General features: G+C 46.0%; 99 protein-coding genes, 1 tRNA gene and 1 pseudogene (2 of these 101 running past the window's edge). 42 read left to right on the forward strand and 59 right to left on the reverse strand.

Annotated elements, in window-relative coordinates:
- Both bioA and ABZR88_RS15915 read left to right on the forward strand, forming a co-directional pair.
- Positions 1-1,692, forward strand: partial view of an adenosylmethionine--8-amino-7-oxononanoate transaminase gene (gene bioA, locus ABZR88_RS15910; protein ID WP_107826386.1) — the 3' portion only. The gene continues 87 nt to the left of window position 1, outside the view; the window shows 1,692 of its 1,779 coding nt (coding positions 88-1,779); the start codon falls outside the window, past its left edge; the stop codon is at positions 1,690-1,692.
- Between the two features lie 143 nt (positions 1,693-1,835).
- Complete coding sequence (locus ABZR88_RS15915) at positions 1,836-2,453, forward strand: hypothetical protein (RefSeq protein WP_107827083.1); 618 nt, start codon at positions 1,836-1,838, stop codon at positions 2,451-2,453.
- Here the strand turns inward: ABZR88_RS15915 and ABZR88_RS15920 are convergent.
- The gene (locus ABZR88_RS15920) at positions 2,450-3,418 is read right to left on the reverse strand and encodes an NAD-dependent epimerase/dehydratase family protein (protein WP_107826385.1); all 969 of its coding nucleotides are present in this window, start codon (positions 3,416-3,418) and stop codon (positions 2,450-2,452) included. The genes ABZR88_RS15915 and ABZR88_RS15920 overlap by 4 nt on opposite strands.
- 341 nt (positions 3,419-3,759) lie before the next feature.
- Here ABZR88_RS15920 and ABZR88_RS15925 point away from each other — a divergent pair, with 341 nt between their 5' ends.
- Together ABZR88_RS15925 and ABZR88_RS15930 are read left to right on the forward strand one after the other, a co-directional pair.
- Positions 3,760-4,947, forward strand: a complete 1,188-nt coding sequence (locus tag ABZR88_RS15925) for a formimidoylglutamase (protein WP_107826384.1) — start codon at positions 3,760-3,762, stop codon at positions 4,945-4,947.
- Between the two features lie 38 nt (positions 4,948-4,985).
- Positions 4,986-6,137 carry a TlpA disulfide reductase family protein gene (locus tag ABZR88_RS15930; RefSeq protein ID WP_107826383.1) on the forward strand — a complete coding sequence of 384 codons (1,152 nt, stop codon included), beginning with the start codon at positions 4,986-4,988 and terminating at the stop codon, positions 6,135-6,137.
- A gap of 186 nt (positions 6,138-6,323) precedes the next feature.
- Here the strand turns inward: ABZR88_RS15930 and ABZR88_RS15935 are convergent, their stop codons facing one another.
- The 3 genes from ABZR88_RS15935 to ABZR88_RS15945 form a co-directional block, all read right to left on the reverse strand.
- Positions 6,324-6,854, reverse strand: a complete 531-nt coding sequence (locus ABZR88_RS15935) for a transposase (protein WP_107826382.1) — start codon at positions 6,852-6,854, stop codon at positions 6,324-6,326.
- Between the two features lie 176 nt (positions 6,855-7,030).
- A complete protein-coding gene (locus ABZR88_RS15940) occupies positions 7,031-8,209 on the reverse strand; it encodes a glycosyltransferase family 2 protein (RefSeq protein WP_107826381.1) in 1,179 nt (392 codons plus the stop codon).
- The gene (locus ABZR88_RS15945; RefSeq protein WP_107826380.1) at positions 8,206-9,126 is read right to left on the reverse strand and encodes a glycosyltransferase family 2 protein; all 921 of its coding nucleotides are present in this window, start codon (positions 9,124-9,126) and stop codon (positions 8,206-8,208) included. The genes ABZR88_RS15940 and ABZR88_RS15945 overlap by 4 nt, the downstream gene beginning before the upstream one ends.
- Before the next feature lie 87 nt (positions 9,127-9,213).
- Between ABZR88_RS15945 and ABZR88_RS15950 the strand changes: the two genes are divergently transcribed.
- The 5 genes from ABZR88_RS15950 (at position 9,214) to ABZR88_RS15970 (ending at position 12,927) form a co-directional block, all read left to right on the forward strand.
- A complete protein-coding gene (locus ABZR88_RS15950) occupies positions 9,214-9,696 on the forward strand; it encodes a hypothetical protein (RefSeq protein ID WP_107826379.1) in 483 nt (160 codons plus the stop codon).
- Between the two features lie 10 nt (positions 9,697-9,706).
- Entirely contained in the window at positions 9,707-10,846 is a 1,140-nt protein-coding gene (locus ABZR88_RS15955; protein WP_107826378.1) for a fused response regulator/phosphatase, read from the forward strand.
- Positions 10,843-11,190: an STAS domain-containing protein gene (locus tag ABZR88_RS15960; protein WP_107826377.1), complete on the forward strand. Its 348-nt coding sequence runs from the start codon at positions 10,843-10,845 to the stop codon at positions 11,188-11,190. The genes ABZR88_RS15955 and ABZR88_RS15960 overlap by 4 nt, the downstream gene beginning before the upstream one ends.
- A 1-nt stretch (position 11,191) precedes the next feature.
- Positions 11,192-11,734 carry a hypothetical protein gene (locus tag ABZR88_RS15965; RefSeq protein WP_107826376.1) on the forward strand — a complete coding sequence of 181 codons (543 nt, stop codon included), beginning with the start codon at positions 11,192-11,194 and terminating at the stop codon, positions 11,732-11,734.
- Between the two features lie 65 nt (positions 11,735-11,799).
- Positions 11,800-12,927: an acyltransferase gene (locus ABZR88_RS15970; protein WP_107826375.1), complete on the forward strand. Its 1,128-nt coding sequence runs from the start codon at positions 11,800-11,802 to the stop codon at positions 12,925-12,927.
- Positions 12,928-12,931: 4 nt separating this feature from the next.
- Here ABZR88_RS15970 and ABZR88_RS15975 read toward each other — a convergent pair whose 3' ends face one another.
- From ABZR88_RS15975 to ABZR88_RS16030, 12 genes are all read right to left on the reverse strand, one after another.
- Positions 12,932-13,672 (reverse strand): 4'-phosphopantetheinyl transferase superfamily protein, encoded by a 741-nt coding sequence (locus ABZR88_RS15975; RefSeq protein ID WP_107826374.1) that lies wholly within the window; start codon positions 13,670-13,672, stop codon positions 12,932-12,934.
- A 10-nt stretch (positions 13,673-13,682) separates the two neighbouring features.
- Positions 13,683-16,334 carry an amino acid adenylation domain-containing protein gene (locus tag ABZR88_RS15980; protein ID WP_107826373.1) on the reverse strand — a complete coding sequence of 884 codons (2,652 nt, stop codon included), beginning with the start codon at positions 16,332-16,334 and terminating at the stop codon, positions 13,683-13,685.
- A 126-nt stretch (positions 16,335-16,460) separates the two neighbouring features.
- A complete protein-coding gene (locus ABZR88_RS15985; protein WP_107826372.1) occupies positions 16,461-17,639 on the reverse strand; it encodes a glycosyltransferase family 2 protein in 1,179 nt (392 codons plus the stop codon).
- Positions 17,640-17,680: 41 nt separating this feature from the next.
- Positions 17,681-19,057 carry a lipopolysaccharide biosynthesis protein gene (locus tag ABZR88_RS15990; protein WP_107826371.1) on the reverse strand — a complete coding sequence of 459 codons (1,377 nt, stop codon included), beginning with the start codon at positions 19,055-19,057 and terminating at the stop codon, positions 17,681-17,683.
- Entirely contained in the window at positions 19,057-20,553 is a 1,497-nt protein-coding gene (locus tag ABZR88_RS15995; protein WP_107826370.1) for an O-antigen ligase, read from the reverse strand. The genes ABZR88_RS15990 and ABZR88_RS15995 overlap by 1 nt, the downstream gene beginning before the upstream one ends.
- Before the next feature lie 6 nt (positions 20,554-20,559).
- The gene (locus ABZR88_RS16000; protein WP_281260175.1) at positions 20,560-20,694 is read right to left on the reverse strand and encodes a hypothetical protein; all 135 of its coding nucleotides are present in this window, start codon (positions 20,692-20,694) and stop codon (positions 20,560-20,562) included.
- Between the two features lie 52 nt (positions 20,695-20,746).
- A complete protein-coding gene (locus tag ABZR88_RS16005; RefSeq protein WP_107826369.1) occupies positions 20,747-22,906 on the reverse strand; it encodes an AAA family ATPase in 2,160 nt (719 codons plus the stop codon).
- Positions 22,906-23,508: a TolC family protein gene (locus ABZR88_RS16010; protein ID WP_170113512.1), complete on the reverse strand. Its 603-nt coding sequence runs from the start codon at positions 23,506-23,508 to the stop codon at positions 22,906-22,908. The genes ABZR88_RS16005 and ABZR88_RS16010 overlap by 1 nt, the downstream gene beginning before the upstream one ends.
- Before the next feature lie 80 nt (positions 23,509-23,588).
- A complete protein-coding gene (locus ABZR88_RS16015; RefSeq protein WP_107826367.1) occupies positions 23,589-24,686 on the reverse strand; it encodes a sugar transferase in 1,098 nt (365 codons plus the stop codon).
- Positions 24,664-25,053, reverse strand: coding sequence for a PleD family two-component system response regulator (locus ABZR88_RS16020; protein WP_107826366.1), 390 nt, complete (start codon positions 25,051-25,053; stop codon positions 24,664-24,666). Before ABZR88_RS16020 ends, ABZR88_RS16015 begins: the two co-directional genes overlap by 23 nt.
- Positions 25,054-25,268: 215 nt before the next feature.
- Positions 25,269-26,267 carry a glycosyltransferase family protein gene (locus ABZR88_RS16025; RefSeq protein ID WP_107826365.1) on the reverse strand — a complete coding sequence of 333 codons (999 nt, stop codon included), beginning with the start codon at positions 26,265-26,267 and terminating at the stop codon, positions 25,269-25,271.
- A gap of 149 nt (positions 26,268-26,416) precedes the next feature.
- A complete protein-coding gene (locus ABZR88_RS16030) occupies positions 26,417-27,712 on the reverse strand; it encodes a DEAD/DEAH box helicase (RefSeq protein WP_107826364.1) in 1,296 nt (431 codons plus the stop codon).
- A 269-nt stretch (positions 27,713-27,981) separates the two neighbouring features.
- Here ABZR88_RS16030 and ABZR88_RS16035 point away from each other — a divergent pair, with 269 nt between their 5' ends.
- Entirely contained in the window at positions 27,982-28,329 is a 348-nt protein-coding gene (locus ABZR88_RS16035) for a hypothetical protein (RefSeq protein ID WP_107826363.1), read from the forward strand.
- A 169-nt stretch (positions 28,330-28,498) separates the two neighbouring features.
- Here the strand turns inward: ABZR88_RS16035 and asnS are convergent, their stop codons facing one another.
- On the reverse strand, positions 28,499-29,935 hold the full coding sequence (gene asnS, locus ABZR88_RS16040) for an asparagine--tRNA ligase (protein WP_107826362.1): 1,437 nt from the start codon (positions 29,933-29,935) through the stop codon (positions 28,499-28,501).
- Positions 29,936-30,191: 256 nt separating this feature from the next.
- Here asnS and ABZR88_RS16045 point away from each other — a divergent pair, with 256 nt between their 5' ends.
- The 9 genes from ABZR88_RS16045 to ABZR88_RS16085 all read left to right on the forward strand — a co-directional run bounded on the left by ABZR88_RS16045 (position 30,192) and on the right by ABZR88_RS16085 (position 40,333).
- Complete coding sequence (locus tag ABZR88_RS16045; RefSeq protein ID WP_170113511.1) at positions 30,192-31,046, forward strand: DMT family transporter; 855 nt, start codon at positions 30,192-30,194, stop codon at positions 31,044-31,046.
- Between the two features lie 333 nt (positions 31,047-31,379).
- Complete coding sequence (dnaG, locus tag ABZR88_RS16050) at positions 31,380-33,365, forward strand: DNA primase (RefSeq protein ID WP_107826360.1); 1,986 nt, start codon at positions 31,380-31,382, stop codon at positions 33,363-33,365.
- 247 nt (positions 33,366-33,612) lie between these two features.
- A complete protein-coding gene (locus tag ABZR88_RS16055) occupies positions 33,613-33,981 on the forward strand; it encodes a YraN family protein (RefSeq protein ID WP_107826359.1) in 369 nt (122 codons plus the stop codon).
- Between the two features lie 9 nt (positions 33,982-33,990).
- Positions 33,991-35,052, forward strand: a complete 1,062-nt coding sequence (locus tag ABZR88_RS16060) for a glutaminyl-peptide cyclotransferase (RefSeq protein ID WP_245916954.1) — start codon at positions 33,991-33,993, stop codon at positions 35,050-35,052.
- Between the two features lie 177 nt (positions 35,053-35,229).
- Positions 35,230-36,021 (forward strand): ABC transporter ATP-binding protein, encoded by a 792-nt coding sequence (locus tag ABZR88_RS16065; RefSeq protein WP_245916953.1) that lies wholly within the window; start codon positions 35,230-35,232, stop codon positions 36,019-36,021.
- Positions 36,022-36,125: 104 nt separating this feature from the next.
- On the forward strand, positions 36,126-37,250 hold the full coding sequence (locus ABZR88_RS16070) for an ABC transporter permease (protein ID WP_107826357.1): 1,125 nt from the start codon (positions 36,126-36,128) through the stop codon (positions 37,248-37,250).
- Between the two features lie 65 nt (positions 37,251-37,315).
- Positions 37,316-38,038: a DUF2490 domain-containing protein gene (locus ABZR88_RS16075; protein ID WP_107826356.1), complete on the forward strand. Its 723-nt coding sequence runs from the start codon at positions 37,316-37,318 to the stop codon at positions 38,036-38,038.
- 391 nt (positions 38,039-38,429) lie between these two features.
- A complete protein-coding gene (eno, locus tag ABZR88_RS16080; protein WP_107826355.1) occupies positions 38,430-39,731 on the forward strand; it encodes a phosphopyruvate hydratase in 1,302 nt (433 codons plus the stop codon).
- Between the two features lie 86 nt (positions 39,732-39,817).
- Entirely contained in the window at positions 39,818-40,333 is a 516-nt protein-coding gene (locus tag ABZR88_RS16085) for a hypothetical protein (protein ID WP_107826354.1), read from the forward strand.
- Between the two features lie 749 nt (positions 40,334-41,082).
- Here ABZR88_RS16085 and ABZR88_RS16090 read toward each other — a convergent pair.
- The 4 genes from ABZR88_RS16090 to secA all read right to left on the reverse strand — a co-directional run bounded on the left by ABZR88_RS16090 (position 41,083) and on the right by secA (position 46,641).
- On the reverse strand, positions 41,083-41,427 hold the full coding sequence (locus tag ABZR88_RS16090; RefSeq protein WP_107826353.1) for a hypothetical protein: 345 nt from the start codon (positions 41,425-41,427) through the stop codon (positions 41,083-41,085).
- Between the two features lie 46 nt (positions 41,428-41,473).
- Positions 41,474-42,658, reverse strand: a complete 1,185-nt coding sequence (locus ABZR88_RS16095) for a M20 family metallopeptidase (RefSeq protein ID WP_107826352.1) — start codon at positions 42,656-42,658, stop codon at positions 41,474-41,476.
- Positions 42,658-43,071 carry an SPOR domain-containing protein gene (locus ABZR88_RS16100; RefSeq protein WP_245916952.1) on the reverse strand — a complete coding sequence of 138 codons (414 nt, stop codon included), beginning with the start codon at positions 43,069-43,071 and terminating at the stop codon, positions 42,658-42,660. Before ABZR88_RS16100 ends, ABZR88_RS16095 begins: the two co-directional genes overlap by 1 nt.
- A 246-nt stretch (positions 43,072-43,317) precedes the next feature.
- Complete coding sequence (gene secA / locus ABZR88_RS16105) at positions 43,318-46,641, reverse strand: preprotein translocase subunit SecA (protein ID WP_107826350.1); 3,324 nt, start codon at positions 46,639-46,641, stop codon at positions 43,318-43,320.
- A 613-nt stretch (positions 46,642-47,254) separates the two neighbouring features.
- Here secA and ABZR88_RS16110 point away from each other — a divergent pair.
- The 3 genes from ABZR88_RS16110 to ABZR88_RS16120 all read left to right on the forward strand — a co-directional run bounded on the left by ABZR88_RS16110 (position 47,255) and on the right by ABZR88_RS16120 (position 49,223).
- On the forward strand, positions 47,255-47,974 hold the full coding sequence (locus tag ABZR88_RS16110; protein ID WP_107826349.1) for an intradiol ring-cleavage dioxygenase: 720 nt from the start codon (positions 47,255-47,257) through the stop codon (positions 47,972-47,974).
- A gap of 81 nt (positions 47,975-48,055) precedes the next feature.
- Positions 48,056-48,559 carry a hypothetical protein gene (locus tag ABZR88_RS16115; RefSeq protein ID WP_107826348.1) on the forward strand — a complete coding sequence of 168 codons (504 nt, stop codon included), beginning with the start codon at positions 48,056-48,058 and terminating at the stop codon, positions 48,557-48,559.
- 1 nt (position 48,560) lies between these two features.
- Positions 48,561-49,223, forward strand: a complete 663-nt coding sequence (locus ABZR88_RS16120) for a hypothetical protein (RefSeq protein WP_107826347.1) — start codon at positions 48,561-48,563, stop codon at positions 49,221-49,223.
- A gap of 115 nt (positions 49,224-49,338) precedes the next feature.
- On the opposite strand, the gene ABZR88_RS16125 is transcribed toward ABZR88_RS16120, so the two are convergent.
- Both ABZR88_RS16125 and ABZR88_RS16130 read right to left on the reverse strand, forming a co-directional pair.
- Complete coding sequence (locus ABZR88_RS16125; RefSeq protein WP_146166438.1) at positions 49,339-50,484, reverse strand: hypothetical protein; 1,146 nt, start codon at positions 50,482-50,484, stop codon at positions 49,339-49,341.
- A 121-nt stretch (positions 50,485-50,605) separates the two neighbouring features.
- Entirely contained in the window at positions 50,606-50,875 is a 270-nt protein-coding gene (locus ABZR88_RS16130; protein WP_107826345.1) for a hypothetical protein, read from the reverse strand.
- Between the two features lie 414 nt (positions 50,876-51,289).
- Here ABZR88_RS16130 and uxaC point away from each other — a divergent pair, with 414 nt between their 5' ends.
- Positions 51,290-52,693: a glucuronate isomerase gene (gene uxaC / locus ABZR88_RS16135; RefSeq protein ID WP_107826344.1), complete on the forward strand. Its 1,404-nt coding sequence runs from the start codon at positions 51,290-51,292 to the stop codon at positions 52,691-52,693.
- 236 nt (positions 52,694-52,929) lie between these two features.
- Here uxaC and ABZR88_RS16140 read toward each other — a convergent pair whose 3' ends face one another.
- Positions 52,930-53,439: a DUF3347 domain-containing protein gene (locus tag ABZR88_RS16140; protein WP_107826343.1), complete on the reverse strand. Its 510-nt coding sequence runs from the start codon at positions 53,437-53,439 to the stop codon at positions 52,930-52,932.
- 265 nt (positions 53,440-53,704) lie between these two features.
- On the opposite strand from ABZR88_RS16140, the gene ABZR88_RS16145 reads away from it, so the two are divergent.
- Complete coding sequence (locus ABZR88_RS16145) at positions 53,705-54,868, forward strand: MFS transporter (protein ID WP_107826342.1); 1,164 nt, start codon at positions 53,705-53,707, stop codon at positions 54,866-54,868.
- Positions 54,869-55,085: 217 nt separating this feature from the next.
- Here ABZR88_RS16145 and xylA read toward each other — a convergent pair whose 3' ends face one another.
- Positions 55,086-56,414, reverse strand: a complete 1,329-nt coding sequence (gene xylA / locus ABZR88_RS16150) for a xylose isomerase (protein WP_107826341.1) — start codon at positions 56,412-56,414, stop codon at positions 55,086-55,088.
- Between the two features lie 61 nt (positions 56,415-56,475).
- Positions 56,476-57,978 (reverse strand): xylulokinase, encoded by a 1,503-nt coding sequence (locus tag ABZR88_RS16155; RefSeq protein WP_107827081.1) that lies wholly within the window; start codon positions 57,976-57,978, stop codon positions 56,476-56,478.
- Positions 57,979-58,116: 138 nt separating this feature from the next.
- Between ABZR88_RS16155 and ABZR88_RS16160 the strand changes: the two genes are divergently transcribed.
- On the forward strand, positions 58,117-59,160 hold the full coding sequence (locus ABZR88_RS16160) for a LacI family DNA-binding transcriptional regulator (RefSeq protein ID WP_107827080.1): 1,044 nt from the start codon (positions 58,117-58,119) through the stop codon (positions 59,158-59,160).
- Positions 59,161-59,190: 30 nt separating this feature from the next.
- Positions 59,191-60,195, forward strand: coding sequence for an aldose epimerase family protein (locus ABZR88_RS16165; protein WP_107826340.1), 1,005 nt, complete (start codon positions 59,191-59,193; stop codon positions 60,193-60,195).
- Positions 60,196-60,345: 150 nt separating this feature from the next.
- Here the strand turns inward: ABZR88_RS16165 and ABZR88_RS16170 are convergent, their stop codons facing one another.
- A complete protein-coding gene (locus ABZR88_RS16170) occupies positions 60,346-60,534 on the reverse strand; it encodes a hypothetical protein (RefSeq protein ID WP_107826339.1) in 189 nt (62 codons plus the stop codon).
- 113 nt (positions 60,535-60,647) lie between these two features.
- Here ABZR88_RS16170 and ABZR88_RS16175 point away from each other — a divergent pair, with 113 nt between their 5' ends.
- Positions 60,648-61,556, forward strand: a complete 909-nt coding sequence (locus tag ABZR88_RS16175; protein WP_146166437.1) for a hypothetical protein — start codon at positions 60,648-60,650, stop codon at positions 61,554-61,556.
- A gap of 37 nt (positions 61,557-61,593) precedes the next feature.
- Positions 61,594-62,229 (forward strand): DsbA family protein, encoded by a 636-nt coding sequence (locus ABZR88_RS16180; protein WP_107826337.1) that lies wholly within the window; start codon positions 61,594-61,596, stop codon positions 62,227-62,229.
- Positions 62,230-62,978: 749 nt separating this feature from the next.
- Here ABZR88_RS16180 and ABZR88_RS16185 read toward each other — a convergent pair.
- Together ABZR88_RS16185 and ABZR88_RS16190 are read right to left on the reverse strand one after the other, a co-directional pair.
- A complete protein-coding gene (locus ABZR88_RS16185; RefSeq protein ID WP_107826336.1) occupies positions 62,979-64,052 on the reverse strand; it encodes an Ldh family oxidoreductase in 1,074 nt (357 codons plus the stop codon).
- Positions 64,053-64,247: 195 nt separating this feature from the next.
- A complete protein-coding gene (locus ABZR88_RS16190) occupies positions 64,248-65,174 on the reverse strand; it encodes a cobalamin-binding protein (protein WP_107826335.1) in 927 nt (308 codons plus the stop codon).
- An 82-nt stretch (positions 65,175-65,256) separates the two neighbouring features.
- Here ABZR88_RS16190 and ABZR88_RS16195 point away from each other — a divergent pair, with 82 nt between their 5' ends.
- Complete coding sequence (locus ABZR88_RS16195) at positions 65,257-65,880, forward strand: LysE family transporter (RefSeq protein ID WP_107826334.1); 624 nt, start codon at positions 65,257-65,259, stop codon at positions 65,878-65,880.
- 281 nt (positions 65,881-66,161) lie between these two features.
- Here the strand turns inward: ABZR88_RS16195 and ABZR88_RS16200 are convergent, their stop codons facing one another.
- Positions 66,162-67,520: an MFS transporter gene (locus ABZR88_RS16200; RefSeq protein ID WP_107826333.1), complete on the reverse strand. Its 1,359-nt coding sequence runs from the start codon at positions 67,518-67,520 to the stop codon at positions 66,162-66,164.
- A gap of 48 nt (positions 67,521-67,568) precedes the next feature.
- Positions 67,569-68,228, reverse strand: coding sequence for a bifunctional 4-hydroxy-2-oxoglutarate aldolase/2-dehydro-3-deoxy-phosphogluconate aldolase (locus ABZR88_RS16205; RefSeq protein WP_107826332.1), 660 nt, complete (start codon positions 68,226-68,228; stop codon positions 67,569-67,571).
- 231 nt (positions 68,229-68,459) lie between these two features.
- On the opposite strand from ABZR88_RS16205, the gene ABZR88_RS16210 reads away from it, so the two are divergent.
- The 3 genes from ABZR88_RS16210 (at position 68,460) to ABZR88_RS16220 (ending at position 70,259) form a co-directional block, all read left to right on the forward strand.
- On the forward strand, positions 68,460-69,485 hold the full coding sequence (locus ABZR88_RS16210; protein ID WP_107826331.1) for a sugar kinase: 1,026 nt from the start codon (positions 68,460-68,462) through the stop codon (positions 69,483-69,485).
- Positions 69,486-69,583: 98 nt separating this feature from the next.
- Positions 69,584-69,781 (forward strand): hypothetical protein, encoded by a 198-nt coding sequence (locus tag ABZR88_RS16215; protein ID WP_107826330.1) that lies wholly within the window; start codon positions 69,584-69,586, stop codon positions 69,779-69,781.
- Between the two features lie 28 nt (positions 69,782-69,809).
- Positions 69,810-70,259 carry a YhcH/YjgK/YiaL family protein gene (locus ABZR88_RS16220; protein WP_107826329.1) on the forward strand — a complete coding sequence of 150 codons (450 nt, stop codon included), beginning with the start codon at positions 69,810-69,812 and terminating at the stop codon, positions 70,257-70,259.
- Positions 70,260-70,411: 152 nt separating this feature from the next.
- Here ABZR88_RS16220 and ABZR88_RS16225 read toward each other — a convergent pair.
- The 5 genes and pseudogenes from ABZR88_RS16225 to ABZR88_RS16245 form a co-directional block, all read right to left on the reverse strand.
- Positions 70,412-70,567 (reverse strand): annotated as a pseudogene (locus tag ABZR88_RS16225) (GIY-YIG nuclease family protein); the annotation flags it as partial.
- Positions 70,568-70,870: 303 nt separating this feature from the next.
- Entirely contained in the window at positions 70,871-71,998 is a 1,128-nt protein-coding gene (dnaN, locus tag ABZR88_RS16230) for a DNA polymerase III subunit beta (RefSeq protein ID WP_107826328.1), read from the reverse strand.
- A gap of 34 nt (positions 71,999-72,032) precedes the next feature.
- Positions 72,033-74,432, reverse strand: coding sequence for a gliding motility-associated ABC transporter substrate-binding protein GldG (gene gldG / locus ABZR88_RS16235; RefSeq protein ID WP_107826327.1), 2,400 nt, complete (start codon positions 74,430-74,432; stop codon positions 72,033-72,035).
- A gap of 227 nt (positions 74,433-74,659) precedes the next feature.
- A complete protein-coding gene (locus ABZR88_RS16240; protein ID WP_146166436.1) occupies positions 74,660-75,199 on the reverse strand; it encodes a hypothetical protein in 540 nt (179 codons plus the stop codon).
- A 13-nt stretch (positions 75,200-75,212) separates the two neighbouring features.
- On the reverse strand, positions 75,213-75,920 hold the full coding sequence (locus tag ABZR88_RS16245; protein ID WP_107826325.1) for an ATP-binding cassette domain-containing protein: 708 nt from the start codon (positions 75,918-75,920) through the stop codon (positions 75,213-75,215).
- Between the two features lie 197 nt (positions 75,921-76,117).
- On the opposite strand from ABZR88_RS16245, the gene ABZR88_RS16250 reads away from it, so the two are divergent.
- On the forward strand, positions 76,118-78,595 hold the full coding sequence (locus ABZR88_RS16250; protein WP_107826324.1) for a M1 family metallopeptidase: 2,478 nt from the start codon (positions 76,118-76,120) through the stop codon (positions 78,593-78,595).
- A gap of 212 nt (positions 78,596-78,807) precedes the next feature.
- Here ABZR88_RS16250 and ABZR88_RS16255 read toward each other — a convergent pair whose 3' ends face one another.
- The 3 genes from ABZR88_RS16255 to ABZR88_RS16265 form a co-directional block, all read right to left on the reverse strand.
- Positions 78,808-79,932 (reverse strand): AI-2E family transporter, encoded by a 1,125-nt coding sequence (locus ABZR88_RS16255; RefSeq protein WP_107826323.1) that lies wholly within the window; start codon positions 79,930-79,932, stop codon positions 78,808-78,810.
- A gap of 316 nt (positions 79,933-80,248) precedes the next feature.
- Positions 80,249-81,727, reverse strand: a complete 1,479-nt coding sequence (locus ABZR88_RS16260; RefSeq protein ID WP_107826322.1) for a glycine--tRNA ligase — start codon at positions 81,725-81,727, stop codon at positions 80,249-80,251.
- 312 nt (positions 81,728-82,039) lie between these two features.
- Complete coding sequence (locus ABZR88_RS16265; RefSeq protein ID WP_107827079.1) at positions 82,040-82,450, reverse strand: BrxA/BrxB family bacilliredoxin; 411 nt, start codon at positions 82,448-82,450, stop codon at positions 82,040-82,042.
- A gap of 209 nt (positions 82,451-82,659) precedes the next feature.
- Here ABZR88_RS16265 and ABZR88_RS16270 point away from each other — a divergent pair, with 209 nt between their 5' ends.
- Both ABZR88_RS16270 and ABZR88_RS16275 read left to right on the forward strand, forming a co-directional pair.
- The gene (locus tag ABZR88_RS16270) at positions 82,660-83,541 is read left to right on the forward strand and encodes a M23 family metallopeptidase (RefSeq protein ID WP_107826321.1); all 882 of its coding nucleotides are present in this window, start codon (positions 82,660-82,662) and stop codon (positions 83,539-83,541) included.
- A gap of 44 nt (positions 83,542-83,585) precedes the next feature.
- Entirely contained in the window at positions 83,586-83,942 is a 357-nt protein-coding gene (locus ABZR88_RS16275; protein ID WP_107826320.1) for a polymer-forming cytoskeletal protein, read from the forward strand.
- Positions 83,943-84,166: 224 nt separating this feature from the next.
- Here ABZR88_RS16275 and ABZR88_RS16280 read toward each other — a convergent pair whose 3' ends face one another.
- Both ABZR88_RS16280 and ABZR88_RS16285 read right to left on the reverse strand, forming a co-directional pair.
- Positions 84,167-85,384, reverse strand: a complete 1,218-nt coding sequence (locus ABZR88_RS16280; RefSeq protein ID WP_107826319.1) for a peroxiredoxin — start codon at positions 85,382-85,384, stop codon at positions 84,167-84,169.
- A 49-nt stretch (positions 85,385-85,433) separates the two neighbouring features.
- Positions 85,434-86,573, reverse strand: coding sequence for an acyl-CoA dehydrogenase (locus tag ABZR88_RS16285; RefSeq protein WP_107826318.1), 1,140 nt, complete (start codon positions 86,571-86,573; stop codon positions 85,434-85,436).
- A gap of 387 nt (positions 86,574-86,960) precedes the next feature.
- Between ABZR88_RS16285 and ABZR88_RS16290 the strand changes: the two genes are divergently transcribed.
- Positions 86,961-87,203, forward strand: coding sequence for a helix-turn-helix domain-containing protein (locus ABZR88_RS16290; RefSeq protein WP_107826317.1), 243 nt, complete (start codon positions 86,961-86,963; stop codon positions 87,201-87,203).
- A gap of 201 nt (positions 87,204-87,404) precedes the next feature.
- The gene (pnuC, locus tag ABZR88_RS16295; RefSeq protein ID WP_107827078.1) at positions 87,405-88,031 is read left to right on the forward strand and encodes a nicotinamide riboside transporter PnuC; all 627 of its coding nucleotides are present in this window, start codon (positions 87,405-87,407) and stop codon (positions 88,029-88,031) included.
- Positions 88,032-88,106: 75 nt separating this feature from the next.
- Here pnuC and pepT read toward each other — a convergent pair whose 3' ends face one another.
- Positions 88,107-89,357, reverse strand: a complete 1,251-nt coding sequence (gene pepT, locus ABZR88_RS16300) for a peptidase T (RefSeq protein WP_211309724.1) — start codon at positions 89,355-89,357, stop codon at positions 88,107-88,109.
- A gap of 79 nt (positions 89,358-89,436) precedes the next feature.
- Between pepT and ABZR88_RS16305 the strand changes: the two genes are divergently transcribed.
- The 3 genes from ABZR88_RS16305 to ABZR88_RS16315 all read left to right on the forward strand — a co-directional run bounded on the left by ABZR88_RS16305 (position 89,437) and on the right by ABZR88_RS16315 (position 91,218).
- Complete coding sequence (locus ABZR88_RS16305; RefSeq protein ID WP_170113510.1) at positions 89,437-90,147, forward strand: outer membrane beta-barrel protein; 711 nt, start codon at positions 89,437-89,439, stop codon at positions 90,145-90,147.
- Positions 90,144-90,500 (forward strand): MmcQ/YjbR family DNA-binding protein, encoded by a 357-nt coding sequence (locus tag ABZR88_RS16310; RefSeq protein ID WP_107826314.1) that lies wholly within the window; start codon positions 90,144-90,146, stop codon positions 90,498-90,500. Before ABZR88_RS16305 ends, ABZR88_RS16310 begins: the two co-directional genes overlap by 4 nt.
- Positions 90,501-90,609: 109 nt before the next feature.
- Entirely contained in the window at positions 90,610-91,218 is a 609-nt protein-coding gene (locus tag ABZR88_RS16315; RefSeq protein WP_107826313.1) for a rhomboid family intramembrane serine protease, read from the forward strand.
- 114 nt (positions 91,219-91,332) lie between these two features.
- On the opposite strand, the gene ABZR88_RS16320 is transcribed toward ABZR88_RS16315, so the two are convergent.
- The 10 genes from ABZR88_RS16320 to ABZR88_RS16365 form a co-directional block, all read right to left on the reverse strand.
- Entirely contained in the window at positions 91,333-92,739 is a 1,407-nt protein-coding gene (locus ABZR88_RS16320) for a hypothetical protein (RefSeq protein WP_107826312.1), read from the reverse strand.
- 89 nt (positions 92,740-92,828) lie between these two features.
- Positions 92,829-93,209, reverse strand: a complete 381-nt coding sequence (locus tag ABZR88_RS16325; RefSeq protein WP_107826311.1) for a hypothetical protein — start codon at positions 93,207-93,209, stop codon at positions 92,829-92,831.
- 233 nt (positions 93,210-93,442) lie between these two features.
- Complete coding sequence (locus tag ABZR88_RS16330; RefSeq protein ID WP_245916951.1) at positions 93,443-95,533, reverse strand: M1 family metallopeptidase; 2,091 nt, start codon at positions 95,531-95,533, stop codon at positions 93,443-93,445.
- Between the two features lie 431 nt (positions 95,534-95,964).
- Complete coding sequence (locus ABZR88_RS16335) at positions 95,965-96,312, reverse strand: Spx/MgsR family RNA polymerase-binding regulatory protein (protein ID WP_107826310.1); 348 nt, start codon at positions 96,310-96,312, stop codon at positions 95,965-95,967.
- A 14-nt stretch (positions 96,313-96,326) separates the two neighbouring features.
- Positions 96,327-98,762, reverse strand: coding sequence for an outer membrane beta-barrel family protein (locus tag ABZR88_RS16340; protein ID WP_146166435.1), 2,436 nt, complete (start codon positions 98,760-98,762; stop codon positions 96,327-96,329).
- Between the two features lie 131 nt (positions 98,763-98,893).
- Positions 98,894-101,362, reverse strand: a complete 2,469-nt coding sequence (locus ABZR88_RS16345) for a TonB-dependent receptor (RefSeq protein ID WP_107826308.1) — start codon at positions 101,360-101,362, stop codon at positions 98,894-98,896.
- A 172-nt stretch (positions 101,363-101,534) separates the two neighbouring features.
- Entirely contained in the window at positions 101,535-102,098 is a 564-nt protein-coding gene (gene pth, locus ABZR88_RS16350) for an aminoacyl-tRNA hydrolase (protein ID WP_107826307.1), read from the reverse strand.
- A 272-nt stretch (positions 102,099-102,370) separates the two neighbouring features.
- The gene (locus tag ABZR88_RS16355; protein ID WP_107826306.1) at positions 102,371-102,949 is read right to left on the reverse strand and encodes a 50S ribosomal protein L25/general stress protein Ctc; all 579 of its coding nucleotides are present in this window, start codon (positions 102,947-102,949) and stop codon (positions 102,371-102,373) included.
- 179 nt (positions 102,950-103,128) lie between these two features.
- The gene (locus ABZR88_RS16360) at positions 103,129-104,073 is read right to left on the reverse strand and encodes a ribose-phosphate pyrophosphokinase (RefSeq protein ID WP_107826305.1); all 945 of its coding nucleotides are present in this window, start codon (positions 104,071-104,073) and stop codon (positions 103,129-103,131) included.
- 213 nt (positions 104,074-104,286) lie between these two features.
- Positions 104,287-104,357: transfer RNA gene (locus ABZR88_RS16365), tRNA-Gln, on the reverse strand.
- A gap of 214 nt (positions 104,358-104,571) precedes the next feature.
- On the opposite strand from ABZR88_RS16365, the gene ABZR88_RS16370 reads away from it, so the two are divergent.
- Positions 104,572-107,742 (forward strand): DUF2723 domain-containing protein, encoded by a 3,171-nt coding sequence (locus ABZR88_RS16370; protein WP_107826304.1) that lies wholly within the window; start codon positions 104,572-104,574, stop codon positions 107,740-107,742.
- Between the two features lie 271 nt (positions 107,743-108,013).
- Here the strand turns inward: ABZR88_RS16370 and ABZR88_RS16375 are convergent, their stop codons facing one another.
- From ABZR88_RS16375 to ABZR88_RS16395, 5 genes are all read right to left on the reverse strand, one after another.
- Positions 108,014-108,967, reverse strand: coding sequence for an acetyl-CoA carboxylase carboxyltransferase subunit alpha (locus ABZR88_RS16375; protein WP_107826303.1), 954 nt, complete (start codon positions 108,965-108,967; stop codon positions 108,014-108,016).
- A gap of 94 nt (positions 108,968-109,061) precedes the next feature.
- The gene (locus ABZR88_RS16380) at positions 109,062-109,553 is read right to left on the reverse strand and encodes a hypothetical protein (RefSeq protein ID WP_107826302.1); all 492 of its coding nucleotides are present in this window, start codon (positions 109,551-109,553) and stop codon (positions 109,062-109,064) included.
- 479 nt (positions 109,554-110,032) lie between these two features.
- Entirely contained in the window at positions 110,033-110,917 is an 885-nt protein-coding gene (locus tag ABZR88_RS16385; RefSeq protein WP_107826300.1) for an ROK family protein, read from the reverse strand.
- A gap of 277 nt (positions 110,918-111,194) precedes the next feature.
- The gene (gene dcp / locus ABZR88_RS16390; protein ID WP_107826299.1) at positions 111,195-113,324 is read right to left on the reverse strand and encodes a peptidyl-dipeptidase Dcp; all 2,130 of its coding nucleotides are present in this window, start codon (positions 113,322-113,324) and stop codon (positions 111,195-111,197) included.
- A 171-nt stretch (positions 113,325-113,495) separates the two neighbouring features.
- Positions 113,496-113,975 (reverse strand): VIT family protein, encoded by a 480-nt coding sequence (locus ABZR88_RS16395; protein WP_107826298.1) that lies wholly within the window; start codon positions 113,973-113,975, stop codon positions 113,496-113,498.
- A 154-nt stretch (positions 113,976-114,129) separates the two neighbouring features.
- Between ABZR88_RS16395 and ABZR88_RS16400 the strand changes: the two genes are divergently transcribed.
- Positions 114,130-114,555 (forward strand): SRPBCC family protein, encoded by a 426-nt coding sequence (locus ABZR88_RS16400; RefSeq protein ID WP_107827077.1) that lies wholly within the window; start codon positions 114,130-114,132, stop codon positions 114,553-114,555.
- Between the two features lie 49 nt (positions 114,556-114,604).
- On the opposite strand, the gene ABZR88_RS16405 is transcribed toward ABZR88_RS16400, so the two are convergent.
- A complete protein-coding gene (locus ABZR88_RS16405; RefSeq protein WP_107826297.1) occupies positions 114,605-115,132 on the reverse strand; it encodes a Pr6Pr family membrane protein in 528 nt (175 codons plus the stop codon).
- A gap of 147 nt (positions 115,133-115,279) precedes the next feature.
- Positions 115,280-115,343: the 3' portion of a LytTR family DNA-binding domain-containing protein gene (locus ABZR88_RS16410; RefSeq protein WP_107826296.1), read on the reverse strand. 656 nt of this gene lie beyond the right edge of the window; the window shows 64 of its 720 coding nt (coding positions 657-720); its start codon lies off the right edge, out of view — the gene reads right to left on this strand; its stop codon occupies positions 115,280-115,282.

Genomic DNA, 115,343 nt, shown 5'->3' on the forward strand with positions numbered 1-115,343 from the left:
CGCTTCATCAAATTCCCCGGTGGGGGCTTAGAGCACGGCGAAGGCCTGATTGACGGCCTGAAACGTGAGTTTATGGAAGAGTGTAACCTGGAGGTAGAAGTGCTGAGTCATTTTTACACCACAGATTTCTACGTCAAATCTGCCTTTAACGATTCTCAGATCATTAGCGTTTATTACCTGGTAAAAAGCCTCTCGCCTATCACGTTTGCCGTTAAAACCATCGAGTATGATTTTGATGGCGAGGGCGACCTGCTGCAGGCCTTCCGCTGGGTAAAAGTGAGCGAGCTAAAAGTAGAGGATGTAACTTTCCCTACGGATAGGCAGGTGGTGAAAATGATGAACACCCCTCCCAACCCTTCCCGAGGGGGAGGGTTTCTGTCAGCACAGGAAAAGAAAGTCTCCCCCTCCGGGGGAGATTTAGAGGGGGTTGGGGTAGCCGAACGCGATCTTAAAGTGATCTGGCACCCATATACCCAAATGCAAACAGCCCAGCCACCCGTGCCTATTGTGCGCGGCGAGGGGGCATTATTGTTTGACGAAGACGGCAAAAGCTATATCGATGCCGTATCATCCTGGTGGACCAACATCCACGGCCACGCGCATCCACACATTGCAAAAAAGGTAGCCGGACAGTTGAAAGAACTGGAACACGTCATCTTTGCCGGCTTTACCCACAAACCAGCTGTAGAACTGGCCGAGCGATTGCTGGCTATCCTGCCCTCAAACCAGGCCAAGGCTTTCTACTCTGATAATGGCTCTACCGCTGTTGAGGTAGCCATAAAAATGTGCCTGCAATACTGGCACAACCAGGGCCAGCCACGCACCAAAATACTGGCGTTTAACAACGCCTATCATGGCGATACTTTTGGTGCCATGGCGGTAAGCGGCAGGAGTGCATTTACCGCTGCTTTCGATAGTTTGCTGTTTGAGGTTGAGTTTATTGATCTGCCAACGGAGGAAAACATCCAGGGTCTCAAATCTCAGATCTCCAATCTCAAGTCTCAACTCGCCTGTTTCATTTTTGAACCACTGGTACAAGGCTCGGCCGGGATGATTATGTACAAAGCCGAACATCTGGAACAATTGATGGCCCATTGCCGTGCCGAAGGCGTGCTGATGATTGACGATGAGGTATTCACGGGCTTCGGGCGTACCGGCAAGCGTTTTGCCTGCAACCATGTGCAAACCCAGCCTGATATTATGTGCTTCTCCAAAGGTCTTACCGGCGGTACCATGGCTTTCGGCCTGACAACCTGTACCCAACAGATCTATGATGCTTTTTTGTCTAACGACAAGATGAAGACGCTCTTCCACGGTCATTCTTACACCGCCAACCCGGTGGCCTGCGCTGCATCACTGGCCAGTATGGATTTGTTTTTGGATGAGCAGACGGAAACGAACATCGCACGAATTGTACAATCGCACAGCGCTTTTGCTCAACGCATTGCGTCGCACCCAAAAGTAAAAACGGTGCGCCAAACCGGCACTATTGTAGCGTTAGAATGGGAAACCGGTGAGGGCACGTCTTACTTCAGCAATTTGCGCGACAGGCTGTATCATCACTTCCTTAACCGCGGAATTGTGTTGCGTCCGCTGGGGAATGTGATCTATATTTTACCGCCTTATTGCATAACTGATGATCAACTGGCCTATATTTACGCCGAAATTGAAAAGGCGTTAGAGGAGATATAATATACTCTCCATGTCATTTCGACCAACGGGAGAAATCTTAGACAATTGCAAAACCACACGGCATGGCACTCGTCTAAGATTTCTCTCTGCGCTACGCTCCGTTCGAAATGACATCGATCAGGGAACGCCAAAACAAAACAATTATGCAAAACAACTTACCATCTATACTCCATAAAATTGTAGCAAACCAGGATCTGCACGCGCGTTGGTTAAATACGCTGTCGCTGATGGAAAACACCGGCGCCCGCAAAATATCAGCTTGTGAAGACCCGGTAACCGTTACCTACATCATTCTGAAACATGCGGCTGAGGAGCACCGCCATGCTTTTTATCTGAAAAAACAGATTGAGAAAATCCCTGGCGGCAACTGCCCTACTTATGCTGGCGAGTACTTGCTTACCCCTAGTAACAGTAAATATTACCTCAACCTGCTGGATGTACTGGTATCGCGCTACCTCAAAGCAGAATTAAACCTGAACGGTGCCGAGTTGCGCTTTGCGGCCTATCTGCTGGTAACCTACGCTATTGAAGTACGGGCCGATGAACTTTACCCGGTTTACCAGGACGTACTGGATGCTGCCAAAAGCAAAGTGAACGTAAAATCTATCATCCTGGAAGAAGAAGGACACCTGGAAGAGATGATTAACCAGTTACAGCACTTCTCGCCCGAGTGGCAAAAGCATGCAGATGTAGCTGTAGAGATTGAAACCCGCTTATTTAATAACTGGGTAGAAGGCCTGGCAGCAGAGGTAGCAGCCTAACGCTGCAAACGCACAGTAACTTCTTTAATTGATTGGCTTACCGGCTTAAATTGATAGCCGGTTGCTTTAAGCAGTTTGCTATTATCAAAGTTTTGCTTTTTGCTGGCAGTTTGGGCCGATACTTTATCAATGAATGGTGATTTGCGGGTGAAAGCGGAAACAAACTCGGCTAATCGCCAGGAGAATTCCATCATCCATGGGCGAGCCAATCTTGCCGGTTTTTTAATACCAAAGTTACCGGCAATCTCGCCGGTAATATTCTGATAGGTACGATTCTCTGCACTAACAATAAAGCGCTGACTGTTAATGTCAGAGTTCATGAGCAGGATCATGCAAGCAGCCACATCATACACGTCCACAAAACCAATGCTGCCTGAGGTATAAAACTGCAGGCCCTTGCGTACGGTTTCAAACAGCGCGCCGCTACCACCAACACCCGCATCCGGGCCGAGGATGATGGAGGGGTTTACAATTACCGCATCCAATCCCTCGGCAATGCCGCGCCACACTTCCATCTCACTCTCCAGTTTAGAAATGGCGTAGCCATCATTAGCTGCCGTTTCTTCCAGGTGATGGTTTTCGGTAATGAGTTCGCCGGGTTTAGCCTCGCCCACTGCCGCTACAGAACTTACATGCAGCAATCTGATACCCATCTCCGTGCACAGGTTCACCACGTTAGCAGTCCCCTCAATATTATTGCGGATCATCGGCTCACGGTCGGCACGTTTTAACGATACCCAGGCCGCGCAATGATAAACCTGCGTAACGCCCTGCAGCGCATCTTCCAGGGCAAAAGCATCGGTAATATCGGCATCCACCCACTCAATTTTATCAGCATAAGGCTTCAAAATTTCGGGAATGGCAGAGCTGCTGCGCTTGGTACAACGGATGTTGCCAACCTGCTGTACAAGCTGCCGGGCCAGTTCGGCCCCCAAAAAACCTGTTGCGCCGGTAATGAGGATCATGTTTAATGTGCAAATATGCGGATGTGCAAATATATAGATGTGCAGACATGTATATGTGCCGATCTGCAAATTTCTCTCAAACCATTGCAACGAACGAAGTTTTCACAGTAAGTGTTTACCAAGATGTCATGCTGAGGCACGAAGCATCTCTAAGGATAGTCCTGCTTACTTATCCTCAGAGATGCTTCGCTACCGCTCAGAATGACAACTCGCAAAGATTGCTTCATTACAGCAATGACGTAATTATTGAGAGTTGTATATCTGCTACTTTATGTTACGTGCCCACACATTTGCACATCCACCTATCTGCACATTCATAATAAATAATACATTTGCAGGGTATGTCATTAGCAGATTTCTTCGCGCCCATCAGTCTCAAAAATATCGTTCCTAAGAACGGCTGGTTTGCCAGTCAGCTGGGGAGCCGTATTGAGCATTTTTCGGTTGATTTCCCTGATCTGGAGAGCGATGACAGGATTGATCTGGCCATCATCGGCGTACTGGACGACCGTAACGCGGTAAACAACCAGGGCTGCGGACTGGCGCCTGATCATCTGCGCGAGAAACTGTACCAACTGCACGAAGGTGCCTATAACACCCGCATTGTAGATCTGGGCAACATCCGTCCCGGCGCTACCGTGGCCGACACCTATTTTGCTATAAAATATGTGGTGTCGGAACTAATTAAGAAAGATATCACCCCGGTAATCATCGGCGGCGGGCAGGACCTTACCTACGCCCAGTACATGGCCTACGAGGAACTGGAACAAAAGGTAGACCTGGTTGTAATTGACGCACGCTTTGACCTGGATGATGAACCACCAACCGAAAGCATTGAAACCACATCTGCCGCTTATCTGAATAAAATCTTCCTGCACGAACCTAATTACCTGTTCAACTTCAGCAACCTGGGATACCAGACCTATTTTGTAAATCAAGACAGTCTGCGGGTGATGGACAAGCTCTATTTTGATGCCCAACGTTTGGGGGAGCTAACCAGTCAGATTGCCGTTACCGAGCCGGTGATACGCAACGCCAACATGCTGAGCTTTGATATGAGCGCTATCCGCTCGTCAGACGCCGCGGGCAATGCCAACGCCACACCAAACGGTTTTTATGGCGAGGAGGCCTGCCAGATGTGTCGCTACGCAGGCTTTAATGATAAACTGACCTCGATCGGTTTCTACGAGTTTAACCCGGCGTATGACAACAACGGTCAAACCGCTATGCTGCTGGCCGAGATGATCTGGTACTTTATTGATGGCTACTATAACCGTAAAAAAGATTTCCCGCTTAACCCCAAATCGCAATACCTTATTTACAAAACCAGCCTTACGCATGACGATCATGAACTGGTGTTTGTAAAAAGCAAAAAGAGCGACCGCTGGTGGATGCAGGTGCCCTACCCTACAGGCGGTTCGCAAAACGAGCGCTTCCATTTAGTGCCTTGCCGTTATGACGATTACCAGATGGCCGTAGCCGGCGAAATGCCTGACCTGTGGTGGCGCACCTACCAAAAACTGTACTGATAATTTAACGCCACCCTAAGCGTTATTAATGCTATAACATGATGAAGAAATTCTTATTCCTCCTTGCAGCGCTTTGCCCAATGCTGGCCGCTGCTCAAATGCAAAAAAGCACTTTTACCGTTAAAGGCACCGTTGGTTCTGTAATAGACTCGCCGGCCCGTGCTTATTTATTATACCAACTGGGGGCCAACCGCCTGCTCGATTCGGCCACCATACACAAAGGTCAGTTCAGTATTACTGGTGATGTGATCTATCCGGCACAGGCCACCGTAGTAATTGACAAAGCCGGCGCCGGCATTGCCAAACTCGACACCTCTGCAGATCACCTGGTATTTTTTGTGGAGAAAGGGGTGATCAACCTCAACTCGACCGACAAAATTGCCAAAGCCCAGATCACCGGCTCAAAAATTAACGACGATAACAAAGTGCTGGGCACTAAAATGAACGTAGTTGAAAAAACAGCAGAGCAGATTAGCGCCGATGTTGCCGCAGCACCACCAGAAAAAAAGAACTCACCTGATTTCCAGAACCAGATCCAAGCGCGCTACAGGTCATTACAGGATATGGCAGAAACCACACTGAAGGATTTTATCAAAACCAATCCCAATAGCTTTTTAAGCTTGATGGCTGTAGGTTCGCTGGCCAAAAACCCTAACGCCAATCCGCAAGAACTGGGCGACATGCTGGCTTCATTGTCTGATGAGCTAAAAACTTCTGAACCTGCAATAGGCATCAAAGTTGCACTGGAGAAAATGAAGAGCGGCGCCGTAATTGGTATGCCTGCACCAGATTTTACACAGAACGATATAAACGGTGCACCGGTAAAGCTATCATCATTCAAAGGCAAATATGTGCTGGTAGATTTTTGGGCCTCATGGTGTGGCCCTTGCCGCCAGGAAAACCCTAATGTGGTGCGTGCCTATAACAAGTACAAAACCAAGAATTTCACCATACTGGGTGTATCATTGGATAGAGATAAAACGGCCTGGCAAAACGCCATCAAAAACGATGGCCTGGCCTGGACACAGGTATCAGACCTGCAATACTGGAACAACGCGGTGGCAGCGCAGTACCAGGTTACTTCTATCCCTCAAAACTTTCTGATCGATCCGCAAGGCAAGGTGATTGCCAAAAACCTGCGCGGCGAGGAGCTGGATGCAAAGTTGGCGGAGCTGTTGGGTAAGATATAGTTTGTTGCATGACGGCGGCCAGAGGCCGCGAGATAGTCGTCACTCGGCTGGAGCCGAGCGACTGCAAAGGTTTTTATAAACAGAAAATGCGGCTTTAAGTCGCATTTTCTGTTTAACTATTTCTGCAATCGCTCGCGTCCACGCGAGTGACGACTATCTCGCGGCCTCTGGCCGCCGTCAAGCACGTCAATCCCAATCCATCTTTAAAGGCGAGTCAGGATTAGCGCTACTAAATACATAGCTACCCGCATCATTTACAAGCATTGCTTCTACCGGGTTTTGATGTATGTAATTCATTTTTTGAGCAAACACCTCCTCGGTCAGTAATTCAACGGGATGGCCGGTCTTTTGCCAAAACTGAAACTCGCTGTTTTGTCCGCTCATATTAGCATGGTATTTAAATAGATGAATCATCCATTCGGTCCTGCTTTCTGACGGATTATTAATTATCATTTCAATTATTCGCTTGGCCGTATAACTTTTAAAATCGCGCAACACATCGGCCAGTCTACTATCTTCTTGTTGAACAATCAAATGGATATGGTTGCTCATAATACAATAGGCAAATAGCTTAAGCTTCTTATATTGACGACAATATTCAAGGTTTCTGATTATTTCTTCGCAATAATCTTTCCGGGTAAAAACATCTATCCATCCCACAACGGTCATAGTAATGAAGTATGCACGGTCTGAAGTTGCTTTTCTTAGTTCTGACATGTGACGGTTTGGTTAGATGACGGCGGCCAGAGGCCGCATGATAAGGGTCACTCGGCTGGAGCCGAGCGACTGCATCCTTTATTTAGTTTCTAAATAAAAACTTAATCGCAATCGCTCGCGTCTACGCGAGTGACGACTATCCCGCGGCCTCTGGCCGCCGCAATGCATACAGGCAATTACCCCACCTTCCGCTGCGCCTTCTCCCAAACACCTGTCTGCGTAGTGGTAAAATAGCGGATAATCCCAGCCAACACAGCATAGTTCATTACGCAGAAATAGTAGGGCACAAATAGCGCTTTAACGCGAATCTGGCGTTTCTCCATAATCATACCCAATAGAGCCAGCAGATAGAAGAGTACTTGTCCCGCAAGCAGCAATTGATAGATCCAGCCGCCCGGTCCGGCAACTATGGCAATATTAGTGATCAGTGACAGGATCATAAAAAACGGCGTAACCGTCCAGCGCAATACGCGGTGACTAACGTATTGGAACGATAGCATCGGGTACTTAAACGGATTCAGCAGTTTCTTTAACCAAATGATAGATTGGATACCGCCCGAGGCAATGCGCACTTTCCGTTTCAATTCTTCTGATACATTTTCAGATGATGATTCGGTGGCGTAGGCATCAGGCTCATAAACTATGCGGTAGCCATCAGCAGCAATCAGCATTGATATCATAAAATCATCCAGCAGGGCATTTGGTTGTACCGGTTTGTATAAACTGCGACGCACGCTGAATAGCTCACCTGCGGCACCTACTACCGAGTACAACTCAGAGTCCCATTTTTTCAGGGTCGATTCATACTTCCAGTAAAAACCTTCGCCGGCAGCGCTGGCATCATCAGTCTCTTCAATTTTTACGCGTTTCTCACCCGCTACGGCACCCACGGTGGTATCAGAATAATGGCGGCAAATGTTCACCAACGCCTCTTTATTGAGCATGGTGTTGGCATCGGTAAAAATCACAATCTCGGTATCCACAAACTCCATAGCGCGGTGCACGGCAGCAATTTTACCTGAACGACCGGATTTATGCAGCAATTTGATCTGTGGATACTCCGCAATAATATCGGGCGTGTTATCGCTCGATCCATCGGTTACAAACAGCAGTTTGTATTTGCCGGCAGGATAATCAAGCGCCAGGCTATTCTCAATTTTTTCGCGAATGATGCCGGCTTCGTTATAAGCGGCTACCACCAGCGTGCAGTCTGGCAAGGTATCGGCATTTACCACAGGAACGGGCCTTTTGCCTTTAACCGCGCGCTTTATTTTTATAATGATGTATAACAAAATACCATAGCCCAGGTAAGTATAAAAGGCCATGAACAAGCTAATCCAGAATGTTATTTTCATGTAGTTTTTAATGTAATACCCAAATCGGCACTGTTGCGGCTGTGGGTCAGATTCCACCCTATTGCTTTTAGCAGCACGCCGATAAACTGTTTGTCGCCCGCCTTAACATAGCTGATGATATTTCGTGGAACCACCATCAGCATAAAATAAATATAAAACACCGGCTTAGCCAGCAAAGGAGCGTTACGACGAGTGAACAGTATGCGGTTACGGTTCATAAAGTATTCCTTAATCACACTCTTCTTCCCTACCGATACCGATTCTTTATGGTAGATCACCGCATCACCCCGCATCCAGATCTGGTAACCGGCGCGTAGGATGCGCTCACACCAGTCAATCTCTTCAAAGTACAAAAAGTAATTTTCAAACATTAGCCCGGCTTTGGCGGTGGCCTCTCGTTTTACCATCATGGCTGCTCCGTGGGCGTAAGCCGTTGGGCCGCATACCTCATCAAACTGCCCTTCATCGCGCTTAAACTTACCCACGGCATAGTTGCGGCAGGTATAAAAATTTACGCGGGTAAAACCGGCGTATTGTATCAGTGTTTTATCATTGAAATAGTTGATACGCGGCGATACAGCACCCACTTCGGGATGCGCATCCAACACGTCAACCAGTTTTTGTATTAACCCGGGCGTAAATTCGGTATCGTTGTTAACAAGAAAAAAGTAATCGCCGGTGGCAGCATTTATACCTAAATTGTTCCCGCCGGCAAAACCTAAGTTACGGTCAGAGCGTATAAATTTTACGTCGGCATATTGCTGTGCAATGGCTTGCTGGGGGTTTTCCTGACTGCCATTATCAACCACAATTATCTCTGTATCAGCATAAGTATTTGTTTGCTGTATAGACTGCAATAGCGCTAACGTAACACCGGCCTGATTGAAGTTGACGGTTATGATGGAAACTTTTTTCATGCAAAGATATAGCCGGTTATTACCACTTTTGCTTATTAAGTAATTACAGATCGTTAATATCTGCACTAAACTACGAAAAAAGAAACAATGGACGAGGCAGCATTGATTGAAACAAAAGTTGAAGAATTGGTGGCTTTGCTGCACAAAAATCCGCCAGGACAAGAGCTGGCCTTAGCTATTAAGCAAAAAATAAATGCCGCGCTTGATGAAACCGCTTTCTCTGACAAGATAGAGGCCTTTGAAAAGCTGGACACCAACCAGAGCCGCCTGGATATGCTGGATGACCTGGAGCTCCTGCTATCGCAACACCAGTTGGATAGCCGTGCATCGCAAAAATATCTGTATGGCGAGCGGATAAAAAAATCAATGCAAATCATCATTGCCCTTACCATGATGGTGCTGGGCATTGGCATGATTGTGATACCTACGCCCGGCTACTTTGAAATTTACACCCTCTATTATTTTAACCCCAACGACGGGATTACGGTGATGGATGTAATATCATTGCTAATTATCTTCTGCGGTGTATATTTGCTTATCAACGCCCTGATCAAAAAAAATAAATCCTGAACAAACCCGCATGGCCCACTCCTACAAAATTTTGTTGGTAGACGACAATCCGCTCGTACTGGAAATGATGGGCAGGGCTTTGACCAAGGAAGGGTTTACTTGCTACAAAGCCACTTCGGCCGCGCAGGCCATTTCTGTATTAAAAAAAGAGACGCCAGATATTATCCTCTCCGATTATGAGATGCCCGATGTTAACGGTTTCGAGTTTCGGCAGCAGCTAATGGCCGATACCGAGTATAAAAATATCCCCTTCATGTTCCTCACTTCAAAAAACAATACCGAGCTGATGATTGAGGGCATGAACATGGACGCCATTGACTATATTATTAAAGATGTGCCCCTGCCGGTCATTGTCTCCAAGATCAGCAACGTGCTGGGTACCATCCGCGAGCAGCATCAGCGCTCTATAAGCGAGCTGAGCAAGGCGGCCGTTGCGCTACATCTGAACTCTATACCGCAGCAAACACCGCAAATTGCGGGTTATGATATTAACTTCTGGCATAAACCATTTCAGGATTATCCCGGGGGAGATTTCATTGATTTTATTGTGATTGATGAGCGCTTTACCATTATTGTACTGGGCGATGTGATGGGCAAAAAGTGGGGCGCCTGGTTCTTCTCGTTCGGATTTCTGAGCTACATCCGTGCCGCGGTAAGGCTGTGTATTTTTGATGGCGATGTATCTACCAAAAGCATTATGCAGAAGATAAACCGGGTGATTTATGAAGATCCGCTGGTGAGCGAGGTGCTATCAACCTTATCTTTACTGATGCTGGATATTGAACAATCAACCGTAAGTTATACTGGCGCGGGCGATTTACCGTTGCTTTATTATAGCCACGCTCAGGACGAAACCCGGCGCATCACCTCTGGCGGCTTACTTTTAGGCTTGCGCGAGGATGGCGATTTTGACGAGAACCTTATTACCCTGAACCCCGGCGATCAGTTAATGCTGATTACCGACGGCATGACGGACACCGAGGAGAAAGGCCGAAAACGATCAGACTATCAACTGTTTGAAAACGCCGTTGCCCCTTACCTTGGCACGCCTGATACTTTTACCCGCTTTAAAGAAAGCGAGTTTATACATGAAAAAACCACTGCACACATTGACGACTGCAGCCTGATATTTTTACAGAAACAAGCATGAGCAAGCTTTTAGAAATAACCGAAGAACAAAACGTACCCATTGCCCGCATACTGGTACAGGAGGCCAACCTGAGCCACGCCGGACAATTAAAGGACGAACTGATAGCCGCACTGGATCACTACCGCAATAGCGTACTGGTTGATTTTAGCGATGTAAACTATGTAGACAGTTCTTTTCTGGGGGCGCTGGTATCATCACTTAAATATGCAGTTGCAGGCAAACTGGATGTTGCCGTGCTTAACCCCAATAAAGACATCAGTGATCTTTTTGCCCTGATCAGGTTGGATAAGGTGTTCAAAATTTACCCGAACAAAGAAGAAGCGCTGACCAAATACCGTAAATAACATGCAACCCAGTGCACAACATACGCTGATATTTCAACACTTGCCAGACCAGGTGCATCCTACCTGGCAGGCGGCTTCGGCATTTGTGCAGCAACATATCCCGGGGGCAGGCCGTAGTTTGATCTTTAAAATAAAGGTAATTGTTACCGAATTGCTCACCAATAGCATTAAACACTCGGGGCATGGCCCCACTAAATTGAGCTTGGCCATTAATGAGGGGCGACTAATTATCCAAAAAATGGATGCAGGGGCAGCTTTTAGCGCAAGCGTAGAGGAAGATATTAAATGGGAATGGCCGCTTACTACCATCCCCCACCATCCCATAAAACTTTATGCGGATATGCTAACCGGCTTGTTTGTTACCGTCACCTCGCCGCATAGCCTGCACTTTTATAGTGAGGATTATGAAATTGGAGCAGACACCGCCACCGGCATATCAGAACATTATGGCTTGATGATGATTTGCAGGGCGTGTGATAACTTTACTTATCATTTCGATGCAGTTACCCGACACAACATATTTACAGCAATAATTAATCTATAAGATAATTTACGCATCTTTACGAGGGTAATTTATAGCATTACAGAACTAAACACACGTCACACATAATGGCTGATGCAGGTGCCACTGTAAAAAAATCTAAAATTTATTTTCCAAACCTCAATGGTGTAAGGGCCATTGCTGCCTTGATGGTGGTGGTTGCTCACATTGAGCTTGATAAGAAGACCTTTGGCCTGCACCAGTTCAATTTTCTGGCGCTCAGCAATTTTGGCCGTGTAGGGGTATCCATATTTTTCGCCCTGAGCGGCTTCCTGATTACCTACCTGCTGCTGGAAGAAAAGCGCAATTTCAACAAAGTCAGCTTTTCTAATTTTTATATGCGTCGTATTCTGCGCATTTGGCCGCTGTATTATTTTCTGGTGCTGATTGGCATGGTAGTACACTGGCCCGATGCCAAGCCATTTGTGTTATCTATCTTCTTTTTGCCCAACCTGGCTTTTACACTCCAACTGCTCCCCGCTATTTTTGACCCAATATGGTCTATCGGTACCGAGGAGCAATTCTATATTTTTCACCCGCACTTTTTCAGATTTAAAACTACCCGGCAAATCTTTAATGCGTTGCTTATTTTCCTGATCGTGTTTTTGACCGGAGTGCAGGCAATCCGTCATTTTCAGCACAAAAGCGATTGGATGGGTACACTGGCCATGTTAACCTATTACATGCGCTTTGACAATATGATGCTGGGGGCACTGGTTGCCGTATTGTATTACAATACCAAATACAACGATTTTAAATTCCGTTTCCAGCGCTTGTTTAACCTGTTATTTAACAAGTATATACAGGTGCTAATATCTGTCGTTTTGCTGATAGTAATTTACCTGTACATCACTTACCATTTCTCAGAAGGCGATTTGTTGATTGCCGGCCTTTCGGCTTTACTTATAGTTAACCTTTGCCAGACGGAGACCAGCATCTACACGCTATCCAACAAAAAACTAATGTTTGTGGGCGAGGTATCATACGGTATTTACCTGCTGCATAAGTTCCCGGTACACCTGGTGCAATGGCTTGTTAAGTACCACATGCCAGCCATGAGCTTTGCGGTAGAAAATCTGTTTATCTACATCGTAAGCTTTGCGCTGTCCATTGCGCTGGCAGCGGTTTCTTACTACAGTTTGGAAAAATATTTCCTGAATCTGAAGAAACGCTTTGCGAAGATTACGCAGCACTGATGTGCTATATGCTATCTGCATTTATTTGCCACAAATTCATCCCATTTCCCGGCAGTACATGCGTAACGCTTACCATCGCACCGCTATCAGCCATAAAGCTATCGGTTACCCAATTAGCGCTGTCAAAGTAAGCGGGAAGATCATGTGTTCCATCGAGTGCGGGGATTTGGGGCAGGTTATCGTCAATGCCCGATCCACAGGCTTTCAGCAACGACTCCTTGCGCGTCCAGAGCAGAAAGAATGCCTGGTGTGGATCAGCAGATTGGTTGATGTACTCCAGTTCCTCTGAGCCGAAGTAGTAAGACGCTACATCGGCATAGGCAAAGTTGGGATTTACTCTCTCTATGTCGATACCCATCGCGCTGTCACCAACGGCTATCAGGAACTCATCGCCGGTATTAGAGAGATTGAAATAGCAATCAAACCGGTTGGAAAGAAATGGCTTTTTATTGGGATTATAAATGTATGATGGTTTGAGTTCAGCATCTTCCAAATACCAGCGCAGCAATACAACCAACAAACCATGCTGAATAATGTACCGATCACGGTCGGCCTGGCGGTAAAACCTGGCTGCTGCCTGCTGCTCGGCCGGACTAAGCAATGCGTGGAACTGCTGTTGCATCCCGGCAAAATCAGCCACGTTACCATGCCAAAGATGAATACCTGCCGCAATGCCCGGGCCGGCAGAAAACGCGTTCCATACCGGCTTAGTATTAAAACTGCAGGTAACTGTGCCTTGGCCCATCAGCAAGTAACTAGTCTTTTTTTACCGCCGCCTCATCCAGGCATTTTTGCAACACTACGGCAAACTCCTGATCATTTGGCGGAGCAAAGATAGTGTTGTGCTCACCTGGAATATCATGCACACGAACGCCCTTCTTGGCATAAGGTTTCCAGCCCATGAATTTAAAATCGTCCATGTAAAAAGTTTTCTTTTTAGCACGAAACAGGTCTATCGCAACATTAACCGGCTGCACAAAGTAGTTGTCCATCGCGCGCTTGTTCTCTTCGTCCAGCTCGTTAGAGTATCCAAAGAAGCCTTCCTGCGATTGATCAGCCCCTTTAATGCGCCACCATAAACGGATGATGCGGCGCTTTAACTGCAGGGCTTTATATTCTATAGCGCGTTTAGGATCTTGCGCCAGCAGTACAAAGCTGTACAATAGCTGCATAATCAGTAACCGGGTGCGTCTGAATAGCTTTACTATAACCGAATCGTATCTTTCGGTCTGTGTGATATGCGTATCAAACATAGCCACCATACGCACATCTCTGCCAGCTTCAATCATCTGGCGGGCCATCTCATAGGCAATAATACCACCCAGCGAATAGCCAGCCAACGCATACGGGCCGTCCGGATTTTTGGCAACAATTTCGGCAATATAGTTGGCCGCAATCTCCTCCATGTTGTCCAGCGGTTTGTCTATGCCATTCAAACCTTTGGCTTGCAAACCGAAAACCGGTTGATCGGCATCCAGATTCATAGCCAGCGCATTGAACAGCAACACGTTCAAACCGGCACCATGCACAATATAGATAGGCATTTTAGTGCCTTTAGGCTTAATGTTTACTAACGACTCCCAGGTAATAGACTTGCCATCTACCTGCAGGCGCTGCGCCAGTTTTTCTACTGTTGAAAATTCAAAAAGTGTAGCCAGTGGCAGACGTTTGCCGGTCTCCTGCTCCAATCTAGCCATAATTTTCACGGCCACCAGAGAGCGTCCACCCAGTTCAAAGAAATCGTCATAAACGCCTACTTGCTCCAGACCCATAAACTCGGCCCAGGTATCGGCTACCAGTTTTTCTACAGTGGTGCGTGGCTCCACGTAAACCTCACGTCTTCTAACAATAAACGGGCGTGGATCTGGCAACGCCTTACGATCTACCTTACCATTTGGCGTTTGCGGAATTTCGTCAATCACCGCATAATCATCGGCCACCATGTATTCTGGCAATGCATCAGCCAAGGCCTGGCGCCAGCTTTCCATTTGCTGCACCAGGTCCTCCTCGTTAGGTTCCAGCACCAGGTAAGCTACCAGGCGCAAATCTGGCCCCATATCGGTACGCGGTAATACCACTGCCGAACGTACATTCTTTTGTTTTGAGAGGATATATTCAATCTCGGCCAGCTCAATACGGTAGCCACGAATTTTTACCTGATGATCTATACGGCCAAGGCAATTTACCTCGCCGTTTTCTTTAAAGCTGCCCAAATCGCCGGTGCGGTAAACTTTGCCTCCGGGAGTGCCGCTAAAAGTATCGTCTATAAATTTCTCTTCATTTAGTTCTGGCCTGTTCAGGTAACCTGCGGCCACGCTATCGCCGCCAATGCAAATCTCCCCTACCGACCCATCGGTCAGGTTGTTGTTCTGCTCATCCAGAATATAGATCTGGGTGTTCCAGATCGGTTTACCAATGGTAATATCGGCCGACTCGGTAACATGCTTTATGGTAGAATAAACCGTGGTCTCTGTAGGGCCGTACTGGTTCCAAAGCTCTTCACACAGTGGGATCAGTTTATCGGCTAAATCTTTAGCCAATGGCTCACCTCCGGTAATTACACGCACGGGCAGCGGTTTATCCCAACCAGCCTCAATCAGCATGCGCCAGGTGTATGGGGTGGCCTGCATCATGGTAACGCCTTGAGTGCGCATAATTTCCAACAACGCACGACCGTCTTTTGCGGTCACAGTATCGGTAATGATGAGCGTAGCACCTACAATAAACGGCAGGTACATCTCCAGCCCGAAAATATCGAAAGAAATGGTGGTAACGCCCAGCAGCACGTCATCTGCAGTAAGGCCCGGCTCTTCCTTCATGCTCAATATAAAATTGGCAAAGTTGCTGTGCCTGATCTGTACGCCCTTCGGTTTACCGGTAGAACCAGATGTATACAGGATATAGATAAGATCATCACCCTTAACCGTTACCTGGGGTTGGGTGGTTGGCTGTGCGTCCAGCTTAAACAGGATATCTTCTATATAAAGCTCTTGCGATTGGGTATTGAATTTACCCTGATATTTTTTTGAGGTGAACAGAATCTTCGCTGAGGCATCTTCCAGCATAAACTCAATACGATCTGCCGGATACTCCGGATCAAGCGGAATATAAGCCGCACCCGATTTGATAATGGCCAGCAGAGAAACAATCATCTCTGGCGAACGGTCGAGCGACAGACCAATCACATCGCCGGGCTTAATACCTTCGGCAATCAATATATGGGCAATGCGGTTAGAGGTTTCGTCCAAATGACGATAGTTCATCTGGCGATCTTCAAACGACAGCGCAATCTTGTCCGGGTATTGTTGTGCAATCTCGGCAATGTATTCAAAAACAGGTTTATCTTTCTGATAGGTTGCAGCCGGGCCAAAACCAATATTTAGTGTATCGCTTCGCTCCTGATCCATTAATCTATATTTTCGAGTTCTGTAAAAATAATGCTTTTTTATATCGATAGCGGTGCTCACCACCCTTGTGTTTAAGGTTGTAGAACTATCGGTTTAAAACAATTATCCAATAACTATGCCACCTGTTTATTGTTTTACGTGGTGAGCCGTATGTATAAATTTTTTATTTGCGCCTTTTAGCTTAAACAACAGCAAGAACATGGTGAAAAAGATGAACGGCAATTTCAGCACTGCGTTCAGCAATTTCCTGTTAAAAAACGATGGCGGGATGGCCAGCAATATGGCTGCATAACACAACCCGGTGCCCAGTGTCCACCAGCGCCAAGAGGGGCCAATGCCGGTTAACGAGAACACTAACATCATTGGCATAATACCCAGCATCAGTACGCGGGGTAAAATGGCGGTATGGTAGATCTCGTTGAAATAATCGCGGTTACCACGCAGAAACAGCTCTTGCAAGCCATTTACAAAGTATTTGCGAAACAAGGCAAACTGTGCCGAGAGCCAACGTTTACGCTGATTTTTAAAGTTATCCGGCTTGCTCACTTTCTCATCATAGATCAGGGCTTCCTCGCTGTAATCAACTGAGATTTTATCGCGGGTAAGCAGCAGGCCCATCTCTTTATCAAAACCGCCCACGGCATCAATACGTTCCATTACGCTGGTAAACAACTGATATTCAAGCGCCATTCCAGAGCCAATGATAGCCGAAGACAGGTTATAAACCCTTTGTGATTTACGGAAGATGTGGTTATTGATCTCCTCGCTAATCGCATCCAGCATGGCAATAGAGGTTTCAGAGTTAAGCGCAACGCGGTGCCCCTGCACCACTTTCTGGCCGGCCACCAGGTGGCGATTAATGTGATGCAGAAAATCAGGCGCGGCAATATTATCAATATCATAAACCACAGCGGCATCAAAGCCAGGCTCGGTTGCAGCAATGGCCGCATGCAGCGCACGCGATTTGGTGCTCTTCTCCAGAAATACCTCAACCACCTGTAAGGGCATTGACTTTAGTGTTGCCACCGTCTCCGGCTGCAGTTTATCGGCAATAACACAAACGCGGTAAAGATCTTTCGGATAGTCAATTTCCAGGGCTTTGGCAGCGGTATTTAGAATGATGGCATCTTCTTTATAAGCCGGAATATAGATGATAAACTTCAGCAACCTATCGGTAACCGGCGGTGCCTGTACTTTGATTACCCGTCCGCTAAATGAAAAGAAAAACAGGTAGAGCGAATAGGTACCCAGGTAGATAAAAATTATCCAAAAAATAATATCGGCAATAGTGTGAATAATCTCCATACAGCTCTTTTATATTTTAAGCACCATACTTTATGTGCAATTTATTCCCCAATTGGGGCCTTCGAAAACTTTTTGAAAATATTGCTGATTAACATTTTCAACTCGGCATAACCCAGTGTAAAAATGTCGCCCATTTTAAAGTTCAGGTATTTTTTCAGCGTCCAGTACCCGTAAAGCGTTCCTACTATAAAGGTGATAATAGACGCACCGGCAACGCCATAAATACTCTTGAAAATGAGCAGGCCTGCAATATCGCCTATCACATTAACCGCCAGCATAATGTATACCTTAATCATATTGGCTCGCGGCTTATTGATCATATCCAGGGTGATGCCCATAAACCTGTCTAGCGGCAGCAGGATGGCAAAGAACATAAAGATCCTGAACACACCTACCGACTCAGACCCGATAAACTTTTTACCACCAAGAATGTGCATAAACACATCGGCCCCAACAAAGCACACTAAACAAATAGGAATCAGCGCAAGGGTAATCATCCCGGCAAATTTCTTCATCAGGTACACCACTTTATTGTTATCGCCCTGATTAGATGCGGCTGAAATCATTGGCATTGCGGTGGCCGTAAAACTGCGGATAAAGATCTCTATCACCTGCATCAGTTGTTGGGCCATACCATACATACCCACAGCAGCGGCGGCGGCATTGCCCGGCAACATAAAGTTGATGATATAGGTGTCTGAAGCTTTTAAAAATTGTGCCGCAATAGAGGTGCCCACACTGAATTTTCCGTAATGAAACAGCTCGTGGATACTCTCTTTAGTACGCTTTCCTATAGTGCCTAATCTATCCCACCCGGCAATCATCGTTGCAGCGCTGGTAAGCACACAGGTAAGAAAGTTGGCGTAAACAGCATTTAAAAACGTAAGATGGTTTGTTAAAATGAGGATAACCATAAACAGCAGCTGCAGGCATTGGTTAATGCCCCGTACAACCAGCAACATCCCAAAGCGTTCTTCGGCCTGTAAGATCCAGGTGGCTACGCTGTAGGGCAGCATGGCCAAAAAGATAATGCCGAACCAGTGCATCATAATTAAAGTGGCCGGAGTAACTGTGGGATGAAAAATAACATACCACAAATACCAGAGCAAATTAATTGCGCAGCCGGCAAGCGTAATCACAAAACCAATGTGCCAGGCAGCACCTGAGATACTGGCCGAGCGCTCTTTATCGGTACCAGAATAAAATTTAATGAGTGAATTTTGCAGGAAACCCGTACGGAAAACGTCTGCCAGGGTAACCATGTTCAGAATAAAGAATACCCAATTACCCACATCCTCTTTGGTAGAGAAGTTATGCGCCAATAATAAAATGGTCAACATACCGATAACGGCCATGATCATGTTCCCGGCAAAAGACAGGAAGTGATTATTACGCAATTGCTTTAAAATTGACTTCATTAGGTATCAATCCTTTTTACTGAATTTTCTGCTATTTGTTTCTCATCATCCAATCTTTTTAAAACATTTATCAGTGCGATACACAAATAAAACATAATGTTGGACGGAAACTGTACGAAGGACTGTTGCGGATAACTGGCAACAGCAAATGCAAAGATCACCATCACCATCCCCAGCGTGTAATTCTTTAGTTCGGGATCCTTAATCAAAAAGAAATTATTGATCCCCGTTTTTAGTGTTACAAAGAGCAGCGTGCAGAATAACAACAAACCTACCGAACCCAACTCTACGGCTATACGCACATAACTACTATCTGGCGGAAACTTTGACAATGGCGAGTTGGGCGCAAACCTTTGCCCCCAAACACCCACAGCGCCCAAACCTGCACCAAAAGGGTGCGATTGGATATACGGCTTAATGAAAGCCTGGTTCTTGGCGCGCTCATTGAACGATGCATCCTCCGTAGGTCTGAACGCACTCTGGAAACGCTTAATGGCACCGTTTGATGTTGGCACAAAGATCATAAAGATAAAGATCATCCCCACGAAAGACCCTGTCAACAGCACGCGTGTATTAAAGTATAATACCATCAATAGCACCAAACATGCTGGCAACAACACATAACCCGCCCTGGTGCCCGAGAAGAGCATAGAGTTCATGAACAAAATGATCATGCCTGCCAGTAGCAGTTTTTTGCGTAGGCTACGCTTACCAAATAGCATGGACAGGCACAAGGCACTGGTAAGGGCCATATTGTAAGCAAATACAACCGGATCCGAAAAAATGGAGAACTTGCGCCAATGCCCCGCCTGGAAGTTGAGGTGCATAGTAAGCGGGTTACGACGCAACACGGCCCACTCATACGGAAAATAACCATTTATTTCTTGCGCATAGCCGTAAATGGCAGCAAAGGTGGTAAGGGCCAGCCATATTTTAATAAGGAGCTTAACAAATTTAAGGTCATTGATCTGGTACTCGAACACGAAGTACATCAATACAATAATGGCCACTGTACGCACGGTATATACCCAGGCTAGCTTTGAAGCCGCTACCGGGTTAAGTACCTGTAATATGTTATAGCTGATCCAGGCCAGCATTAAATAAGAGATGGGATTGGCAAAAACCTTCCAGTTAGGCCTTATTTTCTGACTGATGAGAAAGCCCAGCAGCAGCAGATACTGCAAAATATCCATACTGGTACCAATAGGCGTACCTGCAGGCGTAAAATTGCTGATAAAGTTTACCCAATAGGCCCAGATAAACAGAACGGCAATACCAAATTTAGGATAGCCAACGGTACCAATAACAACTGGCAAACCTACTACGCCTACAATTAGAAGTAACCCGGCAACAAAGCCGTAGTAGTAAATTACATAACTGACCAGATAGGCACCCAATAAACAAATTGCCAGCAGGGCAAACCATGCAAACCTTCCACTGAAGAGCTTTTTCAGTAGCGGGCGGTCGTCTATATATCTATCCCTGCTAAACGCCATACCGGTTTACAGAAACAATATTTTAACAGCCCACACAAAAACGCCAATAAAGGCAATAGCAATAGCTATTTTACGCGTTTTTTGCTGCAGTGGTGTTAGCTCTGCAAATGGGTCGGGGGTTGATATTGGCTTAACTTTCATGGCGGCCTGCTTTAAAAAGATGTAACCATGTAACGCGCTAAGGTACTAGACCTTAACCGCGTTTTTTTGATTGATAGGCTGCTTTATTGAGCACCCAACCGGCAAACTTACCGGTGGTATTCAGTTGCTGCAGTTCTTTAACCAGTTGCTTTCTGCCCTCTACAATGTCCTGATCGGCCTCAAAAACAACTATTACTTTATTAGCAAACAACATCCACTCTTTAGCCTTGTTTTTGGCAGATAGCGATGGTATATCTATCAGAATAATATCATAGATCTGCTTCAACTCGGTAAACTTGTTGCGCAAGAACACTTCACTGCTAATTTCCAGCAACGTTACATCCTCGCCGCGGTTACCCAACACGCCAACGGCCTGACTAATTGCAGGGGCGTTAGACGGATCATTCCTGAAAAAGTCTTCAATAAAAACTTTGGGCTGTACCGAATGACTGATGGTTGGGTTTTCCATATTACCATCTATCAGCAACACCTTTTTATTGATCATGTTGTAAGAGTAGGCCAGCGTGCTTGCCAACAGGGTTTTGCCCTCGCCATCGCGCATGCTGGTTACAGCCACTACCTTTTCGCCGGCCAGCTCCTGGTCAACCTCAAAGCGGATAGCGCGCAGCAAATCTTTGTACTGCTGCATCCGGTCGCGGTGCTCCACATCCCAAAGGCGGCGCAGATCAATAGTTGAGCCGGGTATCCGGTTCAAGTAGCCCAACACCGGCAAGCTGGTACGGTTAGCCAAACGTACCGGATCTTTAATACTGTTATCCAAAAAGAACATCGCAAAGAAGATCACCAGACAGATCATCTCGCCACCCACGCCTGCTAATACAATCAGCAACAACTTTTTAGATGGCTCTGCAACATCCGGTTCTGCTTTTTCAATCTGCATCAGTTTAGTTTCTGATTTTGATTGCAGCACAGCATTGTTATAACGATTCTGCACATCCTGATACTCTTTGCTGGCAATCTCTATCTCCATCTGGTAGGTTTTCACCTTGGCATCCAGCGGCACCATGCGTTTAAAGTTAGCATTAAGGTTATCCAACTGCTGCTGAATAGACTTCAGACTGTACTTGGTCAGGTTATAGTTCATCTCCAGCTCCAAACGCTGACGCAACAGGTCAGACTTGGTTTGCAGCGGATCGAGGATATAGGCATCATTAGATTGTAGCGCCTGGTTGGTCACCTTTTTCTGCAATGAGTCTATAGCAGTTTTGATTTTCGGGTCGAAATTGCTCATTACCCATCTATCGTTCAGCGCATGCAGCTGATCCATAGAAGTGGTCAACTGCGAGTTGATCTTGCTAACGTTTTGTTCAATAAACTTACGGCTCTTCGGGTCAAACTTTTTATCAATATTATCAAGCGCACCGGTATATGAGGCCATATTCTTTTGCGCCTCTATCAGTTTATTCTGATACTCTACAATCTGGCCATAAACGGTTTTAGACTGATCTTCCAGATCCAGCACATCGTTCTTGATCTTGTAGTTCTGCAGTTTTCCTGTTTTAACAGCCAGGGTATCACGTCTCTCATTCAACAGATTAGACAGGTAACGCACAGCCGCCAACTCATTCTGCTGAACGATCTTGGTATGGTAATCAATAAATCCCTGGCAAAGGGTATTGACTATATAGGCTGATAGCTGCGGGTTCTCCGAAGAAGCCGACACAATAATAAAATCACTGAAATCCTCGCGGGTGATGGTGATGGCCTTGCTCAGCGAACGCTCATCGTAACGCATCTCTATCAGCATTTTGTTGAGCGAGTTCTCTTTCGGATTGACCAGCGAAAGACCCTCCAGATGCTTCAGTTTATAATTAAAGATCGCAACCGCATCTTTCCACTGTTGTACGGTTAATGAAGCCATCATTTTTGATGACTTTCTAAACGGCGTTTTGCTGTTAAGATCATGCAGGATAAGGTTATAAGAAACCATATCATACATTTTCTTCAGCTTCATCACCTCCATCAAGTTACTAAACTCTGTATAGATCTTGGTATCCTGTACGTTGGTCTCGTTTTGATCAAGCAGCTGACGGGTTTGATCTACGATACCCGTTGCAATGCGTGAGTTAGAAACATACTCATCGGGCAGATTACGTACCAGAAAAAAAGTCACCATTATGGCAACAGCAGGCACAATAATGAGTATGCTGATATATTTTTTTAGAAGTTTAAAAAAATCTTTTACTTCCATTAGTTAATGTCTTCCAATTTCTTACCTATAAACTCTTCCAGATCAACCTTTGCGGTAAGCACGGAGCGCTCGCCCTGTATTTTATAGGATGTTTGTGTATACATAATTACCAGCGCGTCATTATAATCTTTTAATGATGCCTCAGCTTTCTCAAACTTTGTTTTCATTTGCTTTACATTGGTGCCGGCATCCTGCTCGGCCCTAACGCGCACTCTGAGTTCGGCCAGCGCTTCCACGTAATTATAGTATAAACGTTTTACGTTAGTTGTAAGCGTTAAAATATATTCCTGCTGTTGGTAATAAGCTACATCAACTGCCTGGCGGGCATTTTTAATTTGATAAGGTTTTGCCAGCAGCTGACCAATATTTACCGTAACCGCCAATGAGAAACCAAAAAAAATGTTGGGGTTAACCACATTTACGGTGTTTTGCGGATTGTATATATACGATGGGGTGATCATATCAAACCACGAGATTTGCGCCTGGTGGTAGGTGGTACGCGCAATACCAATCTGCGTAGACCGGATCTTCATCTCGGGATAGTTCTTTTTAGCGGTATCTATCAGCTTTTGCAGAAAGTCTTGCTTTACGTCGGGTATCATGCTTTCCTGCGCGCGCAGGCTAGCGGCAGAGCATAATATGAAAAAAAATGAAAGGTTTATCAGGCGAAATTTGAACATGCTTAGACTTTTTCTTTCTGGAACAAGGCCGGAATAGTTGATAAAATGATCTTCATATCAAGCAACAGCGAGTAGTTCTGTGCGTAAAAATTATCCAGCTTCTTCCGTTCCCTCTCAGACATATCATCTTTACCGCGCTTGGTTACCTGCCATAAGCCTGTTAAACCCGCAGGGCCTAAAAAGCGCATGGCCCACTCGTTAGAGGTTAACATCTCTGCCTCATAAACCGGTAGCGGACGGTTACCTACAATAGACATATCGCCCTTTAAGATGTTTACCAGCTGCGGCAACTCATCTAAACTGGTGCTGCGTAAAAAGCCGCCCAGACGGGTAATACGCGGGTCATTCTTAATTTTTACAAATGATGCTTTGCCTTTTGCGCCGCCATCCTCATTAGCATATTGGTTATGCTCTGCAGAGAGCTTGGCCAGCAACTGATCGGCATCGCTACGCATCGATCTGAATTTATAAAAATCAAACACCTGGTAGCCGGTACCTACACGCTTGCTCTTATAAATGATAGGTCCTTTTGAGCCCAGTTTAATAGCTAATGCAATGACCAACAGCACCGGAGAAAAAGCCAGTAAAGCCATCGATGACAGGATAACGTCCATAGCGCGTTTACCCGGTGGCAACTTGTAAGTAGTATCTACCTTTTTAGAAAGCTCGGCCAGTGTTGGCTTGATCAGTTTAAAGTTTACCAGGAAGTTTAAACGCTCGCGCAGGTGCAGCAGGTTGATCGGCATGGCATAAAGGTCATTCACCTTTAAACTTATCGCACGGCGGCGCCACTCGGCATCGTTACGATCTGTTACCAGCACAATAAGCATTTGCTTAAACATGCTGTTCTTCTTGATACGCTCAACAAAGGTAAAGGCTTCGCCTGTTTCATCCAGCTCGATCAATAAGATATCGGGCATACTCAACAGCGACTGTTCTGCCAGGTACTCATCCAGGCCGTTAAGGTTCTGGCTAGCAAATATCTGGTAATGGGCAGGCAGCTCGGCAAATATATTATCGCGCAGGGCTGTGCCTGCATAGGCCAGCTTTACCCTTAAACCTACACTTTCATTCCAATCAGTTGTAATTGGTTGTGTCATAAACTTGCAGAATTTTGCTGATTTCAGCTTTTAAAACAGTTGGATTGAAGGGTTTGTGCAAATAAGCATCCACCTGGAACGGCATACGCGACACCTGCTCATCAAGATCGTCGGCTGCAGAAAGCAGTACTACCGGTATATCTTTATAAAAACCACTAATCTTTACGTTCTTTACAAAAGCCTGTCCGTCAAAAGTAGGCATGGCTAGGTCTGAGATAATCAGCTCGGGCATGTTACCTTCTTCCAGCCAGTCCAGTGCTTCAAAACCGCTGGTTTTTACCACAATATCATAATCTTTTGACAGTATAAAATTGAGCAGTTTCAGAATGCTCAGGTCATCATCAACTACCAATAAATTTTTCTTCATGTTAGCGCTTAATTTAGCTATTTAATGCAAAACAATTACTAAAACAGCTTCATAGGTAGACAAATAAAACGCGGCTGCAGCCGCTGTTTGTTAGCTGCATTAAAATAACAAACTTTTATTTAAACTAAAAAATACAATACAACAACCACAACTATATATTTTAACGCAACATTTTACGCAAGGTTATTTTTATTTCTCAATTAGTTATTTTTTTCTTATTTATTAAAACCTGCGTGTTTATCTATCACCATATCCAGTATATCTTTTGTTTTGTCTGGATAATTTACCGGAATAACCTTACCGTTTTCCAGCCAATCATAAATTACATCATTATGTTTTGGCTTCAAACTCTTAATCAGCGGCACACCCATATATTTTAAAGCAGCGCCATTGAGGTGTTGCTCGTACTGATTTTTCATGGGTATTACCAGCAGCTTTTTACCCATAAATAATGCCTCGGCCGGCGTTTCAAACCCTGCACCGCACAACACACCGGTTGATTGCGCCATGCTGGCAATAAACCGCTCGTTATTGATAGGCTGGATATTCACATTTTTATGCGAAACTACCTTTTTGTTGTGCTTAGAGAATACTTCCCATTTGATATGCTTAAACTCGGTAAGACGCTCTATCAAACGCTTATCATCATAAGCAGGCAGATAAACGGTGTAATGGCCACGGTCTTCAACCACCTGCTCACGTACCTGCTTGCGAATTACCGGGGTAAACGTATTCTGGTCAAACTCTGCAAAATGGAAACCATATTGCACGTTGGTGGGCGCATAGTTTTTGATAATAAACTTGCCCATCATGTCTGTTTCGTCAGGCTTTGGCGCGTTCTCGCTCATTACCGCCGCCTGATGACTCAATGAAACGCAGAATTTATTACGCTGATAACAGGCCCATGATGATACGGGTTCAAAATCATTGATCACCAGATCATAATCCTCTACCGGCAGCTTTTTCATCTCTTTGATGAATAAACGGGTATTGGCCTGTTTAAAAGTTTTCCAAAGATCAACCCCACCTTTTTTACCAAAGATAAAGCCCATGCCATGGAATTTATACTTTACCGGGAAGGGCAAGGACAGATCGCCCTGGATACCGCTTACTACAATATCCACATCAGCGCGCTGCTGTAAAAGCGGCACAATATCCATAGAACGGCTCAGGTGCCCGTTACCTGTGCCTTGAATAGCGTAGAGTATCCTCATAATCGGGATTAAATATAGCTATTGCATGTTATATTGACAGCCCTGAATTATAAACAAATGGAATAAAAAAGCCTGATTTATTGAAAAACAGGCTTTTTTAGTTTAAATAAACAATGGTTTAATATAACCGTAATATGTTTAAACGGATATTATCCATTTGACGGCTTACCGGTGCCCTTTTTACCGCCACGGCGCCAGTTGCTTTTATTGCGTGTGTTTTTGTTATTATTATTACGCGGCGACTGCCTGCTGTTATGGTGCGGATTGTTTTTCAGCTCCTCGCGGATGCGCTCCTGCGTGCTCAGCTGTTTCATCGGGTATGGATGCTCCTCCTCAACCGGGATTTGCTTGGCAATGAGTTTATGGATGTCCTTTAAAAACTCTTTCTCCTCGGTATCACAAAATGATAGAGCCATACCACTAGCTCCTGCCCTGCCGGTACGACCGATACGGTGTACGTAGGTTTCAGGTATGTTAGGCAGTTCGTAATTAATCACATGCGTCAGCTCGTCAATATCAATACCACGGGCGGCAATATCTGTAGCTACCAGCACACGGGTGGTGCGGTTTTTGAAGTTAGTTAACGCGCGCTGACGGGCATTTTGCGACTTATTACCATGGATAGCCTCGGCAGTGATGCCGGCTTTAGCCAGGTCTTTCACCACTTTATCTGCACCGTGTTTGGTGCGGGTAAACACCAATACGGTTTCAATGCTTTGGTCTTTCAATACGTGTTGCAGCAAGCCTCGCTTATCGGCCTTGTCTACAAAATAAATAGTCTGCTGTATGGTATCGGCTGTTGATGACACCGGTGTTACTTCTACCTTGGCTGGATTATTCAAGATGCTATCCGCCAGTTGCTGAATTTCTGCGGGCATAGTGGCCGAGAAGAACAATGTTTGCCTTTTTGCCGGCACCTTGCTTAAAATGCGTTTCACATCGTGCACAAAACCCATATCCAGCATACGGTCGGCCTCGTCCAGTACCAATATTTTAAGGTGCGAGAGACTAACATAACCCTGATTCATCAAATCGATCAAACGACCGGGGGTAGCTACCAAAATATCAACCCCGCGACGCAAGGTATCAACCTGCGGATTCTGGGACACGCCACCGAAGATAACGGCATGTTTCAAACCCGTAAAACGGCCATAGGCCGTAATGCTCTCGGCAATCTGGATAGCCAGCTCTCGGGTTGGAGTTAATATCAGCGTTTTAATGCTTTTTTGCTCCTTATGCTGCTGGCGCTGCTGATAAAGCAGTTGCAACACTGGAATGGAAAATGCGGCGGTTTTACCGGTACCGGTTTGGGCACAGCCCAGCAGATCGCGCTGCTGCAATATATATGGAATAGCCTGGGCCTGTATGGGCGTAGGCTGTGTATAACCCTCTTGTTTTAAGGCCTTGAGGATAGGCTCAATTAATTTAAGATCCTGAAATGACATGTATTGTTATTGTATGGCGCCGATGCGTATTGTTTAGAAAAGTCTACGATATGAATTGGCTATCAGCGCTGTTTTATTTTGGCAAAGGTACGCAATTAAGCCCACAATCTGCATACCGCAAATTAGTGGCAAAATGCCCGCTGCAGGCAATAAAAACTAAATTAATTGCGTTGGGAATCAGTTGACCATAAAAAAAGTGACCTGCCAGATTTTACCTTTTGGCATAGAAATAGTCATATATACAAAGAGTTTAGTTAAAATTTACCGATATGAAAACGTTAAAAACAGTATTGATAGCCGCCATATTAACCGTTGGTTCTTTGAGTTTGGCCAATGCGCAAACCCGCTTCCACGTTAGTGTTAATACCCCTGGCTTACATATAAGCGCCGGCAATTACCATCGTGGTTATTATGGTCCGGCTTATTATCAGCCTGCTTACTATGAACCGGCACCTGCTTATTATGAGCCGGAGTATTGCGCACCATCTTACCCGGTATATTACCGTCATTACAGGCCAGCATATTACCGTCACGAGTACCGCCGCGTAGTTTACCGTCATGAGTACTACCGCCCGGCTTATTATGGTGGTTACCATAGGGGTTACCGTCATTGGTAATGCCTGATTTCGAAATTCGGATGTTCAATTTCGGATTTACTAAGTTTGATTTTGGACCGAAAACAAAAAGCCGTTTTGCAACTAGCAAAACGGCTTTTTTATTTATCAATCTAGCCCGAAAGCCGACATCCTACTAATCCGAAATCGAACATCCGAAACTCGAAATCAATTAAAACTCTGCATTCTTAGGGAACCTTGGGAACGGAATCACGTCTCTGATGTTACCCATGCCGGTAACAAACAGTACCAAACGCTCAAAGCCCAAACCGAAACCGGCGTGCGGACAAGCACCGAAACGGCGGGTATCCAGGTACCACCATAGCTCTTCGGTCGGGATGTGCATCTCGTTCATGCGTTGCTCCAAGCGGTCCAGGCGTTCCTCACGTTGCGATCCACCCACAATCTCACCAATGCCCGGGAACAGGATGTCCATTGCGCGTACGGTCTTACCGTCGTCATTCTGGCGCATGTAAAAGGCTTTGATCTCTTTTGGATAATCAGTCAGAATCACTGGTTTTTTAAAGTGTTTCTCAACCAGGTAACGCTCGTGCTCTGATTGCAGATCGGCGCCCCAGCCTTCTATCAGGTACTGGAATTTTTTCTTTTTGTTATGCGATGAATCACGCAGGATATCGATAGCCTCAGTATAAGTGATACGCATAAAATCGTTATCCAGGCAGAACTGCAGTTTATCCAGCAGGTTCAGTTCAGAACGCTCTTGCTGTGGCTTCTGCTTTTCTTCTTCCAGTAAACGCTGGGTCAAAAACTCAATATCCTCTTTGTTATGTTCCAGCGCGTAGCTGATCACGTATTTCAGCAGCGCCTCGGCCATATCCATGTTATCGTTCAGGTCATAAAAAGCCATTTCGGGCTCAATCATCCAGAACTCTGCCAGGTGACGGGTGGTATTTGAGTTTTCGGCACGGAACGTCGGGCCGAAAGTATAGATATCGCTCAGAGCCATTGCACCCAGCTCACCTTCCAGCTGACCAGATACGGTTAGGTTGGCCGCGCGACCAAAGAAATCTTGTTTAAAATCAACCTCACCCGATTCGGTACGCGGCGGGTTACCAATATCAAAGTTGGTTACATGGAACATCTCGCCTGCACCCTCGGCATCACTGGCGGTGATAATTGGGGTATGCAGGTAAACAAAACCCTGCTCCTGAAAAAACTTATGAACGGCAAATGCCAGACTGTTACGCACACGGAACACCGCGCCAAACGTGTTGGTACGGAAACGCAGGTGCGCAATCTCGCGCAGAAACTCCAGGCTATGCTTTTTTGGCTGCAGCGGATATTTCTCCGGATCACTGTCGCCCAGTATCTCAATGCTGGTGGCTTTTACTTCCACCGTCTGTCCTTTACCTAACGACTCGATCAGCTGACCGGTTACGGCAATGGCTGCGCCGGTGGTGATGCGCTTTAGCAGCGCCTCATCGGTGTTCTGGAAATCGACAACAATCTGCAGGTTATTATTGGTAGAGCCGTCGTTTAAAGCGATAAACTGATTATTGCGGAAGGTGCGTACCCATCCTTTAACAGTAACTTCGGTGCCGGTTTGACCGCCGGCCAACAATGCTTTAATTTTTGTTCGCTGACTCATATAATTTTTTTTAAATGAGCGGCAAAAATACAATTTTGATGTGAGACGTGAGATTTGAGATGTGAGAATTATTACAATGCTCACCTTAAAAAACGTAGAGCCACATATTTGTGGCTCTCCTGTGCAAAGAATATCCTCAGGGAGCCACATGCCAACGGCCCTTCGTGCAGGGAATATCCTCAAGGAGCCACAAATATGTGGCTCTACGTTATGTATAAGCATCCTCATATCTGCACATTTCCCTAAGTTTGCCTTAATGAACCCAAAGCTTAGTTTGGCCATTGGCATTGTATGTATTGCGTTCTCGCCTATTTTTGTAAAACTGGCGGGCACGGCGCCGCTGGCTGCTGCGTTTTACCGCATTGCCTTTGCCTGGGTTTTGCTGGCGCCGTATTGCATCATCAAAAAGCAAACGGCTATTGCCCGTAAGGATCTGCTGATTGCACTGTTGGCTGGCTTCATCTTCGCCAGCGATATTGCCGTTTGGAACATCTCTATATTAAAAATCAGCGCCACGGTATCAACTTTGCTGGCTAACCTTGCACCTGTTTGGGTGGGGCTGATGAGTTATATTTTCCTGCGCAAAAAATCGGGGTGGCTATTCTGGGTAGGTACGCTCATTGCAATTGCCGGCATGGTGGTACTGGTTGGCTTCGATCAGTTAATCGGATTGAAATTTAACATCGGTATTGTGTTGGCAGTAACCGCCAGCATATTTTACAGCATTTATATCTTGCTTACCAAAGGTGTGTTGCAGCGTATCAGCACCCTAACCTTTATGTTTTATAATATGCTGGGGGCGATGTTGTTTCTGCTATTAATTAACTGGACGCAAGGCGCAGATTTGCTGCATTACCCCACCAACGTGTGGCTCAACTTCATCGGCATGGGACTGATCTGTCAGCTAGGGGGATGGCTCACCATTAACTACGCTATCGGCCTGCTGCCGGCTACCAAAACAGCCATTGCATTGCTGAGCCAAACTGTGGTAACTGCTATAATAGCCGCTATTTTGCTACATGAGCAACTGGAGATGAAAGAGATTATTGGTAGTATGATTGTTTTGGCGGGGATTGCTATTACGTTTGTAAAACAGCGAAGCCTACCATAGACTCTTGATAGATTCGATTGAATTAGCGTTCATTGCCGTTGACTTTAGTCAACGGATTAAAGCAAATTATAAATGGCTTTAGCCTAAATTGGCAAGCAGAGCAATCACTTAAATTTGGCTAAAGCCATTTAATATAAGAGCAATCACTTAAATTTGGCTAAAGCCATTTAATATAATTGTATATTCCGTCCCATGAATGGGACGGCAATGGGTACCGCCATTCACACCGTATGTTAATTAACTGTAGAAAACTATTGACGCGGTTAACCGTATTACCATCATCATAATATTTTACTTTTGTAACCCCGCTAATTTTTAGCGCACTGTTTTATTATGATCACCAAGCTCAGCATCGATAAAATTATGGAAGCTACCGACATTGTGGAGGTAGTGGGCGAGTTTGTGCAATTAAAAAAACGTGGTGCCAATTACGTGGGCCTCTCCCCTTTCTCCAACGAGCGTACGCCATCGTTCACCGTATCTCCGGCCAAAGGCATCTTTAAATGCTTCTCTTCCGGCAAAGGTGGTTCGGCCATCACGTTTTTGATGGAACTGGAGAAGTTTACCTATCCCGAAGCGCTGAAATGGCTGGCCAAAAAGTACGGCATTGAGGTTGAGGAAATTTTAGACAAGCCCGAAAACAGGGAAGAAGAAACCCGCCGCGAAAGCCTGATGGTTGCCACGGCTTACGCTGCCAAGTTTTTTCAGGATAGCCTGTGGGAGACAGCAGACGGGCAAAACATTGGTCTTAGCTATTATAAAGAGCGTGCCTTTACGCCCGAGACTATCCGCAAATTTGAGTTGGGTTACTCGCCCGATCAATGGGAAGCGTTTTCGGCCAAAGCTATTAAAGAGGGGTATAAAGAAGAGTTTCTGACCGAGGCTGGCTTGTCGGTTAAGCGGGATAACGGCAGTTTGTACGACAGATACCGCGGCCGTGTAATGTTCCCCATCCACAGCATTACCGGCAGGGTAATTGCCTTTGGTGGCCGTACCCTCAAAAGCGACAAAAGCGTACCCAAATATGTCAACTCTCCGGAGAGCGACATCTACCATAAATCAAACGTACTTTACGGTTTATACTTTGCCAAGAAAGCCATTCGCGATGAGGATAACTGCTACCTTGTAGAAGGTTATGCCGATGTGATCTCGGTACACCAGGCGGGCATTGAAAACGTGGTGGCCTCGTCGGGCACCTCGCTTACCGTAGAGCAAATCAGGCTGATTGGTCGCCTCACTAAAAACATCACCATATTATATGATGGCGATGCGGCAGGTATCAAGGCCTCGCTGCGCGGACTGGATCTGATTCTGGAAGAAGGCCTGAACGTAAAAGTAGTACTGTTCCCCGATGGGAACGACCCCGACTCATACGTGCGCCAGCTGGGCAGCAGCGCATTTAAGAAGTACATCGACGAGAACAAAAAGGATTTTATTCTTTTTAAGACCAATGCACTGCTTAAAGACGCAGCTAATGATCCGATAAAACGGGCAGGCGTGATCCGTGAGGTGGTGGAAAGTATTGCTAAGATTCCTGACTCGATCAAGGCATCGGTATTCATCAAAGAGTGTAGTATGCTGATGCAGATCGATGAGCGCGCCCTGCTTACCGAGCTGAACAAGATGCGCATGGCCAAGGCCAAAAAAGATGGCCAGTCGCAACAGCAGCAACAATACACGCCGCAATTTCATCCAGATCAACCTCCTCCTGATTTTTACGAGCAGTTTGACCCGAGCATTGAGCCTAACTATGCCGATTATGCCCGCGAAGCCCCGCCCCGTCCCGATGGCGAGCTGCAGGAACGCGAGATTGTTCGTCTGTTATTGCTCTACGGCAACCAGATGATTGAGATTGATGCCAGTAACAATACCAGCACCTATATCGGTCCGTTTATAGTGGGCATGCTGGACGACGTAGAGTTTGAACACGAAGACTGCAAAAAGTTTGTTGACCTGTACAAAAGCCAGGTAGAAAAAGGCGACCTGCCGGATGATAACTTCTTCATCCACCAGCAGGACAAGCAGATTGTAGACATGACCATTGATATGCTCACCCCGCTCTACATCCTGAGTGATAACTGGGAGGCCATGCACAACATCACCACCAATGATGAACAACGCGACCTGAAAGCCACCATTATGAACGGCGTATATCACCTTAAAAAACACAAGGTGAGCAAGATTCTGGAAAAACTGCTGCATGATCTGCAACACTGCACCGTTGAAACCGACATTGAGATACTGCAAAGCCAGTATATGTTTATGAAAAAGGTGGAGCGCAAAATTGCCGATGAGCTGGGGATTGTGATATTGCGGTAGAACCTCTCCCAACCCTCTCCAAAGGAGAGGGCTTTCATCATCATTCTATAAATCCATTTGTCATTGCGAGGAACAGCGGGGATTGTGCGACAGGGTGACGAAGCAATCTCTTCGCATGCAAAACGGCACTACATATCCAATTGTCTTATGACGAGATTGCTTCGTGCCTCGCAATGACAAACAGCATAAAACCTTTTTCCCTTTTCAATTCTAAATTTTTACTTTTCGCCATCTAAAAATCACCCACATGCCTGCACACATAGAACTTGGTAAACGGGGCGAGCAACTGGCCCGCACACACCTGGAAGCTACGGGCTATGAGATTTTAGACCAAAACTGGACGCATGCCAAGGCCGAAATTGATATAATTGCCTATAAAAACGGAGTGATTATATTTATTGAGGTAAAATCGCGTTCTTATAATTACTTTGGCGAGCCTGAAGACTTTGTAGACCGCCGCAAGCAGCGTTTGCTGGCCCGGGCTGCCGATGAATACATTTACCTGATGAACCATCAGGGCGAAGTGCGGTTTGATATTGTATCTGTACTGTTTGCCTCTGATGATTCGCACAAATTGAAACACATAGAAGATGCCTTTTGGCCTCAGCCTGAATAATTATTACAAATGAAAACTTTAAAAGTACTAGCTCTGGGCGGCGCACTCCTGCTGGCCTTCGGATGCAGCCACAAAGACAACAAAACAGCAATGACCCTGAGCCCCGAAATGGGCACCACCTATAAAACCGGCGACGCCATACCGGTAAAACTGCAATACCCATCTGACGTTAAACCCGATTCTGTAGTTTATCTGCTTGATTCGGTTCGTTTTGCATCTACAAAAGATTCAGCCGGCATAAAACTAAAAACCGATACCATGCGATTGGGTTCGAGGTTGATTACCGCCAAACTTTACCAGGGCGGCAAGGCCGAAGAGGTATCAACCAACTTTATGCTCTACCCCTCAAAAGCTCCGGAAGAATTAGCTTATAAGGTTGACAAAGTTTTCCCGCATGATACCAGTAGTTATACAGAGGGTCTGTTATATCAAGACGGCTTTTTATACGAAAGCGATGGCGGTCGCGAGGGCGAAGATGCCGGCCGTTCAAGCTTGCGCAAGGTAAACGTGGAAACCGGCAAACCAGTATTGAAAGTTGACGGCGATCCCAAAGTATTTTCGGAAGGTATTTCCATCGTAGGCGATAAACTGATCCAGTTGACTTATACCGAAAAACTGGGTTACGTTTATGATAAAAACACTTTCAAGCTGCTCAAAACCTTCACCAATAATGTTGGGTATGAGGGTTGGGGCATGTGTTATGACGGCCATAAACTGTACATGGATGATAGCACCAACCGCGTTTGGTTCCTCAACCCTGAGACTTACGCTGCTACCGGTTTTATTGACGTTTATGATGACAAAGGTCCGGTAAACCAGATCAACGAGCTGGAAATGATTGATGGCAAGCTGTGGGCCAATATTTATCAAACAGACACAATTATTGTGATAGACCCTAAAACGGGAGCCGTATTACAAAGCATTGATTTGAGCAAGCTCTACCCGCAGGCGCAACGCGCACCAAATGCCGACGTACTGAACGGTATAGCCTGGGACCCGCAAGGCAAACGCCTGTTTATAACAGGCAAAAAATGGCCTAAGCTGTACCAGATCAGCGTGGCCAAGAAGTAAAAGCCCCCTAGCCCCCTAAAGGGGGAATGATGGCAAATGCGTGAATGTGCAGATATGCCGATGATCTTAATTAACTGATTTCATTTGCACATCTGCACATTTTCATATCCGCACATCTCGCTAAAACACACCCATTTAAGTAAAATTTCTGCCATTCGCTGAAAAGTTCATGGATATATGCTTTCAGTGAACGATTTTTGCGGCATGGTAAAATACCCCATTATTTCAGTTGACAACCTTGTTAAACATTATGGCGATTTTGAAGCTGTAAAAGGTATCAGCTTTGAGGTTTTTGAGGGCGAGATCTTCGGGCTGCTCGGTCCGAATGGCGCCGGCAAAACCACCACGTTAGAGATTATTGAAACCCTGCGCCCAAAAACATCGGGCAGCGTAACGGTTGACGGTTTTAATATTGAGCGCGATGCCGATCAGATCAAACAACGCATAGGCGTGCAGCTACAGGCTGCAGGTTACTACCCCAATCTTAACCTTACCGAGCTTATCGAATTGTTCTCTGGCCTGTACGGCATCAAAGTATCGGCACATGAGATGCTGGATAAAGTGGCCCTGACAGATAAAGCCAAATCAAAATACAAAGAGCTTTCTGGCGGGCAAAAACAACGTTTCTCTATTGCCACTACGCTCATTAACAATCCCCGCATTATTTTTCTGGACGAGCCCACTACCGGCCTTGACCCTCAGGCCCGCCGTAACCTGTGGGACCTGATCCGTCAGATCCGTGATAACGGCACTACCGTGGTTATTACCACCCACTACATGGACGAAGCCGAAGAACTATGTGACCGTATAGCCTTTGTAGACGGCGGCCGCATCATCGGCCTGGATACTCCCGACCACTTTATTGACGAACTGATAGCCAGCGGCTTCCAGCGCAAAAAAGAGGTAAAAGGCGCCAACCTGGAGGACGTATTTATTGCCAAAACAGGCAAAGAGTGGAAGGATGGGTAAGACCTTTCCGAAGGAGAGGACTTTCCATGCTTTATCATTAAACTTATAATTTACATAACCAACCAAAACTCCCTCTCCTCTGGAGAGGGCCGGGGAGAGGTAAAATGACTGAAATAAAGAAATACAATAATTTCCGCGCAACCATGGCAATTGCCAAGGCCAGCTTGCGCTCTATATTACGCAGCCCGTCGGCTGTAATTTTTACGCTGGCTTTTCCGTTAATATTTATCGTGGTGTTTGCCAACCTGGGCGGCGGCATGAAGGTTGACGTGGGTCAGACTAAAACTACCGATACCACCAACGTTATCTATAGGGCGCTGAAACAAAGCCAGATCATTCGCTTCGTAACCAATCAGAGCGAGGCCGAGATGACCAAAAACCTGGGCGAAGGCACGCTGGACGCAGTGATAGATATTAAAAAGCAGGCCGCCCCTACCATGCCGGTTGATATGACCGTACGTTACAGCAAGGCATCGGCACAGAAAGGCGCCATCCTGAAATCATTGCTGAGCAACATCCTTTACACCGCTCAAAGCCGTCAGATAGCGATGTATCAGCAACTCTCGGGCATCAAAATCCCAAAGGCAGTTGATCTGAAAGAGGAAGTGGTATCAGGTCGTGAGTTTAAATATATCGATTTTATATTACCGGGCCAGCTGGGTTTCTCGCTGTTGAGTACAGGCGTATTCGGTACAGCATTCGTGTTCCTGAGCTTACGCCAAACGCTGGTGATCAAACGCTTTTTTGCAACGCCGGTTAAACGCTACAGCATCATTTTAGGTGAGATGCTGGCGCGTATTGTGTTCTCGCTGTTCGGCGCTGTGGTAATTGTTACCATCGGGCACTTTGTGTTCCACTTTACGCTGATTAATGGGGTTAGCACCCTGCTCACCATGCTGGCGCTATCCTTTATAGGCCTCATTGTATTTATGGGCTTCGGGTTTGTGGTATCCAGCATTGCCAAAAACGAGAGCACTATACCGCCGCTCAGCAATATCATTACGCTGCCGCAGTTCCTCTTATCGGGCACGTTCTTTTCTACCAGTGTGTTCCCAAAATGGCTGCAACCCCTGGCTAATATTTTGCCGTTAACGCACCTCAACAACGCCATGCGCCGTGTAGCTTTTGAGGGAGCAAGCCTGGCGGGCTGTACGCATGAATTACTGATATTATTTATCTGGGGCATTTGCGTTTACGCCGTAGCCATAAAGCTATTTAAGTGGGAATGATAGTTTATATGTTAAATTAGTATTAATATTTTCATAATTTTGGCATTATTAATACTAATTTAACAATGCCAAAATTTTCCCTAATTACATTTTTACTATTTATTTTAATACTCCCAGCATCGGCACAGAACAGCAAAACCGGTACCTGGGGTATTGCCACCGTGCTATTACCGGGTGATAGCCTACACCGCTGGGGTGGCTATAGCGAACTACAAGTACGTAGCAATGGCGTACTAAGTCAGTTTCAATATTATGAGGCGAAAGCTGGTGTGAGCTATGACATCGATCGTAGTTTTACCGCTTTGCTGGGTACCGGCCGGTACACTACTTATGATTATACCAACCTGAGCGCCGGTCCGCAAACTACAGAGACCCGCTTATGGGAACAGATGGTGGTGAACCAATACCTGTATCGCATAAAAATGGAGCACCGTTACCGCATAGAACAACGCTGGGTAAATGGCGATTACCGTAACCGTTTCCGCTACCGTTTAAACGTGTTTATTCCGTTTAACCACCCTAAAATTGTGGCTAATACGTGGTTTGCTTCCCTCTTTGATGAGATCTTCCTGAATAACAAAGAGCCTAATTTTGAGCGCAACCGCATGTCGGCCGCTTTGGGTTACCAGGTTGATAAATCATGGATCGTACAGGCAGGATGGATCAACCAGTACAACTATATCCCTAACCAGAGTAACGATAAAAACAATTTATTACTGATGCTGATGTACCGCATTAACCGCAAAGGCGCTGTTAAACGCGAGCACCTGCCCAGTACCGGCGATTAATTTTGCTTGTACAGACCGCCCGGCCTAAACCCGATTGCAGTGGAAAGCCCGGAGTGCAGCGCAGCGAAACGAGGACTTGGAACGGAAAGCGGGGCTGCAGGTGCCGAAGTGAGATATCTGTTCGTTTTCAAAAAACTTTTGTAGAGCCACATATTTGTGGCTCACCTACATGCTCAGCATCAGACGAGCGTTGGGTGAGCCACAAATATGTGGCTCTACTGATTTAAAACATTTCAACCAATCACCAATATTAAGTTAATGTTAAGTTGGTTTAATGATTATTTATTTCACTAATTTTTAGCTTATTTTGCCGGAAGTTGTATATTTGACATTGTATAAGTTAGTGTAAAAAATACACTAACATCATTTTTGACTAATACCCAAATAAAAAATGAGCTTAATTATTGACGTTCATGCCCGCCAGATTCTCGACTCGCGCGGCAACCCTACCGTAGAGGTAGAAGTTTTAACTGAAAACGGAGCGCTTGGTCGCGCGGCGGTACCATCAGGTGCCTCTACAGGTGCGCACGAAGCCGTTGAACTGCGTGACAACGATAAATCTAAATATATGGGCAAGGGCGTTTTACAAGCCGTTGCTAACGTAAATGATGTTATTGCGAAAGAGCTGCAAGGCCTTGATGTGTTTGAACAAAACGCGATTGACCGCCTGATGATTGAGCTTGACGGTACCCATAACAAAGGTAAACTGGGCGCTAACGCCATTTTGGGCGTATCGCTGGCCGTTGCTAAAGCTGCTGCTCTGGAGAGCCGTCAGCCGTTGTACCGTTACGTTGGTGGTGTTAACGCTAACACCCTGCCTATCCCGATGATGAACATCGTTAACGGTGGTTCACACTCTGATGCGCCTATCGCGTTCCAGGAGTTTATGATCATGCCGGTTGGCGCACCTTCATTCTCTGAAGCGCTGCGTTGGGGTACTGAGGTGTTCCACAACCTGAAAAAAATTCTGCATGACCGTGGCCTGTCTACCGCAGTAGGTGACGAAGGTGGTTTTGCGCCAACCTTTGAAGGTACTGAAGATGGTGTTGAAACCATTTTGAAAGCGATTGAGAAAGCCGGTTACAAACCAGGTGTGGATATTTGCCTGGCGTTTGATTGCGCGGCCTCTGAGTTCTACAAAGACGGCAAATACGACTATACTAAGTTTGAAGGCGATAAAGGTGCCATCCGCACCAGCGCTGAGCAAGCTGATTACCTGGCTTCGCTGGCTGCTAAATACCCAATCATTTCTATTGAAGACGGTATGGCTGAGGACGACTGGGCTGGCTGGAAATTGCTGACCGAGAAAATTGGCGACAAAGTACAGCTGGTGGGTGATGACCTGTTTGTAACCAACGTTGAGCGCTTGCAACAAGGTATTGATGCCAACACCGCAAACTCTATCCTGGTAAAAGTTAACCAGATTGGTTCATTAACCGAGACCATCAACGCGGTATCATTGGCACAAACTCATGCTTATACTTCTGTAATGAGTCACCGCTCTGGCGAGACTGAGGACGCTACCATTGCCGACTTAGCCGTTGCCCTGAACTGCGGTCAGATCAAAACCGGTTCTGCATCACGTTCAGACAGGATTGCAAAATACAACCAGTTACTGCGTATTGAAGAAGAACTGGGCGCTAACGCGAAATTCATCGGCAAAAACTTTAAATATTATCCGAAAGGAAACTAAGGTTAAAGCTGAAAGGTTTTATAGAAGCCGGTTCTCTGTGAGAACCGGCTTTTTTGTTGATATTAACAACAACCTATTTAACAAAGATGAATTTCAGACAAGCCGCAGCGGGTTATATTGTTGGAGCTTTCTCAACGGAAGACCTGCCACTGATCGCCTATAACGCGCTGCTGAAAGGCCTTGACTCGCCGTCATTGGTAATATTAGCAGGCATGAGCGCAAATGACACGTTCTATGATCTTACCCACTATTTTAAGCTTGCGCTTAAGGAAATAGGCATTGCGATACCATCTAAACGGGATGCCTGTATTATTTACGCGCTGTCAATCGCAGATGATATATTTTCAGAAAAGATAGATCTTGCTAAAGGAGCTTCTAAGATGTACTATGAGGCGATAAACAGATTCGATTTTAATTCAGAAACTCAGCGCTACGCATATGATAGCATTGGCTTTGAACAAGTGTATAGTTTACTTATGGAGTATGAAGATACTTTAGATAGTTGGCCGATCAATGAAACTTTACAGCAAGAAATTATTAACGAGTTGAGCGTAGCGTTGAGGAAATGGTATAATGAGATGACTCAAAACTTCAAATTTTGATCTGGTGGACTCTTTGATATAAAAAGATTTATCCTGTCATTTCCGAACGAAAAAGCAGAGAGTGTGCGATGGGATGAGGAGAATACATTCTCTTGAGCGATAGCAAAAAATCTTACACGTGCGATTAGTTTGATGTTTAGCAAATGGCTTATTGCACGTACAAGATTTCTCGTCGCCCCCATGCTCGTCCACTTCGCTCACTCGAATAACATGGTGGGTTACTGCTGTGCTCTGCCGCCACTCGCGAGGACGCCACAGGTGTTAGGAAGATGTTAAAATCCCCTCTTGAGAGGGGGCGCGTTGACGGTGCGGCTGCAGGGGTGTGTCATTCGCACGTATAAAGAACACACCCCTCCCCCCTCTCAAGAGGGGAATCGCACCATTCTACCGCTTCTTTTTATCTTTTCTGCAGTCGCTCGCGTCCTCGCGAGTGACGACTATCTGCCGGCCTCTGGCCGACGTGAGCATACAGGAAATTATCCATATTGATTGATGGCGGCCAGAGGCCGCGGGATAACGGTCACTCGCGAAGACGCGAGCGATTGCGTGGGGATGGGCTATGTTTAGGAGTGAGGAGAAATCTTATACGAACGGTATGGCGTACTGCATATCAATTTCCTAATCGCTCGTACAAGATTTCTCTTCCGCTCCTGCGCGTTATCCGACGCTCGTGCTCATCGAAATGACATGAGGGTAAAATAAAAAAGACGGCTTTAGGCCGTCTTCTTTATTTTATATTACGATCTGTGTCAATCATTAAAAGTCACACCCTGTACCGTTAACGCAATCGTTTTTATTTCTGCCATCATACTTCCCTGTTTCTCGCCCTCAAAATAAAAGACTTTTAATACTATAGTCATGTCAGGACGACCATTCATCCATACGATGGAGGTAGTTCGTCCTGAACCTGAAAAGGATTTTAAAAATTTGTAGTAGCTATAAGTTAATCCGTGCTTCTGTAATTCAGGAATAATAAACTTTTGCAGCGCAATTCGGATAAGCCTATTTCTGACTGCATTACTTATAGACAAAAACAGCATCGCTATCAAAGCAAAAGCAATTACAGCAAACAAAGCATAAACAGGAACCGGCATATCAAAGAGTACTAATCTTCAATCTTCAGCAACCAATCTTCACCCGTTAATTCCCCAACTGCTTCACCGCCAGATAAGCCATTAGGCCTGTGCTCACTTTAAACGCGTCTTCATCAATATCAAAGGTTGGGGTGTGTACAGATGAAGTTATGCCGCGGGCCTCATTACGGGTGCCCAGGCGGTAGAAACAGCTGTCGGCTACCTGGCTGTAGTAGGCAAAGTCTTCGGCGGCCATCCAGATGTCCAGATCCTCTACGTTTTCTTCGCCGAGGAAATCTACGGCATTGGCGCGGGCAGCTCTGGTTACTTTTTCTTCGTTGATGAGGAATGGATAGCCATTCATAATATTAAACTCGCAGGTAGCGCCCATGCTTTCGGCAATGCCTTCGGCCATCTTCTTCATGCGTTTGTGTGCTTCGGCGCGCCATTTCTCATCCATGGTGCGGAAGGTACCTTCCAGGTAAACCTCGTTAGGGATTACGTTAGTAGCGCCATTGGCAATTACTTTACCGAATGACAGTACGCACGGGTTCTTAGGATCTGAAAAACGGCTTACTACCTGTTGCAGGGCCGTCAGGATATGTGCGGTGATGATTACCGGATCTACATTTTGCTGCGGTTGTGCACCGTGACCCCCTTTTCCTCTTACGGTAACATAAAGCTCATCTGTACTGGCCATATATTTACCTACACGGAAGCCTACCTTACCTGCATCTATCAAAGGCATTACGTGCTGCCCCATTACCGCCTGCGGCTTTGGATTTTCCAGTACGCCTTCTTTAATCATCAGGCTGGCGCCGCCTGGCAGTTTTTCTTCCGCCGGTTGGAAGATCAGTTTTACCGTTCCGCCGAAATCATTTTTCAGCGCGGTTAATATTTTGGCTGTGCCCAATAGCGATGAAGTGTGCACATCATGACCGCAAGCGTGCATTACACCTACGTTTTGCGATTTGTAAGGCACATCATTAGCCTCGGTAATAGGCAGTGCGTCCATATCGGCGCGCAGAGCCACTACATTATTGCTTGGTTTCGCACCGGTTATCAATCCTACCAAACCGTTATCAGCCATGCGCACGTATGGAATCCCCAGTTCATCCAATTTACCTGCTACAAAGGCCGAGGTTTGTACCTCATTAAAAGACAATTCAGGGTGACTGTGCAGGTGACGGCGGTTGGCCACCACATCGTTAAAAATATCTTGCGTAAGCTGCTGTATCTTTTCTTTGATCATCAGTTCTGTTCGTTAAGTTGGGGATTGATCTTCTCGGCAATAATAAACAGTACCGGGAAGTAAGGTCGTAATTGCTGCATCACACGCGAAGCATCCATACGGGTGCGGAAATCACCGGCGTGCACCTTAAAATTCGGCTCTTTGTAGCTGATGTAGGTATGCAGCTCAGGGAAACGTGCTTTCAGCTTATTCTGTGCGGCATAAGCATCGGCCCTGCTAGTGCCGGTAAAAAATTGGATGCGATAACCATCTGAAGAAATAGTACTGCCGTTGCCGGGCGCTGTGGCGCCGCCAACGGGCATGTATGCCTTGGTTGGATGCAGCCTGCGGGCCATCAGCGTATCAATCAACGGGTCTTGCACCACTTCTACCGTGCCGCGGGTTTGCGCTTTTACCGCTAAAGTGAAAAGCATGAAAAAACAGCATCCTGTTATACGGCCAAAAGCTTTATAGTGTGATGCTGTTAATTTCATAAAGTATCAAATTCGTCATTGCGAGGAACGAAGCAATCTCTGCGGATGCTTAACTGCTAAGCATATCTGCTTGTCCTATACAGAGATTGCTTCGTTCCTCGCAATGACGTGAAGGTACTCCTTCCAGAATGCGATTGGAAAGAACCAATCTCTGATTAACTAATCTCTAATCACCGCCACTGGCTCTTATTCTTCGCCTACGCCGTGGCAGTTTTTGTATTTCTTACCGCTGCCGCATGGACAAGGGTCATTTCTGCCTATTTTTTGCTCGGCGCGTACCGGCATTTGTTTTTGATGCTCGCGGGTATCATCCATTGGCAAACCAGGGATGCCTTCCATCGCACCTTCGCTAATCAGCTCGGGTTTTGAGGCGCGCATGTTTCTCATATCTGTACGCGGCTGTGGCTGAGCCTCACGGATTTCTTCTGGCGCTTGTTGCACCGGAATTACACCGCGGAACAGGAAGCTTACCAGCTCTTTATTTACGTTGGTCAGCATCTGGCGGAACAGCTCAAACGCTTCGAATTTGTAAACCAGCAATGGGTCTTTCTGTTCGTAAACGGCGTTCTGTACAGATTGTTTCAACTCGTCCATCTCGCGCAGGTGCTCTTTCCAGGCATCGTCAATCAGGTACAGGGTAACGTTCTTCTCAAATGATTTGAACACTTCCAGACCTTTGTTCTCTACCGCTTTTTTCAACGGCACAGAAACCTGGATACCGTGAATACCATCGGTAAACGGAACAATAATATCTTCAATCTGCGCACCGCGGGTATGGAATACATCCTGCAGCACAGGGAATGCCTGCTCAGCAATACCTTCAGATTTACGTTTGTAGAAATCCGTTACCGCAGCAAAGGTTTCGTCAACCAAAGCGTTGATCGATTTGCCGGCAAACTGTTCCTGAGTGCTTTCAACGTCAACAGAGAACAAGCGAATGATCTCCAGTTGGAAGCCTTCGTAGTTATTTTGCTCTTTGTACTCGGTCACCACGTCTTCAACCACATCAAAAATGGTATTGTTGATATCTACATCCAAACGTTCGCCAAACAAGGCGTTTTTACGTTTAGCATAGATCACGGTACGCTGCGAGTTCATCACGTCATCATACTCCAGCAGGCGCTTACGGATACCGAAGTTGTTTTCTTCAACTTTACGTTGTGCACGCTCGATAGATTTGGTAATCATCGAGTGCTGAATTACCTCACCCTCTTCAATACCCATACGTACCATCAGGTTGGCAATACGCTCAGAACCGAACAAGCGCATCAGGTTATCTTCCAGCGACACGAAGAACTGTGAAGAACCCGGGTCACCCTGACGACCAGAACGACCGCGCAGCTGTCTGTCTACACGACGAGACTCATGGCGCTCAGTACCGATGATGGCCAGACCGCCCGCATCTTTAACACCAGCGCCCAGTTTAATATCCGTACCACGACCAGCCATGTTGGTGGCAATGGTTACCGTGCCTGCTTTACCAGCCTCGGCTACGATGTCGGCCTCTTTCTGGTGCAATTTGGCATTCAGTACGTTATGTTTAATGCCGCGCAGCTTCAGCATACGGCTCAATAACTCAGAAATATCTACCGAGGTAGTACCCACCAGTACCGGGCGACCTGCCTCTGTCAGTTTCACAATCTCGTCTGCAACGGCATTGTATTTTTCGCGCACCGTACGGTAAACTAAATCCTGGTCATCCTTGCGTGAAATTGGAGTGTTGGTTGGAATTTCAACCACATCCAGTTTATAGATTTCCCAGAACTCGCCTGCTTCTGTAACCGCTGTACCAGTCATACCGCACAATTTGTGGTACATCCTGAAGTAGTTTTGCAGAGTAATAGTCGCAAAAGTTTGTGTAGCGTCTTCTACTTTCACATTCTCTTTGGCCTCAATAGCCTGGTGCAAGCCATCGCTATAACGACGACCATCCATAATACGGCCGGTCTGCTCGTCTACAATTTTCACCTTGCCCTCGTCCAGGATATACTCCGTATCTTTTTCAAACAAGGTATAAGCTTTCAGCAACTGGTTAACCGAGTGGATACGCTCAGATTTGATAGAGAAATCGCGCATCAGCTCATCTTTGCGTTGCACTTTCTCTTCGGCAGCCAGATCAGATTTCTCAATGGCAGCCAGTTCTGTACCCACGTCTGGCATCACAAAGAAGTGTGGATCTTCGCCCGATGCGGTAATCAGTTCGATACCTTTTTCGGTCAGCTCTACCTGGTTATTTTTCTCGTCAATTACAAAGAACAGGTCTTCATCAACCTTAGGCATCTCCTTGCCCTGATCCTGCATGTAATAGTTTTCGGTTTTTTGCAGTACCTGACGGTTACCGCCTTCACTCAAAAACTTAATTAAGGCCTTATTTTTTGGCAAACCACGATGTGCGCGGAACAGTGCCAAACCACCACCGTCCTGATCGGTATTACCGTCGTTTATTTGTTTCTTGGCCTCGTTCAGCACACCGGTAATGTAATTACGCTGTGCATTTACCAGGCGCTCAATACGTGGTTTCAGCTCATAAAACTCATGCTCATCACCGCGCGGAATAGGACCGGCAATAATCAATGGAGTACGGGCATCGTCAATTAAAACCGAGTCAACCTCATCCACCATGGCAAAGTGCAGCTTGCGCTGTACCAGCTCTTCCGGGCTGCGTGTCATATTGTCACGCAGGTAGTCAAAACCAAATTCATTATTGGTACCGAAGGTAATATCGGCCAGATACGCTTTACGACGGGCTGGCGAGTTTGGCTCGTGCCTGTCAATACAATCAACCGACAAGCCGTGGAACTCATACAGCGGGCCCATCCACTCCGAGTCACGACGGGCCAGGTAATCGTTCACCGTTACAATGTGTACCCCCTGACCGGCCAGCGCGTTCAGGTAAGCAGGCAGCGTAGCCACCAGCGTTTTACCCTCACCCGTAGCCATCTCAGATATTTTACCCTGGTGCAGCACCGTACCGCCAATCAGCTGTACATCATAGTGCACCATATCCCAGGTTACCTGGTTACCAGCGGCAGTCCACGTGTTAGCGTGGATGGCTTTATCGCCTTTAATAACCACGTTTGGCTTTTTGGCAGCCAGCTCTCGGTCAAAATCGGTAGCAGTAACTTCAATGGTTGGGTTTTCTTTTAAACGGCGAGCAGTTTCTTTTATCACGGCAAAAGCCTGTGGTAAAATCACCATCAGTATTTTTTCCAGCTCCGTATCGCGCTCCTTCTGCAATTTATCCAGCTCGGTATACAGACCAACTTTTTCGTTAACGTCCATATCCGCCTCGTTCTCAACGCGGGCCTTTATATCGTTTATCTGGGCGTCAATATCGGCCAGACCGGTTTTGATCTTCTCTTTAAAGTTTACAGACATGGCACGCAGCTCATCATGCGTAATGCCTGATAACTTTGCATATTCAGCTTTTATCTGTTCAACTATTGGTTGAATAGCCTTCACATCCCGTTCCGACTTACTTCCAAAAAGCTTGCTTATAAAATTTAACATGGTTTATTTTTCTAATGATATCAAATATGGCATCAACAATTACGCCATTGGTCATTATGAAGTCATAATGGCAGGCGAATTTACATTTTTATGCCGAAAGAGAGAAGGCAGCACGACGGAAAGTCGGTTAGGGAATCGTAAAGATTTGGTGAATGAAGATTAAAGATCAGGTATCAAAATACGATAATTGAAGATTGAAGAGTAATGCCTGCTCTTGCGTTATCTAAAGGGCGTTCCCTTCGGGCCGGGCTATCCGCTCATACGCCTGCAGGCTTTAGTCACGAGGCCGGTATCCGCTCCTATCCCTAACGCGCTAACATAGCTGAATGACGGCGGCCAGAGGCCGCGGGATAGTCATCACTCGCGAAGACGCGAGCGATTGCACTTGATTAAAATGGCGCAATGCAGCTGCGCTGCATTGCGCTTCTCCCACTTTGCAGTCGCCCGGCTCCAGCCGGGTGACGACTATCCCGCGGCCTCCGGCCGCCGTAAAACCGACAAATCCATTTCATCGACTCAATCCCCGTACCCACCGACACCTTTAAACGCCCAACCCCACACCCATCTATCTTTATAACAGTAATAGGAACAGCTAATTAAAACTCGAACTAAAATGGAAAGAAAGATTTTTTTAAAGAGCCTGATTATAGGGGCAGCTTCCACCTCAGCGCTGGCAGCTGCTTGTAAAAAGGATGATACGGCCAGCACTACTTCAACCGGCAGTTCGTCGGCTAGCACACCGCCAAGCAGTAGCAACGGCTGTGCAGTGGCACCAACAGAAACGGAGGGCCCTTTTCCAACCCACACACCGGCATCATACGTGCGCAGCGATATTACCGACGGCCGCACCGGCTACAAGCTTACGGTTAAGATCATCATCTTGAGTAACAGCAATAGTTGCAACCCGCTGGCCAACGCCATGGTTGATATTTGGCATTGCGATAAAGACGGCAACTACTCTGAATACGGCGGCAGTGGCATGCAGGCTACAGACTACACATCGGTACACTTTCTGCGCGGCCGCCAAACAACCGACACCAGCGGACTGGTTACTTATACCAGTATTTTCCCGGGTTGGTACAGCGGCAGGTCTACACATATCCATGTGCATGTTTATAACTCATCGGGCACATCGTTAAAAGTAACGCAGATTGCCTTCCCCGAAGGTAGCGGCAGCGCCGTGGCACAGGTAAATGGTTACAGCAAAGGCTTAACCGGCTATACCTACAACGCCAGCGACAATGTGTTTAGCGACAGCTATGCCACAGAAATTGCCGCCGTTACCGGTAACACCACCGACGGGTTTGTACTGACGATGAGCATTAGTGTGTAATCTCTCTCCCACATATAGTTAATAGGTTTATTTGGTTGCGTCCTGAAGGCAAGCTTCGGGACGCCTTCTCATTTCAATATCATGCGTATCATCACCCTCTGCTACCGTAAAGTCATCGACACCAACAGCACCAAACCCTGGGACAAGCTGGTATTTGAGTCAAGCCACCTGGAATTTAAAATGCAGGCGCAGAACTTTAGTCAGCATACCCAGTTTACCTCGTACGCACAACTGGTTAACAACATTCCCGGTGCTCACCAACTGTCAGCGCGGGTATTGCCGGCCATCAGCGGTTATATACACCAATTAAACAATGTGGTGCCAGATATTTTGAACAATGTGGGCATCCGTTCGTTACGGTTTGATAACTATCAGCTGGAAATCATCAACTCTGATATTAACAACAAAGCCCGCCACCAAATAGCTATTAACTTTTACACCCAGCCACTGGTGTGGCACGATAGTATTGGCGAGTATCTGTTGCTATCAACCTATCAGCCAGATACTACCGCTGATAACGAAACCATCACCAACCTGATACAGGTGCAGCCTTATTTAAATATCTGCTCACTTAAAACGATATAAGATGGAATTGCCGGGACAAATTTTTGTGGCAGACAAGCGCGTCTTGGAGGAGAACAACACTTATCGCAGATACTCGGTATTTAATCAGGGCAATCAACCTTTCGGGTCATTAACTATAGCCAATGATGAAATGATTGCCGCAGGCGGCGCAGTGCAAATCGCCGTAACGCACAATGCCTACTTTGTGCTACTGCCTATTACCGGCGAGGTAATTCTTAATCATGAAGAAACCATCACCCATGCCGATGCGGGGCAGGCCTACGTTTACTTTGCCAAGGCTGGCAGCACTGTGGAGTTGAGTAACCCGTACGCAGATCATTGGATCAATTTTCTTTACCTGCAGATCCAGACTCATGATACATCTGTCTATAAATGCCTGGCCAATTTTGATTTCGGGCAAACACGCAATCAACTGACTGATATTTTTAAAGATGATGACTTGCCGTTTGCCTTACACATCGGCTTGTTTGCCGGTCGCGGCGAAACGTTGTATCAAACCTATAGTCGCGAATCGCGGTTATTTGCATTTGTAGTTACCGGAGCATTTGAGTTGCAGGGACGGCTATTGCATGAGCGAGACAGCCTGGCGCTGTGGAATTTAGAGGAGGCTGATATGGAGGCATTGAGTAATGATGCGGTGATGGTGGTACTGGAGATGTATTGAGTAGATCGTTCAGAAGCCGACGCGCTTGCTTCGACAAGCTCTGCATGACATCCCCCGCTCCATTTGGGTGTCACATTGAGCCTGTCGAAATGCGCGCGTGGGCCTGCGCATTCACCTACGGCAAAGTCACCTTCTCTTTACCCAAGCCCAGGTTAATACCAAAAACAGAGATCAGCTTGTTTGGCCCCGCAAAATCTTTACCGAACGAGCCGCTTACAATCAGGTTATCACTCACGCGCACATTCAATACCCCAACCGTCCGGTTTTCTGTTCCACCAAGCTGGCTGGCAAAGCGATAGAGCGACTCGACCGATATGGATAAACGGTTAAACTCAAAACCAGCATTGGCGCCAATGTCTTTATTATTGACGAGACCGATAACGCCTTTATCGTTCTTCTCAAAATTATCAGCCAGGTAGCGCCCCATCGCGCTCAACGTAAAATAGTTACCATTGCTAATGTTGCCCAGCGGAATATAGGTGCTCAACTGCGTCCATACCGCAGTGCGGCCGGTTTTTACGGTTTCGTCATCCACACCATAAACGGCTACGGCGCCGGCAATATCCCAATTAAACAGGGGCTTCTCGGCTATGGCGTCGTTTATTTGCTTCATAATATCGGTACTACGGCTCTCTCCAAGCTTGCTGATCATTTTACTGGCAGCGGCGGTATCTTCTGGATGTTTAAATTGATATCGGCTCAACTGGGCTATCAGTAAAGCATCATTATCAAATTCTGTCTGTACGGCATCATGCCAATCCTTAAGCCGTTTAACCAAATATTGTGCACGTGTTGTATCTCTAGAATGCTTTCTATAAATCCGAAACAAATTAGTATGCAATCCCAAGGCATATACCTTTTGTGTGGTAGTAGCATTGTCTGGTATCAGGTCTTTATTAATAAAAGCGACCGACAACATCGTATATTTTATGCCTCCCCAGGGATTATCTTTATGTGTGTTTTTATTGATTCCTAAAAAATCGTATACATTCAAACCGTTAGGCGCAATCCACCAAACCGGTGCAAATTGTGCGGAGAAATTATTAGGGAACAATGACCCTGACTGCTGAACAGATTGCGCCACACCTAAAGCGAAAGCTTTGGGCGTACCAGGAACTTGAGCCAACCCGGGTGTGATATCGGTGATTGAAAAAGCAGGCGATTGTGGTACGGCAAGTTTATTCAGGGTCTGGCTTGTACTTTGTGCCAGAGCCATCCCCGAAAATGTCAGCACTATTAAAAGGGTAAGAATTTTTCTCATGATAACAGAACCAAGAAATTCAAATAAAACTTACCGTCCTTTATGTTTTTGGTAACGTCGGTATATGTCTTTTCGCCATCGTCGCCACCACTAATTGTGTAAGTCCCCCCAAATGGGCCGGTTACCCCTGCCCTCCGCTTGCCCCGCCATCAGCAGCAGCAATCTCTGTCCAAACGTTAAGTAATTTTCCTTTTAAGCTACGATAATCACCAATAGGCTGCGATTCGATATCGCCTGTTGCGTCTACCGAACGAGCCACAGCAACTCCGGCATCGCTATCATCATCTAAAGATGTAATTGAAGCTTTGCTTGCAGCGGCGCCAACAGTGTGGATATCAGCCTGAAGATTAATTGAATTATGGCTATTGCCAATTTTGTAAACATTAGGCATGTGATAATTGAATTAAGGTTCCTAAAGATAGCGCAAAGCATTTATACATCAATGAGTATTTTGCCTCCCTCCTCTCCTTTGAAGGGGAATAGCTCATAAAGAGGTAGCAAGCATCTATGGACGCGAAGGCCAGTGCGATTCCCTCCCTTGGGAGGGTGTAGGGAGGGGTTTATGCGATTGCGTACGATATAAACCCCTCCCCGCCACTTCACAAAGCCACCGCGCCCCTCCCCAAGGAGGGATTTATTATACTCCGGCCTCTTTGTGGGCTATTCCCCTTTGAAGAGGAGCCAGGAGAGGTTTCTTACGCAATCGTTTCCGTTACTAAACCGCCTGCAAATCATTTTTTAAATCATAATAATTAATACCTTAGCGCGCACTCGGGGTAACCGCCCCTCCCATAGTATATTCTTTATGAAAAAGTTCCTGGATGAAAATTTTTTATTGCAGACCGAAACAGCAAAAACGCTGTACCACGAGTATGCAAAGCAAATGCCTATTATTGACTACCACTGCCATTTGCCGCCCGACCAGATAGCTGCCAACGGTAACTTTAAAAACCTTACCCAGATTTGGCTTTACGGCGACCATTACAAATGGCGTGCGATGCGTACCAATGGCGTGAACGAGAAATATATTACCGGTAACGCCGGCGATTTTGAGAAATTTGAACAATGGGCTGCTACCGTGCCATACACCATGCGTAACCCACTGTACCACTGGACTCACCTGGAATTACAGCGCTATTTTGGCGTGAACGACATTCTGTCGCCAAGCACTGCTAAAAGCATCTATGACCAGTGTACCGAGCAACTGCAAACACCAGATTTTACCGTGCGTGCCCTGCTAACTAAAATGAACGTAAGGGTTGTGGGTACTACTGATGATCCGCTGGATACCCTGGAATACCACAAGCAAATTGCTGCCGATGGTTTTGAAGTGAAAATTCTGCCGTCATTCCGTCCGGACAAAGCAATGAACAGTGATGACGTTGCCGGTCTGAACGCTTACATTGACAAACTGGAAGCCATTACCAACACCAGCATCAGCAACCTGGATGAATATCTGGCTGCCCTGAAAACCCGTCATGATTACTTTGCGGCCAACGGCTGTTCTGTATCAGACCACGGTTTGGAGCAGATCTATGCTGAGGATTATACCGAAGCCGAGATCAAAGCTATCTTCGCCAAGATCCGCAGCAACGCGGCTATCAGCCACGAAGAAAACCTGAAATTTAAATCGGCCTTATTATTTGAATTTGCCCTTTGGGATCATGAAAAAGGCTGGGTGCAGCAATACCACCTGGGTGCGCTGCGCAACAACAACGCCCGTATGCTATCGCAATTAGGTCCCGATACTGGTTGGGATTCAATCGGCGACTTTAGCCAGGCCCGTATGCTGTCAAAATTCCTGAACCGTTTGGATACTCAGGATAAACTGGCAAAAACCATCCTTTACAACCTGAACCCTGCCGATAACGAGCTGATGGCTACCATGATTGGTAACTTTAACGATGGCTCTGTAGCCGGTAAAGTACAATTTGGTTCTGGCTGGTGGTTCCTGGATCAGAAAGATGGCATGATTAAACAAATGAACGCACTGAGCAATATGGGCTTACTGAGCCGCCTGGTTGGTATGTTAACAGACTCTCGCAGCTTCTTGTCATACCCACGCCACGAGTACTTCCGTCGCCTGCTGTGTAACCTTTTTGGTGATGACGTTGAAAACGGCGAACTGCCAAACGATATCCAATGGATTGGTAAACTGGTGCAGGATATCTGCTACAACAACGCCAGCAATTATTTCGGCTGGAAGTAATTCTGAACTGAAAGCAAAAGCGTAAAGGATAAAGCTTTATCTGTATAAAAAGAAAACCCTTGGGCTTTTGCCCAAGGGTTTTCTTTTTATACAGCACGTCATTGCGAGGAACGAAGCAATCTCTGCGAAGGACAGTCGGACGTATTGCATGTACAGAGATTGCTTCGTTCCTCGCAATGACGTGTGGTGTTGGTTTAGTCTATCCACTCCTCCCTTTGGGGAGGAGTGGAGGGGCGTTACTGCTTTTGCAACGTCTCTCTCACCTGCCCGCAATCAGGCATATTTTTGCCATAGTACGGATTAGCGATGCTGGTGGTCATACTCAGCCAGTAAGCCTTCTTCATGGGGCAATATTGGCGGTAGAGGGTAAAATCGTTGGTCTTCATGCCTTTCACCACGTTATACATATCGTCAGACAATTTGGCAAAATGCTCACGCTGATGTTTAAGGTTTTGTACCTCGCCAATGTGTTCGCCATTGTAGCGCAGCTTTTCTGAATATTTTGCCCAGATGGCCTTCTTGTCATCATCCATAGTAGAGGCATCCAGCACCTTGATAGCAGCTGTAAACAAACGTGCCTGATTGGAGGCCGCTTTGGCGTCATCACCGGCCAGCGCATCTTTAATGCCCAAGTATGATTTGATCAGCCCGTCCATCGCCGGACCGATAATGATGGCTTTTCTATTGCCCGCAAAACCCGCGGTAGTTATAAATAACGCCAGTAATCCTAATTTCAATGCTTTCATAAATAAAACTCGTTTTGGTATTAAAGCAAATTTAATGTTTTGTTGAGGGATAATAACAGGTTAAAAACCAATAGTAGTTTTCTTTTCCTTCCTACGTTGTCATTTCGAAAGTAGCGCAGCGAAGAGAGAAATCTTAGACGCCTGCCTAGCCACAGGCAAAGCATGGGGGCTAAGATTTCTCCCGTTGGTCGAAATGACATGGAAAAAGAAATTACCACCAACAAATAACTGCACCAATGCTTATTTTTGTGCCTTTTTACGCCACATGTCTCACGAAGCCGTCATTAAATATAACTCACCGCGCAAGGCCCGTATTGCCAGCACGGTGTTCTTTTTTATCTCTGGCTTTGGATATTCGGCCTGGGCATCGCGCATACCATCTATACAGCAGCATCTGCACATGAACGAAGCCCAACTGGGTACCGTACTTTTTGCCATGCCTGTTGGACTAATGTGCACCATGCCCATTACCGGCAAGCTGCTGGGCAGGTACAGCAGTCGCAGTATTATGGTTACAGGTGCGTTGGTATATGCCATTATGCTGGGCTTGCTGGGCTTTGTAAATCAGCAATGGCAGCTGGCCATTATTTTGTTTTTCTTCGGATCATCGCGCAACTTGTTTAATCTGTCGCTTAACGCGCAGTCGGTTAGCTTGCAATCGCTTTATAGCAAATCTATCCTTACCGCCTTTCATGGTGTTTGGAGTCTGGCAGGTTTTGCCGGAGCGGCGCTTGGCTACCTGATGGTACTTTTCAATATCACTCCGCAATGGCATTTGCCGGCGGTGTGTATCAGCATGATTGCGTCCTCCCTTATTTTTTTCCCGGATACACTTTACCACCGGCCGGTAGCAGTGCAGCAAAAGAAACCCGTTTTCTCATTACCTGATAAGTTTCTGCTTAAATTCTCGCTTATCTGCTTTGCCTGTATGGCCTGCGAAAATACGATGTACGATTGGAGCGGTATCTACTTTGAAAAAGCCCTGCACACCACCAAGCAAGGAGCCACTGCCGCCTTTGTATTCTACATGGTAGCCATGACCCTGAGCCGCTTTGCCGGCGATAAGCTGGTGACCCGCCTGGGCATCAAAACCATCCTTAAATATAGCGGCTGGTTTATCCTGGTTGGACTGGCTATTGCGGTAGCCTTCCCCTACCCGCTTACCGCCGGATTGGGTTTTGTATTTACCGGTGCCGGGGTATCATGCGTGGTTCCGCTGGTGTTTAGCATGGCGGGCAAATCAAAAACCATGGGCAGCGCTACGGCATTGGCCGCTATATCTACCATCGGTTACCTTGGCTTTTTGGTGGTACCGCCATTAGTAGGTTATGTGGCTCAAGCAGCCGGGTTGAGGGTAGCGTTTGGCATTATTGCCGCATTGGGTGGATTGATTGTGTGGATGGTAGGAAAAATTCCAAACCAGGATTAAACGAATTTTTAGGATTTACAGGATGCTTATCCCCTTCGTTCCTCGAAATGACGTGTTGGGGGATTGCCGTAACAGGCTGATACAAGTATCCTGTAAATCCTAAAAATCCGTTCAACCCTAGTTCAAATGCAAACGCCCCGGAATTGCTCCGGGGCGTTGCGCCGATTATTAAAAAACCAATTAGCTAATCGTTCAATTAGCTTTAACTGATTAAATTTTAGATGTAACGGTTGATCAGGTTTTCAAGGTATTCTTGTTTACCGCTGGTTACTGCAGGCTCGCCGTTTTGGGCAGCAAAGTTGCGCAGGTCTTCCAGTGATAATTTACCTTCTTCAAACTCTTTACCTTTACCGCCATCAAATGAAGCATAACGCTCGGTGCGGATCTTTTTGAAGTCTGATTTCTGCAGAATCTCGTCAGCTGTAACCAATGCACGGGCAAAGATGTCCATACCGCCAATGTGAGCGTAGAACAAATCGGCAGGATCGGTTGAGTTACGACGGATCTTCGCATCAAAGTTAATACCACCACCTTGTAAGCCACCAGCTTGCAGAATGATCATCATGGCTTCGGTAATCTCGTTGATATCGTTCGGGAACTGGTCAGTATCCCAACCGTTCTGGTAATCGCCACGGTTAGCGTCGATTGAGCCCAGCAAGCCGGCATCGGCAGCAACCTGTAATTCGTGCTGGAAAGTGTGACCGGCCAAAGTAGCGTGGTTTACTTCCAGGTTTAGTTTAAAGTCGTTGAACAAGTCATATTTCTGCAGGAAGCCCAATACGGTAGCTGCATCATAATCATACTGGTGTTTAGATGGCTCGCAAGGTTTTGGCTCGATGAAGAACGTACCTTTAAAGCCTTGTTTACGGGCATAATCTTTAGCCATGTGCAAGAAACGGGCAAAATGCTCCTGCTCACGTTTCATATCGGTATTCAGCAGGCTCATGTAACCTTCGCGACCGCCCCAGAAAACGTAGTTCTCGCCGTTCAGTGCAATGGTAGCATCAATAGCTGCTTTTACCTGTGCACCACCATGAGCCACTACGTGGAAATCAGGGTTGGTAGAAGCACCGTTCATGTAACGGCGGTGACTGAACAGGTTGGCGGTACCCCACAGTAATTTTACACCGCTTTCAGCTTGCTTTTGTTTAGCATACTCTACCAAAGCTTGCAGGCGACGCTCGTTTTCGGCAATATCATTGCCGTAATCTACCACGTCAACATCATGGAAACAGTAGTAAGGCAGGTTCATTTTGGTAATGAACTCAAACGCTGCATCCATCTTGTCTTTTGCGCGCTCAACTGCGTCAGCTTTTTCGTCCCAGGCAAAAACGTGGGTCGGGCCACCAAACGGATCGGCACCATTACCACAGAAAGAGTGCCAGTAAGCACAAGCAAAGCGGAGATGCTCTGCCATAGTTTTGCCGGCTACTACACGGTCTGCCTCATACCAGCGAAATGCCAGCGGATTATCGCTATTACGGCCCTCAAATTTTATTTGGCCAATACCTTTAAAAAACTCGTTGTTTCCTAATGTGATACTCATTTATGTTAACTGTTAATGATTTTGTTATTATTAAAAATTCGATACTTGCGGGGGGATTAGATTATAAGCTGCCGATAAACATTTGCTCGCTCAGCAGTTGCGCCGTCAGGAGATCCTTCCATTCCTGGTAAACCGGCTCATAATCTTTAGTGGTTGGGGTTATGGTTTGCAGGCATTCCATACGCGCAAAGGCCTCTTCAGGCGTGCTGAAAATACCAGCACCAATACCCGCACCCAGAGCAGCGCCCACACTGCCATCATTACGATACAGCTCTACCGGTACGCCGGTTACATTTACAAAAGCCTGCGTAAACAGATCGCTCAGGAACAAGTTGGCTTTGCCGGCACGGATCACCGTTGGGTTCATGCCGTTCTCGCGCATAATATCCAACCCGTAACGGAAGGCACAGGCAATGCCCTCTTGCACGGCGCGCAGCATGTGGCTTTGCGTGTGCAGATTCAGGTCGATGTGGTGGAAATGCACGCCCACCAGTTTATTATTCAGCATACGCTCGGCACCATTGCCAAAAGGCAATATGCGCAGTCCGGCGCTGCCAAGCGGCGCATGTGCCGCCAGGTTATTCATCTCGTTATAGCTCAAACCGGCGCCAAACAGGCTTTTGGCCCAGCGGTACAAACTGCCGGTACCGTTAATGCACAGCAGCACGCCCAGGCGTTTCAGCTCATCGGTATAGTTAACGTGCGCAAAAGTATTTACGCGCGATTGCAGATCAAATGCCAGTTCATCGCTCACACCGTAAATCACACCAGAGGTACCTGCCGTTGCGGCTACCTCGCCGGGTTTCAATACGTTTAATGATAATGCGTTGTTAGGCTGATCGCCCGCTTTGTAAGCCACAGGGATACCGGCTGGCAGCTGCAATTTCTCTGCAACAGACTGCAACAACTGACCATGAGGTGCAAAAACCGGCTTAATTGGCGGGAACAAATTGGTACTGAAACCAAAGTAGTTCAGCACCTCGTCAGACAATCGGTTGCCCTGAAAATCGTAGAAAATACCTTCAGACAATGCCGAAGCCGAAGTGGTTACTTCGCCGGTAAGTTTCATGGCAATATAATCGCCCGGCAACATCACTTTATCTATGCGGCTATAAATCTCAGGCTCATTTTGTTTTACCCAGGCCAGCTTGGCAGCGGTAAAATTACCAGGCGAGTTAAGCAGGTGCGAGAGGCATTGCTCATGTCCTATTTCATCAAAAGCTTTATCGCCTATTTCTACCGCGCGGCTGTCGCACCAAATGATGCTGTCGCGCAGCAAATGCTGATCCTTATCTACCAGCACCAGGCCATGCATTTGGTAGGCAATACCAATGGCTTTGATATCAGCAGGGTTATACGTTTGGGTGGCATGGCAGCGTTGCAGTGCCATCTGGGCCTGCTCCCACCACATATCCGGCGACTGCTCTGCCCAACCCGGCTGATGTACGGTGATGGGCGACTCGCTGTCGGGGTACTGGGCCGAGGCTAACGCTTTCTGCGAAGCCGCATCTACAACAGATACTTTAACTGATGAAGTACCGATATCAATCCCTAATAAAAGCATTTTAGAAGTTAGTTGGCGTGGTTTTTTGTTTATAACCAAGGTTTATAGGTAGCTAAAGTAAATCTTATTTTTAAATTATGCAATCGATTGCAAGATTTTTATCTGAATTATTTTTTTTATACTTACCCACTATTCCAAATGAAGCCTAAAAAACGAGTTACCATTTATGACATTGCCAAAAAGCTGAATTTAACAGCTTCGTCGGTGTCGCGCGCGTTGAACAACAGCAGCCACGTTAACGAGAACACCAAACAACTGATTCTCAAAACGGCGGCCGAGATGAACTATAAGCCCAACTCGCTGGCCTCAAACCTGCGTAAAGGCAAAACGCAAACTATTGGCGTTGTAGTACCGCGCATCAACCAAAACTTTTTTGCCAACGTAATTTCGGGTATTGAGGAGGCCATCTATCAAAAAGGTTATAACCTCATTATCTGTCAATCTAACGAAAATCACGAAAAAGAGGTACAATGCGTAAACACGTTGATGAATCAGCATGTAGATTGTATTGTAATCTCGGTTTCTGCCGATGGTAACGATTACAGTCACCTGCAAAACGCGCTCGATCACAACATCCAGCTCATTCAGTTTGACCGTGTGGCCGAAAACCTGGAAACGCTGAAGGTAATTAACGATACCGAACAGGCGTCGTTCGAAGCCGTATCACACCTGATTGAACAAGGCTACAAACGGATTGCCCTGTTAGAAGGCCCGCAAGTGCTGGGCATTTTCCGTCAGCGTAGAGATGGCTACCTAAATGCCTTAAAAACCAACAACCTGCCGGTAGACGAAAGCTTGATCATCCCCAACTCGTGGACTAAAGAGCAAACTACCGCTAACGTGCGCGCGTTGCTTAGCATGCCAAACCCGCCCGATGCCATCTTCGCCTCGCGCGATGACTTTTCGGCACTCGGTGTACTGGAAGTGGCCAATGATATGGGTGTAAAAGTGCCCGAAGAGCTGGGTATCTGCGGTTACTCTAACGAGGCATTTACGCAAATTACCAGTCCGTCTATCACCACGGTAGATCAACATGCGGTTTATATCGGGCAAACGGTATCTAACCTTTACTTCCACGAGGCAGAGGCTAAAGGAAAAGAAAAAGAGAGCCGCAACTCGCCAAAAACCATCAGCATCAAACCAAAACTTCTTATCAGGGGTTCTACGCAACGTAACAAGTAACCCCAGTATCTGCTTTATACATCTGCTATCATGTCTGCACAGTTTTATACTTTAAAGAATAACTTTATTGAGGTTACGCTTACCAATTATGGTGCGCGTATGACCAGCATTATCATAAACGCCAACGGCCAGAAAACAGAGGTGACCGGCGGTTTCAATAATGTTGATGATTATCTTAAAGCCACGGCTCCTTTTTATGGCGCTACCATCGGTCGCTTTGGCAACCGCATTGCTAACGGCAAATTTGAGCTGAACGGCAAGCACTATCAGCTACCTATAAACAACGGCCCGAACAGCCTGCACGGCGGCAGCGGCTTTCATGATAAACTGTGGCAAGTAACATCTGTGGATGATGTGCATGTAAGCATGGCGTATGTTTCTGCGGATGGCGAAGACGGCTATCCCGGCAAACTGACAGTAACCTTAGTATTTACGCTATTGGAAGACGGTGTGAGTATTGATTACTCTGCACAGACTGATGCACCAACCGTCATCAACCTTACCAACCATAATTATTATAATCTGAACGGCGAGGGTAACGGCGACATACTGAAGCACACCCTTTATGTTAATGCTGATGCTTTGGTAGCAGTTAACAGTAACTTGATACCTACCGGTGAGCTGATGCCGGTTGAGGGCACCGCCTTTGATTTTCGCAAGGAGCAGAAGATTGGCCCGCGTATTAACGATGCGCACGAGCAAATGCAAACCGGCAACGGCTATGACCATACCTATGTATTGAACAAACCTGAGCCCGGCGACTTAACCTTGGCCGGCCGTTTAACCGGCGACATTAGCGGCATTTATCTGGATGTTTACACCACAGAGCCGGGCATGCAGGTTTATACCGGCAATTTTATGGACGGCACCAACACCTTCCAGAATGGCGCGAAAGACGATTTCAGAACGATGGTGGCACTGGAAACCCAGCATTTCCCGGACTCGCCTAATCATCCTGAATTTCCAAGCACAGTTTTAAATCCGGACGAGACATTTACCTCCGCATCGGTTTACCGCTTTGGAGTGAAGGTGTAAATTAGCTTAATTCAGGTTATTTAATTTTCGAGATAACCGATAATGTCATCCCGAACGATAGCGAGGGATCTTTTCGAACATGCGTCCCATCATGTCGCTCCGAAAAGGTCTCTCCCTTTGGTCGAGATGACATATTTTATTAATAACCAATCACTCTTTCAACTCTTCCCAGTACACAATATCTACGTAAAGGCCGTTTTGCGAGGCTACCTGGGCCTTTATTTTGTCCAGATGTTCACGCAGGGTTAGCTCATCCAGCTCTTCTTCAATCGAGTGGTAGTAAATGGTATTGCCCGTTTGGCTGTTAACAAACTTGTATTTTTTGCAGTTGGTATCCATAGCACAACGTTTGCCTTTATAGCTACAACATTTGGCTCAACTATTTGCTTTATAAAATATTAACAAAAAGCAGATACAATAAGTGCTATTTTTGCGCCGTTATAAATACCCCGATGATGAATTTTTTTAAAAAGAAACGAATATTGGTTCCCACGGCTATTATGATGATGCTGGTGGCAGCCTATGCTCAAAAATTATCATCAGAAAAAGAGGTTTTAGTGGGTACATTGCAAGGCTCAACACTCGATGAAATTTCGGGTATTGCGGCTTCTTCTGTTTATCCGGATGTGCTTTACGTGCACAATGATAGCGGTGATAGCAGTCGCTTTTTTGCTATCACACCTAAAGGTGATTTAAAAGCCACCTATCATTTTACCGGCGAGAAAGGCATAGCTTTAGGCGTACGCGATTGTGAGGACATAGCCGTTGGTCCGGGACCGGAGGCTGGCAAGAGCTATGTTTACCTGGGCGACATTGGCGATAACAAAGCTGATTATCCCTATGTCACCGTTTATCGCTTTGATGAGCAAGCTACTAAACCCGATGCTGCAAATAAGAATATTGCCAGCGACCGCGTGTATCTAAAATACCCCGATGGGCCACGTGATGCAGAAACGCTGATGATAGATCCGATTGAAAAGCTGATCTACATTGTTTCTAAGCGCAGCGGTTCTGTAAATGTTTATACTACTCCTTTAGACTTTAAAGGAAACGATACGCTTACGCTGACCAAACGCGTAAGCATTCACTTTGGTGGCCTGCCTCCTTTTAAATGGATCACTGCGGGCGATATTTCTAAAGACGGCAGCCAGATCCTGCTGCGTAACTACCAGCATGTTTACTATTGGCAGCGCCTTCCTGGCGAACCGGCCTGGCAAACCATGACGCGCAAGCCCCGTAAAATGTACTACAAGAGTGAAAAGCAGGGCGAAGCGGTGGGTTTTACGGCCGATGGCAAAGGTTACTACACCACCAGCGAGGGACAAGGCGAGCCCATCTATTACTATCGCCTGACACAGTAATTTACATTTTAGCACCCGGGAAACCTAACTTAGCTGCATGATAAAAGTTGAGATATGGTCAGACGTGGTATGCCCGTTCTGCTACATTGGCAAACGCCGTTTTGAGGAAGCTTTAAATGATTTTGCAGGCAAACACGATGTAAGCATCATCTGGAAAAGTTACCTGCTGAACCCATACCTAAAAACCGATCCAACCATCAGTATCAATCAATACCTTGCCGACGCCAAAGGCTGGGACCTTGCCTATGCGGAAGACCTGAACCGCCAGGTAACCGAAATGGCACAGGGTGTAGATCTGTCTTACCGGATGGATCAGATTGTAGTAGCCAACAGTTTCAACGCCCATCGCCTGGCCCACCTGGCTACCGCTAAGGGTTTTGGTGAGGGTGCAGAAGAAGCCCTTTTTAAAGCTTACTTTACCGAAGGCCGTAATATTGATGATACGGAAACACTGATCGCCATCGGTATTTCCCTCGGTTTGCAAGAAGCAGACATTCGCCAAATGCTGAGCACTGATCAATATGAAGCCGAAGTAAAAATGGATATTGCCGAAGCACAGCAGCTCGGCATCAGAGGGGTGCCTTTCTTTTTGTTTAACGAGAAATTTGCGGTGTCTGGCGCACAGCCGGTAGAGGTTTTTTTGCAAGCGCTGGAGAAAGCAGCGGGAGCGTAAGCGCCTATTGGCAATAGCTTTGACTCTGTTGCTATTATGATCTGTTCGTGCAAATCGGCCTTCCGTCCCGCTCAATCGCCGCGGGAGGGCTTGTTACTTTTTGGCGAAAAAGTAACCAAAACGCTTTGACAGCGGAATGCTTCTTTTGCCGCACGGGGCCTATCCTGCAAATCAATCAAAACCACAGGGCGCCACTTCAACGCCTCCGCTAACGCTGCACACAATCCCAACGCTTCAGGCGTCGAAGATGAATGCCCTTTCCTGCCGCACAGCCCAACTTGTTCTGCCTGATTTCATCCAGAAGCTACCCGCTGTCGGCCACCGCGCCCAATTGTCTGTCTTGAACCAAGATTCATAAGATTTTGAGGATTTATAGGATGCTTATCAAACTTAGATCCTGAAAATCATTCGAATCCTAAAAATCCTGGTTCAAAACTAAAAAAAGCGTAGGGCTGTCAAAACGCCGGGCCGGGCGTTGGCGGGAATGCCGTAAAATTTGACTGCGCTGCGCGCGTCAAATTTACGCAGGGCGCGGAGAAGGAATCGTTTTGACTTGATTTATTCAGGAGTTCAATTTGTTTTAATAGGCCTTTGTGAGTTCGCTATCGCTCAGTTTTTGGTTACTTTTTGATCAAGCAAAAAGTGACTAGCCTCCGCGGCAATGAGCGGGCTACAGAACATCACAGTATGAACCGTTGAAAAAGCAGGAACTTATTTGAAGAGCGCTAGAACCAGCACCACGCAAGAACTTACAATCCCTCTAACCCAAACCTCACCGCCAACTCATTCAGATCTTTTACAACTGCGTCAACCAGCGGAATCCCCTCTTTAATGCGGATAGCCTCGGCTTCCAACTCTGGTTCACCGGGAATAATAACCGGTTGTGCTTCATCAACGCGTGACGCGCTTTTAAAGCGTTCAATCCAGTTATCCATATCGGCTTTGAAATCAGCAACAGGGCGGAAACCATCTACCCGCATAGCACCCAGGAAATGACCAATACCTAATCCCGGCGGATTTGGTGCCGGATCCATAAAGGCTACAAACGGCGGCACCCACGGTCCGTAATTGGCTCCTGATAACACCGCAGAAAGAATATCTACCGTAGCACTCAATCCAAAGCCTTTATGACTGCCATGATCACGATCGCTACCCAAAGGCAACAATGAACCACCTGATTTCAGTGCGTGCGGATCTGTAGTGTAAGCACCCTGTTTATCTTGTATCCAACCTTCAGGCACCTGCTTGCCGCTGCGCTGGGCAATTTCCAGCTTACCATTAGCCGCCGCAGATGTGGCCATATCCACTATCACCGGGGCGTGTTTGCCTGCCGGGAACGCATAACACATGGGATTGGTGCCCAGCATCTTTTCATTACTAAAAGTAGGCGCCACCAGCGGACTAGCATTGGTCATGGCAAAGCCTATCATATCTTTTTCTACCGCCATCAGTCCATGGTAACCGGCAATACCAAAATGATTGGAGTTACGTACCGATACCCAGCCCGAACCGTATTTTTCTGCCTTTTCTATGGCAATCTGCATGGCAAAAGGCGCTACCACCAACCCCAGGCCTGCATCGCCGTCAACGGTAGCGGTGGTGGGCGTTTCATGTACAATTTTGATATCCGGCGTGGAGTTGATGCGCTTTTTGTCCCACAGGCGTACGTATCCGGCTAAACGTGCCAAACCGTGAGAGTCGATGCCGCGCAGATCTGATTTCAAGAGTACGTCGGCAGCTAATTCAGCATGGGCCTTGCTGCAGCCTATGGATAGGAATACCTGTTGGGTAAAAGTTCTGAGTTTGGGTTCTGAAATAATCATATAAGACAGATTATATAATAACGTCATTGCGAGGAACGAAGACAACCGACCGGAGGGAGCTCATTAATACCATTAGAAACAAATAATAATATTAATAATTCCTGTACAGGTCGATCAAATATGCTCTTCCGATTTGCATACGCAGAGATTGCTTCGTCCCTCGCAATGACGTGGTAGTTTATTCAAGTTTATTTCCTACAACCCAAACTTCACCCAACCATTCCCCTCATACCCGAAGATGAACTGTTTGGGATTAATGATCTCGGCCAGTATCTCTACCGAATCCACAATACGTGGGCCCGGTCGATTGAAATATTGATTACCGTCGGTAATGTAGAAGCGGTTGTTCTTTACGGCTTTCAGCTCGTTAAAGCCGGGATGTTGTAAAATTAAACTTACCTCGCGCATGGTACGATCTATAGAAAATCCGCAAGGCATCAGCACAATAATATCCGGATCAACAGCCTGAATATCCTCCCATTTAACATAGGGCGAGTGGGCACCGGTTTGCGCCAGTATTGGCACGCCGCCTGCCAGTTCAACCATTTCGGGGATCCAGTTACCGCTAATCATCAGCGGTTCCAGCCATTCAATACAGGCAACCGTAGGCTTATCGGTAATAAATTTCAGCTTATGGCGGATGATGTCCAATCGCTCCTCCAATAGTTCCAACAGTTCCTCACCTTGCGGGATGGCATCCAGCGCGATGGCCACCTGGCGGATATTCTCAAAAATATCGTCTAGCTTGGCCGGAGATAAGGATACGATGCTGGCCGGTTTCTCTAGGTAATCATCCAACGCCTGCTCCACTTCTTCTAAGGATACCGCGCAGACCTCGCACTGGGCCTGAGTAATTAGTACATCAGGCTGCAGATCTTTGATCACCTCGCGTTTAACGGAGTAAACCGATAGCGCTTCGGCCAGTATTTCTTTTACTTTCGTGTCAATCTCGGCGCTGCTCAGGCCATCTTCAAAGTTGGCTTCAGAGCAAACAGGGAGTCGTTTTACGCCTTCAGGATAATCGCACTCGTGCGAGCGGCCTACCAGGTCTGCCTGTAAACCAAGGGCACAAACAATTTCGGTAGCTGCGGGTAATAATGATATAATTTTTTGCCGGGGCATCAATTTTATTTTAAGTCGATGCAAATAACGGCAAATTCAAAATTTAACCGAAATATAATGAAGGTAGTTTAACTTTGGGGCGATGATCTTTTTAACCTTCTTCCTTGGCCTTATCGTCAATTTCATCGGGTATGTCCCGCCGGGCAACATCAACTTAACGCTGGTGCAGATTACCATTAATCGCGGCATGAAGCATGCGCTGCAGTTTATGATCGCATTCTCATGCGTCGAGTTTTTCTTTACCTTCTTTATTATTCATGCAGATAGGTGGCTCTCGCAGCAGGTACACCTGGATACGGCTATTGATTGGGTAATGGTAGCGCTATTCGGCACATTGGGTACACTGATGTGGGTAAACCGCAACAAACCACCTAAAACAACATACTCTAACACGGCCAGCATTAAATACGGTATTATTCTGGGCGCCCTTAACCCTATGCAGGTGCCGTTCTGGATGATTGCGGGTACTTACCTGGTTACGCACCAGTGGATAGAAATTGATAACGTTGCGTTGACGATATTCAGCCTGGGCTCTGCAGCCGGTGCATTTTCATGCCTGTTTCTCTATGCAAAATTTGCCTGTTACATACAAGGCCGCTTTGCATTGAGCACCCGGTTTATTAATACGGGCATATCGATGCTGTTCTTCTCTTTTGCTGCTTATCATATTTTTAAGCAACTCTATATTATATTTTTCAAGCATTAAACCCCTCCCAGCCTCCCCGTCGGGCAGTAGCTTAAACGGCGGCCAGAGGCCGCGGGATAATCGTCACTCGGCTGGAGCCGAGCGACTGCGAGAAGATTTCAAACAGAAAAAGCGACTATGTCGCTTTTTCTGTTTACCCAACTTGCAATCGCTCGCGTCTTCGCGAGTGATGACTATCCCGCGGCCTTTGGTCGTCGCCGTCAAAACAAAGAGGCCTTGCTCATTTGAGCAAGGCCTCTTCTTAACTTTATCTCCTCCCTTCGGGAAGGCATTGAGAGGTGTTATGCGTTAGACATGTCCACCGCCTTTGTTGACAGGAATTTAATGATAACCCAGGCAATAATATAAGACAGCGCACAAATGGCAAACATAATAGCATATGCGTGCTCTGGCGTTGCTTTGTAAAGATCGGTTAAATAACCTGCTACTTTTTGAACAACAGCACCACCCAGGCCACCAGCTAAACCACCGATACCTGTAACAGACCCAACTGCACGTTTTGGAAACATATCAGAAACGGTAGTAAACAGGTTGGCAGACCATGCCTGGTGCGCAGCCGCCCCAATACAAATTACCCCAATAGCCAGTATAGATGCATTGGCACCAAAGTGAGCCACATTACCAAAGTATTGTGTTGATAACAACGCAATAGGGAAGAGTGCAATAACAAACATAGATAACATGCGTGCTTTTCTTACTTCCATGCCTCTGTTAATCATAAACATTGGGATACTGCCGCCAAATGTACTACCAAATATAGCTATACCATACACAATAAATGTTGGCCACATTACCTCGTGGGTAGTCATATGGAACTGTTTCTTCAGGTAATCTGGCAACCAGAACAGCAGGAACCACCAGATACCATCTGTCATAAACTTACCTACAAAAAATGCCCACGTTTGCGGATAAGTTAACAACTTACCCCATGACATTTTATTCTCAACAGCAACATCTTCAGACGGAGCTACATGAGCAGCTACCAGTTCATCGCTGTGGATGTAATCATACTCCTCTTTTGTGAGGTTTTTACATTTCGCAGGCGGGTTATATAATGCAAACCAGAAGATTAACCATAAAAAGCCAACCGCACCGGTAATAATATAAGCATACTTCCATCCCGGCTCAACACCCCAGGTTAACAAACACCATGGCACAAACAGTGATGCCAGCATGGCGCCGATGTTTGAACCGCTGTTGAAGATACCTGTAGCCAGCGCGCGTTCTTTTTTAGGGAACCACTCTGCAACGGTTTTGATAGAAGCCGGGAAGTTACCGCCCTCACCAATACCAAATAAGCTACGGATGATGATGTGCATGGAAACAGCACTACCAGCCAAAGCATTCAGCATACCAAAAAACGACCATACAATTAACGACAACGCCAAGCCCAGCTTGGTACCAATTTTATCGATCAAAGCACCGGCCGCTACCGTCATGCCTGCATAGAACAGGGTAAAGAAAGTGGTTACGTTACTATAATCGCTATTTGACCATCCGAAACCGCCTTTTTCTTTTGGTGTGGAAAAGAAATCTTTCAGGTAACTAATTACCTGGCGATCCATATAGTTGATGGTTGTGGAAAACAACAGCAGGGTAATAATCACCCACCTGTATCTTCCAATTTTCGTCTCGTTCATTTTGGCTCTTGGTTATTTAGGTATATGCTTTATATATGTATTTAATAATTATCTGCTTGCTTTAACAATTTCCAGAGCTGCTTTAGTATCAGCAGTCAGCTGCTCATATTTCTGCTCTTCCATCAGTTGTTTAGTGATCAGCTTGCTGCCCATGCCTACAGCACAAACGCCTGCTTTAAACCAGCCACCAATGTTTTCGGTAGTCAGTTCTACACCACCGGTTGGCATAAACAACATACCAGGGAACAGTTCTTTAATACCAGAAAGGAAGCTTGGGCCTAACATGTTACCAGGGAACAGTTTAATTACTTTAGCGCCCAGGTTTTCAGCTTTGATAATCTCAGACGGAGTCATACAGCCAGGGATCCACAATAAACCAGCTTTTTCTGCTACCGGGATTACTTCTTCAACCAATCCGGGGCTAATGATGTAATCTGCACCAGCATCCACAAAATCCTGAGCTTGTTTAGCATTTTTAATAGTGCCTACACCCAGGTACATACCGCCCAGTTCTTTATCACATACCTCACGCAGTTTGGCAAAATTTTTCAGAGCTGCCTCGCCACGGTTAGTGTATTCAATTGTTTTAACACCGGCGTTGTACAGCGCACGCAGAATGTTAACGCTTACTTCGGCATCTTTATTAAAATACAAAGGCAAAATACCCTGCTCAGGGATCAGTTTCAGGATGGTTTCTTTCTTATCCATTGCTATGTTATTAGTACTTCAGATTTATTTGGGGCCTAAAGTATAAAGAAATCAGTTAAACACGGCATACTAATCTGTAATTAATTCAAATAAATCAGCGCAATCGTTACCGGGCTTTTTTTTTATAAAAACTTAGTAATTAGTTAGGTTTAAATGTATTTTTGGCCTCCATCGGCAAAGCCGAGTAATTTTGTAGTTTTATTTTTTAATTTTTAAAAAGTATCAATCACGATGTCTAAAAAAGTCGTAACCCTGGGTGAGATAATGTTGCGTTTATCAACCCCTGATTTCAAAAGATTTGTTCAGGCCGATACCTTCGATATCACTTACGGTGGTGGCGAAGCCAACGTTTCTGCTGCACTGTGCAACTATGGTTTAAATGGCACCTTCGTGTCTAAAGTACCTAATAACCCTATCGGTCAGGCTGCTATCAACCACCTGCGTCGTTACGGTGTTGATACCCAGTTTGTGGCACGCGGTGGCGACCGTCTGGGCATCTACTTTTTAGAAACAGGTGCTTCTATGCGCGCTTCTCAGGTTGTTTATGACCGCGCCGGCGCTTCTATTGCCGACGTTGATGCAAGCGAATTTAACTGGGATGCTATTTTTGAAGGTGCTGACTGGTTCCACACTACCGGTATCACTCCAGCGCTGAGCGACAAAGCTGCTGAGTTAACCCTGGCTGCTCTGAAAGCTGCTAAAGCAAAAGGCATCACTACTTCTATTGACCTGAACTACCGCAAAAAATTGTGGAGCAAAGAAAAAGCACGCAAAGTAATGACTGAGCTGTGCCAATATGTTGACGTTTGTATTGGTAACGAAGAAGATGCTGACACCACTTTAGGTTTCACATCTGAAGGTACCGACGTAACTAAAGGTGAACTGAACCTGGACGGTTACAAAAGCGTTTTCAAACAGATGAAAGAGAAATTTGGTTTCAAACACATCGCTTCTACCCTACGCGAAAGCCACAGCGCAAGCGACAACGGCTGGAGCGCGTTGGTGTATGACGGTAACGAATTCTACCACACTAAACAGTACGAAGTTCGTATCGTTGACCGTGTAGGTTCTGGCGACTCATTCGCTTCAGGCTTTATCTTCGGTCTGGTAACTGGTATGAGCCAGGGCGATGCTGCTGAGTTTGGCGTTGCTGCTTCTGCACTGAAACACACCATCCCTGGCGATTTGAACCACGCTACCCTGAACGAGGTGAAAGACCTGGTTAAAGGTGACGGTTCTGGCCGCGTACAGCGTTAATAAGAAGTCCGGAAGCTGGGTTAGACCGAAAGTCCGGAAGTCAAAATATAGAATCCGTCCCACATGCAAGTGGGGCGGATTTTTAGTTAGCTATCAGGATGCCGATCAATAAAGACGAAATATTGAATTCTTACAAATGGATCAAAGTACCACGATATGTGGACGATGAATCATTAACCTGGGAGGAACGGTATAAACGCCTTGACGAACATCACGTTCGCGAAACCACTTTTCTGGTAGAAAAAATACGTGAACTGGCTAAGCTCCTTCCGGATACACCTCAAGAAAACATCTAACATAAACAATCCTTAAACTAAAAACATTATGATTATCGATACTTTAGCAAACGGCCACAAATACGCTGCTTTGCACCCACAATTTAAAGCTGCTTTTGATTACCTGACCAGCACTGATCTGAACGCACTGGAAGTTGGTAAACTGGAAGTTGCAGGCATGAAAACTGCCGTAATGGAAAAAGAAGGCGTAACCGCCGAAACTGCCTCTGAAAAATTTGAGTGTCACAACAACAATATCGATATCCAGGTATTGATCAGCGGCACCGAAACCATGGGCTGGACTCCACGCGAAAACTGCACTGCTCCAAAAGGCGAATACAACCCGGAGAAAGACGTATTATTTTATGCCGACAAACCACAAATGCATTTCACCCTGGAAGCCGGTCAGTTTGTGATCTTCTACCCTGAGGATGTACACGCACCAATGATTGGTGACGGCGTGATTAAAAAACTGGTTGTGAAAGTACCAAAGGCGTAATTTCATATGCCAATATAACAAGAAAGGCAAGCGTTAACGCTTGCCTTTCTTGTTATGGTCCTCATTTGTCATTCCGAACGAACCTGCGTTGGGTTGCGCCTGGCGTGAGGAGGAATCTTATACAGCATTCGTTCCACAGCGGCTTTCTAAACTTAAAGTTCCCCATTCAGAAAACGCCATTGAGAGTTAACAGACTCTATTAATGTAATCTTCTTCTCTCTCCGCCATGCTTTGAGTTCCTTCTCTCTTGTTATTGCCTGATTAATATCAGTATAGTGTTCATAGTATATCAGATACCGGCAATAGTATTTGCCCGTAAAAGAATCACCGTTCCCTCTATTTTCAGTATGCTCGTTTAATCTTCTTTCAGATCATTAGTTACACCGATGTATAAAATTCTCTTTGTAGAATTAGTGGTGATATAGACGTAGAAGTTATTGCCCCACATGGTTTGGTTAGGTTGATCATCTAAAATAGCAAAGTGAAATAGTATGGCATATAAGATTTCTCACTATCGTTCGAAATGACAAGAAATTCTAAATATAGCCCTATCCCATAAAAAAAGCCGGCATCGCGCCGGCTTTTCTTGGATCTATAATTTAAGTCTATACTTATGCGTAGTTGTTGAGCATTACCGGCATTACCAGCATCAGCACGTCTTCGTTTTCGTCGCCGCCTTGTGGTAATAGTAGACCGGCACGGTTCGGGGTCGACATGTGTAATGCCACCTCTTCGCCGCTCAGGTTTTTCAGCATCTCGATCAGGAAACGGGCATTGAAACCAATCTCCATATCGTCGCCTTCGTACTGACAGCTCAGACGCTCGTGCGCCTCGTTGCTGAAGTCGATATCTTCAGACGAGATCTGCAGCTCGCTGCCATTTATTTTTAAACGCACCTGGTGGGTGGTTTTGTTAGCGTAAATAGCCACACGGCTCAATGAACCCAGGAATGCCAGACGATCAATCGTCAAACGGTTTGGATTATTTTGTGGAATAACCGCTTCGTAATCTGGGTAACGCTCATCAATCAGACGACAAACTAAGTTGATGCTACCAAACTTGAAGAAAGCGCTGGTGGTGTTGTACTCTACTGCCACGTTAACATCGTCAGACGGCAGGGCAGATTTCAGCAGGTTCAAAGCCTTTTTAGGAAGGATAAACGATGAAGCCGCTTCAGCCTTAGCATCTTTACGACGGTAGCGCACCAGTTTGTGTGCGTCTGTGGCCACAAAAGTGATAGACTGTGGCGACAGCTGACAGAAAACACCAGTCATTGCCGGGCGCAACTCATCATTACTTACCGCAAAGATGGTTTTGTTAATAGCCTCTGCCAGTACAGATGCAGGCAGGTTAACTGATGAAGCGTTCTCTACCACCGGGATCTTTGGAAAATCGTCGCCGTTCTCGCCGCTTAGTTTGTATTTACCGTCGCCGGCATTGATCTCAATAGCGAAGGTTTTATCGTCAACGTTGAAAGCTACCGGCTGTTCTGGTAATGATTTCAGCGTATCCAACAAAATGCGTGAAGGGATGGCAATACGGCCGTTCTCCTTAGCATCAGTCAGCGCCAGCGATGTGGTCATGCTGGTTTGCAGATCGGTAGCCGAGATAGTGAGGCTGCCGTCTTTAATTTCAAATAAAAAGTTTTCTAGTATCGGCAATACGGTACTGTTGCTAAGCGCGCCGCTTACAGACTGTAGTTGCTTTAGTAACGTAGATGTCGAAACAATGAATCTCATACCGTAGGGTTCTTATCAACCAAAAATATAAAAATTACACAGCATACTTCTTTCTGCGTAGATAATGTTGAAAAATAGCAAATATTAACACTATACCTAATGGACATACCGTGTTAAGCAGCTGCCACAGCATTTTATCGGCACGTACACGGGCCTTATCCAGCAGGCGCAGCTGTATCTCTTTACTGCGCAGACTAATCAGTCGCTGATCGCCAGTCATAAAATCGGCTATGTTGAGCAGCAGATTGCGGTTGCCAAAGCTTTTATGCATATAATGATCATAACCCAGCGGATATGGCGAACCATCGGTGCCGATATCATTCCGCAAAATATCACCATCGCTGATGACGATCATGCGGGCAGGTTTGCTTTCATCCAGGCGTTTGATCTGCTCACCTAAACCTTCGGGTGTAGGGCGATTACGGAAATCTGATATAAACTTACCTTCCAGCAGTACCCCTACATTTTTAGGCGTATCGAGGAAAGTTCGCGGGTCTGGCGTCTGCTCTACTGCCTGTAACGATAGCATATAAGGCGCCTTCAGCTTTTTACTATAAGGCGATGAAGTGATCAATACGGTTTTCTTCACGTTCTTCACCTCCAGCGTATCCATGGTACCGGCAAACTGGCTGCGGATACCATCCAGATTTTTAACTACCGGATGCTTTGATTGTGGCACAAATACCGGGTAGAACAACCACGGCACCATCTGGATCTGTGCCTGTCCGCCAACGTTGCCTGTGGCCAACGGAATCTGACTGCAGCTCATATCGGCAATCAGGTCATAATTCAAACGCACACCGTAGCGGAACAGCTGATCATCCAGGTTCAGCGTTTTAGGGAAGGTCAGTTGCTCGCCACCGTGGCCGCGCAGGCTGTCCAGCTCGGCACTTACCTGATCTATCGTCCACAGCACGCTGCCACCGTTCATGATGTATTGATCGAGCTTGAATTTTTCCAGTTCACTGAAAGGTTTATCTGGTTTAGGAATTACCACCAGGTTAATCTTCTTCAGACTGTCAAAAGGAATATTAGCCAGGTTAAACCGGCCCACATCATAACCTGCATCAAACAGATCCTTACGGGCCGAGTAGAGTTGCAGATCGGTTAATTCGTTATGACCAACGGTGAAACCAACCAGTCGTCTCCCCCCGCTTATCACATTATGGATAGCTGATGCAAAAGCATATTCAAGGTTCTGAATAGAGTTGTTGAGTTGTTCTTCGTCTGATAATCCTTCGCGGGTTTGCAGCAGGTTTACCGGCACCTCTCGCTTGCCCGAACTCACAATAGCCGCCGGGAAAATAATTTTCTGTTCCTGTCCGCCGTCTGTAGCCACGCTCAGGTTGGTTGGCTGCACGCCGTGCGATTGCAGGTTTTGTATGGTTTGCTCCTGCTGTTGTTGGTTCTGGCCGGCCAGCGGATCTACAATATCGAACTGTAATTTACCGTGGCTATAAGCCTGTAGATCGCTCAGCATATCTCGCGTAGCAAATTGCAAACGCTTCATGCCCGACGGGAACTTATCGCCTTTCAAGAAAACGGTGATAGTAACGGGATGATCCAGACTATCCATCATATCGCGACTCACTTGGGATATGGTATAGCGTTTCTCTTTAGTAAAATCAAATCGGGTGAAGCCCAGGTTGGCCAACACCAGCAAAATCGCCATCCCCACGATAGAGAACACTAATGATTTGACATTCACTTTCCGTTGTTGCTGACGAATCAGCGCAAACAAAGTAAGCAAGATAAATAGTGCCGAAAGGATAATGAAATAAGCCAGATCGCGCGTATCCAGCACACCGCGGCTTACTGATTGGTAATGCTCAGTAATACCCAATTGTTGGATAGAGCTATCCTGCAAAGAGAACAACCCACCCAGCGAATCGAATCCGCTATAGAAAAAGAAGCACAAAAACACCGCTATAACAAAAGCGATGATCTGGTTTCTGGTAACACCCGAGGCAAATATACCGATGGCCGTAAATGCACAGCCAAGCAAAAACAGACCAATGTAAGAGCCAATTACGCCGCCTGTATCCACATTGCCTACCGGCAAACCCAGTTGATAAACGGTATAGTAATAAAACAGCGTGGGCAGCAGCGTAAACAGCAGCAGCACCACACAGGCCAGGTATTTACCTAAAACAATCTGGGTATTAGTGAGCGGACGGGTGGCCAGCAACTCAAAAGTACCCTCGCGGCGCTCTTCGGCCAGCGAGCGCATGGTGATGGCCGGGATAAGGAACATCAACAGATAAGGCGCGGTGCTGAACAGCCCGTCCAGCCCGGCATAACCATAATCTAAGATGCTCGACTCGGGGAATACCCACAGCAACAACCCCATTACCAGCAGGAAAGCCCCAATGGTAATATACGCCACCAGCGAACTGAGGTAGGCTGTTATTTCTTTTTTAAGGATTTGATACACTAAAGGCGAAATTAAGAAAAGAACCAGGATTTAACGGATTTTTAGGATTTACAGGATAATCGAGATAATACCCGACACGTCATTGCGAGGCACGAAGCAATCTCTGTACCTGCAAAGTGGCTTTGCATATTCGAATATCCTTCGCAGAGATTGCTTCGTGCCTCGCAATGACGTGTCGGGGTATTGTTATGATCCTGAAAATCCTAAAAATTCGTTAAATCCTGGTTTCAATCCTGACTCTTAAAATTCAAATGATAAGCCACCCTGATCCCAATCATCCGCAAGGTGTTTTTGGACCAGCTCTCATAACGTAGGCCCACATTAATAAACTGCTGCTTGCTATCGGCCAGCGGGATCAGAAACGACGGACCGAGCGAAAACGTAAACAAGTTTTGCTTAACCCCGTTAATCTCTTGCTGTTCCAATACACTGCCTACCTCACCTTCCAGTCGCGCGCCACCCGCGTAGTAAACTACGCCTGCCTTAAGCGGCACAAAGCCTGCCGGCGATGGTTTGGTGCCTCCGGCAAATGCCACACCCTTATAGATCATTTCGGTATAAGCACCTGTAAGCGACAGTCCGACGTTTTGCGCAACCGGCGTCTCAAATTTTAACGAACCGCCATATCCAAAATTAAACTGCGAACGCGATGGAAAACTAATCTCAGGGCCAGCGCTTAAGGCTGTATGATTTTGATGATCGTCTTGCGCACAGGCCATCCTGCAAAAGCCGCAAAACAGCATTGCCAATAGAAAGTATTTTTTCATGAGGTTGGGGTATTTAAAAATTGGTGAGGTTGATAAAAATCTGCTCGAGGGTACGGCCAGGGTTAGCTGATGTTAATCCGGCTAACGTATCATCAGCCACAATTTTGCCTTTGTTAATGATGATGGCGCGATCGCAAACGGCCTCTACCTCCTGCATAATATGGGTGGATAGCACAATGGTTTTACTTCGCCCCAGATCTCGGATCAGCTGCCGGATACCAATTAACTGGTTAGGGTCAAGTCCTGATGTTGGCTCATCCAAAATCAACACCTCTGGGTCGTGAAGAATGGCCTGCGCCAGTCCAACGCGTTGTTTATAACCCTTTGATAGCTGACCGATCTTTTTATGCTGCTCCGGACCGAGGCCCGTTTGTTCAATAATATCTTTAATGCGTTTGGCCGCGTCGGGCACCTGGTGCACGCCCGCCACAAAGCCCAATGATTCTTTTACATACATATCCAGGTAAAGCGGATTACTCTCTGGCAGGTAACCTATCCTCCGACGCACTTCCAGCGATTGGGTGCTCACATCAAACCCACATACAGAGGCTGCACCCGATGTTTGCGGCACAAAGCAGGTCAAGATCTTCATGGTGGTTGATTTGCCGGCGCCATTAGGCCCCAGAAAGCCCAACACACCCGGCCCGGCAGTAAAACTAATGTTATCTACCGCGTGCTGCGTACCATACACTTTGGTTAATGCTTCAACCCTGATGCTCATATAGGGTGTAAAGATATTTTTTAAAGCTGAAAGCGAAAAGCAGAAAGCTATCAAATCAAGTTTGGTACTAAACAACACTATCACGTCATTGCTTCGTTCCTCGCAATGACGTGATAGACATGCTTTCTGCTTTCAGCTTGTTCACAAAACATCTACATTAGCTTTTTGTATTTCTACTATCATCTAACTGAACAAGCATGAGAAAATTTTCTGCTGCGTTGCTGTCAATTACCCTACTGACCGCAACCGCATTTACACATAAAGCTGTAGCCCAAACTGATACTGCGGCGCTCAAGATTTATCGCGCCACGCCTACAAAAATCAACGACCTGGTAAACACCAAACTGGCCGTTAGTTTCGACTATAAAAAGTGTTATCTGTACGGCAAGGAATGGGTGACGCTGAAACCCCACTTCTACCCAACCGACTCGTTGCGACTGGATGCTAAGGGCATGGATATCAAAACCATTGCCGTGGTACAAAATGGCAAAAACATCCCGCTCAAATATGCTTATGAAGATAGCCTGAGCCTCAACATCAAGCTGAATAAAACCTACCTCAACAACGAAAGTTATACCATCTATATCGATTACACCTCCAAGCCCAACCAGTTAAAAACAAAGGGCAGCGCGGCTATTACTGATGATAAAGGATTGTACTTTATTAACCCTGATGGTAAAGACCCAAATAAGCCAATCCAGATCTGGACACAGGGCGAGTCTGAAAGTTCATCGGCCTGGTTCCCTACTATTGATAAGCCGAACCAGAAAACCACCGAAGAAATTGCCATGACCGTACCGGCCAAATATGTTACGCTGAGCAATGGCAAACTGATCAGTCAGCAACCTAATGCCAACGGCACCCGCACCGATACCTGGAAGATGGATCTGCCGCACTCGCCCTACCTGTTTATGATGGCCGTGGGCGATTTTAAGATCTATCACGATAAATGGAAAAACATCCCGGTTGATTATTACCTCGAACCCAAATACGCCCCCTACGCTAAAGACATTTTTGGCGATACGCCCGAGATGATTGATTTCTACTCCAAAACCCTCGGCATTGATTTCCCATGGAATAAATACGCCCAGATTGTAGTGCGCGATTATGTGAGCGGAGCCATGGAGAACACCACCGCCACCCTGCACGGCGATTATGTGCAAGCCACCAAACGCGAGCTGATGGATGCGTACTACAATTTTGGCAGGCAGACCATTGCACACGAGCTTTTTCACCAATGGTTTGGCGACTACGTGACTACCGAAAGCTGGAGCAACCTGACCGTGAACGAGTCATTTGCCGACTTTAGTGAAACCATGTGGGCCGAGCACAAGTACGGACAAGATGCCGGCGACGCGCACTTCTTTAAAGACATGGGCGAATACCTGGACGACCCAAAAAATGCGGACAAAGACCTTGTGCGTTTTTACTATGCCGACAAAGAAGACATGTTTGACTATGTTACCTACAAAAAAGGTGGCTGTATTTTAAATATGTTACGCGAATATTTAGGCCGCGATGCTTTTTATAAAGGCTTAAACATTTACCTAAAAACCAACGCTTTTAAAAACGGCGAAGCCCAGCAACTGCGTCTGGCATTGGAAGAAGCCAGCGGAAAAGATCTCAATTGGTTTTTCAACGAATGGTACTATGGTTCGGGGCATCCGCTGCTGGATATCAGCTATAATTGGAACGAGGCTTCAAAAACCGAAACCGTAACCATTAAGCAAAAGCAGATGAACAAGGTGTTTACCCTGCCTATGGCCATTGATATTTATGGCGGAGGCAAAAAAACGCGTCATGATGTTTGGGTGGCCGACAGCGTATTTACCACCAGCTTTAAACTCCCGGCCAAGCCCGACCTGGTGAATGTGGATGCCGCAAAAAAGACCATCTGCATCAAGGCCGATCATAAAACCGATGCCGAGTTTGTTTTCCAATATTTTAATGCCCCGTTATATGCAGATCGGGCCGAAGCCATAGAGGCCCTATCCGTTCATCGTGATAGCAAAGAGGCGCAGAAGGTATTGATAGCAGCATTGAAAGACCGTTATTACGAACTGCAGACAACCGCCATAGATGCACTCGATCTGAAGAATGCCGACATCCGCAATGCAGCCGTACCTGTATTAACTCAATTGGCGCAGAGCGACCCGAATACATTGGTGCGTGCGGCGGCTATCAAAGCATTAATTATGCTGAGAGACCCAGGCAACATGAACCTGTTTAAACAGGCCATCAGTAACCAATCATTTGCCGTTGAAGGCGCCGGCCTGGTAGGGCTAGCCAGCTTAGATACCGACCAGGCGATGACCATGGCCAAAACCCTGGAAACCGATGCCGAAGGCGAACTAATTACCAGCATTGTAACGCTGTACATTGCCGCCGGCAACGATGAGCAGTGGCCTTACATTAACAGTCATTTTGATAACCTGGGCACTACCGACAAGTTTAGTCTGCTGCGCGACTATGCCGATTTTGTAGCCAAATTAAAAAACCCAATCTACGCCCAACAAGGCATTGCCGAAATGAAAACCATGGGCATCAAATACAAAACAGCCGGCATTACAGAACCGCTAACCAAAATGCTGAACGATGTAAAAGCGCACCGCCAGGCCATGGGTGATGACGCCACAGGCAAGATGATTGATGAGGCATTGAAGGCGATACAGTAATCCGCCCAAGTCATGCCGAACTTGTTTCGGCACCCCACAAAACAGGCTGCCTATTGGCCGATAGTTTACCTTGCACATGGGGTCCCGAAACAAGTTCGGGATGACCGGATAATAAGAAGCGATGGTTAAATACCATCGCTTCTTTATTTAAAAACCTGTTGCTATGCTAAATTGAAGACTTATGAAAATCTCAAAAACATCGTAAGCTTTTGTTAATTCTTCTTTTTCAAGTTTTCGTTAACCTCATTCTTGTCATAACGTTTACCCCAAAGCTGGCCCATGTGCCGGGTAGGCACGGTATCGCCCAGTAGTTTGCCCCAGGGTTGCAGATCATCAATCCGGTCAAAGATGATTTTCAGCACCGCCACAAACGGCACCGAGAGGAACATACCCGAGATGCCCCAAAGTGCATTCCCCAGCAGCACAATCACAATAGATACCAACGCATTGATCTGCACTTTTACCGATACTACCCGCGGGAAGACAATGTTATTATCAATAAACTGAATGATGAGGTAAGCCGCGATGATGCCCAGTTGTGTTGAGTAACCGTCTTTAGTCACCGTAGCCATTAATATAGGTAAGGCAATGGCAATGATGCCGCCAATGTAGGGCAGCATGTTGAGGATGGCCCCTATAACACCCAATAGAATGGCATATTTAACGCCCAGTATCATCAGCGCAGTAGAGTTAAGCACGGCCACAATCACCATTTCTACCAGCAAGCCAACAATGTAGCTTTGTATCGCATTTTTGGTCTCCTGCAAAATCTCTGCAACGCGGCGGGTGTTATCTTCCTTAAATACCTCAAAGAAAAAATTGAGGATAAGCGTTTTGTAAAACAACAACATAAAGGTGTATACCGGCAGCAAAAACACTACGCCCAGCGTACTCAGCACGGTACCCACGGTGTGCCCCAGCATGGCCTGACTGTTATCCAGCACTTTCTTCACAAATCCAACCTGCTTCTCTGTTTCCACACCAAATTTGGTATAAATCCACTGACTTACATCGTGACTCAATGCCTCAAACTTCTGCTTCAATGCCGGGAACGACTGACTAAACTGCGCTATCTGCGTAGACAGAAAATAGAACAAGGCCACTACCAATACCAAAGCCAGCAGAATAGAGATGAGTATGGCTAATACTCTTGGCACCTTTAACCGCACCAGGCGGTTACATAACGGATTCAGCAAAATAGCTATAAAACCTGCAAAGGCTAGCGGCACCAAAATATCTGTCAGTGCACTCATAATGTAAGTGAGCAGCACCAAGCCAAAAAGGATAACGGTAGCTTTGAGGTAAAAAGGGTATTCTTTTTCTTTAGCGGCAGGCATAGGCGACGTAGTAAGTTTTAGTTATCCCATAAAAGGGATTTGGAGGCGGATTGTTTTAGTGGGGCACCAATTATCACACCTTGTCATTTCGACCAACGGGAGAAATCTTATACGCTATAAAAGTATGCGATAAAACATGCGGAGGAACCTACCGCTCGTACAAGATTTCTCTTCCGCACCAACGCTCTTCCCTTCGCTCGTGCTCATCGAAATGACATAAGGGGATAAAATGATAAAAGCGGCATCTGCCGCTTTTATCATTTTATCTATAGATCGGAACTCCGAAATAATTCTCCCCCTTCAGGGGGTTAGGGGGCTACAGCACATTTCTCCAGCTCACCAGATCGCCAATAATACGATCCAGTTGATCTGCCGGTACACGCTCCTGCTGCATGCTATCGCGGTGACGGATGGTTACGGTGTTATCTTCCAGCGTCTGGTGATCTACCGTGATACAGAAAGGTGTACCGATAGCATCCTGGCGGCGGTAGCGCTTGCCGATTGCATCTTTCTCCTCATACTGTATGTTGAACTCAACCTTCAGCTTGTCCATAATCTCGCGAGCCTTTTCCGGCAAACCATCTTTTTTGGTAAGCGGGAAGATGGCGGCTTTCACCGGCGCCAGGCAAGGGTGCAGACGCAGCACGGTGCGGCTATCTTGTTTCTCTTCGGTGCTCAGGTCTTCTTCCTCGTAAGCATTTATCAGCGTAAGCAGGAACATACGGTCCAGACCGATAGAGGTTTCAATTACATAAGGCACATAGTTACCATAAGGCTTGCCTGTTTCAGGGTCAACCTCAGGGTCAAAGTATTGCATTTTTTTGCCTGAGTATTGCTGATGCTGGCTCAGGTCAAAATCGGTACGGCTATGGATACCTTCTACCTCTTTAAAGCCGAATGGAAACTCAAACTCAATATCAAAAGCGGCATCGGCATAGTGGGCCAATTTGGTATGCTCGTGATAACGGTATTTTGCAGCATCGGTGCCCAGGGCCAGGTGCCATTGCAAACGCGTTTCTTTCCATTTGTTAAACCACTCGCGCTGTGTGCCGGGGCGTACAAAGAATTGCATCTCCATCTGCTCAAACTCGCGCATGCGGATGATGAACTGACGGGCAATTACCTCGTTACGGAAAGCTTTACCAATTTGCGCAATACCGAATGGAATTTTCATACGGCCAGATTTCTGCACGTTCAGGAAGTTTACAAAAATACCCTGTGCCGTTTCCGGACGCAGGTAAATCGTGTCCGACTCCTCGGCTACGGCACCCACCTGTGTGCTGAACATCAGGTTAAACTGGCGCACGTCTGTCCAGTTAGTCGTTTTGCTGATGGGGCATGCAATACCCTCTTCCAAAATCAGTTCCTTTAAACGTGGCAGGTCCTCGTTTTTCAGGGCCTTGTCCATTTCTATCTGCAGGCGCTCAGCCAGATCGGTCTGATAGCTGGCATCGTACTCAGCAATTTTATCTTCCAGTAACTGATCAGCGCGGTAACGCTTTTTCGAGTCCTTATTATCAATCATCGGATCGCTGAAACCGTCTACGTGGCCGCTGGCTTTCCAAATCTTCGGGTGCATAAAAATAGCCGAATCGATACCTACAATGTTATCATTCAGCTGCACCATGGCTTTCCACCAATAAGTTTTGATGTTGTTCTTCAGCTCGGCACCATTCTGCCCGTAATCATACACGGCGCTCAGGCCATCATATATCTCGCTTGAAGGGAAAACAAAGCCATACTCTTTAGCATGGGCAATCACGTTCTTAAAAAGTTCGTCGGTATTAGCGCTCATAATGGGGCAAAGATAGTTTTTAGGATTAAAGACGAGAAGTTTAGCAGGGAAAATTTGGTGGGGGGAGAGTAACCTATATATTATAGTATGTCATTTCGACGAACAAGCGGGAGCATGTGCGGCAGCGTGAGGAGAAATCTTGTACGTTTGCCAAGCCCTGGTGCGTACAAGCATGGGGGCTAAGATTTCTCTTCCGCGCCTACCCTCATTCCTTGCCCTCGTGCTCATCGAAATGACAAGAGAACTAATGGTCAAACACAAAAAAGAGCGATAGTTTCCCATCGCTCTTTAATATCATAAAGCCATCTGCAATTAGCAATATTGCTCAAACGCACCGATCAGGTTATCGGCAATCATTTGTGCGGGGCGGCCCTCAATCTGGTGGCGCTCAATAATGTGTACCAGTTTGCCGTCTTTAAACAAAGCCATAGATGGCGATGACGGTGGGTAAGGCAGCATGTAGGCACGTGCAGTGTCAACAGCTTCTTTTTCCATACCGGCAAAAACGGTTACCAGTTTATCAGGATGTTTCTCATTAGCACTAGCCATGCGTGCAGCAGGGCGTGCGTTGGCAGCCGCGCAGCCGCAAACAGAGTTTACCATTACAAAAACGGTACCTTCGCTCTCAATGGCGTTTTTTACCGCTTCTGCGTCTTTTAACTCTTCAAAACCAACATTTGTCAGTTCGGCCCTCATGGGGGCAACCAAATATTCAGGGTACATCATAATCAGTGTAAGTATGTTATAGCGAGAACAAAAATACCAAAACAACAATATAAAGTTCGTTTGGTTTGAAATAATAACATTATCTTGACCGTTCATTATAAACCGGATAGGAAAACTAGTCCTTTTATCCCAATAATTAAGTAATTCAATTTGATGTTTAAAGGCATCGCGCCACAAGCGCACGGCCGTGTTTTATTGCCCCTATTATGTTCCGCAATCGTAAACCAACCTCCTTTAGCACAATTATCGTTGTTAATAAAAATCAGGAAGAGTCTAAATCGCTCCGCATCAGAACCAGCCATTTAAAATGGCTGAGGCATTATGCATTGGGCCTTGTTGCCCTGTTTGCCGTACTGGTAGGCACCGTAATTTACCTGGTTAAAAGTAATAGGCAAACAGAAGCCGAAAAGCAGCAACTGTTAGCGCAGATCAGCACCATTAAAACCAAGGTTGTTGAAGCACCTGCGGTATCAAACGCCAAGTTAACCGATGCAGATACCGCTCAGAACTACATCCAAAGCATCCAGGCTAAGCTGAAGAAAATAAATGATTATCTGCAGAAACGCGGCCTGAGCCAGTTCAGCATTAAAGCCATTGGTGGCGGCGAAAAATCTGCCAACCTGAGCGCCAACGAGCAATATGCTTCTTATAACGAGTACCTGAGCCGCCTGGTAAACAGCGTTGCCTTTACGCCGATGGGTTATCCGCGGGTAAGCGCCATCCGTTCTATCTTCGGCTACCGCAGCGACCCATTTGATGGCGAACGCGCCGAGTATCACCCGGGACTGGATTTTAGCGGTCACCGTGGCGATATTGTTAAGGCTACCGCCGATGGCAAGGTTGAACATGCCGGCTGGAACAATGGCTATGGCAATTGCATCATCATCAAACACAAAAACAATTTTGAAACGCTATACGGTCACCTCTCGCGCATTGATGTGAGAGAAGGCGAAACCATCAGCACCGGCCAGGTAATCGGTCGCGTGGGTTCTACGGGGCACTCTACCGGTCCGCACCTGCATTATGAGGTGCGTGTTAACGGCAAACCTGTAAACCCGGCTAAGTTTTTATCGCTAAATGCTAAATAAGTAGAATTCAGATACACTTAGATAAACATAAACCCATACCAATTATGGCTATTTTTTCAAAGAAAGAAAAGATACAGCTCGACCAGCAAACCATCTCTACCATCATCAACAGCGGCTGTGTGTTTGATGGTAACTTTAAGGCCCCCGGCATTACCCGCATTGAAGGCACCATCAACGGAAACATTGCCATTGACCATGGCCTGATCCTCGGCGAAAAAGGTATTGTTAACGGCAATATTGACACCCAGGAAATTATTGTTTACGGCGAAGTAAACGGTGATATTGCCTGCGCATCCATCGAGATCAGAACCACTGGCAAGATTAACGGCGATATTAAAACTCAATCGCTCAGCATAGAAACCGGCGGGGCTTATAACGGCCGGATTGTGATGGCCAACTAAGATTACCTGAACCAGGATTTTATTAAGATTTTTAGGATTTGCAGGATACCTTAAAAAGAGGGTGTTATGTTAAGCACCATCGAAACACGAGCGTGGGGCAATTGGCCTTCGCGCGCCCTTCGACAAGCTCAGGATGACACCTGCGCTCTAATAATTCAGAATACTCGATAATCCTGTAAATCCTAAAAATCTTAATAAAATCCTGTTTCAGACAATCCTGGTTCCTACTCCGCCGTCAGCAGCTTATCGGTTAGTTGCTCAAACTCCTTCACAAATTCGGTGTAATGCTCACCTGTGCCCGGGCCACTAAAGCCTGCATGAATTTTGGCTACTTCGCCTTTTTTATCAATAATGATGGTTGTTGGGAAGCCTATAAAATTAGCCAGCTGCGGGATGCTCTGCACAGGCCCACCGTTACCTGGCGTAAAACCGGTAATAAGCAAAGGGTACGGAATGCTAAACCTGTTTTTCAGCTGCGTTAGTGTGCGTTTTGATTGGGTAAAGTCTTTGGTGCGCTCATAAGCCAAGCCGACTATTTCTACTCCTTTAGGATGATACTTCTTATAGTAGTTAACCAGAAACGAAGTTTCATCCATACAGTTAGGGCACCATGAACCCATAAACTGCACTATCACCACCTTGTTTTTAAAGCGGGCATCATTCAATGACACTGCTTTACCACCGAGATCTTTAAAGCTGAAGCTGATCGTTTTATCCCCCGGCTTGAGGCTGGTAAGCGAATAAGCATCGGGCAGTTTAGCGTTCTCGTTGCGCACAGCGGTCCACGTATCGCCGCCAAAATTACCGTCGGTTATGGTGTTGTCGTTTTTAACAGTCGCGGTGAACAAGAAAGCATGGCCGCCATCAAAACACGACAGATAAAGTTTATTGCCGGTCACCACACCTTCCAGGTAGCGATAATCGCCGCTGGTGGTAAGAAAGGTACCGGTAAGCCGGTTGCCGGTCTGTTTAAACTCGCCTACTGTTGTATCGCGTTTAGCACCCGATCCAAACACAGCGCTCCATCTGCCGGTTACGTTAAAAGCAGCTTTTTCGGGGTTTTGGAAGAAACGGTAAGATACATCGGGCACAGCGCTGAAATCGGTATAAGTATCGCGTACGCCCAGATGCTTGATAAATTTACCCTGCAGCCCCTCGCCATTGCGGACCAGTTTAAATTCAGAATCAAATAGCGGCATTTTGATCAATACCGAGTCGCCAACGGTGCGCACATCGGGCACGTTGAAATGCTCATCGCCATTAATAATATAGAGTTGCTGTTTGTCGGCAACATCTTTCACCTCAAAGTTAAAAGGAAGTTCGGTAGCAGAACCGGGGCGCAATACCCCGCGCCAGGTGCCGGTTTTCAGTTTATTTTGTGCCAAACTAACGTTGACTGAGATAGCCAGCGCCAGTAGCGAAAGAAACACTTTTTTCGTCATCCCACTAAATTAATGTGCCTGCGCTTAACAAACGGACAGCATTGTGTAACTATTTCAAAATATCTCTTGAAATGACAATACGCTGAATTTCTGATGTTCCCTCATAAATCTGGGTAATCTTGGCGTCGCGCATCAATCGTTCTACATGATATTCTTTTACAAAACCGTAGCCGCCGTGAATCTGCACGGCCTCGGTAGTTACCTGCATGGCAGTTTCTGAGGCAAACAACTTGGCCATCGCCCCTGCCCTGCCATAAGATTGATGATTATCTTTTAGCCAGGCAGCTTTTAAACAAAGCAGGCGCGCGGCTTCAATCTGCGTAGCCATATCGGCCAGTTTAAATTGAATGATCTGATGATCTGCTATCGGTTTACCAAAAGTTTTGCGTTCTTTACTATACTGCAAAGCCAACTCGTAAGCGCCCGACGCTATGCCCAGCGCCTGAGCGGCAATACCAATACGCCCGCCCTCCAGCGTTTGCATAGCGAATTTAAAGCCGAAACCATCCTCGCCAATACGGTTAGCTTTGGGCACCTTTACATCCTGAAACATCAGCGAGTGTGTATCAGACCCACGGATACCCATCTTATTCTCTTTCGGACCAACGGTAAAGCCTTCCATGCCCTTCTCTACAATCAGCGCATTAACGCCATGGCTACCTTTGCTGACGTCTGTCTGCGCCATTACCAGGTAGGTTGACGCCGAGTTACCGTTGGTGATCCAGTTTTTGGTACCATTGAGTAAATAGTAATCGCCCATATCAATAGCTGTGGTGTGCTGTGATGTGGCGTCAGAGCCAGCCTCGGGTTCAGAAAGGCAAAACGCGCCGATAACCTGCCCGGTAGCCAGCGGAACGAGGTATTTCTGCTTTTGCTCTTCCGTACCATACTTTTCAAGGCCATAACAAACCAACGAGTTATTAACCGAAACCACTACCGATGCCGATGCATCAACCTTAGAGAGTTCTTCCATGGCCAGCACGTAGGACACGGCGTCCATACCGGCGCCACCATACTCGGGTGATACCATTAAGCCCAAAAAGCCCAGTTCGCCCAGTTTTTTAATTTGCTCGGCAGGGAACTTCTGGTGTTCATCGCGCTCTATAACGCCGGGTTTCAACTCAGTTTGCGCAAAATCTCTTGCAGCCTGACGGATCATCTGCTGCTCTTCGGTTAATTGAAAATGCATAGTAATTGGTTGTAGTATCAAATATATCTATTATGCATGCATAACAAAATTATCTATACAAAAAAAGAGAGCTCTTTTGAAGCTCCCTTTCCCCTAATTAATTTAAACTATTGATTAAACCCAAAACAAAGAACAGTAAAACCTCAGCTTGGGCGTCTGAGAATTCAAAACAAAGTTTTTACACAGGTAGATGTGTCTTGTATTTCTTTTTTCACAGATTTGCAGAGTCACATTACTATTAACAAAAGTAAAGCCACCGGCCGCTCCTCACAACTACTTATACGTCAGAATTTGAAAGAGGTTACTTATATTTGCAACTGCAACTTTTAAAACGATATTTCCTATTTTAGGAATAATCTATTTTTTGTACCTGAATCTGAATATTTTATGTTACTAACTGATTTTGAATACCTTAACAATTCCGAAGATGCTTTTAAAAAGAAAGTGGCGCTGCAGATAAAACGCCTTAGAAGGCAGAATCAGGTAACCCAGGAGAAGTTTTACAGTGAAACCAACATCAATATTGCGCGACTGGAATCGGGCAAGATTGACGTGCGATTAGACACTTTACGTAAGGTTTGCTACTATTTTGATGTTTCACTGTCTGGATTTTTCCAAGGCATCTACTAAAACATACAATCAACCGTACTGTTTACAGAACAATTATCCTGTATAATATACACTTTGAACAAATTTGAACAGATTTAGAACCAGGATTAAACGAATTTGTATGATTTATAGGATTTTTTAGCAACTTGAACTAAATTCTTTTTTTTGAAAACAGGCATCCTGTTAATCCTAAAAATTCGTTTCATCCTGGTTCCCTTTTATATGCATCTCTTTCAATCATTGGCCGAGTGGTGGCATCAGCTAAGCTGGTTGGAGATTATTGCCGTTATTACGGGATTGATCTGCGTGTATCTGGCAGCCATTAACAGTATTTGGAACTGGCCTATTGCTATCATCAGTACCGTCATTACCGTTTATTTAATGGCAACGCGTGCACTGTATGCTGATATGCTACAATATAGCTACCTCACCATCATTAATATTTACGGTTGGTATATCTGGAGTAATAAGCGGGGAAAAGATGATAAGCGGCCGGTTATAGCCATTGCCAAACGACAGATTATTTATACCACTATAGCAGCCGTACTCATCACTCCCTCGTTGGGTTTTATGCTGATACATTTTGCTGCTGTACTACATTATGCGCCGCCAGCCTATCCTTATCTGGATAGCTTTTGTACAGTAGTTAGTCTTGCTGCGCAAGTACTGATGGCCCGTAAAGTGGTAGAAAACTGGCTAATCTGGATATTTGTAGACATCATCTACGTTATCATCTACACCAATAAAGATCTGGAAGCCTTTGCTTTTATGTTTGTGGTGTACATCATCATAGCCCTCATTGGCTATTTTGACTGGAAGAAGGAGTTGAAAAAGTTAGCCGTTAAGTAGCATAACCAAAGCAGCAGTAGCAGTCATTTAATCGAGATACAAACCGCTACCGCCACTTGATACGGCCACTTAAAGTTAAGATCGCTCTTCCCAAACTGCACACAAATGCAAAATGGTCAGCGTGGCCTTATGCATATCCTGCACCGATACCCACTCCTGCTTACCGTGAAAAGCATGCTCACCGGCAAAGATGTTGGGACAAGGTAAACCCATAAATGACAAACGCGAGCCATCTGTACCACCTCTTATGCTGCACAACTGGGCAGTCATGCCGGCACGCTTAATAGCCTCCATACCATATTCAACAATCTGCGGATGCTCATCCAACACCTGACGCATGTTGCGGTATTGCTCTCTTATCAAAAGCTCATAGCTTGAACCGGGATATTGTTTCAATACCTCTTCGGCAATGTCACTAATTACACCTGCATGATCCATCAGCTTATCTGCATCAAAATCACGGATAATAAAATCTACCGAGGCCTGCTCCACATGGCCTGATATGCCTACCGGATGCACAAAACCTTCCATACCTTCTGTACCCTCTGGCGATAGGTTTACCGGCAATGCGGCAACTACCTGCGCAGCTATCTTAATGGCGCTTTCCATTTTACCTTTGGCAAAACCAGGGTGCGAGCTTACACCATTAACAATAAGTGTTGCTCCATCGGCGCTAAAAGTTTCGTTTTCCATATTGCCGGCGCTTTCGCCATCAATGGTATAGCCAGCAAAAGCCCCTAGCTTCTGAATATCTACCTTGTCGACCCCGCGACCGATCTCTTCATCTGGTGTAAATAGAATTCTAATCTTCCCATGCTTAATCTCGGGCGTGGTCATTAGCAACCGGCAGGCATCCATAATTTCGGCTACACCGGCTTTATTGTCTGCGCCCAGCAGTGTGGTGCCGCTGGCAGTAATAATATCGTTGCCTAGCTGGTTTTTCAGGTCCGGATGTTCGGCCATACGTAACACCTGCGAGGTATCATCTGGCAAAACAAGATCCTGTCCTTGATAATTGTGATGTATAATGGGTTTTACGCCCTCGCCGCTACAATCTGGCGCGGTGTCCATGTGCGAGCAGAAACAAATAACCGGCACATCTTTGTTTGTATTTGATGGGATAGTGGCATAAACATACCCATACTCATCAAGGTGGGCATCCGCAACACCCATTTCCAGCAGTTCCGCAACCAGCAACCGGCCTAAATCTTTCTGTTTTTCGGTAGATGGACAGGTTGGCGATGATGGGTCTGATTGGGTATCTATAGTAACATAGCGCACAAAGCGCTCCTCGGCTTTAAAAGCTAAATTATTTATATTCATCATAAACAGTTAGAAGTTTAAAGATGTTATTTTATTTTTGATAATGTTTATTGCCAGCCTTTTTGGCCTTAATAAAATTACTTTGAAAAAACTCGTACTTCTACTCTCCTTACTTTGCTGCTCAGTAATTGTAAAAGCACAATATAACTATGCAGATTGGAGCGTGGGTTTCCACGTCAACTCTGTAAAAGGATACACAGACGTTTCTCAAAACGCTAACACTTACTCTGCAAGCGCCCAACTGTATTATAACTTTACTCCATACATACCTCTTGCACTTGATTTGCAGGTGGGTAAACTAAGCGGTGGTAATGACATTACCGACCTCTATCACCGTTATTTTACCAATAACTTTACCACCCTTTCTGTACATGGAGATCTGCAATTGGGCGAAATTGTTGATTATCAAAACAGCTTTATACTAGGGGCACTGCGCGGGTTTTACCTTGGCGCTGGTTTTGGCTTGGTTAGAAACAATATTACATCTATACGCCGGTTTGATAAAGAAAATCCTACCTACAGATTTCCGGGCGAGGATCAAAGTATCAATACCATGTTATCTGTCCGCATGGGATACGAGGTTAAAATATTTAATGAACTTGACGAGCCGTTTATGGCCGTTGATTTGGGCTATATCCACAACATTACCTTTGGTGAAGGGTTGGACGGCTATACCGATCCGCCTACCAAATTCAAGAACAATGCACCAGATCAGTTCAGGCAAATTACCGTTGGCGTGAAATTCTTTTTTGGCAACCCCAGCTCTTACGTAAAACCAATTACTGCACAATGAACGTAGAAAGCCTGCGCGATTATTGCCTGAGCCTGCAGGGTACTACCGAGGATATGCCCTTTGGCGAAGAAACGCTGGCCTTTCGCATAGGCGAAAAAATCTTTCTGCTTATTTCATTAGATACAGGTAACCGTTTCAACGTAAAATGCGACCCGGAACTGGCCGTACAACTACGCGAACAACACAACGAGGTACAGCCAGGTTATCACATGAATAAAAAACACTGGAACACCATTTATATGGACGGCAATTTAAGCGACAAACAGTTGCGGGAAATGATCCACCACTCTTATACTCTGGTACTGCAAAGCCTCCCTAAAAGGTTACAAGACGAGATCAGAGCGGTGGAATGATCCATTATCTTCCCAGTAGGTGCTCTCTAACTAACTACCTTTTTTAAGAAAACCTATCTGCAATATTCGGTAGAACGTATATTAGCTACTATAAAACCATACTAAATACATGCAAGAATACTTAGCGGTGGCCCCCGTAGCCTCTGTCATATTTGCCATCACCATTATAGTAAGCCTGCTGGCCTTTTATAACGAAACGGTCTACAATCACTTTATGTTAACGCCCAGCAATGTTTATCACGGGCGCAATATTTACACAGTTATTACTAGTGGCTTTATTCATAAAGACTGGATGCACCTTTTCTTCAATATGTTCTCTTATTACTTTTTTGCGTTCAGGCTGGAGTATTACCTGGGGCACTGGCAGTTTGGCCTGCTTTACATGGGCAGCCTGATATTGAGTGATTTGCCCACCGTAATGAAACATAAAAACGACTACTGGTACCGTAGTCTGGGCGCATCCGGCGCAATAAGTGCCGTTATCTTTAGCAGCATTTTGTTTGAGCCGCGCAATTCCATTTACCTGTATGGCGTTCTTGCCATACCGGCCTGGCTATTTGGCGTATTGTACCTGGCTTATTGTTACTGGGCTTCTAAACAATCGCACGATACCATTAACCATGATGCTCACCTTTTTGGTGCCATCAGCGGCATTGTTATCACCTTTATTCTTAACCACCAGATTTTAGGAATCTTTTTAGGCCAGCTGAGAGGATAGGCCTGTAACTTGTCATTTTCCGCAGAAAGAAATCTTATACGAGCGCCCCGAAAAACGGACCCTATACTGGCGTCTAAGACTTCTCTCTGCGTTCAAAATGACAAATGGTTTGCTCTACATCACCATTTTGGGATGCTTATGCCCACCCATGGTCATGAGCGAGGGGCTGATGCGCATATAAACTTCAACAGCCATTGGCGCGGTGCCGTATAGACTACGCACCTGAGTAGGTGAAACATTGAGCGTGCCCTGAATACCTGCACGTACATCCGTATTTTTAAAATTGAAGATGATACGGTTGGTACCCAGCGTTAACGCGTTGATATTTAAATCTGGATTGGTGGGCAGCATAGCCAGCAAGTCCAGTTCGTCAGCATTCTTTTTCACATACTCAAAACGGCCATAAACGGCGGTTTTGCTGAGTTGCAACGTACTCTCCAACAATACAGATGGCAGGGTTTCGCCATGGTTTGATATATGATTTTGCCCGTACACCAGCGTGGTAGCCAGGTAGCTATCTTCAGTATAAGGCGTTACATTCATCACTGATGCAGTTGTTCTGATTACGTTGTGGTCGGGCTCCAATTCTTCCGGACTATGGATCCAGCCGTTTGATACCTGCAGCGCCCAGTTGTTTGACGGATTATAAGACAAGCGCACCGAATAGGAATCAAACTTTGGCTTATCAAAATCATAACGGTGCTCATCAGGCTCGCGTCCGGTAAAGGTTGATCCTTCAATTTTAAAATCTTTATAACGGAAACCCAGTGTAGCTACGCCAAAAGTAATATGCGTGGCATCGGCATAATGATGGGTAAGCGGTGCATCCGGATTGCTCATGCCCGAGAGGCGGTGCATAAACACCGGTGGCCCCAAAGCAGGCTCAAACGGATAGCCGGCCGATACAAAGGCATCCATATTATCGCCCAGATGCTGGGTATAGCTCAGGGCCAGTTGAGCAACCAGATCATGCGGATGCTGACGATCTACCAGTTTGCTGCCTTTATAAGTCTCGCCGGTTTGAAACTCCAATGGGTAACCATGATTGCCCACCAGGAACGGGTCAAAAGACAACATAGCATTGATGCCGAACAGTCCATTTTTGCCTACCTGTGTCTGGGTCATCCCCATAATCATATTGGGTGCATCGAAATGGCTGCCGCCTCTACTCCCCTGCTTAAATACGTCCTGCGCGTTATAGCGGATAAACTGATTAAAATGCAGCATACTCATCCAGCGTTTGCCGTGTTTCATGTAGGCATACATCGGGCTTGAATCTGGCACCCATGACGTACCCGAACCATCGCGGTTCATAGGCAGATCAATAGAATACTGGCTGCTCATAACAGCGTGATGCTGCGGCATGGTGTCGGCCGGCATGCCGGTCATTTTCATAGCAGGGTGATGCATATGATGATCCATGTGCTCCATTTTCATGGTATCGGCCATATGCTGCTGGGCAGTGGCTACAGTAGTGATTGCTGCCAGTATTACCGGCAATAATATTTTTATTGATTTCATTTTTCTAATCGGATAAATTTTAATTACAACAAATGCAGCAAAGCCGTCATTGGCTTCGCGTTAGCTGAAACAGAAAAAACACCGACAGATCAGGTACGGAGGTTACGATTTTTGAGCCAGATGGGCTGCTTACAAGGCGGCAACGCATCTGGCGGGCCACGCTGATGACGAGAATCAGCAACGGGGGCTTGTGGTGGAAAAAGATAATCTTCAAACGGCAAACGGGGCAGTTCTACAGCAAACAGCTTGCTCAGTAAAGTTGAGGTGGCATGGCTGTGCGCATCTTTCACCTTTACATTCAGATGCTTGTCTTTACAGCAAGGCATTTTTCTGGGTGCGCATTTTTTTGAAGGCGCATCCATAGTAACAGACCTTACTGAGCCCAGGCAGTAATGGATATTAAGCACAAAACCCGATGCTGTAACCAGGTACAGCAAACAAATGGTTAATATGCTTAAACGTTTGAACATGCAGCAAAGGTAAGAAAACTTACTAAAACAAATGCCCTGCTGAGGAATGAAGCAGCTCTAAGGTCCTGCTTGCTTGTCTTTTGAGCTGCTTCGTTCCTACCCATGACAAGTTAAAAAAGATGTCATGCTGAGCCCCGTCGAAGCATGGTGGGTGGGCCTCTCCGCGCAAGTCTTCGGATTCGAAAAGCATAAAAAACCCCTCTCCGTTTGGAGAGGGGTTGAGGTGAGGGATATTATTTTACAGCAGCAGAAGTGGTTGGCCTCGGCCACACGTTATTGGTATCGTTCCAATCAGGCAGCACATGATCCGGGTCATACGTTACCGATTCAATTTCTTCCGTAGATGGATAACGGAAGTACCAGCTGGTGTTTCGTTCCCAAATCTCGGCAGTAAATTTCACGCGGTCGGTTTTGCCGCTTCTGGTCTTGATTTCCAGTATCACTGGCATGGCCATTTTCTCCAGGTTATCAATGGTGATGATGGCGCCTTTTGCCGGGTCTTTGTCTACATAACGCACATCGCGTACTGAAACGTCCGACTTCCAGTTGTTTACAAACCAGCCACGCCAGAACCACTGCAGGCTCTCGCCCGAAGCATTCTCCATCGTATGGAAGAAATCATCTGGCGTTGGATGCTTGTACGCCCAGCGATTAATATAGGTACGGAAGGCAAAATCAAATCGCTCCGGACCCAAAATCTGCTCGCGCAGCATCACCAGGCCGGCACTCGGCTTGTTGTAAAGCAACGTGCCGTTGTTCTTTTCTTTCAGGTTATCGGGGTTGCTCATTACCGGCTCCAGGCTGGGCACCGTGTAGATGGTTTGCGCAGCCACATGCATATCTGGCACCTTCTTTTTAAACTTACCACCGATGGAATTTAAAGAAGACAGTGTGTTGATGAAGGTATTGAAACCCTCGTCCATCCAACCGTACAAACGCTCGTTAGAGCCCACAATCATAGGGAACCAGGTGTGGCCAAACTCGTGGTCAATCACATTCCAGCCGCCATTCAGGCTACAGAACACAATGCCCGGATACTCCATGCCACCCGCTTTACCGGCAACGGCAACAGCGTAAGGATATGGGTACTCAAACCATTTTTTTGAATTGTACTCGATAGAAGCCTTAACAAACTCGGTCGAACGTTTCCAGGGTGCCGCCTCTGCCGGGTAAGCCGATACCGCCACGCATTTTTTACCGCTGGGAAGTTTAATTCTGGCTGCATCTACCACAAAGGCCGATGACGCGCCCCATGATACATCGCGCGCATTTTTCATCTGGTAATGCCAGGTCAGTGTTTCTTTACCCTGCGGGCGCGATTTAAGATCTGTCACCTCATCTGCCGAACGAATCATTACCGTTGAATCGCTTTGTGCGGCCAGCGCCCAACGTTTTTGCTGCTCAGGGGTGTATACCTCCTTCGGGTTCAGCAATTCGCCAGAGCATAGTACAATATCTTTAGCCGGGGCAGTAATGTTGATATCAAAATCGCCATATTCCAGGTAAAACTCGCTCTCGCCGGTGTAAGGCAATGTGTTCCAGCCCTGGGCATCATCATAAACACACATACGCGGATACCATTGGGCCACCTGGAAGATCTTGCCATCTTTGGCTTGCCCTTTATCTGTACCCTGCAATATCACTCCCATACGATCTGAACCGTAAATGGGCGAAATGAACGAGTATTCAATTTTCAGTTTCAACTGACCACCTCCTGCTTTGATATCTTCGGGCAGGAAAACCTGCATACGGGTATCATTCACCAAAAACTTCACCGGCGTTTCGGCAAGTCCTTTGCTGCCCTTAGCGGCACTCAGTACTTTAACAGATTTAATTTTATAACCAGCGTCAAACACCTGGCCCCTACCCCAATTGCGACTAGTGGGCACATCGTCAACCAGCGGCACTTGCTTATTACCACGCGAATCAAGCTTAAACAGGTTTTGATCAAGCTGCATCCAGATAAAGCCCAAACGTTGCGGACTATTATTGGTGTACGTTAATATCTCGGTGCCGGTAATTTCGTTGTTATCCTCATTCAACGTGGCACTTAATTGATAGTCCGCACGGTTTTGCCAGTATTTAGGCCCTGGGGCGCCATCACTGGCACGCACATCATTGCCGTTCTGGGTATAAAAGAAAGGCGCAAAGGCATCATGATAATTGTAGTTAGTAGGCGGCGCGTTGGGATCCGGTGCCGGATACGATCGCTCCGGTTTAGTGGCCGGTGCATTACTTTTAGCCGGCGGCGTAGTTTGCGCCACGGCTATATGCATACCTGCCATTAATACCAGCGCGGCGCCGGTAAACAGAGTCAGTTTCATTGAGTAAAAAATTATTCGTTTAGTGTAATTACAAGTATATCTAAAAAAACACAGAAGTACCTTCGGCGTAAAATAAATATTACCTGTCCTTACCTTTCAGAGCGATAATCCGCCCAAGAGTATATTGCCACCAAGCGTTCCGCTGGAACGCAATAAAAAGATAAACTTAAATTACTACCAACCAATCGTTCCTCTGGAACGAGATTGCTTTCATCCCGGAGGGATGTCTGGTCGGTAGGAACCGCGCTATCATTTTAATAACGTTCCGGAGGAACGTTTGGTGTTCTGCGCCTCTGTTTTGTGTATACCTTCCCATCAATCAAAATCAACAGATAAGAAACAGAAGATGTTTGACACCTGCCAAAATCCCCTAAAAACAAAAAGAGACACAAGGCCTTGTGTCTCTTCAGGATATCTTACTTAGAACTTTATTATTTACCGAAATGCTGGCGGTAAGTTTCCGGATCAAAGCCGAAATGCAGAAAGCCGCCGTCTTCAATTACCGGGCGCTTAATCATGCTGGTTTTTTGCTGCAGCAATTGCAGGGCAGGTTCCTTACCTGTTATTGATGCTTTTACAGCGGGATCAAGCTGCTTCCAGGTGAGGCCATTTTTGTTTAAAAACTTTTCATAGCCTGCTTTACTATCCCATTCTTCCAGTTTCTCATCGCTCACACCCAATTTCTTAAAATCATGAAATTCGTATTCAACGCCGTTATCTTTTAGCCATGTAAGGGCTTTTTTTACTGTATCGCAATTGGTAATGCCGTAAACTTTCATGCCAGCAAACTTAATTAATTTCCGCCGCCTTTACCGCCCGATGTATCGTCATTATTAATACTGCGCTGGTTCTTTTTAATCTCCTTCTGCAGCTTTCCGAAACGGTAGCTCAGGTTAAAACTAAATGATCTCAGGTAACTTTGACGCTCTGAGGTCTGCACAAATAGCGGACCGGTAGTTTCATTTCTGTATGTTCTGAATTTTGCAAACGGGTTATTAACCACTCCGCCCAAAATCAGCTTGTTCTTAATCAAATCACGACTGATGCTTAAACCCGAGTTAACAAACGAGCTGGACTGCCCCTGTAACGAAATGTATGAGCTGGCATAGCCCACATTGGCGTTAACGCGTGTGCCATCAGCAAACTTGTAACTAAGATAAGAGTAGACATTGCCCTGCAAACCATCATTTTTGGCCAGCACGCCGTTTACCATACCTTGTATAAATAGATATTTAAGGTTGCCGTTTAAGTTAAAGGTGAGTTTTTTAGTAATGGGATAATTGACGCTAAAATTGGTACCAATCGATCTGTTTTTACCAATATTGGCGTACGAAGTAGTTGTTACGCGGGAAACAGTGTCATATACAGAAACGGCTTCAATGGTGTTGCTGGCAAAATTATAGCTCAGTCCTACATTGATGGTTGCTTTTTTAAACCAGCTGTAATTCAACTGAAAGTTATTACTTACAACAGCTTTCAGATCAGGGTTACCATGAAATTGAAAAGCAGGGTTAGACAAATCAACAAAAGGATTAAGCTGCCAGATGTCGGGCCGCTGTATACGCTGGGTGTAACCTAAATTAAGGCTGCTGTTGTTTTTAAATTTCCGATTGATGGATACAGAAGGCACCACGTTAAAATAGTTACGGTTTACGTTGGTTGCATTGGTAATAAAATCGGCCTTTACAATAGTTTCTTCTGCACGGGCGCCTGCTTTAAACGCCCAGCTTTTCAAGGTATACTGATAAGTATTGTAAGCACCCAGCACATACTGGTTATTATCATACACATTGCTGCGTGCAGTATCTATATTGTAGGTGTTGGTTTTGGCATCCTGTACGTCATACTCAAAATTACTGTTGTTGTTACGTAGTATGGCTTTCATACCTCCTTCAATATTTATCTTCTTCAGCGGGTGAACATAATCAACCTGGAGCGTGTGCTCATGCGAGTTAGCGTTATTGATCTGCAAAAAGCTGGAAGCATGATAGTTTATGGTATCTCCAAGCAACTGGTTATTTGAGCCTTTGTCAATACCATTAATACTGCGGTAGGAAAAGGTAAGCAACCTGTTCTTGTTGCCCTTAAAACCTAATTGGTAGTTCAAACCAAGATCGTAACTGTTATACTTATCCAGGTTTGTGTTATTAAAAGTGTAGCCAATATTGGCCGGCGCTACCTGCGTGAAAGACCGGTTAGAGTTTAAGCCGGTATAGTTTCCGGTGTATAAACCAAACTCTACCGTAAACAAGTTCAGAGAATCAGCCTCAAAGCTTAACTCGGCGTTGCCATAAACGCCCTTGTTTTTATAGCTGTTAATGCTATTCTGCGTTAAAACAGACGGATTAGAGCCGCTGGTGATCCTGCTGCTGCTGCCTGCCACTTCTGGCGTATTATAGATATTGCCACCCATATAGGTAGATATCCCGAATTTTCCTTTCTTACCGGTAAATGAACCACCTCCTCCCGGGCCGCCTATCGGAAAATTCTGGCGGAAGTTTAAACTGGCATTATAACCATTGTCAACGTTTTTGTTGGTGATGATGTTAATGATGCCGTCCAGTCCCTCGCTGTCATACTTAGCGGGAGGTGTAGTAATCACCTCTATTTTTTGGATGCTGGTTGCCGGCATGGCTCTTAATACATCCTTGGGGTTGTGCGCCAGCATACTGGACGGTTTACCGTTAATAAAGATCTTGTAGTTACCGCTGCCCTTCAGCTTAATATTATCGTCCGCGTCCAGCGAGAGCATAGGCACTTTGCGCATCATTTCCAGCACGTTCAATACCTTGCTTTCCGGATCGGCTTGTATGTCATAGCTCAGGCGGTCAATCTCCTGGGTTGCCAGCGGTTTGCTGGCGGTAACAGCAACTTCCTTTAATTGATTATTTGATGGAGCCAGTACAATCTTGCCTACATCCTCCACTTCTTTATCGCCCTTAATGCTGATAGGATGAGTTTTATAACCTGTATAAACCAACGAGAGATGGTACGCTTTCATGGGCAGATTTTTCAGCTCAAACAGGCCGCTCTCTTTAGTCAGCGTGCTTTTTACCGGCGCTTTGGTAGTAGCATCTGTTAAGGCTGCGGTAACAAAACTTAATGATTTACCCGACGCCGAATCTATCACCGTCCCTTTAATCAGCATAGTTTTAGGCAGCGCTGGTGTTTGCGCAATGGCCAGCGTTGAAAGCAGCGCGCACAGAATTGTAAAGATGGTTTTTCTCATAATATTGATAAGGCAGATAATTGGTTTGGTTAGGGCTATCAAATATAAAACTAATAATTTAGTTTTATATTGTTTTATTAAAAACCAGCAAGTTTAACACATGTACGGCTCTTTTACTATTGATTAATGGGCTATCCGGCTGTGCTACCAGATTTGCTTCCGCCTTTGGTATCATCATTATTAATACCATGCTGGCTGCGTTTGATCTCGCTCTTCAGCTTGCCAAACTTATAATTAAAGCGAATGGCAAAATGGCGGTAAATATTTTGATAATAGACGCTTTGATAAAAGTTGTCGGTTACTGTTGTGGAACGGTAGGTTTGATAAGTGGCCCAAGGGTTATTAGACACCAGCGATATGCTGGCCTTCTTATCCAGAAACTCTTTAGTTACCACAAACGACGAATAAATGAACTGACTGGAGCTACCCTGCAAAGCCACGTTACCACTAAAATAACCTACATCTGTACTAACCCGGTAGCCCTTGTTAAATTTATAAGAGCCATTAAAAAATGCATTGCCATTATAGCCCGCATTTTTATAGAACATACCGTTAAATGTACCTGCCAGCCAAACTCTGCTTACCTGTCCGTTCAGGCTCACGTTAAGCTGTTTAGTAACGGCAAAGGTGGCATTGGAGTTTAAACCGAGCGATTTATTGCTCCCCAGGTTTTCATAAGTGGTTAAGGTTACCACGTCAGGGTTACCGTTAATCATATCGGTGATTAGAGTAGACACATTTTGAATAGCGTTGTTAGAGAACGCGTAGCTCAGCCCAAGCGTAAACGAGTTTTTGCTGAAATTGCTATAATTTAGCTCAAAAGAATGGCTTAGCTCGGGGCGCAGGTTGGGATTGCCGGTGTTAATGAATTTGGGGTCGGTACGATCTACAAATGGATTAAGCTGATAAATACCCGGACGTTGGATACGCTCTGTATAACCCAGGGTAAAGCTGTATTTTTTAAATTTGCGTTGGATGGAAACCGATGGGATCAGGTTATTATAGCCCTGGTTAACGCTGTTGGTGCTAAGGTTGGTAAAATCGGCATCAACCGTAGTTCGCTCCAGGCGCAAACCGGCTTTGGCTGTCCAGTTTTCAAGCTTCAACTGGTAGGAATTATACAAGCTGTATACCCCTTGTTTATAATTAAAATTATTGGTCTGATTAGGATTAAGGGTATAGGTATTGCTTGCCGTATCACGATCGTCTCTATGAAAATCGCTGAAATTATTGCGCAGGATAGCTTTCGCGCCCGCCTCTATGGTGATCTTTTTAAGCGGATGAGCGTAATCTAACTGTATGGTATGTTCTCTGTTACCCGAGTTGTTGTATTGGTTATAGTCTGGAAAATCTTTGTTATAATAATTCTGCCGGTCTGTTATCAGGTTATTTGAGGTTGATTTACTGGGCGAGTAACTGTATTTGTATGACAGTGTAAGCAATTGATCTTTGCTGCGTTTAAACCCAAGCTGATAGTTTAAGCCCGCATCCAAACCCAAGTTATTGTTAAGATTATCTGCCATTAAATAATAGTGGGATACACTGGTACCGGTACTATTAAACAATTGCTTATTGTTGTTATAAAAATCGCCCCCCCAATAGTTCACAGAGCCGGTAAGCAGATTAAGCGAATCTATCTCATAGCTCAACTCTGCATTACCGTATTTATAATTGCCACCGTAGGCATTACGCGCATCTTGCGTACGCACCGATTGAATGTTGGTTGTGCCTGGCGCAAAAATATTTTGCACGGTACCGTTAGCTGTTTCGTTTCCGGTTTGTTTACCTGCACCAAAATAAGCCGTTGCACCAAACTTACCTTGTTTTACGCTACCGTTAATATTACCACCCGGCCCCCAACGGTTATTGATGCGCCCGTTAATGCCAATGTTATAGCCTTGATCTGCGTCGGCTTTGGTAATAATGTTTAGTATACCGGCCAAACCCTCGGCATCATACTTGGCCGGCGGCGTGGTAATTACTTCAATGCGCACAATGTTTGATGCCGGCATGGCCTTCAACACGTCAGACGGATTTTTGGCCATCAATGCAGACTCTTTACCATTGATCAGGATCTTATAATTGCCCGTACCCTTCAGCCTGATATTATCGTTACCGTCAACACTTACCAGTGGTACTTTGCGCATCATATCCAGCGCGGTAAGGGCCTTGCTCTCCGGATCGGCCTGTACATCGTAGCTAATGCGATCAACCTCTTGTTTCATCAACGGTTTGGTAGCGCTCACCGCTACTTCTTTGAGCTGATTATTGGCTGGCGACAGGATGATTTTTCCTATATCAACTGATGCGTTGCCCTTTACTTCTATGGTTTTACTTTGATAGCCCACATAAACCAATGCCAGCTGATAAGATTTTGAAGGTAGATTACGGAGTTCAAACACACCATCGTCTTTAGATAGCGTACTTTTTACGGGCTGCCTGGTAGTGGCATCAGTCAATGCAGCAGTTACGAAACCCAGTGGCTTTTGTGTAACAGAATCGGTCACCATCCCCTTTATGGTCACCGTGGGTGCCTTGGTTTGCGCATGCACCAAAGCGGTAAGCATGCAAAAAATTGCAGCAAGTAATAGTTTCTTCATAGCAAGATTTGGTTTCGTTCCAATAAGACACAGCGCGCCACAATTCGTTACGCTTTTCAGAATTTTTTTCTGTGCCGATGCTGCAAGATAAAACAGCAACCAAACCCGCTAAACTATTTAACAGATTTTAACTAATCAATTAGTTAAAACCACGTTTCCAGAATGCTTAATGTTATTTATTGTTAAATTTTGTCATGGTCAGCTCAGTACCAATGGCAGCAAAGCTTTTAACAATCTCAATAGATTTATCGATCAATGCGGGCAGTTCGGGTTGCTCGTCATCATCAAAGCCGCTCAACACGTAGTCAACCTGGCGGCCTTTAGGATAATTATCGCCAATGCCAAAGCGCAGACGGGCATAGTTGTTATTCCCCAGCGTGGCTTCAATATTGCGCAGCCCGTTATGGCCGGCAGCGCTGCCTTTGGGTTTCAGGCGCAGGGTACCCAGCGGCAAGGCCAGTTCATCAACTATCACCAGTACGTTTTCTACGGGTATTTTCAACTCCTTCATCCAGTAGTTCAGGGCTTTGCCACTCAGGTTCATGTAGGTGGTTGGCTTAATAAGGTGCAGCATACGGCCTTTGTAGCTATACTCGGCATAATAAGCCAGGCGCATGTTGCTAAACTTCAGGTTTTCTTGCTTAGCCAGTTCGTCCAGCACCATAAAACCAATGTTGTGGCGGGTATCTGCATACTCCTGCCCTATATTACCTAAACCTACTATCAGATATTTCATTTATAAACCCTTGCGCCTCCTGGTAGAGGAACTTTTATTTTTCAGGATGCAAATATGGGATTTTTTGGGGAGAGGAGAAGACTTTCACCACGTCATTGCGAGGTACGAAGCAATCTCTGTAAAGGACAGTCGGGAATAGAAATTCGCTTTGCGTATGCAGAGATTGCTTCGTACCTCGCAATGACGTAATTACTGATCTGGTTGATATTCCTCCAAACAAAAACAGCGATGGTTTCCCATCGCTGTTTTCTATTATCGGTGTGATCCGAGAATTATTTTTTGTTAGCTTCCTGCTCAGCCTGACGCAATGCACGTGAGGTAGTGATAGACAGGATAGTATCTTCAGGAGTGTTAGTGATAGTCAGGTTTTCAACGCTGATTTCACGTACACGTACTGATTTACCTACTTCCAGACCTTCGATGCTTACTTCGATGTTATCCAGGTGATCTTTTGGAAGTGCTTTAACACGCAATTTGCGCAGTTTCTGCACTAATTTACCACCCATTTTAACACCAGGTGAAGTACCGGTTAAGCGGATTGGAATTTCGATAGTTACTGGTTTGTTTTCAAACAATTCCAGGAAGTCAACGTGCAGGATCTGCTCGGTCAACGGGTGGAACTGAATGTCCTGAATGATAGCCTGAGCTTTTTTGCCGCCAATTTCCAGATCGATGAAATGAACCTGCGGAGTGTAAACAGCAGGTTTCAAATCAGCTGCAGACACTGTGAAGTGGGTTTGTTCTGCCCCACCGTAAAGAACCGCTGGTACCTGACCTTGGTAACGCGCTTCTTTTGCGTCTCTTTTCCCTACGTTCTCTCTTAGAGAACCGCTAATAGCAATTGATTTCATTTTTTATTTATTTGTTATTTATTTTAGTTCATGGTTCATAGATCATTGTTCATGGCCTACTTTCCATAAAGTCTTTATTCATTTTCTGGTTCATAGATCATTGTTCGTGGCGTCTATTCTCCATCTTTTCGACGGTCTTTAGTTCTATGAACAATGAACCATCAACTATCAACCAACAATTAATCCACCTTAAACAACTCGCTTATTGATCCGTGCTCATTTACATTAGCAATGGCGCGGGCAAAAAGCGTATCGGTTGACAGTACTCTGATCTTATCGCACGGTTGTTTCAACGGGATAGTATCGGTAACAATCAGTTCGGTTAATACCGAGTTTTCAATGGTCTCGTAAGCATTACCAGACAGCAGCGCGTGAGTACAAACGGCTCTTACACTGCGGGCGCCACGCTCCATAACCAGGGCTGCCGCTTTACTCAGGGTACCGGCAGTATCGCACATATCGTCAATCAGCACAATGTCCTGATCGGTTACATCGCCAATTACCGTCATTGATTCAATCTCGTTAGCACGTTTACGGCGCTTGTCGCAAATTACCACCTCTGCATTGAAAAACTTGGCAAAGGTACGTGCACGGTATGAACCACCCATATCCGGCGATGCAATGGTTAGATTTGGCAGTGCCAGGCTTTTAATATAAGGCACAAAAATCACCGATGCATCCAGGTGATCAACCGGAATGTCAAAGAAACCTTGGATCTGCGCAGCGTGCAGGTCCATCGTCATAATGCGGTCAATACCAGCAGCTACCAGCAAATTGGCAACCAGTTTAGAACCGATAGCCACACGTGGCTTATCTTTCCTATCCTGACGGGCCAACCCGAAATAAGGAATAACTGCAGTTACATAATGGGCTGATGCGCGGCGTGCGGCATCAATCATCATCAGCAGTTCCATCAGGTTGTCAGTCGGCGGGTTAGTTGACTGGATCAGAAACACATCACATCCGCGAACGGACTCATTGAAGTGCGGCTGAAACTCGCCATCGCTAAAACGCGAAAGAACAACATCACCCAAATCATGACCATATTTCTTGGCAATCTTTTCGGCGAGCTGGGTAGTGCCCGAACCTGAGAATAACTTAACCGGGTTAAATTGTAGAGGCATTTTATTTCGGATTTTTCAGTTGTCTGCTGCCGAAGGCATTCAAGAAGGCTGCGCCATTTAGAATGTTCCCTTTCGGATCTACTTCAATGCTTATTATCCGGGGCTTTATCATCTTCACTCATCACCGTTATCAACCCTGATAAAACAACTTCGGATTTCAAATTTCCGACTTCTTAATTTGGAAGTTGAAAATCCGAAATCCGAAATTCTGTGTTGCCCGACCTGGATTCGAACCAAGACAAACGGTACCAAAAACCGTCGTACTACCATTATACTATCAGGCAATTCCCCCGTCTAAAAGTACTCTCTGAAACGGACTGCAAATATAGGAGGTTTTTCAGAAAACAAAAATACAAATTGAAAAAAAATGAAAATTGTTCTGTTTGCCCCTTACCAGTGGTTAAAATATGTTAAACTCCCGCTAATTTAGATGAAACATGAGGATAGAATTACTACTTTCGTTGCACTAAATGAGCACCATATTGTAAATTTTTACCCATGAGTTATTCAAAGATCAATAACCTTTTCGGCTGGATCGCCTTCCTCATTGCTTCCCTTACCTATATTCTTACACTGGAACCATCTGCCAGTTTCTGGGATTGTGGTGAATTTATAGCCTGTATTTATCGTCTGCAGGTAGCACACCAGCCAGGTGCGCCTTTATTTACCATGATAGGTAAAGTTTTCTCATTGCTCTCTATGGGCGATGTACATAGGGTAGCTTACTGGACCAACATTGCTTCGGCTTTGGCCAGCGGCGCCACTATTCTTTTCCTGTTCTGGAGCATCACGGCGCTGGGCCGCAAGCTGCTTATCAAAAAAGAGAGCGACGAAAACATTACCAATATTATACTCATTATGGGCGCCGGTTTGGTTGGCGCTTTAGCTTATACTTATTCTGATACCTTCTGGTTCTCGGCTGTTGAGTCTGAGGTTTATGCACAGTCATCCCTGTGTACAGCCATCGTGTTCTGGGCCATCATGAAGTGGGATGCAAATGCCGATAAGCCACATGCAGACCGCTGGCTGGTTTTCATTGCTTATGTAATGGGCCTTTCTATCGGTGTGCACTTGCTCAACTTGCTGGTTATCCCGGCCATTGCCATTGTAATCTACTTCCGCAGGGCTAAAACCATTACCGGTAAAGGCACACTGTGGGCATTTGTATTGGGTATTATTGCGCTGGGTGTTATCCTTTGGGGTATTATTCAGTACACCGTAAAAGGCGCTGCTTATTTCGATCTGATTTTTGTTAACACCTTTAAAATGGGCTTCGGCAGTGGTGCCGTTACCTTCTTCCTGTTGCTTATTGGTGCTATTATATTGGGTATTTACTATACTGTTAAGCCGCAAAAACCAGTTATTGTTGCGGCGGCCATCATCTTTGTTTTACTGTTCACCGTTTGTGGTTCTGCAGTTGATGCTACCACCGGTGTTATTGGCCTGGTATTCTCTGCAGGCGTTGTAGCTCTGCTTGAATACGTGGTAAAAATTCGCCAGAAACGTTATGTGTTTAACATGATTCTGGTGAGCACCCTGTTCATCCTGTTTGGTTACAGCTCGTTTGTAATGCTGATCATCCGCGCTAAAGCAAGCCCTAACCTGAACAACAGCGACCCTGAGGATGCCTTTACCCTGAACAGCTACCTGAACCGCGACCAGTATGGCGATACACCGCTGATGTACGGTCAATTCTTTGATGCTAAGGCAATCGACCAAAAAGAAACCGCTCCTATTTACCGTCGTGGTAAAACACAATATGAGGTTGCGGGTCATAAAATCTCTACGGTTTATGATCACAACACACTGTTCCCACGTATTTATAAAGGCGACAAACCAGACGCTGCACAGTTTTACCGCGACTGGCTGCACATGGGTCCGGAAGATAAACCGGGCATGGCCCAAAACTTAGGCTTCTTCTTCAGCTGGCAGATCAACCAGATGTATACCCGCTATTTCTTGTGGAACTTTGTGGGCAGAACTAACGATCTGGATGGCCAGAACGACAGCTACGGTATTGACGGTAACTGGACCAATCCATTCAAAAACCGCTCTCACTACCCATACTCGGTAACTAAGAGCAAATCATACAACCAGTTGTTTGCGTTGCCGCTTATCTTAGGCTTAATTGGCGCTTTCTACCACTTTGGCCGTAATCAGAAAGATGCGGGCGTGGTAGGTTTGCTGTTCTTCTTCACTGGTTTAGCCATTGTGCTTTACCTTAACCAGGACCCGCTGCAACCACGTGAGCGTGACTATGCCTATGCGGGGTCATTCTATGCCTTTGCTATATGGATAGGCCTTGCCGTAATTGCCATTGGCGATTGGCTGGGCAAAATCAAATCCATCAGTCCAAAAACGGGCGCTGTTATAGCTTCTGTGGCTTGTTTACTGGCTGCCCCTGTATTAATGGCCAGCCAGGAGTGGGATGATCATGACCGCTCTACCAAAACTACTCCTCGCGATATGGCTACCAACTACCTGGAGTCATGCGCGCCAAACGCCATTCTGTTTACTTATGGCGATAACGATACTTATCCGCTGTGGTATGCACAAGAGGTTGAAAATGTTCGTCCGGACGTACGTATTGTAAACCTGAGTTTGCTGGGTACAGATTGGTACATCCGCCAAATGAAGCAAAAAATGAATGAGTCCGATCCACTGCCTATCACCATGCCGAACGAGAAGTTTGAAGCCGGTGTACGCGATGTGATCTATGCTGATGATAAAAAGCTGAACGGCTCAACCGAGTTGAAGGATGTATTTGATTTCCTTACTTCGGATGATGACCGCGCTAAAGAATTGCTGTTACAGGATACCCCTCCGGTAAACTACCTGCCAACTAAAAACTTTAAGCTGACGCTTGATGCTAACGAGTTGGTAAAACAGGGCGTAATTCCTGCTGACAAAAAAGACAGCGTTAAGAAAGAAATGGAATGGAAATATCCATCAAACTATGTAACCAAAGACAATTTGGCGATGATGGATATCCTGGCGCATAACAACTGGAAACGCCCGATTTACTTTACCATTACCGTAGGTACCGATAACATGATGGGTCTGCAAAACTACCTGTACCAGGAAGGTTTTGCTTACCGCCTGTTGCCAATAGCTGTTGATACTGCCAAACAGGAAACCTTGCAGGCAGCCAACACCATGACCATGTACCATAACATGATGGACAAGTTTAAATGGGGTAACATGAAAAATGCCCGTTACCTGGATCACGAGTCGACCACGATGTTCTACCCGCTGATTGCTAAACAATTTGCCAGCCTGACAGATCACCTGATTAAAGATGGCCGTACGGCAGAAGCCAAACTGGCCCTGCACAGATATGATGATGTGCAGCCAAACCTGATGCCTTATGTGGATGTAATGATACACAAATACGGCCTGGTAATTAACGCCTACAAAGTGGGCGACACACAACTGGCCAACAAATGGGTTAACCAGATTGATGATTACCTGACCAACCTGATGGATTATTATGCCAACAATCAGCGCACCGGTTCAGGCCCGATCAACAGCCGCGAGATACAGCTGTCACTGTCTGTATTCAACGGATTTGTAGGTGTGACCAAAGATGCCCACCAGGATGCTCTGAGCAAAAAGCTGGAAACCCAGTTTACCAGCTACGCCAGCACCTTTGGTATGGCAACCAAATAACACTTATTAGCTATTGCGATATAGAAAAACCGGCCTTGTGCCGGTTTTTTTGTTTTTGCCCCTCTCCCTCCTGTCATTCCGAACGAACCTGCGTGGGGTTTGTGGACGGCGTGATGAGGAATCTTAGACAATTGTCAAGCCACGTATCAGGTTGCAATCGTCTAAGATTTCTCCCGTTGGTCGAAATGACATAAAGTAAAGAGAAGGGAAGATATCCCGAAAAACAAAAAAGGCGCCTTACAGCGCCCTTTCATATCTAAATCAAAGATGATTATTCGTTTACTACACCCATCGAGCTAAATTTCTCGATACGGTCATTTACCAATTTATCAACTGGCACTTCTCTCAGGGTTTTCAGATCTTTCAGCAGTTGCTTTTTCAGGGTGGCTGCCATAGCAACCGGATCCTGGTGTGCGCCACCTAGTGGTTCTTTTACCACGCCGTCGATCAGTTTATTTTTCAGCATCTCGTTCGAGGTCAGTTTCAGAGCTTCGGCTGCTTTCTCTTTGTAATCCCAGGTTTTCCAAAGGATGGTAGAACAGTTCTCTGGAGAGATTACCGAGTACCATGAGTTTTCCAGCATCAGCACCCTATCGCCAATACCAATACCCAGCGCACCGCCCGATGCACCTTCACCAATAATTACACAGATTACAGGCACCTTCAGTACAGACATTTCCAGTAGGTTGCGGGCAATAGCTTCGCCCTGGCCGCGCTCTTCAGCCTCAAGGCCTGGGAATGCGCCCGGAGTATCAATCAGGGTAACTACAGGTTTGTTGAATTTTTCGGCCAGTTTCATCAGGCGCAACGCTTTGCGATAGCCCTCTGGGTTAGCCATACCAAAGTTGCGGTACTGGCGGTCTTTAGTGTTACGGCCTTTTTGGTGACCGATAAACATCACAGTCTGCCCGTTCAGGGTACCAAAACCACCTACGATGGCTTTGTCATCACCTACAGTACGGTCGCCATGCATTTCGATGAAATCATCGCACATCAGCTCCAGGTATTGCAGGGTATAAGGTCTTTCAGGGTGACGAGAGATCTGTACCTTCTGCCAGCCGCTCAGGTTGCTGTAAAGCTCCTTTTGTGCTGTTTCCAGTTTCTCCTCAAGCTCCGTCAGCGTAGCCGACATATCAACCTGGGTTTTATCTTCAACCTGTCTAACCTTATCTATCTGCCCTTGCAGATCGGCCAGTGGTTTTTCAAAGTCAAATGAAATCTTCATACAAAAATTATCAGTCCTATTTGCCGGGCCTTGCTTTTAGTAGCCCACAAAGTTCGGGCCGCTAAATTAAACAAAACCAACGGCAAATTATCATTTAATGCTTTTGTAATGCTTCAAACTTCTTCAGTTGCTGGTCGCTCAGCAATCTGCGGGTGTTAAAACAGGCAATCAGCAGCGCTGTGCGGTACTCGCCCTCATATAATCCGTAACGGTTGCCGTAAAAAATAATCGATCCCTCGTCCAGTCTGCCGGTACGAAACAAACTGTCCAGCGTGCGCTCATTCCTGATTACGGAGATACCTACTTCTGTCTTCTTTAGTTTCAGCGTCTTTATGATATCATTCAGCTTGTTGATCTGTATCGGACTTAAATCCAGCTCCTTTTTCAGCTTCAACACTTTATCTGGCTGTGGATACCGGTTTAGCTCGGCCACGTAAGCATGGTTTTGCAAATCGGTGCCGTTTTGCCAGGCGGTATACTGCGCGTCTGTAAGCGTACGCACAGGCGAGTGTTTCAGGCTATCGGTTTGGGCAAAAGTTTTGGAGCAAAAAATAATGAGAGCAATGAGTAGTAAGTTTTTCTTCATTCGTATCTGTCTAATAAATAAAATTGATTAAAGGCTAAACGGAATAAGCGGGGAGATGTTTGGAGCCAGGATTTTTCGTGAGCTAATGTTTTTTAAAGCCACTCAAGAAGGCTTCGCAGTTAAACGAATTATGCATTCTTGAATGATCAATGTCAACACCGGTAATTCTTTTCATACTTAATCTACCTGTTTGGATTAAGCGAGAACACTTTAAAGAAAAGTATTTAAAGACTACTTAGTATCATGCTCATGCCGATCATAATGAAACAAACGCCTGCACCAAGGCCTTTTATATCGAAGCCTAATTCATCCTGCTCTTTTCGTTTGAAAATCAACAGTTGTTTTCTTGTGTAATAGATTCCAAACGACAGAGACAAGATACCGCCCAAAACTTTTAAGACATCCATACACTATAACGACTGACAGTTATCTTAATTCAGAAATACATCCAATGTGATTATTTATAGATATTCTCCTTATTAGTTTAGCCAACTCGTTGCCGCTCCTATCATTACCGCCTCGCTGTTCAATTTAGATACGTTGATGGGTAAGTCCTCCAGGCCAATTTTAGCTAGCTGAGCTTTATAGGCCGCCAGGAAGCAATCGCTGGCGCGAGAAATGTCGCCGCTTAGCACCACCATTTTTGGCTGTACTGCATGCACAAAGTTGCCGGTAAAATTGGCCAGGTTAACCGCAAACTCTTTGAATACCGATTTAACGGTTGATGAGCTTTGGTAGAATGATGACAGCTCTTTTACATTGACTACGTTAATGCCCGAGAGCTCGTAATAACGTTTCAGGAACCAGCGTTCAGACAGGTAATCCTCGGCAATGCTATCTAAAAACGGCATGCACCATAGGTTGGCGTCTTCGGCTACGCCGTCTTTTAGCCTGGCAGTACCCAAACCGGTGCCCAGTGTAAGCCCAATCAAGCGGTCCTCCCCTTTGGCTACTCCGGCAAATACCTCACCTTTTAAAAAGGCCGCGGCATCGCTTAACATACAAAGCTGATCTGTGGCAATGCCCACTTGTTCGGCCAAAAGCTGTTTTACATTCAGGCCGTAAAGGGCGTCGTGTTTTTTGTTGTTACGGATGTAGGATATCCCCTGCTCATAATCAAACGGACCGGGCATAGCTATGCCGATGAAGTGGATATCAACATGGTTTTCGGTAAGCGCTTTTTTGATAACGGTGGCACAGGTACCAATAATCTCGTCGGCCGTGCCCCATGAGTTAACGGGAACACGTTGGTATGAAGAGCGTAAGGTATTGCCAGTTGCAAGATCTACAATAAGCGTGGTAATGTGGTAGCCGCTGATATAAACACCAAGCACCTGTTTACCCGCCGGGGCGTCTGTATTCATAAATTAGGAATGAGATCAAATTTAGCAATCGGTTTGAAAAAACCATCCCGTTTTTATAAAAAAGGTTGTAACATATGTTTAATAATCTTTTTACAATGGGAACGATTATCAAAGACACACCCCTATTACAGGTCAGTGCTAAAGCAGCGTCCGTACAATCCCCTGTCGAGAGGGGAAACTTCAGGCGTTGACAATTATGTTGACATTAACAGGGGTGTGTCATTTAGCCCACGGCACCACAAACCAAAACGGCCCGCTTTCGCGGGCCGTTAAACAATTATTTACCAATCAATGCTCGGTTCTCCAGCATCGGCTTGATATCCGGGTCATGCCCGCGGAAGTTTCTGAACATGGTAGCCAAATCTTCGGTGTTACCTTTAGAAAGGATCATATCTCTAAATCGCTGACCGTTCTGACGGGTCAAACCGCCGTTTTCTTTAAACCATTGGTAGGCATCGTCATCCAGCATTTCAGTCCACAGATAAGCATAGTAGCCGGCTGCGTAACCATTTGCCCAGATATGCAGGAAATAGCTTGAACGGTAACGCGTGGGCACCTGTGGCAGGTCGAGGTGCGTTCTGTTTAAGGCATCGGCTTCAAACTTATCTACATCCTGTTTGCCTGCATTGGCAGCCAGGGTATGCCATTCCATATCCAGGCTAGCAGCGGCAAGTATTTCAGTTAAAGCATAGCCCTGATTAAAGCCATGGGCCTTTTTAATTTTATCTACCAGCACCTGCGGCATAGCAGCACCGGTTTTGTAATGTACCGCGTAGTTGGCAAACACTTTAGGATCTGATGCCCAGTGCTCGTTAAATTGCGACGGGAACTCCACAAAATCGCGTGCGGTATTAGCGCCAGAGATACTTGGGTACTGCTGACTGGCAAACATGCCATGCAACGCATGACCAAACTCATGGAACATGGTAGTTACATCATCAAAGCTGATCAACGCTGGCTGCCCTGGAGCTGGCTTGGTAAAGTTACACACGTTATAAACCACCGGCTTAGTGCCCAGCAGTTTTGATTGGATCACCATGTTATCCATCCAGGCGCCGCCGTTTTTGTTATCGCGTTTAAAGTAATCGCAATAGAACAGTGCCATTGATGAGCCGTCTTTATCCAGTACCTCAAACACGCGCACGTCAGGCTGGTAAACCGGCAGGTCTTTACGTTCTTTAAAAGTGATGCCGTAAAGTTGAGTGGCCGCGTAGAATACGCCATTCTCTAATACTTTATTCAGCTCAAAGTATGGCTTTACTTCGTTTTCATCCAGGTCATATTTAGCCTTGCGCACCTGCTCGGCATAGAAATTCCAATCGTAAGGCTCCAGTTTGAAGCCGCCTTTTTGCTGATCTATCACAGCCTGAATATCGGCAGCTTCTTGTTTGGCATGAGCCGTAGCAGCAGGCACCAGTTTACCCAGGAATGATTGTACCGCAGCCGGATTTTTAGCCATCTGATCTTGCAGCTTCCACTCGGCATAGTTTTTAAAGCCTAATAGTTGAGCTTTTTGCGCGCGGATCTGTGCAATTTGGACAATTACATCACGAGTATCGTTAGCGTCGCCCTTCTCTGCACGGGTCCATGAGGCTTCAAACAGTTTTTGGCGGGTGGCCCTGTCGCTTAATGACCGCAGTGCAGGCTGTTGGGTGGTATTTTGCAAAGGCAACACCCATTTGCCATCCAACTTACGCGCTTTGGCATCCTGCGCAGCAGCATCAATTTCACCTTGCGAGAAACCGGCCAGTTTAGTTTTATCGTCAACCACCAGTGCGCCATCTTTAGCAGCGCCCAGTAGTTTATTATTAAATTTGGCGCTCAGGCCAGCTTCTTCCTTATTTAGTTCTTTCAGTTTGCCTTTATCAGCATCTGATAGTTTGGCACCGGCCAGCAAAAATTTCTGATAGTAAAACTCTACCAATCGCTTTGATTCAGGATCCAGCTTTAATTGCTCACGCTGATTGTAAACAGCTTCTACACGTTTGAACAGTTTGCTATTCAGATAGATCTCATCATTTGTGGCAGCCAGTTTGGGAGCCTCCTCTTCCTGCAGTTTCTGCAGATCAGGGTTGGTATTGGCCCCTGCCAGCACGTTTAGAGCAATATTGGCGCGATTGAGCATTGCGCCGGTCTTCTCCATCGCTTCCAGCGTATTTTGAAAAGTTGGAGCTTCGGTGTTATCAGCAATTTTTTGTACTTCGGCTAGTTGCTGCTTCATGCCTTCTTCCAGGGCAGGCTTAAAATGCTCGTTCTTGATCTTGTCCCAGGCTGGTGCCTCAAAAGGCAGCGTGCTCTTGGTAAAGAAAGGGTTATCAGCATTGCCGCCACCAGCGGGGTTATTATTGCATGAAGAGGCCATTACAGCCAAAATAACAGCCATAGGCAAATAGCTTTTTCGCTTCATAAGGTTTTGTATTTGTTTGTTTAGAATTTAAAGGTAGGGGTTAAAGATTGGAGATCAAAGGTTGAAGATTAAAGATTGTTAAATAAGGCTGAAGATTAGAGGTTAGTAATTCTGTATCAAACACAACAAGGTCCCTCCCAATCTTTAATCCACTAATCTTAAATCTCCCTCTCACGCGCTTCCCAAAAACAGGCCGATTACAAATACTATCCCTCCTCCAATAATTACCTGCATAATGGTTGGCCATAGTGGTGTTTTCATAAACTTGTAGCGGATAATGGCTATAGCCAGCAGCTCTACTACCACCACCACATAAGCCAGGTGCAACGCATGACGGATATTAGGCACCAAAAACGGGAAGGTATGCAACATACCACCGAGTGCCGTTGCCAGGCCAGTAATACTCCCCCGCATCAGCGGACTGCCCCTGCCGGTCACCGTTCCATCGTCTGAAAGCGCTTCGGCCAGGCCCATGCTTACACCTGCACCTAACGACGCGGCCAGACCCACATAAAAAGCTTTGATAGGTTGTTCTGTTAAACCCGCAGTAGCAAAAATAGGCGCCAGGGTTGATACCGAGCCATCCATCAATCCCAGCAGGGCGGGCTGCACCTTCTGTATAACAAATTTTTTGGTGGTAACTTCGGCCATTAAATAGCAAAATGCGCAACCACAGCATATTGTTTGAGCCAAACGCCATTTAGAGCAAGTATGAATACTTTTAAAGTTGATGCGAGGCAGACATTACCTAATCAAACATAAACCCGATGGCCGTGGTTATTTAATTTATCAGAGCACTATTGAAATGAGAAAGTTATCAGTTAAATGCAGTATTGAGATCAATGCCCCGGCATCAAAGATATGGCAGGCGTTTACAGACCCGGCCATGATTAAAAAATATCTGTTTGGCACCAACGTAACGTCTGACTGGCAACAGGGCAGCGCCATTACCTACCGTGGCGAATGGAAGGGAAAAACATACGAAGACAAAGGCTCCATTATAGAAATGGTACCCGAAAAACTTCTGCATACCACCTACTGGAGCGGCATGAGCGGCAAAGAAGATAAACCCGAGAACTATGCCAACGTGATTTACGAGATTAAACCCGAAGCCGACCACCATATAGTAAGCATTACACAGGATAATATTGACGACGAAGCGGGCATACATCACATGCGGGAGAACTGGGGCATGGTACTGAAAAGTATGAAAGAGTTATTGGAAGAATAGCATCCACCGATTTAAAGCCCCCCGGCGGGCAGAGCTGAGTATTGGCAAATCAGGCGGTAATACGCCTTCTCAAACAACTGCCCCCGATAAACAATGCGCTGAATATCAGAAATACAACCAGTATGACTAACGAGTTGACAGCTACGCGCTCATAACCCAACTTAGCAACATCTAAAAAGGGATATGGGTACCAGCCGATAACAGCGCCACGCACTAAAGCATAAACAAGATAAGCCAGGGGAAAAATTGCCCAGCGCAACATGGCTTGCCATTTAACACTACCAGCGCTCACAAACACCAGCCAAAACACCACATATAACAGCGGACTAATTGTATGCAATAAAAAATCGGTCGTTTTAAACAACCCCTGCGGTTGCCAGGTATTTCTTAATACTACTGCGTAAACCAAACCCACAATAGAGATATAAACTGCTATTGCCGTTAATACTGACGGCCTGTAGAAGAATTTGCCCCAGCTCGTTTTCGGCAATACAGAAAGCCCTGTTAAGCAAACGGCTACCAGCAAATTAGTTTGTATAGTAAAAAAGCTGAAGATTTGAATTATGGCGCCCGGCATTGTAATGCCAGTGCGCAAATATGATGGTACAGAAATTGAGAATTGCAACACTAATCCCGCCCAAACAACGAGGGCTATTAACAAAGCGAAGATTTTAGCGGATTTGCCAATCATACCTTAAAGCAAGATACACATTTACTAAGAAAGCTATCTTTTGAGTAATTTGCCATTCAATAGAACCTCCATCACCCGCGACTGATAGTTTGGGCCT

This window comes from Mucilaginibacter yixingensis (assembly GCF_041080815.1).
Classification (GTDB): Bacteria; Bacteroidota; Bacteroidia; order Sphingobacteriales; family Sphingobacteriaceae; genus Mucilaginibacter; species Mucilaginibacter yixingensis.

Bases quoted from the DNA above. Each gene is read 5' to 3' on its own strand.
- pnuC (WP_107827078.1), top strand. From the start codon at position 87,405: ATGCATCTCTTTCAATCATTGGCCGAGTGGTGGCATCAGCTAAGCTGG.
- ABZR88_RS16055 (WP_107826359.1), top strand. From the start codon at position 33,613: ATGCCTGCACACATAGAACTTGGTAAACGGGGCGAGCAACTGGCCCGC.
- ABZR88_RS16075 (WP_107826356.1), top strand. From the start codon at position 37,316: ATGCCAAAATTTTCCCTAATTACATTTTTACTATTTATTTTAATACTC.
- ABZR88_RS16215 (WP_107826330.1), top strand. From the start codon at position 69,584: ATGCCGATCAATAAAGACGAAATATTGAATTCTTACAAATGGATCAAA.
- pepT (WP_211309724.1), bottom strand. From the start codon at position 89,357: ATGATGAATATAAATAATTTAGCTTTTAAAGCCGAGGAGCGCTTTGTG.
- ABZR88_RS15925 (WP_107826384.1), top strand. From the start codon at position 3,760: ATGTCATTAGCAGATTTCTTCGCGCCCATCAGTCTCAAAAATATCGTT.
- ABZR88_RS15970 (WP_107826375.1), top strand. From the start codon at position 11,800: ATGGCTGATGCAGGTGCCACTGTAAAAAAATCTAAAATTTATTTTCCA.
- ABZR88_RS16275 (WP_107826320.1), top strand. From the start codon at position 83,586: ATGGCTATTTTTTCAAAGAAAGAAAAGATACAGCTCGACCAGCAAACC.
- ABZR88_RS16130 (WP_107826345.1), bottom strand. From the start codon at position 50,875: ATGCCTAATGTTTACAAAATTGGCAATAGCCATAATTCAATTAATCTT.
- ABZR88_RS16045 (WP_170113511.1), top strand. From the start codon at position 30,192: ATGAACCCAAAGCTTAGTTTGGCCATTGGCATTGTATGTATTGCGTTC.
- xylA (WP_107826341.1), bottom strand. From the start codon at position 56,414: ATGAGTATCACATTAGGAAACAACGAGTTTTTTAAAGGTATTGGCCAA.
- uxaC (WP_107826344.1), top strand. From the start codon at position 51,290: ATGAAAAAGTTCCTGGATGAAAATTTTTTATTGCAGACCGAAACAGCA.
- ABZR88_RS16320 (WP_107826312.1), bottom strand. From the start codon at position 92,739: ATGAAATCAATAAAAATATTATTGCCGGTAATACTGGCAGCAATCACT.
- ABZR88_RS16260 (WP_107826322.1), bottom strand. From the start codon at position 81,727: ATGAGCGCTAATACCGACGAACTTTTTAAGAACGTGATTGCCCATGCT.
- ABZR88_RS15965 (WP_107826376.1), top strand. From the start codon at position 11,192: ATGCAACCCAGTGCACAACATACGCTGATATTTCAACACTTGCCAGAC.
- ABZR88_RS16345 (WP_107826308.1), bottom strand. From the start codon at position 101,362: ATGAAGAAACTATTACTTGCTGCAATTTTTTGCATGCTTACCGCTTTG.
- ABZR88_RS16400 (WP_107827077.1), top strand. From the start codon at position 114,130: ATGAGAAAGTTATCAGTTAAATGCAGTATTGAGATCAATGCCCCGGCA.
- ABZR88_RS16120 (WP_107826347.1), top strand. From the start codon at position 48,561: ATGGAATTGCCGGGACAAATTTTTGTGGCAGACAAGCGCGTCTTGGAG.
- ABZR88_RS16250 (WP_107826324.1), top strand. From the start codon at position 76,118: ATGAGAAAATTTTCTGCTGCGTTGCTGTCAATTACCCTACTGACCGCA.
- ABZR88_RS16270 (WP_107826321.1), top strand. From the start codon at position 82,660: ATGTTCCGCAATCGTAAACCAACCTCCTTTAGCACAATTATCGTTGTT.
- dcp (WP_107826299.1), bottom strand. From the start codon at position 113,324: ATGAAGCGAAAAAGCTATTTGCCTATGGCTGTTATTTTGGCTGTAATG.
- ABZR88_RS16255 (WP_107826323.1), bottom strand. From the start codon at position 79,932: ATGCCTGCCGCTAAAGAAAAAGAATACCCTTTTTACCTCAAAGCTACC.
- ABZR88_RS16180 (WP_107826337.1), top strand. From the start codon at position 61,594: ATGATAAAAGTTGAGATATGGTCAGACGTGGTATGCCCGTTCTGCTAC.
- ABZR88_RS16245 (WP_107826325.1), bottom strand. From the start codon at position 75,920: ATGAGCATCAGGGTTGAAGCATTAACCAAAGTGTATGGTACGCAGCAC.
- asnS (WP_107826362.1), bottom strand. From the start codon at position 29,935: ATGAGTCAGCGAACAAAAATTAAAGCATTGTTGGCCGGCGGTCAAACC.
- ABZR88_RS15950 (WP_107826379.1), top strand. From the start codon at position 9,214: ATGGACGAGGCAGCATTGATTGAAACAAAAGTTGAAGAATTGGTGGCT.
- ABZR88_RS16005 (WP_107826369.1), bottom strand. From the start codon at position 22,906: ATGGAAGTAAAAGATTTTTTTAAACTTCTAAAAAAATATATCAGCATA.
- ABZR88_RS16110 (WP_107826349.1), top strand. From the start codon at position 47,255: ATGGAAAGAAAGATTTTTTTAAAGAGCCTGATTATAGGGGCAGCTTCC.
- ABZR88_RS16290 (WP_107826317.1), top strand. From the start codon at position 86,961: ATGTTACTAACTGATTTTGAATACCTTAACAATTCCGAAGATGCTTTT.
- ABZR88_RS15995 (WP_107826370.1), bottom strand. From the start codon at position 20,553: ATGGCGTTTAGCAGGGATAGATATATAGACGACCGCCCGCTACTGAAA.
- ABZR88_RS16310 (WP_107826314.1), top strand. From the start codon at position 90,144: ATGAACGTAGAAAGCCTGCGCGATTATTGCCTGAGCCTGCAGGGTACT.
- ABZR88_RS16140 (WP_107826343.1), bottom strand. From the start codon at position 53,439: ATGAAAGCATTGAAATTAGGATTACTGGCGTTATTTATAACTACCGCG.
- ABZR88_RS16025 (WP_107826365.1), bottom strand. From the start codon at position 26,267: ATGAGGATACTCTACGCTATTCAAGGCACAGGTAACGGGCACCTGAGC.
- ABZR88_RS15975 (WP_107826374.1), bottom strand. From the start codon at position 13,672: ATGGGCCAAGGCACAGTTACCTGCAGTTTTAATACTAAGCCGGTATGG.
- ABZR88_RS16265 (WP_107827079.1), bottom strand. From the start codon at position 82,450: ATGTACCCTGAATATTTGGTTGCCCCCATGAGGGCCGAACTGACAAAT.
- ABZR88_RS15945 (WP_107826380.1), bottom strand. From the start codon at position 9,126: ATGAAAAAAGTTTCCATCATAACCGTCAACTTCAATCAGGCCGGTGTT.
- dnaN (WP_107826328.1), bottom strand. From the start codon at position 71,998: ATGAGATTCATTGTTTCGACATCTACGTTACTAAAGCAACTACAGTCT.
- ABZR88_RS15920 (WP_107826385.1), bottom strand. From the start codon at position 3,418: ATGATCCTCATTACCGGCGCAACAGGTTTTTTGGGGGCCGAACTGGCC.
- ABZR88_RS16380 (WP_107826302.1), bottom strand. From the start codon at position 109,553: ATGAAGAAAAACTTACTACTCATTGCTCTCATTATTTTTTGCTCCAAA.
- ABZR88_RS15940 (WP_107826381.1), bottom strand. From the start codon at position 8,209: ATGAAAATAACATTCTGGATTAGCTTGTTCATGGCCTTTTATACTTAC.
- ABZR88_RS16115 (WP_107826348.1), top strand. From the start codon at position 48,056: ATGCGTATCATCACCCTCTGCTACCGTAAAGTCATCGACACCAACAGC.
- ABZR88_RS16280 (WP_107826319.1), bottom strand. From the start codon at position 85,384: ATGACGAAAAAAGTGTTTCTTTCGCTACTGGCGCTGGCTATCTCAGTC.
- ABZR88_RS16145 (WP_107826342.1), top strand. From the start codon at position 53,705: ATGTCTCACGAAGCCGTCATTAAATATAACTCACCGCGCAAGGCCCGT.
- ABZR88_RS16370 (WP_107826304.1), top strand. From the start codon at position 104,572: ATGAGTTATTCAAAGATCAATAACCTTTTCGGCTGGATCGCCTTCCTC.
- ABZR88_RS16355 (WP_107826306.1), bottom strand. From the start codon at position 102,949: ATGAAATCAATTGCTATTAGCGGTTCTCTAAGAGAGAACGTAGGGAAA.
- ABZR88_RS16375 (WP_107826303.1), bottom strand. From the start codon at position 108,967: ATGAAGATTTCATTTGACTTTGAAAAACCACTGGCCGATCTGCAAGGG.
- ABZR88_RS16170 (WP_107826339.1), bottom strand. From the start codon at position 60,534: ATGGATACCAACTGCAAAAAATACAAGTTTGTTAACAGCCAAACGGGC.
- ABZR88_RS15990 (WP_107826371.1), bottom strand. From the start codon at position 19,057: ATGAAGTCAATTTTAAAGCAATTGCGTAATAATCACTTCCTGTCTTTT.
- ABZR88_RS16125 (WP_146166438.1), bottom strand. From the start codon at position 50,484: ATGAGAAAAATTCTTACCCTTTTAATAGTGCTGACATTTTCGGGGATG.
- ABZR88_RS16000 (WP_281260175.1), bottom strand. From the start codon at position 20,694: ATGAAAGTTAAGCCAATATCAACCCCCGACCCATTTGCAGAGCTAACA.
- ABZR88_RS16315 (WP_107826313.1), top strand. From the start codon at position 90,610: ATGCAAGAATACTTAGCGGTGGCCCCCGTAGCCTCTGTCATATTTGCC.
- ABZR88_RS15915 (WP_107827083.1), top strand. From the start codon at position 1,836: ATGCAAAACAACTTACCATCTATACTCCATAAAATTGTAGCAAACCAG.
- ABZR88_RS16175 (WP_146166437.1), top strand. From the start codon at position 60,648: ATGATGAATTTTTTTAAAAAGAAACGAATATTGGTTCCCACGGCTATT.
- ABZR88_RS16185 (WP_107826336.1), bottom strand. From the start codon at position 64,052: ATGATTATTTCAGAACCCAAACTCAGAACTTTTACCCAACAGGTATTC.
- ABZR88_RS16395 (WP_107826298.1), bottom strand. From the start codon at position 113,975: ATGGCCGAAGTTACCACCAAAAAATTTGTTATACAGAAGGTGCAGCCC.
- ABZR88_RS16220 (WP_107826329.1), top strand. From the start codon at position 69,810: ATGATTATCGATACTTTAGCAAACGGCCACAAATACGCTGCTTTGCAC.
- ABZR88_RS16010 (WP_170113512.1), bottom strand. From the start codon at position 23,508: ATGATACCCGACGTAAAGCAAGACTTTCTGCAAAAGCTGATAGATACC.
- ABZR88_RS16155 (WP_107827081.1), bottom strand. From the start codon at position 57,978: ATGCTTTTATTAGGGATTGATATCGGTACTTCATCAGTTAAAGTATCT.
- ABZR88_RS16090 (WP_107826353.1), bottom strand. From the start codon at position 41,427: ATGCCGGTTCCTGTTTATGCTTTGTTTGCTGTAATTGCTTTTGCTTTG.
- ABZR88_RS16340 (WP_146166435.1), bottom strand. From the start codon at position 98,762: ATGAGAAAAACCATCTTTACAATTCTGTGCGCGCTGCTTTCAACGCTG.
- ABZR88_RS16190 (WP_107826335.1), bottom strand. From the start codon at position 65,174: ATGCCCCGGCAAAAAATTATATCATTATTACCCGCAGCTACCGAAATT.
- ABZR88_RS16095 (WP_107826352.1), bottom strand. From the start codon at position 42,658: ATGATCAAAGAAAAGATACAGCAGCTTACGCAAGATATTTTTAACGAT.
- ABZR88_RS16065 (WP_245916953.1), top strand. From the start codon at position 35,230: ATGCTTTCAGTGAACGATTTTTGCGGCATGGTAAAATACCCCATTATT.
- pth (WP_107826307.1), bottom strand. From the start codon at position 102,098: ATGAAATATCTGATAGTAGGTTTAGGTAATATAGGGCAGGAGTATGCA.
- ABZR88_RS16330 (WP_245916951.1), bottom strand. From the start codon at position 95,533: ATGAAACTGACTCTGTTTACCGGCGCCGCGCTGGTATTAATGGCAGGT.
- dnaG (WP_107826360.1), top strand. From the start codon at position 31,380: ATGATCACCAAGCTCAGCATCGATAAAATTATGGAAGCTACCGACATT.
- ABZR88_RS15960 (WP_107826377.1), top strand. From the start codon at position 10,843: ATGAGCAAGCTTTTAGAAATAACCGAAGAACAAAACGTACCCATTGCC.
- ABZR88_RS16385 (WP_107826300.1), bottom strand. From the start codon at position 110,917: ATGAATACAGACGCCCCGGCGGGTAAACAGGTGCTTGGTGTTTATATC.
- ABZR88_RS16100 (WP_245916952.1), bottom strand. From the start codon at position 43,071: ATGCTTTTCACTTTAGCGGTAAAAGCGCAAACCCGCGGCACGGTAGAA.
- ABZR88_RS16195 (WP_107826334.1), top strand. From the start codon at position 65,257: ATGATCTTTTTAACCTTCTTCCTTGGCCTTATCGTCAATTTCATCGGG.
- ABZR88_RS16030 (WP_107826364.1), bottom strand. From the start codon at position 27,712: ATGTCATTTCAGGATCTTAAATTAATTGAGCCTATCCTCAAGGCCTTA.
- secA (WP_107826350.1), bottom strand. From the start codon at position 46,641: ATGTTAAATTTTATAAGCAAGCTTTTTGGAAGTAAGTCGGAACGGGAT.
- ABZR88_RS16165 (WP_107826340.1), top strand. From the start codon at position 59,191: ATGTCTGCACAGTTTTATACTTTAAAGAATAACTTTATTGAGGTTACG.
- ABZR88_RS16205 (WP_107826332.1), bottom strand. From the start codon at position 68,228: ATGGATAAGAAAGAAACCATCCTGAAACTGATCCCTGAGCAGGGTATT.
- ABZR88_RS16200 (WP_107826333.1), bottom strand. From the start codon at position 67,520: ATGAACGAGACGAAAATTGGAAGATACAGGTGGGTGATTATTACCCTG.
- ABZR88_RS16405 (WP_107826297.1), bottom strand. From the start codon at position 115,132: ATGCCGGGCGCCATAATTCAAATCTTCAGCTTTTTTACTATACAAACT.
- eno (WP_107826355.1), top strand. From the start codon at position 38,430: ATGAGCTTAATTATTGACGTTCATGCCCGCCAGATTCTCGACTCGCGC.
- ABZR88_RS16210 (WP_107826331.1), top strand. From the start codon at position 68,460: ATGTCTAAAAAAGTCGTAACCCTGGGTGAGATAATGTTGCGTTTATCA.
- ABZR88_RS16325 (WP_107826311.1), bottom strand. From the start codon at position 93,209: ATGTTCAAACGTTTAAGCATATTAACCATTTGTTTGCTGTACCTGGTT.
- ABZR88_RS15935 (WP_107826382.1), bottom strand. From the start codon at position 6,854: ATGTCAGAACTAAGAAAAGCAACTTCAGACCGTGCATACTTCATTACT.
- ABZR88_RS15930 (WP_107826383.1), top strand. From the start codon at position 4,986: ATGATGAAGAAATTCTTATTCCTCCTTGCAGCGCTTTGCCCAATGCTG.
- ABZR88_RS16020 (WP_107826366.1), bottom strand. From the start codon at position 25,053: ATGAAGAAAAATTTATTGGTAGTTGATGATGACCTGAGCATTCTGAAA.
- ABZR88_RS16240 (WP_146166436.1), bottom strand. From the start codon at position 75,199: ATGAAAAAATACTTTCTATTGGCAATGCTGTTTTGCGGCTTTTGCAGG.
- ABZR88_RS15980 (WP_107826373.1), bottom strand. From the start codon at position 16,334: ATGGATCAGGAGCGAAGCGATACACTAAATATTGGTTTTGGCCCGGCT.
- ABZR88_RS16335 (WP_107826310.1), bottom strand. From the start codon at position 96,312: ATGAAAGTTTACGGCATTACCAATTGCGATACAGTAAAAAAAGCCCTT.
- ABZR88_RS16035 (WP_107826363.1), top strand. From the start codon at position 27,982: ATGAAAACGTTAAAAACAGTATTGATAGCCGCCATATTAACCGTTGGT.
- ABZR88_RS16060 (WP_245916954.1), top strand. From the start codon at position 33,991: ATGAAAACTTTAAAAGTACTAGCTCTGGGCGGCGCACTCCTGCTGGCC.
- ABZR88_RS16160 (WP_107827080.1), top strand. From the start codon at position 58,117: ATGAAGCCTAAAAAACGAGTTACCATTTATGACATTGCCAAAAAGCTG.
- ABZR88_RS16285 (WP_107826318.1), bottom strand. From the start codon at position 86,573: ATGCATTTTCAATTAACCGAAGAGCAGCAGATGATCCGTCAGGCTGCA.
- ABZR88_RS16070 (WP_107826357.1), top strand. From the start codon at position 36,126: ATGACTGAAATAAAGAAATACAATAATTTCCGCGCAACCATGGCAATT.
- ABZR88_RS16015 (WP_107826367.1), bottom strand. From the start codon at position 24,686: ATGACACAACCAATTACAACTGATTGGAATGAAAGTGTAGGTTTAAGG.
- ABZR88_RS16360 (WP_107826305.1), bottom strand. From the start codon at position 104,073: ATGCCTCTACAATTTAACCCGGTTAAGTTATTCTCAGGTTCGGGCACT.
- ABZR88_RS15955 (WP_107826378.1), top strand. From the start codon at position 9,707: ATGGCCCACTCCTACAAAATTTTGTTGGTAGACGACAATCCGCTCGTA.
- ABZR88_RS16085 (WP_107826354.1), top strand. From the start codon at position 39,818: ATGAATTTCAGACAAGCCGCAGCGGGTTATATTGTTGGAGCTTTCTCA.
- ABZR88_RS15985 (WP_107826372.1), bottom strand. From the start codon at position 17,639: ATGGAGATTATTCACACTATTGCCGATATTATTTTTTGGATAATTTTT.